This window comes from Vibrio sp. 2130-1 (genome assembly GCF_033339515.1).
On the sequence record NZ_JAWOUT010000010.1, the window covers coordinates 1 to 115343 of the forward strand.

Genomic DNA, 115343 nt, shown 5'->3' on the forward strand with positions numbered 1-115343 from the left:
ACTCAGAAGTGAAACGAAATAGCGCCGATGGTAGTGTGGGGCTTCCCCATGTGAGAGTAGGACATCGCCAGGCTTTAGTTTTATTTTCACTTTTTCGAAAAGTGAAGACAAAAGCGGACACTTGCTTATTAAAGCGAGTGATACCACTGCGGAGTGGTAGTTCAGTTGGTTAGAATACCGGCCTGTCACGCCGGGGGTCGCGGGTTCGAGTCCCGTCCACTCCGCCACTTATTTGAGCGTCGTCTCAATAAACACGAATTACAGGGGTGTAGCTCCAATTGGCAGAGCAGCGGATTCCAAATCCGCGTGTTGGGAGTTCGAATCTCTCCACCCCTGCCATACTCTAAAGCCTCAGCAGTAATGCTGGGGCTTTTTTGCATCTGAAGAAAAGAGAAGCTGACTAGTTGGAAGAGTTGTCGATTCCTCTGATACCAAAGTATCGGGGGGATTGAAAGCTCATATCTCCGGGATATTGGTCCACTTCACCTATCCCCCATATTCATAAGCTCTGGCTTAGGTCAGGGGCTCTTTTATTCCTAACGTATAGTTTCGACGTCAGGTGTATGTTTATCCAACGAATATGGCATACCTTTGCTTCAGATAGTTTTATTTTCTAGTAATGTAATTACTAAATGTTGATGTATCGCGTTGCTCTTTCTGTTTTACCTTCGAATTTCATAACACTTTTTCTTCGTTATCGAGCACATATGATTCACAATCTATTGAAAGGTCAGTGGTTACATTGGCTTGGATGATTACTGACTTGGTTCCTGTTATCATCATGCCTTAATGCTAATAATTAGGAAGTAAGTTTATGCCACATTTTCGATTCCGTGCTGTAGAGCCACAAGCTGTTCAGGCATTATCAAAACCCCTTACGGATGAACTTCAGCCTCTAATGGACTGTCCGCGTGAGGATTTTACTTTTGAGTATATCTACACTACGTTTTTCAATGAGGGTGAGGTGAGTGCTGCATATCCTTTTGTCGAAGTGCTTTGGTTCGACCGTGGTCAGGAAGTGCAAGATGAAGTTGCCAAGCTTATTACGCAACAAGTGCGCGGTATCGCTGGTGCCGATATTGATGTTGCAGTTATCTTTTCCGCCTTATCTCCTAAAGCTTATTACGATAATGGCGAACACTACTAAAGGTTAAAGGCTATGAGGCTGAGTTTCATTGTAACTTTGGGTTTATGTTTCTCAGCTTCAGTATGTTCTACTCCTTGGGAGTCTGCGGTTAATCCTACCCGAAACTCTTCCTCCTCTATTGGTAGTTATGCTAACGGTTGTTTAGATGGTGCATTACCCTTGCCTCTCGATGGCGTTGGTTATCAAGTCTTACGTAGTAAAACGAAGCGCTACTATGGGCACCCTAAAACGATAGAGTTTATTGAAAATCTGGCGCTTAAAGCTCACCAAAATCTCAACACCACTCTGCTGATTGGTGATTTGTCTTTACCTAGAGGTGGAAGGTTCTCCTCTGGTCATTCTAGTCATCAAACCGGGTTAGATATCGATATTTGGTTAAGACTTGCTGACCAACCGCTTTCTTATAACGAATTACAACTTCCTAAGCCCATGAGTGTGGTGGATTTAAAAGGTTATTCCATACTTAATCATCGCTGGGAAGAACGGCACTTTAAGCTAATTCGGTACGCTTCAAAAAGTAAGGATGTTGCACGAATTTTTGTACATCCTGTTATTAAGGAGCAACTTTGCTTGCAAGAAAACGGCAAAGATCGTTCTTGGTTACGTAAAGTACGTCCATGGTGGGGGCATCATTACCACTTTCACGTCAGGTTATCTTGTCCTGATTCGAGCGACTATTGTGTTGATCAAGCACCACCTCCAGTAGGTGATGGTTGCGGTGCTGAGCTTGCAAGTTGGGCCCCGAAAGCAAAACCTACTGATACCCCTCAACGGGTAAAAACAACCTCTAAGCCCAAACGAAAAAAAGTCGTTCCACCTCAATGCTTGCCGCTTATCAATCCTAATTAGTGTTACTCTTCAGGTTTATCTGTACTTGGTGATCTCTTTTATGAAACTGGAGAAACATCATACTTTTGTCTACATTGAATAGTACCAATACAAAAACTAACCCAATCAGTTTTGGGGACATATTATAGAAATCTAAATTAAACAAAGAGTTGTAGTATGGGTAAGTTGTAACTTCTCTGTTTAGAAAAAGATCTTTCGTCACGATACTCTGGTTTCTTAGCAATATGTCTGTCAGTTGGCTAAAAAGCGATAACAACGCAGACAAGTGTGTAAGGCAGGGATATACCCTTTTCCTGTTAGAAGAGTAAATCAAGGACAAAACCATGACTATGATTTGTGCAAAAGAATTTGCAGAGTGGTTAAGACACAGATTTAGCAGTGATACTAAAGGAGTCTCTTTGACTCGAGAGGATGTGAATCACCTGACTGGGCGTCAACGCCTTGATCCGGGTTTTGTTAATGATGTGCATTATGAGCTGATGCAATATGGAATGGCTTTCGTTACTGATACGAGCCGAGAAAACTTTTATTTAATACCTGTTTCTCAAGCGGAAAATTGGCGTGAGAGACTAGAGTATCATTTTGAAAAAGAGCTGTTCTGCAATATTATCCCTATTGAAAAATCAGGTTGAGAAAAGGTTCAACTTTGATGCCAAAGTTGAACCTAATTGCTCTTATGCTAACCCTTGAATAATCACGAATTTTTCAAGCAACTGCTCTTCAGTTTCGACATGGTTCGGATCAGTGATTATGCATTTTGTAATTGGACACACTGACTGACAGGTCGGCTTTTCGTAATGCCCCTTACACTCTGTACATAGCGCTGGATCAATTTCGAAAATGCTCTCTCCCATACTGATTGCCCCATTGGGGCATTCGGGATCACACATGTCGCAGTTAATGCATTTATCAGTAATGAGCAAGGCCATGGTTACTTACCAGTCGGGTTACGGGTGTCCTGCCCTGAGTTTAGATTACGCATTAATAGGCCATATTCTAAATCTAGCTCTGCTGGTACTGGAATGAATACAAAGTGACCGTTTCCTTTCGCGTCTTCAATAGACTCTGACTTGCGGTTTTCCATTGCCTCTAGCGTGAAAACAATATTGCCTTTTGGCGTCATTAGTTCAAGGCTATCACCGACAAGAAACTTATTTTTTACTTCTACTTCAGCCATGTCACCACGACGTTTGCCAGTGAATTCACCAACAAACTGTTGAGCATCAGAGACTGAGTAACCGTAATCGTAGTTTTGGTAAGTATCGTGTGTATGACGGCGTAGGAAGCCTTCAGTGTAGCCACGGTGAGCTAGGCTTTCTAGTGTACCCATTAGGCTTTCATCGAATGGTCGACCTGCTACAGCATCATCAATTGCTTTACGATAAACTTGAGCGGTACGTGCGCAGTAGTAGAACGATTTAGTACGACCTTCAATTTTCAATGAGTGAACACCCATCTTAGTTAAGCGTTCAACGTGCTGAACCGCTCGTAGGTCTTTAGAGTTCATGATGTAAGTACCATGCTCGTCTTCGTAAGCTGCCATTTTTTCTTCTGGACGGTGTGCTTCAGAAAGTAGAACGACTTCATCTGTTGGTTTGCCGCGACCAATTGTGGTTTCAGGACGCTCGTCTTGTACTTCGACAGGCTGTGCTTCCGTCGGGTCGAATTTCTCTACGATGTCACCAGCGTCGTTTTCTTTACCCTCTTCAACTTTGTATTCCCAGCGGCATGCGTTAGTGCAAGTGCCTTGGTTAGGGTCACGTTTATTGATATAGCCAGAAAGTAGGCAACGACCAGAGTAAGCCATGCATAATGCACCGTGAACGAATACTTCAAGCTCAGTTTCAGGGCAATGCTCACGAATTTCTTCGATTTCTTCTAGAGATAGCTCGCGAGAAACGATCACACGTTCCACGCCATTCGCTGCCCAGAACTTAACGGTCGCCCAGTTTACAGCGTTTGCTTGTACAGAAAGGTGAATTGGCATTTCTGGGAAAGCTTCACGAACCATCATAATTAGGCCTGGATCTGACATGATCAATGCGTCAGGACCCATCTCTACGATTGGCTTAAGATCACGGATGAACGTTTTTAGCTTCGAGTTGTGTGGTTGAATGTTACATACCACATAAAGCTTTTTGCCTAGGGCGTGGGCTTCATCGATACCGATTTTTAGGTTCTCGTGGTTAAACTCGTTGTTACGTACGCGAAGGCTGTAGCGAGGTTGGCCAGCGTAAACTGCATCTGCCCCGTAGGCGAATGCGTAACGCATGTTTTTCAGGCTGCCCGCTGGAGATAGTAGCTCAGGCACGAATGCTTTCTCAGTTGTCATTGCTCAATTCTCTTTTATCTGATCACAAGTCAGGCCAATTCCACCTAATGGAAATGGGGCGCAAATTTTACGTCAAAATGTGAACTGTGACTAGGGTAATTGTGCTTCAGATAGAAAAACGCCCTCAAAAAAAGTGAGGGCGTTATGGTTAACCTTTATACAATATTATGCGTTAGGATTCGGTAAGCCGCCTAGCGCATCGTATAAGTTGGGAAGGAAAGCACTGAACTCTCCACACATTAGAGAGAAGTCTGCATCAAATCGAGCTGCTTGATCTTCACGTGGAATATCATCGTTTTGATCTTTCAATTCATCAGAGAATTTTAGACGTTTGATGCCCGCATCTTCCGTCATAATGAACTCAATACGATCTTGCCAATTAAGCGCAAGTTTCGTCACGACTTTATCCGCAGCGATGTGGTTGCGGATTTCATCAGTGGTTAGCTCTTGCTTCTTACAGCGAATCACACCACCTTCTTCAAGTACGGATTTTAGCTCAGCTTCGTCCATCATGCTGATACCTTGAGGTGTGTCACCGCTTTTCACCCACTCGGTTAGCGTAGTTTCAATCGCCACTTCTGGAATAGCAGGAACAACAGGTAGACTACCCATGGTTTTACGAAGCAATGCTAATACATCTTCTGCTTTTTTATAGCTGCTTGCATCAACAAGGATAAAACCTTCTTTTGGCATGATGAGCACGTGAGTGTGGCTGCTGCGGCTGAATGCGCGCGGCAGTAAATCCATTACGATGTCATCTTTCAGGTTGTCTTTCTCTTTCTTCTTCAGAGGACGACCTTCTTGCGCTTCCATTGCTTCTACTTTTGCATTCAATGATTCTTTGATCACAGAGGCAGGTAGCATTTTCTCTTCTTTCTTGGCGCAAATCAGAATGCGGTTTTCTGACACGTGAGTCATCATATCGCCATGTCTACCCATTGCACTGACCCAGCCAAATTTCTGTTTGTCTTGACTGCCACACGGGGTGAATCGGAATTCAGACAGCTGAGTTTCTAGTTGTTCGGCGTTAAAAGTAACCTCGCGGTTAACGCGGTATACCAGACAGTTTTTAAACCACATAAATCTTCTCTAGGCTTGATGACAAGGGACTAATCATAGGGAATTTTTGTGCTGATGTCTTAATAGAAATGAAAAATATCCGAATGAACCTCAAAAGAAAGTTATATGAAAATTTGTTTTCAAAGGTCACAAAAGTGTCATAATTGGTAGTGATAATGCTTATGCATAGAGAGGCGCTTTGTCTCTTAAATTCATTAGCTCAACGAACATAAGGTTACTCAATTATGTCTAGAAGGATTCTGGTTGTTGAAGACGAAGCTCCTATTCGCGAAATGCTGTGCTTCGTACTTGAGCAGAAAGGTTACCAAGCGGTAGAAGCGGAAGATTATGATACTGCAGTAACCAAACTGGCTGAACCCTTCCCTGATTTAGTTTTACTGGATTGGATGTTACCAGGCGGTAGTGGCATTAACTTCATCAAACATATGAAGCGAGAGGAATTAACGCGCAACATTCCAGTTGTGATGCTTACCGCTCGTGGTGAAGAAGAAGATAAAGTGCGCGGTTTAGAAGTCGGTGCGGATGACTACATTACTAAGCCATTCTCTCCTAAAGAGTTGGTTGCACGCTTAAAAGCGGTGATTCGTCGCGTTACCCCGACTGCACTAGAAGATGTAATTGATGTACAGGGATTGAAGCTTGACCCTGTATCGCACCGTGTTACGGCTAATGATGCGCCATTAGACATGGGCCCAACAGAATTTAAGATGCTTCATTTTTTCATGACGCATCAAGAACGCGTATACAGCCGTGAGCAGCTATTAAACAATGTTTGGGGCACTAACGTGTATGTCGAAGACCGTACGGTCGATGTTCACATTCGCCGCCTGCGTAAAGCATTGGAAGCTGCAGGGCATGATAAGCTGATCCAAACTGTTCGTGGTGCTGGATATCGCTTCTCGACGAAGGCATAAATTAACACGCAGCTTATCGGTACCATTTCTGGAGTTATGAGTGGTTGAAAGATTAACGTGGAAAAAGCTGGCCTGGGAGCTGGCTTTTTTTTACACCCCATGGGTGATAGTAGGTTGGATATTCGGTTATATGCCGTGGTTGCTTTTGGCAGCTACGGCATTGCAGCTTGTGTGGCATTTGCATAACCAAGTACGTTTATCTTCTTGGTTATGGGATGAAAAACGCCTCACGCCACCGTCTGGTAGCGGTAACTGGGAATCTTTGTTCAATGGGTTGTATCGCTTACAACAGCGCCAACGCCGCAAACGAAAAGAGCTTACTAATCTTATTCGTCGATTCCGAAATGGTGCAGAATCGCTACCCGATGCGGTAGTGGTATTCCGTGCTGAAGGCAATATTGTTTGGTGCAACAAGCTGGCTCAGCACTTACTGGGCTTCCATTGGCCAGAAGATTCAGGTCAACCTATCTCCAATCTCATTCGTACACCTGATTTTATCAAGTACCTCAACAAGAAAGACTTTTCAGAGCCATTAGAAATGCGTTCACCACTCAATGTCGAACGCATGCTAGAACTACGTATCGTACCGTATACCGAAGGTGAACATTTGATGGTGGTGCGTGATGTTAGCCAGTTAAAACAACTTGAGGGAATGCGTCGCAACTTCTTTGCCAACGTATCTCATGAACTGCGTACACCAATGACGGTGCTACAAGGTTATCTTGAGATGACAGAAGATCCTGATATGGTCGTGGGTCCAATGTGGAGCAAAGCTCATGGTGTCATGACGGAGCAGCTCAACCGCATGAACAGTTTGGTGAACCAACTACTGACACTATCTAAAATTGAAGCGGCACCTATGCATGAACTTGAGGAAGTCGTGAATGTGCCTGCGATGCTTGAAGTGTTAGAAAAAGAGGCAGTTAGCCTTAGTGGGGACAATCAACATAAATTGAAATTTGATGTTGATGCTAGCCTACGCGTGTTGGGCGATGATGACCAGTTACGTAGTGCTATCTCTAACCTCGTTTATAATGCCGTCAAATACACGCCGCCTGGTGCAAACATTAATGTTCGCTGGTTCCAGACCTCTCAAGGCGCATGCTTAGAGGTGGAAGATAGTGGTGATGGTATTGAACCTCAGCACCTACACCGACTTACCGAGCGTTTTTATCGAGTGGATAAAGCAAGATCACGTGATACTGGTGGAAGTGGTTTAGGGCTAGCCATTGTAAAACACGCGCTGAGTCACCATGACTCTCATTTAGAAATTCACAGTGAAGTAGGTGTGGGCAGTAAGTTTTCTTTCGTATTGCCTGAGCGTTTGGTGGTGAAATAATGGCTTTACGATTGGCAAAAACATTCAGTTTATTCGCGCTTGTTTGTTCTTTTATGGCTGCCGCTCAAGATAAACCATTGCCGACTTATCATAAAACGACGGGGATTGTCGGGAACTTGCTCTCTGTTGGCTCCGATACACTTGCGGGTATGACAACGCTTTGGGTTGAAGAGTTTAAATCCATTTACCCGAATATTAATGCGCAAGTCCAAGCATCTGGCTCTTCTACTGCCCCTCCAGCATTGACCGAACAAACAGCGCAGTTTGGTCCCATGAGTCGCCCTATGCGTTTAAGAGAGGTTGAAGCATTTGAACGTGAACATGGCTATAAGCCAACGGCGCTTAGGGTAGCCATCGATGCAATCGGTATTTTTGTTCATCAAGATAACCCAATTCAAGGTCTTAACTTTAGTCAATTAGATGCTTTGTTTTCTGCCACGCTACGCTGTGGCGAAAGTCAATTTGTAACAAACTGGCAGCAACTCGGTCTTGAATCACAGTGGGCAAAGCGAAACGTCCAGTTGTTTGGTCGTAACTCCGTTTCTGGAACTTATGGTTACTTCAAAAGTAATGCCTTGTGTGGCGGCGATTTCAAGACCCGAGTTAACGAGCAGCCAGGCTCCGCGTCAGTTGTGCAAGCTGTAGCGTCAACCATCAGTGGAATTGGTTATTCCGGTGTCGGTTATCGAGTGGCAGGTGTGCGCTTAGTCCCTGTGGCTAAAATGGGAAATGACTACGTGACTCCAACGCGAGAACATATTGTTAGTGGTAAGTACCCACTATCACGTTACTTATATGTTTACGTGAATAAGCACCCTGATTACCCATTAACACCAATTGAAGCTGAATTTATTCGCTTTATCTTTTCTGCTCAGGGACAAGCGTTGGTTGAGAAAGATGGTTATGTGCCCATTACGGCAGATTTTGCAGAAGAAGAGTTAAAAAAAGTCGGCCTGTAAGCCGACTTTTTATTTAGGTATGGACTGTACGAGATCAGAAAGTGAGTGTCCACTTCGCGCTGTCCCAACGTTCTTGTTCTTCCTGTAAATCCGCGTGAAGTAATTTATTGTTTTCTAGCCATGCTTCATCTGTGCATGTGAGAATCCATTCGTCATTTTTGATAGATAAGGTGATATCAGGCAATGGATCTTCATTACGCTGCCCATTTAATACGATAGAAAGTCGTAATATTTTGATGAGGCTTATAACGTCACTCTGTTTATAGAGGTTGAAATCTGGTAGTTCTTGCAATTTGAGCGCTTTACGCTGGAAGCGAGCCAATGTTGCAAGCACTAATTGCTGCTCACGGTTGAAGCCTTGTAGGGTGGAGTGCAACAGAATATAAAAAGAGTGGCGATGGAAACTACGCAAGTTGATACTTAATCCGACTTCATGAAGCAACGCTGCCCACTCTAGTAAGTCAAATAATTCACTCTTTTTCTTAATGCCTAGTTCAGAGCGTACCTGACATAACATCTCACGTGCATGCCCCTTAACACGAGCGGCATGTTCTAAGTCGACTCGGTGCTTGTTGGCTAAATTTTCTGTGGTGCGCATGCGAATATCGGAGCGTGCAAAACGCTCTTCCATTTCGTACAACAGGCCTTCGCGTAGAGCACCATCGGAGAAAAACATTTGCTCAATGCGAAGCGCTTTGAAAATCGCGGACAAAATCGCTACGCCTGCTGCGAATACGGGTTTACGTTCTTCTGTTAGACCCGCCAGCTCAATATCTTCAATGGAATCAAATTTACACAGAGTTCCGATAAGTGTATCCAGTCGACTCGCTGTGATCAGGCCATCTTCAAAACCTAATCCTACTAGCACTTCTTGAATCGCTTTGATGGTTCCTGATGAGCCGAGAGCAATATCCCAGCCCTTTTTACGATATGTTGAAGCGATGGACTCGAGTTTTTGTTCGGCAGCTAACATCGCCTTGCTGAAGTTTTTTCCTGACAGTTTGCCGTTTTTAAAGTATTGCTCTGTAAAACTGACGCATCCCATCTGTTTACTGTTGAGAAGCTCAGGCTCAAATTCTTGTCCAATAATCATCTCGGTACTGCCGCCTCCGATATCGATGACTAGTTTGGAGTTGGATTCTACTTGAGTGTGCGCGACGCCTAAGTAAATCAGGCGGGCTTCTTCTTCTCCAGGGATAATTTCTATTGGGAAAGGCATCACTTCTTTCGCACGCTCGATGAAAAGGTGGGCATTTTTAGCGCGTCTTAGTGTGTGTGTGGCGGCGATACGTACATTTGACTCATCAAGCCCTTGCAACCTTTCAGCGAACATGGCTAAGCATTCTAGCGCACGCTCCATTGCGGCGTGACTTAAGTTCAATTCACTGTCGAGTCCTGATGCTAAGCGAACACGTTGTTTATGACGACTAACCAGTTGTAGGTCACTGCCGACAACTTTGGCCACCACCATATGGAAACTGTTTGAGCCGAGGTCTATCGCGGCAATGTAGCGAGTATCTTGTTCAAGTATTTGAGGCATCTGAATTTTGTTTTCTAGTTTGCTTTTCTATATTTTTAAGATAGTCATAGATAGCGATTTGAGAGCGAACTTTTTTGCGATTACCTCGTGGTACGTAAGCGTTACTCATTTCTTTATCTATTAAACGAGCCTTTACTGTATCGGTAAAATGGATATTCGTTATATCAATAATTCTCTGTTTCAAACGTGGATCACGGACTGGTACTGCTACCTCGATACGGTGATCAATATTTCTTGTCATCCAGTCTGCGGAGGAGATATAAACTTGCGGATCGCCATCATTGTGGGTGATCACCACGCGAGGGTGCTCAAGAAAGCGGTCAACAATACTGATGATGCGAATATTGTCGCTGATCCCCTCAATGCCCGGTACTAATGAGCACATGCCTCGAATGATCATGTTTATTTTTACACCGGAAGTACTTGCTCCATAAAGCTTATTGACGATGCCTTTATCGACTAGGTTATTGACCTTGATCGTAAGAGCGGCTTTTTTCCCTAGCTTGGCATTCGCAATTTCATTATCGATTAAGCGGTAGATTTGGGTTCGAGAATTACGAGGAGATACCATAAGGTGATTGAACTTCACTGGTCGGTATGGATTCTCAATGTAACCGAAGACATTACGGACTTCATTAGTGATTTCTTGATCTGCCGTAAGCAGGGAGAAGTCGGTATAAATTCGTGCCGTCTTCTCATGGAAGTTGCCTGTGCCGATGTGTGCGTAGCGAATAATTTCTTCACCTTCGCGGCGGCTAATCATCAGTAGCTTTGAGTGAATCTTAAGACCAGGCGCACCAAAGATGACGTGCACACCCGCTTCGGTTAATACTTTTGACCATTCGATATTGGCTTCTTCATCAAAGCGAGCTTGCAGTTCGACGACCACAGTGACATTTTTGCCGTTGTGCACTGCATCAATTAAAGAGTTCATCAAGCGAGAATCTTTCGCGACGCGATAAATGTTAATCTTGATACTAAGTACTTTGGGATCGAAGGAGGCTTGGCGCACTAACTCACTAATGTGGTCAAAAGTGTGGTAGGGATAATAGAGCAGAATATCTTTCGCTTTAATCGCGTCAAAGCTGTTGGCATAACCTTCGAAATCGGCACATTTCATTGGCGGGAGAGGTTTATTTTCAAGATACTCTCGTCCAACATTTGGAAAGCCGATGAAGTCTTTAAAGTTGTGATAGCGTCCGCCGGGGATAAGGTTATCGTAGTTAGAGATATTAAGTTTGTTACACAGAAACTCTAACATTTGAGGCGGCATATCGCGTTCGTAGACGAAGCGAACGGGCTTTGCTGTCAGTCGCTGATTGACACCCTCTGACATTTGTTCAAGCAAGCTGTACTCGATTTCATTGCGTAAATCGTATTCAGCGTCACGCGTCATTTTCATCGCATAGCCGCTAAGCTCATCATAATCAAAAAAGCCTTTGAACAGCTCGTCCAAACAGTGGCGGATAATATTATCAAGTAAGATGATGGTTTTTCGACGCTTTCCTTTCTGTTCTGGTACCATCACAAAGCGGGGAAGGTGATCGGTCGGAATTTCGATCAGAGCGTACTGGTAATGTTCTTCTTTACGCAGTTCCACGGCGATGTAAGCGTACTCGTCTTTGAGAAATTGCAGAACATCGATCTCGTCTTTCATTAGGAGGGGAGTGATATGCGGCATTACCTCTCTACGGAAGTATTTCGCGATCCACTTTTGTTGCGATTCATCCAGTTGTTGTTCGTTGACCAAGAAAATGCGACGTCGCGCCATTTCTCGAATCAACTCGCTGTAAAGCTCATCAAATTGTTCGTTAAGCTTTAGTGCTTTCGACTGCATTTTGGTTAACAGTCGTTTAGGGCTATCACTGCCACCGCGCTCTTGGCTGATTAGGATTCTGCGCTTCACGTCCGCAAAGCGTACTTTGTAAAATTCATCTAAATTGTTGGAAAAGATCCCAAGAAAGCGAATACGTTCGATCAAAGGGACGGTTTTATCGGCAGCTTCTTGTAATACTCGTTCGTTGAAAGACAACCAACTCAGTTCTTTTTCTATATATAGTTTTTCTGCGCTCATAACCTTACCTAGCCAAAAGTGAAGTATTACGTACTCATCTTGGAAAAATGGATGAGTGAGAACATTATGAGATTTTCATTACAGATTTATTTCATACCACGCATTGCATAAGAGTTGTATTCTTTTCAGGTGTTTAATGTGATCTGTAATATAATTGTCATCTTAACGACATATTCTAGTACTAAGTCAAAAAAGGTAGAGATTTAAATGGCACAAGCCGAGTTTTCATTGCAGGAAAAAGATAAGAAACGACTGATAAAAGATCGTTTAGTTCGACTTGCAGTGACATCCGGTGGTGTCGGCGTACTCGCGGCGCTTATTTTGATCTTTGTCTACCTCGCCATGGTGATCATTCCGCTTTTTTCTGATGCGGAGATCAAAACCAACCAAGCCATTCGAGCCACTCATATTGAAACACCACTTGCGATTTCAGTGGATGATTACGCTCAGCTCGCGTTCGTTCTAACCCAAAGTGGTGAGATTCAATATTTGTCGATGGACGATCCTACGAAACCTGCGGTGTATACACAGCAAATCGCCCAGAAACCCGTCGCTTTCTCTCAATCTGCTCCTGGGCTAGGTTGGTATGGATTTGTTGATGGGCAGGGTAAAGCGAACCTTTTCAAGCCAGAATTTAATGCCACGTTGAGAGAAAATACACGTCCTCCGGAAGTGATTGAGCTAGACACCAGCATGGATCTGACACTAAGTACGCCTCAAGATCCTGTGACTCAGTTTGTATTTGCAGCTTCGACGCCCTTACCAACGGTTGTTTGGCAGACGCAAAGTGGTGAAGTGAAAGCTCGCTGGCAAGTGGCTTCGTCTTTGGGTACGTCTCCTGCAACGATCGATTTTACGTTCTCTTCAGGCTTTAATACGCCTCAGCAAATGTTGTTGACACCTGACGGTGAAACGCTTTATTTGCGCGATGGCTCTGAGTTGATAGTGTTAAAGAAAACCGCACGTAAATTTGCTGTGCGAGAGGTGGTCGATCTCACTCAAGGTGATAAGAAGCATTCCGTTCGTACGATAGACTTATTGGCTGGTGCTTACTCGCTTTTGGTGACGCACAACGATGGTCGGGTGTCGCAATGGTTTGATACGCTGCAAGAAGAAAAACGCACGTTAACGCATATTCGTGATTTTAAATTGGCATCAGAGCTTAAGTATTTGTTGCCGGATTCTCATCGAAAAGGATTTTATAGCTTTTACACCAACGGCACGCTGCAAAGCCATTATACAACCAGTGAAAAACTGGTGTTGTTTAAGCGTGCGTACAATCAAGCGCCCGCAATCGCAGCAATGTCTAACAATGAACGCTACTTAATCACTTGGCAAAATAATGCGTTAAATGTTGCGGAAGTGGACAATGCCTATCCGGAAATTTCATTGTCTTCATTATGGCAAGAAGTGTGGTACGAAGGGTATCCTGAGCCTGAATTTGTGTGGCAATCGACTTCGGCGAGCGATAACTTTGAGGCTAAGTTCAGCCTAGTACCTATTGCGTTTGGAACGATAAAAGCGGCGATGTTTGCGATGCTGTTTTCAGTACCACTCGCAGTGCTAGGTGCTATTTATACGGCTTACTTTATGTCGCCACGCATGCGTCGTGTAGTAAAACCGTCGATTGAGCTAATGGAAGCACTGCCGACGGTGATCATAGGTTTCCTCGCGGGATTGTGGTTCGCGCCTATTGTCGAAGATCATTTGATTACGATCGTCGTTATGCTGTTTGTTTTGCCCTTGAGCACCATGATTATGGGCGGGCTATGGGCATTAATACCGCAACCTTTGCGGAATCGTCTGCCTAATGGTTGGCATGCTTTAGTGCTCATGCCTGTCATATTGGTACTGATTGGGCTTGGAGTGTGGATTTCGCCTACGATTGAGCAGACGTTCTTTGGTGGCGATATGCGCTTATTCTTAACCGAGCATGGTATTGGTTACGATCAACGCAATGCATTGGTGGTGGGGTTAGCGATGGGGTTTGCTGTTATCCCGACGATTTTTACCATTGCCGAAGATGCCATTTTCTCTGTACCGAAGCATTTATCGGATGGCTCTTTGGCATTAGGGGCCACGCCTTGGCAAACTTTAATCTATGTTGTCTTGCTTACTGCAAGTCCAGGTATTTTTTCTGCCATTATGATGGGCCTGGGACGCGCTGTTGGCGAAACCATGATTGTGTTAATGGCAACGGGCAATACGCCATTAATGGATTGGAATATTTTGGAAGGATTGCGCAGCTTATCGGCAACCATCGCCGTTGAGTTGCCAGAGTCGGAAGTTGGAAGTTCGCATTATCGCCTGCTGTTCCTAGCTGCATTGATTTTGTTTGTGTTTACGTTTGCAGTAAACGCGCTTGCGGAGTGGGTTCGTCAGAGACTGAGAGATAAGTACCGTGCGTTGTAATAATGGTTTGAATAAAGAGCGAGTAATAACGTGTTAAATTGGATTCGTTCTGGCGCACCGTGGATATGGCTAACAGGCGGTGCAGTCAGCATCAGTTTGTTGTCGGTATTAGGGTTGTTACTCCTTATCGGCTGGAAAGGCCTGACTTACTTTTGGCCAGCGCCCTTGTATCAGTGGAATGTTGCAGCGCTGACTCCTGTACAAGGCGAGGTGCTACATGAAAATACTATTCTTATTGGTCAAGTGTATGAGCGCAGCTTTGTACCGAAGAGTTATTTGCCTGAAAGCGCAGCACAACAGTTAGAAGACGATGAAGATTTTGCCACGCGACTCAACATCAAAATCGCTAACCGAGAGTTGTATCCCGCCGATTTTATCTCCGTATTGCAAATGCAGTTGGATGAGCCCACGACGCCAAAAGAGTGGGCGGTGATAGAGCGCAGTAGTGGTGGTTATTTCTTTGGTAAGCTGGTGGCGTTTCAAGATGGCGATAATATATACACCAGTGATATTCAATCGGTACTAAATAAAAAGCTTGATGATGCAGAAACTCTGCGCCATGAGATTGATTCTTTGGTGGTCGATCAGCTTAAAGAGCTTGGTTGGAAGCTAGAGCAGTTGCGATTAGAAAAGCGCAAGCATGAATTGAATGACACGCTGACAGAAAGCTTCTTAAAGGAAAATCAGACGAAAAAAGAGCAGATAGAAAAAGCGCTTGCGACGTTAGATTTGCAACTTGATGGTTTACGACTTCAGCTCTCTGACTATGCCTTGATTGCCGAGGATATGACGGGGTCACAAGTATCGATTCCGCTCGAAGATATTTTGGACTACTGGTATCCAAACCAAATGTCACTGCCTGATAAAGTCATGCATTGGGGAAAACAGGTTTGGAAGTTTTTATCTGAAGATCCAAGAGAGTCTAACTCCGAAGGAGGCGTGTTCCCTGCGATATTTGGTACGGTTTTCTTAGTACTCATCATGTCGATCATTGTGATGCCACTCGGGGTGATCGCCGCTATCTATCTACATGAATATGCTAAGAATAACGCTCTAACCAGAGTTATTCGTATTGCGGTTATAAACCTAGCGGGTGTTCCATCGATTGTTTATGGCGTGTTTGGTTTAGGTTTCTTCGTTTATACGATTGGTGCCTCTATCGACAACGTATTCTATGCGGAGAAGCTACCGGCACCAACCTTTGGTACGCCGGGTTTGTTATGGTCTGCACTAACTCTTGCCGTGCTGACGCTTCCAGTTGTGATTGTGACGACTGAAGAAGGTTTAACTCGTATTCCGAGCTCAGTACGACATGGTTCTCTGGCGCTTGGTGCAACTCAGTTCGAAACACTATGGCGTGTGGTTTTACCTATGGCGACGCCAGCTATTATCACAGGTTTGATCCTTGCGATTGCACGTGCAGCTGGCGAAGTAGCGCCACTGATGCTGGTGGGGGTCGTGAAATTGGCATCCAGTTTACCGGTTGACGGACAATTCCCTTATGTGCATTTGGATAGAAAGTTCATGCATTTAGGTTTTCACATTTACGATGTTGGCTTTCAAACCTCCAACATCGAAGCGGCGCGACCATTAGTTTATGCTACCTCTTTCTTACTCGTGACAGTGATTGTCGGGCTAAACTTAACAGCAATCAGTATTCGCAATAATTTACGAGAAAAATACAGAACGTTAGGACAAGATTAAGTATGTTTAATTTTGATAGTACATTAGGTTATGAGCCACCATTGGATGTTCATAATTTAACGGATGAACAAACAGCCATCTCAATCGAGAACCTTAATCTGTTCTATGGTCAAACTCAGGCGCTGCATGATATTTCGATGCGAATTCCCAAAGGGCGAGTCACCGCTTTTATCGGTCCTTCAGGGTGTGGAAAGTCGACGTTATTACGTTGCATCAATCGCATGAACGACTTAGTGGAAGGATGTCGAGTCACAGGCAAAGTGCGTCTCCATGGCAAGAATGTTTATCATCCTAATGTCGATGTTGCGACACTTCGACGCCGAGTGGGGATGGTGTTTCAAAGACCCAATCCATTTCCTAAGTCTATTTATGAAAATGTAGTTTATGGCTTACGCTTACAAGGTGTAAAAAACAGCCGCAGTTTAGATGACGCAGTGGAGCGATCCTTGCGCTCGGCGGCGTTGTGGGATGAGGTAAAAGACCGCTTGCATGAGAACGCATTTGGCTTATCTGGGGGGCAGCAACAGCGCTTGGTCATTGCGCGCGCGGTGGCGATTGAGCCGGAAGTCCTGTTATTGGACGAGCCAACATCAGCGTTGGATCCAATCTCAACTTTAACTATTGAAGAGCTTATCAATGAGCTGAAGACTCAATATACTGTCGTTATCGTTACCCATAACATGCAACAAGCGGCGAGAGTGAGCGATCATACTGCATTCATTCATATGGGTAAGTTAATTGAATACTCTGACGCGGACTCGATCTTCACTTCGCCAATGAAGAAACAGACCGAAGATTACATTACGGGTCGCTACGGTTAAGTCGCGACTCTATACGGAATAAGGAACATCATGCACTTTGGACGTCATATTTCAGGACAATTTAACGTAGAGCTAGAATCGATTCGTACTCATGTATTAACCATGGGGGGCTTGGTAGAACAGCAGCTTTCGTATGCTATTCAAGCCTTGCATAAAGAAGACATCGAACTGGCGCGTAAGGTTGTGCGTGACGATCATAAAGTGAATGCGATGGAAGTCTCGATCGATGACGCTTGTACACGCATTATTGCTAAGCGTCAGCCAACGGCAAAAGACTTGCGCTTAATTATGGCTATCATCAAAACGATCACTGATTTAGAACGTATCGGTGACGTGGCGACACGTATTGCTTACGTTGCCATTGAAAGCCCATCATCAAAAGAACGACAATTCCAAGTGTCGTTAGAGCCTCTCTGCCGTCAGGCAATTAATATGCTGCATCAGGTTTTAGATGCGTTTGCCCGCATGGATGTAGAAGCGGCAGCAGAGGTGCATAAACAAGATGACAAACTAGACGCCGAGTATGAAGCGGTGATTCGTCAGTTGATGACTTACATGATGGAAGATCCAAAAAATATCCCTAATATTCTGCAAGTGATGTGGTCGGCACGCGCGATTGAACGCGTGGGGGACCGCTGCCAGAACATCTGTGAATACATTATTTACTTCGTGAAAGGGAAAGATGTACGCCATCTAGGTGATCAAAGTATTGATGACGTACTGAAGTAACTGACTTCAATAAATAGACCAGCTTTTAGGCTGGTCTATTTATTAGAGAGAAGGAAAGCACGTCAATATTTATCAGGAACGAAGGTCTGATCATCAATGGGCGCTCTGACGTAACCTTCTTTATTGAGTTCAGGTAATTCGATGGGTGAGTACTCAAGTGCTTTGTAATCAATCTGGCTTAGTAAATGACTGATACAGTTCAAGCGCGCTTTCTTTTTGTCATCTGAAGGGACGACCCACCAAGGGCAGTTTTTTGTGTCTGTATAGGCAAACATCTTATCTTTTGCTTCCGAATACTCCGCCCAGCGATGACGTGACTCCAAATCCATTGGGCTGAATTTCCAACGTTTGATCGGCGTATTAATTCGACCTAGAAAACGTTTTTCCTGCTCTTCGTCTGAAACCGAAAACCAATACTTAATCAGAATAATCCCAGAGCGTTGCAACATTCTTTCGAATTCAGGACAAGAGCGTAAAAACTCTTCGTATTCATCAGGCGTACAGAACCCCATGACTTTTTCGACACCCGCTCGGTTATACCAACTTCGGTCAAATAAAACGATTTCACCAGCAGATGGTAAATGAGCGACGTAACGTTGGAAGTACCATTGCGTTTTTTCTTTTTCTGTCGGTGCAGGCAGAGCCACTACGCGACAAACACGCGGGTTTAGCTTTTCTGTAATTCGCTTTATCACTCCGCCTTTGCCCGCAGCATCACGGCCTTCAAACAGAACCACCACTTTTAACCCTTTGTGTTTGACCCACTCTTGAAGTTTTACGAGCTCAACTTGAAGGTTTTTGAGCTCCTTTTCGTATTCCTTTTTCTTCAATTTAGACATACACCTTTCCTCACTCCTTGATAAACAATATGTTAGCACTCAAAAGCTATGCGCGTGAGGTTACGGTGGTCTATTTGAGAGATGCTACGACATCGGTTATGGCTTGTGTACTTGTGATGGGGATTAAAAAATCATCGACATCGGATGCGCCCATTTTGCTTTGTTCAGCAACAAAGGTCATTTGGCTAGGGCGTGTGGTTTTGCCTGACAGATGGATTTCAGGAACTTGAGTGTCTTCTACTAACGCACGTACGTTACTCGCATTAACGCCAGCCCCCGCCATGATTGCTATGCGTCCTTGGGCTTGCTTAACCAAAGCTCTAAGCACATCGATCCCTTGTGGTGCTGAAGGCGCAAGACCGGAGGTTAAAATACGTTCACAACCTAAGCTGATCACTTCTTCCAAAGTTTTTTCAGCGTCACGACACTGGTCAAAGGCACGATGGAAGGTCACGCCTAAGCCAAGCGCTTGAGCAAATTCACACAGCGCAGCCGCGTAAGGCATATGAATATCACCGTCTTGAGTGAGCACGCCGAACACGACACCGCTCAAGCCTGATTGGTGAGCCGCTTCAATATCCCAACGCATCATTTCGATCTCTTCTTCATTGTAGAAGAAGTCACCTTGGCGTGGGCGGATCATGGCATAAACTGGAACACTCGAAAGCTTAGCCGCTTGCTGCATAAAACCATAACTGGGTGTTAGTCCGCCTAAAGCCAAAGAGGAGCAAAGTTCAATCCGAGTGGCGCCGCCAGCAATGGCGTAGTGCAGAGATTCAATATTATCAATACAGACTTCTAGGTGAGTAACCACGTTCATTCATCCTGCTAACGTTACAAATAAGTGTTGTGGCTAAGATATTAACAGGGCCAGTAAGCAGAATCTGTATGGAGGGGATGATAAATAGAGGTAAAGTTTACGCTAAAGCGTTACCTCATTTTGGCGGTTTATCTGAAGGAAAAAGAAAGCCCAGAGCAGAGGCTCTGGGCTTTGATAGGACTTTACTTAGACTGATTGGCGTTTGCGGTTTTCCGCATTAGCTTATTGCTTTATATACATCCAACCATCACACCCGTTGAGCTAGGGTGAAGGTCTATTATTTTTTGCCTAGGTCAGCTGCGTGCTCAGATAGGAACGCTGCAACACCTTTTGGAGATGCGTCCATACCTGCTTTACCTTCTTCCCATTGTGCAGGACATACTTCGCCGTGCTTCTGGTGGAAGTTAAGAGCGTCAACCATGCGTAGCATTTCGTCGATGTTACGGCCTAGTGGTAGGTCGTTAACTACTTGGTGACGTACAACGCCTTCTTCGTCGATTAGGAAAGAACCACGGAAAGCAACGCCTGCTTCTGGGTGCTCAACGTCGTAAGCTTTACAGATTTCGTGCTTAACGTCAGCAACTAGTGGGTACTTAACTTGACCGATACCGCCATCTTCGATAGCAGTGTTACGCCATGCGTTGTGAGAGAACTGAGAATCGATAGAAACACCGATTACTTCAACACCTTTAGCTTGGAAGTCAGCTAGACGGTTGTCGAATGCGATTAGCTCAGATGGGCAAACGAAAGTGAAATCTAGTGGGTAGAAGAATACTACTGCTTTCTTACCTTTAGTGAACTCTGCAAAGTTGAAGTTTTCAACGATTTCACCGTTACCTAGAACAGCTGCTGCAGTAAAATCAGGGGCTTGACGACCTACTAGTACCATTTTTTTGCTCCTAAAAAGTATGGTTAGCTCCAAACCGAATTCAGTTGTGTCGGTTTGGTTCGTGTTTGTACGAGACAAACTATAGTACAGATTGTAGTATTGAAAAAAGCGAAATAAATAGATTGAGTTAATCGAAAAAAACGATAATAACAAAACTCTTAACTCGATCACTGGAACGGCGGTAGATACAAATACAATTATGAATAAATGGCCCAGTTTGAAGCAGTTACACTATTTAGTCACACTGCATGAAACAAGACATTTTAGTGACGCTGCAGAGCGTTGTTTTGTCAGTCAGTCGACTTTAAGTAAGGGTATTCAAAACTTAGAGGAATTGATAGGTTGTCCCTTATATGAAAAGAAAGATAAGAAAAGTCCACTGGTTTTTACTCAAACAGGAGAAATGGTAGTAAAGCAGGGGCGAGAGCTGTTAGCAAAAGGGCAAGATTTGGTCGAACTTGGACGTATGTGCCAAGGCGACGATATGCAAGGCCAGCTAAAAGTAGGATGTATACCAACAATTGCTCCGTTTTTACTGTGTGATTTGGTACAAGAGGTGAACTACCGTTTTCCACAACTGAATCTTTTATTAAGAGAAGACACGACGACAAACTTACTTCAAGCGCTCAGACATGGTGAGCTGGATGTGCTTATTTTAGCGTTACCAGTCGAAATTGATGGCATGGAAAGCCGAGTAGTGGGTAAGGATCCGTTTCGAATGGTTATAAGCGCTAATCAAGCCCAATCGGTCCCTGTGCCGATTCGTTACGCGGATTTACCTGACGAATCCGTCTTTCTACTAGAGAAAGAACATTGCTTAACGGAACATGCGGTATCAGCGTGTAAATTAACAGACAAAGAAAAAATCAATCCGTTTACGGCAACCAGCCTCCATACACTGGTGCAAATGGTTGCGAATGGTTTGGGAACAACGTTCATTCCTCAAATGGCTATCGACCATGGCTTGCTGCATAACCAGAATTTAGTCGTGATCGATCCTCCTGGTAAACAAGCTTATCGCGAAATCGGCTTAGTTTGGCGTCCGAGCTCGTCAAGAACGAAAACATTTAATCAACTTGCAGAAGTCGTTTCAGAGCTGCTTTAGCTATTAGTATTAGCCCTTACTTCTCCATTATTTATCTAAAAGCGCACTGGAAACAGTGCGCTTTCTAGTATTTTATTCTGTTGGTAAACTTTGACTTGTAAAATTTTACAGCTCTTCTTTGATGAAGCTTTCATAAAATAGTGAAATTTCACAATGTTAATTTTACACAAAGCCCTGCATACCTTGTTTGACCCCTGTTTAAATACATCTCTTCAGCCCTTGTGAGTACAAGGTGTTTGTTTACCTGTCAATATTCATACGCTTGTTTGAAATTATAAAGCGACTTTAAAATTAATGTAATTTTATTACGTAATAACTTACAAAATGAGGCGCTTGATAGATGGTTTTTACCTTGCGGAATAAAACTTTGAATTTTCTGTTTTGTTTATATTAGGGGTTTCACTAAACCCTTTGTTGATATAGCTTATTTAAAGGCCGATACGACTTATGTCTAGATTGAAAATACACGTAGCATTACGCAATCTATCGGCATGGCTAGACGAGTTGAACACAAAGTTAAAGGATGTAATTTGTTGTTCATAACTTACAAATGTAGCTTTACGCTGACTGCCCAAGATTGATAAAGCACGTTAAGGATGAATGATTATGCTTGCTCAGACAGAACAAAAAACACAACAACTAAAGCAAACCCAAGGCATGCTTGAGGTGAATGGAGTCGTTGCTCCAGAACATCAAGCAATTTTCCCTGTTGAAGCCCAAACCTTTTTATCTCTACTGTGTGAAAAATTTGCCGGACGTGTTGAACAGTTGCTGGAAGCAAGAGAAGAGAAGCAAGCACGTATTGATGCTGGTGAACTACCAGATTTTCTACCAGAGACACAAGACATCCGTGAAGGAAGTTGGAAGATCCTAGGAATCCCACAAGATCTGCAAGATCGCCGTGTGGAGATTACCGGACCAACTGACCGCAAGATGGTGATTAACGCACTGAATGCGAATGTAAAAGTGTTCATGGCAGACTTCGAAGATTCAATGTCTCCTGCATGGAGTAAAGTGCTGGATGGTCAAATTAACTTGCGCGATGCTGTTAATGGCACCATCAGTTACACCAATCCTGGCAATGGCAAACATTATCAGCTGGAAGATGACCCAGCGGTGTTGATCTGCCGTGTTCGCGGCCTTCATTTAAAAGAAAAACACGTTACGTGGCACGGTCAGATCATTCCAGGTGCGCTATTCGATTTCGCTCTGTATTTCTATAACAACTACAAAGCGTTACTTCAAAAAGGCAGTGGCCCTTATTTCTACCTTCCAAAACTGCAATCGCATCACGAAGCGAAGTGGTGGAGCGAAGTGTTCCATTTCACGGAAGACTATTTCGGTTTGGATACAGGCACCATCAAAGCGACTGTGCTGATTGAAACCTTACCAGCGGTATTCGAAATGGACGAGATTCTGTTCTCGCTTAAAGAACACATCGTTGGTTTGAACTGTGGTCGCTGGGATTACATCTTTAGCTATATCAAAACATTGAAAAAACACTCAGACCGAGTACTGCCAGATCGCCAAGTGGTAACGATGGACAAGCCATTCTTAAACGCTTACTCGCGATTATTGGTACGTACTTGCCATAAACGAGGTGCTTTCGCGATGGGAGGAATGGCCGCATTTATCCCAGCTAAAGACCCGAAAGAGAATCAAAAAGTATTAGACAAGATCCAGACTGACAAATCGTTAGAAGCTAACAACGGCCACGACGGTACTTGGGTGGCTCATCCAGGTTTGGCTGACACTGCTATGGAAGTCTTTAGTGCTGTGCTGGGTGAACGCACCAACCAGTTGGATGTGAGCCGTGCAGAGGATGCGCCTATTACAGCCGCTGAACTGCTTGAGCCTTGTGAAGGCGAGCGCACTGAAGGCGGAATGCGCCACAATATTCGCGTTGCGCTGCAATACATCGAAGCTTGGATTTCTGGCAATGGTTGTGTGCCGATTTACGGACTGATGGAAGACGCAGCAACGGCAGAAATCTCACGCGCCTCTATCTGGCAATGGATTCAACACGGCAAGTCGCTAGACAACGGATTAAAGGTCACTAAAGAGTTGTTCGAGCTCTATCTCAAAGAGGAGATTGAAGTCGTGAAGCAAGAAATTGGCGAGCAGCGCTACCATGCGGGTCGATTTGAAGAAGCAGCAGACTTAATGGCAAGGCTCACGACGAGCGATGAACTGACCAACTTTTTGACAGTTCCTGGTTATGACTACCTGGATTAATAAAGAATAACTGTAACACCAATAACGTGAAGGATTTTCAAGGCAGATAGGGAAGTACTGCCTGAGAACGGAAACTCAACGCACACGCATAAAGTGCAAATTATAAAGAGGGATAGACCAATGACTAACTTAACTCGCCGCCAACAAATTGAAGCTCTGGAAAAAGACTGGGCAACTAACCCACGCTGGAAAAATGTGAAGCGTACTTACACTGCCGAGGAAGTGGTGGAACTGCGTGGCTCTATGGTGCCTGCAAACACAATTGCACAACGTGGTGCAGACAAACTTTGGTCACTGGTCAACGGTAGTGCGAAAAAAGGTTACGTAAACTGTCTTGGTGCGCTAACGGGTGGTCAAGCCGTTCAACAAGCTAAGGCAGGTATTGAAGCGATCTATCTGTCAGGCTGGCAGGTAGCGGCGGATAACAACACCGCTTCGACGATGTATCCAGACCAATCTCTTTACCCAGTAGATTCTGTACCGTCAGTAGTAAAGCGTATCAACAACTCATTCCGTCGTGCAGACCAAATTCAGTGGGCTGCTGGTAAGACGCCTGAAGATGAAGGTGGTATTGATTACTTCCTACCTATCGTAGCGGATGCTGAAGCGGGCTTTGGTGGTGTGCTTAACGCTTACGAACTAATGAAATCGATGATCGAAGCCGGTGCCGCGGGCGTTCACTTTGAAGACCAGTTAGCATCGGTGAAAAAGTGTGGTCATATGGGGGGTAAGGTATTAGTTCCTACGCAAGAAGCGGTACAAAAGCTCGTTGCAGCTCGTTTGGCTGCTGACGTAGCGGGAACAACAACATTAGTTATTGCTCGTACTGATGCGAATGCGGCGGATCTCATTACTTCAGATTGCGACCCATATGATAAAGACTTTATTGAAGGTGAGCGTACTCAAGAAGGTTTCTACCGCGTTCGCGCGGGTATCGACCAAGCGATTTCTCGCGGTCTGGCTTACGCACCATATGCAGACTTGATTTGGTGTGAAACGGCTACGCCATGTTTGGAAGAAGCACGTAAGTTTGCAGAAGCAATTCACGCTGAATACCCAGATCAATTGTTGGCGTACAACTGCTCGCCTTCATTCAACTGGGAGAAAAACCTAGATGCAGAAACCATTGCTAAGTTCCAACAAGAGCTTGCAGACATGGGCTACAAGTACCAATTCATCACGCTAGCAGGCATTCACAACATGTGGTTCAACATGTTTGAACTGGCACACGCTTACGCTCAAGGTGAAGGTATGCGTCATTATGTTGAGAAAGTTCAGCGTCCTGAATTCCAAGCAGCTGAAAAAGGCTATACGTTTGTTGCGCACCAACAAGAAGTAGGTACAGGTTACTTCGATAGAATGACCAATACTATCCAAGGTGGTAACTCTTCAGTGACAGCATTGACAGGTTCGACCGAAGAAGACCAATTCTAATTGGCAGAGAAACACTTCCTTAATCAGCGTCAGTAATGGCATTTTGAGCGGCAACCCTGCCGCTCTTTTTTCGTTTAACCGGTGTAAAAACGAAACTTACAACAAAGAGAATACGCTTGCGTACTACTCTTCCTGCTCGATTTCTTCAGGTTCCACTTCTTCTTGTAGTTCCAATAAGTTAATCGCAATCGTCACGAAGTCACTATCAGTAATAATGCCGACCAATCGACCTTTGGTGACAACAGGTAGACAGCCAACTTTATGCTTTTGCATATAGATAGCGCTCTCTTTGAGCCCCGCGATAGGCTCTGCCGTCATGATATTGGTGTGCATCATTTCGTAGAGCGGTGTGTCTAAAGTAAAAGATTGTTCAGCCTCATCTGGGTGCAAGCTCGATTCTTGAGCAGCAAGAATGTCGCGTTGAGTCACCAAGCCTTGTAAGTGGTTATTGGCATCAACAACCGGAATGTGTCGAATATCAAGCGCATCCATCATGCTTTTTGCATCACGCAAGGTGTGCGTGCGCAGTAAGGTATGAGGATTACGAGTCATCATGTCTTCAACCTTGATCATAGAGACCTCCAGCGGCATTGTCCTTCTCTTAAATATAGAGAATATTTTTCTGTATATCTGGGAGCTAACTCGTTTTTCATCAATTCAATAGCACAATGCTGATGGGCTGCGTAATCTGTGTTTTATTGGTGTTTTTATTAATTTGAATAAGTCGGTTTGTGTGCGAGTCAGTTGGCATTTTTAGTTGATATTGAATGTGTTCCCAAGGTAATCCAATGAATTGAATCGCACATTTTTATTCGCTGGATTTTCCAAGATTCTTCTCTCGAAGAAGATACGTCCAGGCTTACCAAATTGAAGACAGCAACCTAGATGAAACGAACAACGTGTAACAAACTTATTGCGCTGGCAGTGGCGGCATTCAGTGTGCCATCAACACAGGCGATTGTGTTAGGAGATGAACAAACCGATCCTGTTGACCGCGTTACTTTGCGAGCAAGTAACATGGCAGAGTTTCCGCTGTGTGGTGGAACGATGCTGACAGAGCAATGGGTACTGACTGCGGCGCACTGTGTGGTGATGGGACAAGGAACCAATGAAGCAACCTACTATGTGACCCCGCCGGGTGAGCTGTCGGTGAATGCGAATGCGTATGAACTTAATTCTGCAGGGCTTGATAACTTTTATCCGGTGTCTCACGTTGTGGTTCATCCGGATTACACCCGGATTTCAAAAGCTGAGACCGACAGTAATGGCAACGTGAAACCTATCCAAACCGGTTTAGATTCAGACATCGCGTTGCTGTATCTCACGCGCCCAGTGGCAAACGCGCACTTTGCTGACCTAGCGAGTAAAGTTGACATGGAGAGTATCGAAGCACGTTTGGTGGCGGATTGGAACGATAATTACCTGACCAATCAACGTGTCGAAAATGTGCAAGTGTTTGGATGGGGGGCTACTCAGCCGGATGCTTCTGAACCTTCTAATACGCTCAAAACCACCATTAGCACATTTTTACCCATCGACAAATGTTATGAGCGTTTAGAAATTGGCAGCAGTTTTCCGGGGATCATTGATTCAAGAGACAACCAAACCAAAATTTGTACGCTACCAACACAAAACCATGTATTGGAGCCAGATAGCCATACTCAATATGGCAACTCTGCATGTAAAGGTGACAGTGGTGGCCCGTTGGTCGATGTGGCGACCGGCAAACAAATTGGTATTGTTAGTGGCGGCCCCCTTATTCTACCAACGTGTGGCTCTTTGACGATCCCAAGTTTCTACACCAAGGTGAGCCACTATTACGACTGGGTACAGTCTTACATCACTGCCGATGCGCCACCAAGTCGTTACATCATTGCGCCGAATTTTATCAAAAGTGCTAACAATGAAAGTGGTGACAATAAAGAGTGTCACGATGGCATTGCGACCAATAACTGTGATTTCAAAGGCTCAGATGATGAAGGTGGCAGTCTAGGGTTTTGGTTATTGGGTTTATTCGTGCCGTTATTCTTGTGGCGAAAGCGTGAGGTTTGATAGGGCGATTGGAATGCCAAACTAATAAGCAGCGGTATACGTTGCTTTGCTTTTTTCATGTTCTCTCTTTGGGGCTCAAATTAAAAATAGTGCCAAGTAATCGAGGCTTTTCACGTTTTATTACACTCTTCACCATGGCTTTTACTGCTATATTCTGGTGATTTGCTTGCTATTGCAGCATGTAAACATATACTAGTCTGCTGCGAAAAACTCGTCGCAATTTTATCGTCGCCTAGACGTGATTTGACCAATAGATAAGACAAGTAACATGCAAGTATCAGATTTCCATTTCGACCTTCCAGATGAACTCATCGCTCGCTACCCTCAACCAGAGCGTACCGCTAGCCGACTGCTGCAAATGGACGGCAATACCGGAGAGCTCATTGATGGCACATTTACTGATGTATTGGGCCAAGTTCAACCCGGTGACTTAGTGGTGTTTAATAATACTCGTGTTATTCCTGCTCGTCTTTTTGGCCGCAAGGAATCGGGCGGTAAATTAGAAGTGCTGGTGGAGCGCATGTTGGATGAGAAAAGCATCCTCGCGCACGTTCGTTGCTCTAAATCACCAAAACCAGGTACAACCATTATTGTTGGCGAGAATGATGAATATTCAGCAGAAATGGTTGCACGCCATGATGCTTTATTTGAACTGAAATTTAGTTCTGATAAGACGGTACTAGAAATTCTGGAAGAAATCGGCCATATGCCGCTTCCTCCTTACATCGACCGTCCAGACGAAGATGCAGATAAAGAGCGTTACCAAACGGTATATAATCAAAAGCCAGGTGCGGTTGCGGCACCTACAGCGGGCCTTCACTTTGATGATGTTCTCTTGGAGAAAATCAAAGCGAAAGGTGCAGAGTTTGCTTACGTTACTTTGCACGTTGGGGCGGGTACATTCCAGCCGGTAAAAGTGGAAAATATCAACGATCACCACATGCATGCCGAGTACGTAGAAGTACCACAAGAAGTCGTCGAAGCAATTAAAGCGACGAAAGCGCGCGGCGGACGAATTATTGCTGTTGGTACCACATCTGTGCGTTCACTTGAAAGTGCAGCGCAAGACGCATTGCAAAAAGGGACTGAGCTGGCCCCATTCTTTGGCGATACTGAAATCTTTATTTTCCCTGGTTACGAATATCAGCTGGTGGATTGCTTGATCACAAACTTCCACTTGCCTGAATCAACACTGATCATGTTGGTGAGTGCATTTGCTGGATACGAGAACACCATGAATGCTTACAAGCACGCGGTGGAAAACAAATATCGTTTCTTCTCGTATGGCGATTCAATGTTCATCAAGAAGAAAACGGCGTAGTTAAAAGTAGATTTACGAGTGCTAGCAGTAAGCTAGGAAATAAAGTATCCATTGCTTTGTCTCTCGCAAGGAAAAGCGACCGCTCCTTAAAGTAGGGTAGAGCCCTAAACACTCAGTCAGACTGTTTCTCTGACACCCGGAGGCATCGTGAAATTAAAATTCGATCTTAAGAAGAAAAACGGCAATGCACGTCGTGGTCAACTGACTTTCGAACGCGGCACTGTTCAAACTCCTGCGTTCATGCCAGTAGGTACTTACGGTACCGTTAAAGGTATGACACCAGAAGAAGTAAAAGGTACTGGTGCAGAAATTCTGCTAGGTAATACGTTCCACCTGTGGCTACGTCCTGGTCAAGAAGTGATGAAAATGCACGGTGACCTGCACGATTTTATGAACTGGCACGGTCCTATTCTTACTGATTCAGGCGGCTTCCAAGTATTCAGCCTTGGTAAGATGCGTACGATCACTGAAGAGGGTGTTCACTTTCGTAACCCAGTAAACGGTGACAAGATTTTCATGGACGCAGAAAAGTCGATGGAAATTCAAAAAGACCTGGGCTCTGACATCGTTATGATTTTTGACGAGTGTACGCCTTACCCAGCGACACACGATGAAGCGAAGAAATCGATGGAAATGTCATTACGCTGGGCACAGCGTTCACGTGACCATTTCGAGAAGCTAGAAAACCCGAACAACCTATTTGGTATTGTTCAAGGTGGTGTTTACGAAGATTTACGTGATGTGTCGGTAAAAGGTCTAACGGAAATCGGTTTTGACGGTTATGCGGTTGGTGGTTTGGCAGTAGGTGAGCCTAAAGAAGACATGCACCGTATTCTTGAGCATACTTGTCCTCAACTTCCTGAAGACAAACCTCGCTACTTGATGGGCGTTGGTAAGCCAGAAGATTTGGTTGAAGGTGTTCGTCGTGGTATCGACATGTTTGACTGTGTAATGCCAACGCGTAACGCACGTAATGGTCACTTATTTGTGACTGGTGGTGTGATCAAGATCCGTAATGCGAAACATAAAACGGATACAACACCATTGGATCCGCATTGTGACTGTTACACTTGTCAAAACTACAGCAAGTCGTACCTTCACCATTTAGAGCGTTGTAATGAAATCTTAGGCGCTCGCTTGAATACAATCCATAACCTGCGTTACTACCAGCGTCTGATGGAAAGCATTCGTAAAGCAATTGATGAAGATCGCTTCGATGAATTTGTTACTGAGTTCTATGAGCGTCGTGGCCGTGAAGTGCCACCACTAGCAAAAGAGCAGTAATTGAAAAACTAAAAGAATTAAAGCCTTTGGCATGTCGCCAGAGGCTTTTGCTAATAAAGTAGGCTAACGCACGTTATTTTTGAGAGAGCGATCTCTATTAGTTACTCTCAGACTTGAATCTAAAATGCGAAAGCCCAATTTGTTTGATTATCAATAAAATATAATGAGGATGTTTTAATGTTTATTTCTCAGGCTCACGCAGCAGCAGAAGGCGCGCCAGCAGGCGGTGGTTTTGAAATGCTAATCATGCTTGGCATGTTCGCAGTGATCTTTTACTTCATGATTTACCGCCCACAAGCGAAACGCGTAAAAGAACACAAAAACCTAATGGCTTCTATGGGCAAAGGCGACGAAGTTTTAACTAGCGGTGGCCTAGTGGGTAAAATCACTAAGATTGCTGAAGACAATGACTACATTTCAATTGAGCTTAACGCGAACAATGAAGTAGTAATCAAGAAAGACTTCATCACTGCAGTGCTACCAAAAGGTACGCTTAAGTCTCTATAAAACAGCTAAAGGATCCTCGCTGTGCTAAACCGTTATCCATTATGGAAGTACTTGATGGTGCTTTTTGCCATCATCACCGCTGCGTTATACGCACTTCCAAATATCTACGGTGAAGATCCGGCTATTCAAGTTACAGGGGCGCGTGGCGCCTCTGTAGATATGTCAACGCTGGATGCTGTCACTACTGCTCTTAACAAAGAGCAACTTTCTCATAAATCCATTGCTCTCGAAGATGGATCAATTCTTGTTCGTTTTAACGACACTGACACACAAATCAGTGCTCGTGATGTCATCAGCGAAGCGCTAGGCAAAGACACAATTGTTGCACTTAACCTTGCACCTTCTACACCCGATTGGCTAGAAGCGATTGGCGCGTCACCATTGAAGCTAGGTCTTGACCTTCGCGGTGGTGTTCACTTCTTAATGGAAGTGGATATGGATGCAGCGATGGAAAAGCTTGTTGGTCAACAAGAAGAAGCTTTCCGTAGCGAACTTCGTGACGCCAAGATTCGTTACCGTGCAATCCGCCCTTCTGGAAAAGAAGCGGTAGAAGTGTTGTTGCGTAACGAAGAGCAATTAGCAGAAGCGAAAGCAACGCTAGAAAAGAATCACCCGGACATGATTTTTGTCGATTCTGATTCAAATGGCCGTTACGCTCTTACTGCAACCTTTACTGAGCAACGTTTACAAGAGATCCGTAACTATGCTGTTGAGCAAAACATTACGATTTTACGTAATCGTGTCAACGAACTAGGTGTTGCGGAACCATTGGTTCAACGTCAAGGTGCTAGTCGCATTGTAGTTGAACTGCCTGGTGTTCAAGATACTGCTCGTGCAAAAGAAATTCTCGGAGCTACGGCAACGCTTGAATTCCGTGAAGTTGATGATAAAGCTGACCTATCGGCAGCGGCAAATGGTCGCGCACCAGCAGGTAGTGAAATCAAGATGGACCGTGATGGTCGCCCAGTTGTGCTTAAGAAGCGCGTTATTCTTGGCGGTCAAAGCATCACAGATGCAAGCTCAAGTGTTGATGAATATGGTCGTCCACAAGTTAACATCTCGCTAGACAGCGAAGGTGGTAATAAGATGTCTGCGTTCTCTAAGAAGAACATTGGTAAGCTAATGGCTACCGTGTTTGCAGAATACAAAGACAGTGGCCGTCGTACGCCTGAAGGCAAAGTTATTCTGGATAAGCATGAAGAAGTCATCAACCAAGCAACGATTCAATCGGCTCTTGGTCGTAACTTCCGTATCACAGGTATCGACTCTGCTGCAGAAGCACACAACCTAGCACTTTTACTACGTGCTGGTGCACTGATTGCACCTATCTCTATCGTTGAAGAACGTACCATTGGTCCATCAATGGGCCAGCAAAACATCGATATGGGTATCCAAGCATGTATCTGGGGTATGGTTGCCGTAATGCTATTTACGCTGCTTTACTACCGCGGCTTTGGTTTGATTGCAAACATCGCTCTAATGGCAAACTTGGTGCTTATCATTGGTGTTATGTCGATGATTCCAGGCGCTACCATGACGCTTCCGGGGATAGCCGGTATCGTGTTAACCGTCGGTATGGCGGTTGATGCGAACGTACTGATCTTCGAGCGTATCCGTGAAGAAATTCGTGATGGACGCAGTCCACAACAAGCGATTCACCAAGGTTACGCGAATGCATTCAGCACGATTGCTGATGCGAACATCACAACACTAATTACTGCAATCATTCTATTTGCGGTCGGTACAGGTGCGGTGAAAGGTTTCGCAGTTACTCTATCTATCGGTATCTTAACTTCAATGTTCACCGCCATTATTGGTACACGTTGTATCGTGAACCTGATCTACGGTGGCAAACGCGTTGATAAATTGTCGATCTAAGGCTGGGAATTAATATGTTTCAAATTCTAAAAGCAGAGAAGACGATCGGCTTTATGCGTTGGTCGAAAGTAGCATTCGTTTTTTCAATTATAATGATTGCTGCTTCTATCTTCACTTTGTCAACCAAGTGGCTTAATTGGGGTCTAGATTTCACTGGCGGTACGCTTATCGAGGTAGGTTTTGAACAGCCAGCAAACCTTGAAGAGATTCGTGCAGCACTAGATTCAAAAGGCTTTGGCGATGCGACAGTACAAAACTTCGGTAGTGCTCGTGAAGTCATGGTCCGTCTTCGTCCACGTGATGACGTTTCTGGTGAAACGCTAGGTAACCAAATCATTGGTGCTATCAAAGATGGTACTGGCGAAAGCGTAGAAATGCGTCGTATTGAGTTCGTAGGTCCCAACGTTGGTGATGAGCTAACAGAAGCTGGTGGTCTAGCGATCTTGGTATCGCTGATCTGTATCCTGCTTTATGTATCGATGCGATTTGAATGGCGTCTAGCGGCTGGTGCGGTAATGGCATTGGCTCACGATATAATTATCACGCTAGGTGTCTTCTCGTTTCTACAAATTGAAGTTGACCTGACCATCGTAGCTGCGCTACTGACGGTTGTGGGCTACTCACTCAACGATACCATCGTTGTATTTGACCGGATTCGTGAAAACTTCCGTAAGATGCGTAAGGGTGAACCTTCAGACATTATGGACGCCTCAATCACTCAGACGTTGAGCCGTACATTGATTACATCTGGTACGACTTTGTTCGTGGTAATTGCACTGTTCATGCAGGGCGGTGCTATGATTCACGGCTTTGCAACCGCACTTTTACTCGGTATCACTGTAGGTACTTACTCTTCTATCTACGTAGCATCAGCACTGGCTCTGAAACTGGGTATCCAGAAAGAGCACTTGATGCCACCTCAAGTAGAAAAAGAAGGTGCAGAGTTCGACGAGATGCCATAAGGCAGATTGAGAACCGAAAACAAAAACCGCTGAGCAATCAGCGGTTTTTTTATGCCTGATAGATTTGAAAGTTTCATTTTTTTTTGAGGTACTTCCAGCTTGAATTGTAGTTTTTTGATTGAGTTGAATATCGGAAGTATGTTCAACAATTTCGGGAGGAAATAATGTCAAGGCAAGCTGAAATAAAAGTACAGTTACTGAAGTTTGTAGAGATTTCTTACAAGCACAATAAAGGTGTTACCACCAAGCTAGTTACTGGAGGGAAAAGGTTCAAGTTAGCAGTTGATGAGTCAGGTAAAGTAACTTTATCTGGTGAGCTTGGATTTACTAAGTTTGAAGTTTCAAAAGAAATGGTTGAAGAGCTGGGCATAAAATTAAAAGCCGTTTCTGTTACTTTTAAAACTACTCGTGATGGTGTTTTGACATACAGTGGGAGTGTTTCTCTTTTTGGTGTTGTTTCCTTTGGAGTTACTGGGCAGGTAAATGTCCGTGAGCTTTTAGAGCAGTGCGAGTGGGGGCTTTGTAAGTACAGATTTAAGCCGAGTAAAATTGATCAAGCGCTCCGTGAAGCTGGGGTTTAGTTGGTTATGCTAAATAGAATTCTACCTATTCCGGTTTTACTAAGTGTTTCAACGCCCTGCATCGCAAGTCCACTCCACGATACTTACCTTGATATACGTAATAATTTATACAAGATGCAGTATATAGAGGTGGTAGAAGCTATGGCAGGACCAAATCTATCGATTGAAGAGCTGAACAGTATTAAGTCTCACCCAATAAAATTTGGTCATCAATTTCCATTTTTATCATCTATCCCATCAAGTTTGGTTACAGAGCTGTCTTACTTTGAAGAGTACAGTGAGGATGGAGGAGTTGGATGTCTTTCTGTAAACGGCTTTGGTGATGTATACCAGCCAGTCACGGTTTCGCTGCAGTTTTTAATGAAGGAACAAATATGGAAGGTTAAGCACGTAAAAATAGACCACTTATCTGACTACGACCGTTTCTACAAACAGGCTGATTGTTCGAAATAAAAAAGCCCCGCTCAATGAGCGGGGCTTTCTAAAGTCATCAGCGTGACGGGCTATATATGACTTTCAAATCTTACTTAAGGATCGCGCTGTTACCGTTTTCGCGGATGTGCTTAAGGATAGATTTTACGCCACGAGCGCTTGAAGCAACGATGTTACCAGACTTCATGTAGTCAGTGCCGCCAGCAAAGTCTGTTAGGATTGCCCCAGCTTCACGAGCAATAAGCTCACCTGCTGCCATATCCCAAGGTTTTAGGCCTAGCTCGAAGTAACCATCAACACGGCCAGCAGCCACGTAACAAAGGTCAAGAGCAGCAGAGCCGCTACGACGGAAATCAGCACATTCAGTGAATAGCGCACCAACGATCTTGATGTAAGACTCAGCGTGTTGTTTCTGCTTGAATGGGAAGCCTGTTGCTAGAACAGTACCTTGAAGGTCTTTTAGTTGAGCAACACGAATACGTGCACTGTTTAGTTGAGCGCCGGCACCGCGTTGTGCAGTGAATAGCTCGTTTTGCATTGGATCGTAAACACAAGCAACTTCAGTTTTGCCCTTAATACGAACAGCGATAGAAACCGCGAAAGTTGGGTAACCTTTTACAAAGTTAGTGGTGCCATCCAGTGGGTCGATGATCCATTGTACGTCTTTATCTTTACCTTCGATAAGACCTTGTTCTTCAGCAACGATACAGTGCTCAGGGTAAGACTGCTTGATAGTATCGATGATGATGTATTCTGCTTCTTTGTCTACGTTAGTGACAAAGTCATTAGTGCCTTTAAGAGTAGATTCTACTTTATCAGTGTTTTCTAATGATTTAGCAATATGATTGCCTGCCTTTCGCGCAGCGCGAATAGCAATGTTTAGCATTGGATGCATACGAATTTCCCAACGGATGTTAAAGAACAAATGAAAGCGGCGGCGAGTATACCAGAGATAATTAAAAAGGGAAGTGGTTATTTTTTACTCTAATTGCGGCCGACTGAGTGTACAGATCATACTGCGGACGAGAACAATAACCAAGAATGAGAAGAGAGGTCTGCTTGCCTCTAGGGTGTCTTAAAAAACTATGATAACATTCTTCGGTTTTAATTTAGGTAGCAAACACAGATGTTGGATCAAGTAAAAATTGTACTCGTAGGTACCTCTCATTCAGGCAATATTGGCTCAGCAGCTCGAGCAATGAAAGTGATGGGTTTAAACCAACTAGTATTAGTCGATCCACAATGTGAAGTGGATGAACAAACTCTTGCTTTAGCTGCGGGTGCTGGTGATATTGCTCAAAATGCAAAGATTGTCGGCACATTAGAAGAAGCGGTTGAAGATTGTGGCCTTGTTGTGGGTTCTAGCGCCCGCTCTCGTACATTAGAATGGCCAATGCTCGAGCCACGTGAATGCGGTGAGAAATTTGCAGTTGAAGGCCGAAAGCATCCGGTTGCGCTCGTGTTTGGCCGAGAAAGAACTGGTTTGACAAACGAAGAGCTACAAAAGTGCCACTACCATGTTTGTATTCCCGCTAATCCTGAGTACAGCTCGCTTAACCTAGCGATGGCTGTACAAACTCTCAGTTACGAAGTGCGAGTTGCACACTTGAACTTAGAGCAAAGCCAGTTTTCCCCAAATGAATCGGAAGAATACCCGCGTCATCGAGAACTCGAAATGTTCTTCGAGCATCTTGAAAAGGTGATGGTTGAGACCCAGTTTATTAACAAAGAGCAACCTGGACAGGTGATGAATAAGTTGCGCCGTTTGTTCTCTCGTGCTCGACCAGAAACCCAAGAACTTAATATTCTACGAGGCGTTTTGACTTCGATAGAAAAGAAGTTCTGAGTGAATAATAACCACTTTAGGTGTAAGGATGAATACCTGAGTAAAATGGTCAAATAAATACTTGACCAAATTACTCAGGTATGGAAAAATCTTAACCATTACAAACCATGTGGATACGGTGTGGTATGAAACTTACATCTAAAGGAAGATATGCGGTGACAGCCATGCTGGATGTGGCACTGCATTCGCAACAAAACCCTGTACCTCTGGCTGATATTTCAGAGCGTCAAGGGATCTCGCTCTCTTACTTAGAGCAGCTATTTTCAAAATTGCGTAAAGCAGGTCTCGTTGCCAGCGTTCGTGGTCCTGGTGGTGGTTACCGACTTGGTGCCGACGCTCACAGTATCGCTATTGGTACCGTGATTGCTGCCGTTGATGAGTCAGTAGATGCAACCAAATGCCAAGGTAAAGGAGATTGCCAAGGTGGAACACGTTGCCTTACTCACACGCTGTGGCGTGACCTAAGCTCTCGCATTAGTGACTTTTTGAATAACATCACTCTTGGTGAGTTGATGACAGACAATGAAGTACTCGAAATTTCTGATCGTCAGGACATTGATCTGGCGGTAACCCATGGGCTATCAAACAAAAATACAACCGCCGCGCCCATCGGTGTAAACGTCCGCTCTTAGCGGTCAGCTTTTTACATTGGAGTAGAGAATGAAACTGCCGATTTATCTTGATTATTCCGCTACATGTCCAGTTGATCCACGTGTTGCTGAAAAAATGGTTCAGTACATGACAATGGATGGCACATTTGGCAACCCAGCGTCACGTTCGCACCGTTACGGCTGGCAGGCAGAAGAAGCGGTCGATACTGCTCGTGAGCAAATTGCTGACCTTCTAAATGCAGATCCTCGCGAAATCGTATTTACATCTGGTGCGACAGAATCAGACAACCTTGCGATTAAAGGTGCTGCGCACTTTTACTCGAAGAAAGGCAAGCACGTAATCACTTGTAAAACAGAGCACAAAGCCGTTCTTGACCCATGTCGTCAACTTGAGCGTGAAGGCTTTGAAGTGACTTACCTTGAGCCAGAATCAAATGGCTTGATCGATCTAGAGAAGCTTAGAGCAGCCATGCGTGATGACACCGTGCTTGTGTCTATTATGCATGTAAACAACGAGATTGGTGTGGTTCAAGACATTACAGCGATCGGCGAACTGTGCCGTGAGCGTAAAATTGTTTTCCACGTGGACGCTGCGCAATCTGCAGGTAAATTACCAATCGACGTTCAAGAGATGAAAGTTGATCTAATTTCACTTTCTGCTCACAAAGTATACGGCCCTAAAGGTATCGGTGCACTTTACGTACGTCGTAAGCCTCGTATTCGTCTTGAAGCGCAAATGCACGGTGGCGGTCATGAGCGTGGTTTCCGCTCTGGTACACTACCTACTCACCAAATCGTAGGTATGGGTGAAGCATTCCGCATTGCAAAAGAAGACATGCAAAAAGATTACGATCATGCTTTAGCGCTTCGTAACCGTCTTTTTGATGGCGTGAAAGACTTAGAAGCAGTGACGGTAAACGGTGACTTTGAGCAGCGTGTACCACACAACCTAAACATCAGTTTCGCATTCGTAGAAGGTGAATCACTACTAATGTCGCTTAAAGATCTAGCGGTATCTTCTGGTAGTGCTTGTACGTCTGCAAGCCTTGAGCCTTCTTACGTTCTTCGTGCCCTAGGCATGGATGACGAATTGGCTCACAGCTCGGTTCGTTTCTCGTTTGGTCGTTTCACGACTGAAGAAGAAATTGATTACGCAATTGAACAAATCCGCGTTGCAGTGACTAAGCTACGCGACATGTCTCCTCTATGGGATATGTACAAAGAAGGGATTGATTTGAGCACTGTTGAATGGGCTCACCATTAATCTCAGGGATTGAAATAGAGGATTCGAGGTAATTTATCATGGCATACAGCGAAAAAGTAATTGATCACTACGAGAACCCACGTAACGTTGGTTCATTCGATAAAGAAGATCCATCAGTAGGTAGCGGCATGGTTGGCGCTCCTGCGTGTGGTGACGTAATGAAGCTTCAAATCAAAGTGACACCTGAAGGTATCATCGAAGATGCGAAGTTCAAAACATACGGTTGTGGTAGTGCAATCGCATCAAGCTCACTAGTAACTGAGTGGGTAAAAGGTAAGTCAGTTGATGAAGCGGCAGCAATTAAAAACTCTGAGATTGCTGAAGAGCTAGAGCTTCCACCAGTGAAAGTTCACTGTTCTATTCTTGCTGAAGATGCAATCAAAGCAGCGGTTGCTGACTACAAGAAAAAACACCAAGAATAATTATTCCGTAATATAATGGGAGCTTTGACGCTCCCATTCCAATCGAAATTTAGACAGACTAAGGTGCAGTATGGCCATCACAATGACAGAATCAGCGGCAAGTCGCGTAAGAGCATTCCTAGATAACCGAGGCAAAGGTATCGGTTTACGTCTTGGAGTGAAGACGACTGGTTGTTCCGGCATGGCATACGTACTTGAGTTTGTTGATGAACTCAATGAAGAAGACGAAGTATTTGAACTCTCTGGAGTGAAAATTATCATCGATCAAAAGAGCTTAGTGTACCTAGATGGTACTGAATTGGATTACGTGAAAGAAGGGTTGAATGAAGGTTTTGAATTCAACAACCCTAACGCGAAAAGTGAATGTGGTTGTGGTGAAAGCTTCAACGTCTAATTGATTGTCCTTCTGGGCAAACGAGTCCGGAAGGCTTTACTAGGACCCGAACTTAATGAATCACTTTGAATTATTTGGGCTACCAAGTCAGTTTAAGCTGGATGGTAGCCTTCTTTCTTCTCAGTTCCGAGAACTACAAAAACGCTTCCACCCGGATAACTTTGCAACGGGCTCAGAACGTGACCGTTTGATGGCGGTGCAAAAGGCGGCGCAAATCAACGATGCCTATCAAGTTCTGAAAAATCCTATTTCTCGCGCCGAGTATATCCTCGCAGAGCAAGGTGTTGAGATCCGAGGTGAACAGCAAACAATGCAAGATCCGATGTTCTTAATGGAGCAAATGGAACTGCGCGAAGAACTGGAAGAGATTGCTGACAAGTCCGATCCTGAATCGGCGCTTTTTGACTTCGACTCTAAGGTCAGCAAAATGTACAAACAGCATCTGGCAAGCGTCGAGCAAGAGCTTGATGATGGTCTATGGGCTGAAGCCGCAGACCGAGTTCGTAAGCTAAAATTCATTGCCAAACTAAAGAACGAAATTGAGCTAGTCGAAGACAAACTCCTCGGCTAGTAAGCGTGACAAGGACCTATCATGGCACTACTTCAAATCGCAGAACCGGGCCAAAGCTCGGCACCTCATGAGCATAAGTTAGCAGCGGGTATCGACTTAGGTACTACCAACTCTTTGGTTGCTTCTGTACGTAGCGGCGATGCAACTCCACTTGCGGACGAGCAGGGCCGTACTATTTTACCTTCAGTCGTTAATTACGCTGAGGAAACGTTAACGGTCGGCCACGAAGCCAAAGCCAAAGCAGAGTTTGAACCAGAGAACACGATTATCTCTGTAAAACGTTTGATCGGTCGTTCATTAAAGGACATTCAGTCCCGTTACTCTTCACTTCCTTATCGTTTTAAAGAGAGTGAAAACGGCCTGCCAATTCTGCAAACACCTCAAGGTGACAAAAACCCGATTGAAGTATCTGCGGACATCCTAAAAGTATTGGGTAAGCGAGCTGAAGATACGTTAGGTGGTGAGTTAGCTGGTGTCGTTATTACCGTTCCTGCTTACTTTGATGACGCGCAACGTGCAGGTACAAAAGATGCGGCGAAATTAGCTGGTCTTCATGTTCTCCGTCTACTTAATGAACCAACCGCTGCGGCAATTGCTTATGGCCTAGACTCTGGTCAAGAAGGTGTGATTGCGGTTTACGATCTAGGTGGCGGTACTTTTGATATCTCTATCCTACGTTTATCGAAAGGCGTATTTGAAGTATTAGCAACAGGTGGCGATTCTGCATTAGGCGGTGACGACTTCGACCATCTATTTGCCGATTATTTAATGGAGCAAGCGGGTCTAGAAGCTCCGCTTTCTGCAGAAAAGAACCGTACACTGTTGAACATTGCTACTGAAGCTAAGATTGCTTTCTCTGAGCAAGACAGTGTTGACGTTGACGTTTTTGGTTGGAAAGGCACCGTGACTCGCGAGCAGTTCGAAGATCTGATTCGTCCGCTAGTGAAGAAAACCCTGATGTCTTGCCGCCGTGCGCTGAAAGATGCGGATGTAGATGCGGAAGATGTACTTGAAGTAGTCATGGTCGGTGGCTCAACACGCACATTGCTTGTACGAGAAATGGTTGGCGAATTCTTTGGCCGTACACCACTGACAAGCATTAACCCAGATGAAGTCGTCGCAATCGGTGCGGGTATTCAAGCTGATATCCTAGCGGGTAACAAATCTGACTCTGAAATGTTGCTTCTTGATGTGATTCCACTGTCGCTCGGTATTGAAACCATGGGTGGTTTGGTCGAGAAGATCATCCCCCGCAACACTACGATTCCCGTTGCGCGTGCGCAAGAATTTACCACATTCAAAGATGGCCAAACGGCGATGAGTGTTCATGTGGTACAAGGTGAACGTGAAATGGTTGATGACTGTCGTTCACTTGCTCGCTTCTCGTTAAAAGGTATTCCTCCGATGGCAGCGGGTGCGGCACATATTCGCGTGACTTACCAAGTTGACGCAGATGGCCTTCTTTCTGTTACGGCAATGGAGAAGAGCACTGGTGTTCAATCAGAGATTCAAGTAAAACCTTCTTACGGCTTAAGTGACAATGAAGTGGCGGATATGTTGCGTGATTCAATGACGCACGCAAAAGAAGACATGCAAGCTCGTGCCTTAGCTGAGCAGCGTGTTGAAGCCGACCGAGTGATAGAAGGTTTGATTGCAGCGATGCAAGCTGATGGTGATGACTTACTATCAGAACAAGAGAAACAAAACTTGATTAAAGCCATCGAAGCCTTGATTGAGCTGCGTAATGGTGATGATGCAGATGCGATAGAGCAAGGCATTAAAGATACCGATAAAGCGAGCCAAGATTTCGCATCACGCCGTATGGATAAATCGATTCGAGCTGCGTTGTCAGGTCAATCAGTAGACGATATATAAGAGATAAGTAGTTATGCCTAAGATTATTGTATTACCACACGACGATTTGTGCCCAGAAGGTGCAGTGTTGGAAGCAAACTCTGGTGACACCGTTCTAGACGTAGCGCTAAAAAACGGTATCGGTATTGAACATGCGTGTGAGAAGTCATGTGCGTGTACTACCTGCCACGTAATCATCCGTGAAGGTTTTGATTCACTAGAAGAAAGTGAAGAACTAGAAGACGACATGCTAGATAAAGCGTGGGGTCTAGAGCCTGAGTCACGCCTAGGGTGTCAGGCGAGAATTGCTGATGAAGACTTGGTGGTAGAAATTCCTAAATACACACTAAACCACGCTTCAGAAGATCACTAAAACTATCTTCCCAATATAGGGAAGAAGCAAAAGGAAGATGAGCAATGAAATGGACAGATTCTCGCGATATCGCGATTGAACTTTGTGACAAGTTTCCAGATGTCGATCCAAAAACAGTGCGTTTTACCGATCTTCATCAATGGATCATGGAGTTAGATGAGTTTGACGATGAGCCAAACCGTTCTAATGAAAAGATTCTAGAAGCCGTTATCATGTGCTGGATGGACGAAGCAGACTAAGTCTGTAAAACACAGCCTAGTTAACAATTCTTACTAAAAAAAGCGGACCTTTAGGTCCGTTTTTTTATCCAATTGACATTTTTGCCCTACATAATGCTAACATCCGTGAGTTATTAAAAAGAAGCAGCGTAGGCAACGCTGCTATAAGACAAGGAGAAACCATGTCTACACAGATGTCTGTATTTTTAAGTCAAGAGTCGGCAGCACCACATTGGGGTGAAAAAGCACTGCTTTCATTCGCTGAAAACGGCGCAACTATTCACTTAGGTCAAGGTCATGATCTCGGCGCAATTCAACGTGCAGCTCGTCAGCTAGATGGCCAAGGAATTCGTTCTATTTTTCTTTCTGGTGATAACTGGGATCTAGAGAGCGTATGGGCTTTCCACCAAGGGTTCCGTAACCCTAAAAAACATGGCTCAGTTGAGTGGGCAGCATTGTCTGATGAAGATCAAGCAGAGCTTCAAGCTCGTATTACTTCGACTGATTTTACCCGCGATATTATCAACAAAACGGCAGAAGAAGTTGCTCCTCGTCAGCTAGCGACAATGGCTGCTGAATTCATCAAATCTGTTGCGCCGAAAGGCACGGTGACAGCACGTATCGTCAAAGACAAAGACTTGTTGGCAGAAGGTTGGGAAGGTATTTACGCAGTAGGCCGTGGTTCTGAGCGTACTTCTGCGATGCTTCAGTTAGACTACAACCCAACTGGTGACGAAAACGCACCTGTATTCGCATGTCTTGTGGGTAAAGGCATCACCTTTGATTCCGGTGGTTACAGCTTGAAGCCTTCTAACTTCATGAGTGCAATGAAAGCAGATATGGGTGGCTCGGGTACTATCACTGGTGGCCTAGGGTTAGCTATCTTACGCGGTTTGAACAAGCGCGTAAAACTGATCTTGTGTTGTGCTGAGAACATGGTTTCTGGCCGTGCCCTTAAGCTTGGCGACATCATCACTTACAAAAACGGCAAAACCGTTGAGATTATGAATACCGACGCGGAAGGTCGCTTGGTGCTTGCAGACGGTCTTATCTACGCTAGTGAGCAAAAGCCTGAGTTAATTATTGACTGCGCGACGCTAACAGGCGCAGCGAAGAATGCGTTAGGTAACGATTACCATGCGCTAATGAGCTTTGATGATGAGCTATCGCATCAAGCGCTTACGGCGGCAAACCAGGAAAAAGAAGGCTTGTGGCCGCTACCACTTGCTGATTTCCATCGAGAAATGCTGCCATCTAATTTTGCCGATTTATCGAATATCAGCTCTGGTGATTATTCTCCGGGTGCAAGTACTGCAGCTGCATTCTTGTCTTACTTCGTTGAGGACTACAAAAAAGGCTGGTTACATTTCGACTGTGCGGGTACGTATCGTAAAGCCGCTTCTGATAAATGGGCTGCGGGAGCAACGGGTATGGGTGTTCGTACACTTGCTCGTTTCCTCAATGAGCAAGCTGGAAAATAAGATTGATTGCAGCACTCTCTTGTTTGAGTGCTGCTCTTACCCAGTAAGTCACTTTAAAAGCACAACTATTATTACAAGTACAGAAAGGAAATTTTATGGCTCTAGAAAGAACATTTTCAATCATTAAGCCTGATGCTGTAGAGCGAAACCTAATTGGTGAAATCTACAATCGTATTGAAAAGGCTGGCCTACGTATCATCGCTGCCAAAATGGTTCACCTGACAGAAGATCAGGCAAGCGGCTTTTATGCAGAGCATGAAGGTAAAGAGTTTTTCCCTCCTCTAAAAGAGTTCATGACATCTGGTCCTATTATGGTTCAGGTATTGGAAGGCGAAAATGCGATTGCACGTTACCGCGAGCTAATGGGTAAAACCAACCCAGAGGACGCGGCATGTGGCACTTTGCGTGCTGATTACGCACTCAGCATGCGTCACAATTCAGTTCATGGTTCAGATAGCCCTGAGTCTGCCGCTCGTGAAATTGAGTTTTTCTTCCCTGAATCAGAAGTTTTCTCTCGCTAACTCGTTCATGCATCACTTTTGCGTGATGATCTAGTTCGTAATAACCTCGGAATTGTCCGAGGTTTTTTATTCCGCATTCTCCATTTCACCGGCGAGTTCATTCGTAATTATTCGCGAAGATATTGGCTAATCTGAGCATTTTACAGAGGTGAAAGCTTAGTTACGTGTGTTTGTTCTCACTGTTTTCTCTGTACCACTTCTACGCTTTTGTTGTCGGTTGTCTAATCATTATTCTCACCGTAAAGTCTGATTAAAATTTAATCGTTTTTATTTTAATGCCTTAGCAAACTCAGGGTCTTACACCCCTTGTTGTAGCTGCATAAAGGCTGTACAATTCGCGCCCTTATTCTTGTTTCAGTCATTGAGAGGCAACATGACCACTGAAAAAATCAATCTACTCGACTTTGATCGCAAAGGCATGCGTCAGTTTTTCGCGGAAGAACTTGGCGAGAAAGCGTTTCGTGCTGATCAGGTTATGAAGTGGATCTACCATTTCGGTGTAGATGACTTCGAAAAAATGACAAACATCAACAAGAAGCTGCGCGAAAAGCTTTTACACAAGTGTGAAATTAAAGCTCCAACTGTAGCAGAAGCCCAGCATTCTTCAGACGGCACGATCAAGTGGGCAATGAAGGTTGGTGATCAGGATGTAGAAACGGTTTACATTCCAGAAGATGATCGCGCAACGCTTTGTGTATCTTCTCAAGTAGGTTGTGCATTGGAATGTAAGTTCTGCTCAACAGCACAGCAGGGCTTTAACCGTAACTTGAAAGTTTCAGAGATCATCGGTCAGGTGTGGCGTGCTGCACGTGAAATTGGTCTTGAGAAAGAAACAGGCCGTCGCCCAATTACGAACGTGGTGATGATGGGCATGGGTGAGCCGCTTCTTAATATGAAGAACTTGATTCCAGCACTGGAGTTAATGTTGGATGACCTTGGCTTTGGTTTGTCGAAGCGTCGCGTAACCGTATCAACATCAGGTGTGGTTTCTGGTCTTGATCAGATGACGGGCAAAATCGACGTTGCGTTGGCGATCTCTCTTCATGCGCCAAACGATAAGCTGCGTAGTGAAATCATGCCAATTAACGATCGTTGGGATATTCAAGATTTCCTAGCATCCGTTCGTCGTTACATTGCTTCATCGAATGCAAACCGTGGCAAGGTAACAGTCGAGTACGTGTTGCTTGATCATGTGAACGATGACATAGACCATGCACGCGAGCTGGCTGAATTGATGAAAGACACACCATGTAAGATTAACTTGATTCCGTTTAACCCGTACCCAGGTTCACCTTACAAGAAACCAAGTAACTCACGTATTGATCGCTTCCAAAAAACATTGATGCAATACGAGCACACAGTTACGGTTCGTAAAACGCGTGGTGATGACATTGATGCCGCATGTGGTCAGTTGGTCGGTGATGTAATTGACCGAACTAAACGTACGGCAATGCTGAAAGCGTCACGCGGTGCCGATACCATTGAAGTGAAAGCTGTATAAACGACCGGAATTCAAAAATAGCCAGAGCCATTCGCTCTGGCTATTTTGTTTATTGTTTAGGACATTTTCGCCAAGATTTGGGACTATCACTCTTCAACTTAAGGTTATTTGGGTATAATTTCGAATTCCTTTGTCAAAGTTTGGACAAAAGCTTGAGCTATCTGTTAGTTTGAGTGTAAAGAGTTTTTGTCTTCGTTGCGCATTCGCTTATCATGATATGTAACACTAACGATGACACCGATAATTCTCAGCACTTTCTCACATACGTTTTGCTGATTTTTGCAAAACGGGTATTCGCACTCAGATCGCTGAGAGTTTCTTAAAACTATTATTTTTGGTTAACGCGTTTAGGCTAGCTATCTTTAAAGAGGCTTAAGAACAATAACGAAAATACATGACCACGTTAGCCACTAAAACAGATTAAATACCGCCATTATGACAGAACACGAAAATACGAATGAAGTGCCACTCTCTATTGAAGCTGGCACATTACTGAAAAACAAACGTGAATCCTTGGGAATGAGCCAAAAGCAAGTTGCCGATCGCCTGAGGCTTCGCATTTCTGTGATTGAAGATATTGAAAATAACCGATTTGAATCTCAACAAGTCGCGACATTTACGCGTGGTTACTTACGCTCTTACGCTAAATTCGTAGGTCTTGATGAGAAGGTGGTTTTGACGGCGTTAGAGCAGACTGCCGATGCTCAGCCTCAAGAGCAAGAAATTGAAATGCAAAGCTTCTCTCGTAAAACAAAAGACGAGAAGCACAATAGCCGTATTATGCTCCTTACTTGGGTTATCGGGCTGGTCATTATTGGCATTTCAGCGGCATGGTGGTGGCAAAACCAACAAGAGAATAGCCTAACTAAGGAAGTAACGGATTCAAGTGTTGAAGCGCCGCAGCCCACTGCTCAAGAATTAGCTGATATCGATTTGATGACGGCTGAAGAGTTAATCGCAAGCACTCCTGAAGAAGTTGCTTCAACTAATGAAGGCGTTGCTGAATCGACTGAAGCATCCGTTGAGCAAGGGGCGGATCCTTTGCTGACTGAAACTGAAAATACAACAAGCGTAGATTCTGAAGAACCTGTTGCCGTGATTGAAGCGGCGGAAGAGGAACAGCCTGCGCCAGTAGTACCTGAAGGCATGACACTTCTTACTATGAAGTTTAAAGCGGACTGTTGGATTCAAGTAAAAGACACCAATGGTAAAACGCTGGTAAGTGGTACTCATAAGCCAGGACAAGATGTAGAACTTACCGGAAAAGCGCCATTTAAAGTGATATTGGGCGCACCGGAAGGGGTTACAATGACATTTGCAAGTGAACCTGTCGACCTTTCTGGGTATACTTCAGGCAAAGTAGCTAGATTCACTCTACCGTTATAAAAAATTATGCAACACGAATCTCCAATTATTCGTCGTAAATCGACGCGTATTTATGTGGGTGATGTGCCAATTGGTGATGGTGCGCCAATTGCAGTACAGTCAATGACTAACACTCGCACGACTGACGTAGAAGCGACAGTCGCTCAAATCCGAGCACTAGAAAAAGTCGGCGCAGATATCGTTCGAGTTTCTGTACCTACGATGGACGCAGCAGAAGCTTTCAAACTGATTAAACAGCAAGTTTCTGTACCATTAGTGGCTGATATTCATTTCGACTATCGTATCGCGCTGAAAGTTGCGGAGTACGGAGTTGACTGTTTACGTATCAACCCAGGTAACATCGGCAATGAAGAGCGCATTCGCGCCGTTGTTGATTGCGCTCGCGATAAAAATATCCCGATCCGTATTGGTGTCAATGGTGGATCTTTGGAAAAAGACCTACAGATGAAATACGGTGAGCCTACGCCAGAAGCCTTGGTTGAATCGGCGATGCGTCACGTAGACCATCTCGATCGTCTTAACTTTGACCAATTTAAAGTTAGCGTGAAAGCTTCAGACGTTTTTCTTGCGGTGGATTCATATCGTCTGCTGGCGAAGAAAATCGATCAGCCTCTTCATTTAGGTATCACAGAGGCGGGTGGTGCTCGAGCTGGCGCTGTTAAGTCATCTGTTGGCTTAGGTATGCTGTTATCTGAAGGGATAGGTGATACGCTGCGTATCTCTTTGGCTGCCGATCCAGTTGAAGAAATCAAAGTCGGTTTCGACATCCTTAAATCTCTGCGCATTCGCTCTCGAGGCATCAACTTTATTGCGTGCCCAAGCTGCTCACGCCAAGAATTCGATGTGATTGGTACGGTGAATGCACTGGAGCAACGTTTAGAAGACATCATCACGCCAATGGATGTGTCTATCATCGGTTGTGTGGTAAACGGCCCTGGTGAAGCAGAAGTTTCTCACTTAGGTCTAGCAGGTAGTAACAAGAAGAGCGCATTCTACGAAGATGGTAAACGCCAGAAAGAGCGCTTTGATAACGATGACCTTGTGAATAAGCTAGAAGCTAAGATCCGTGCGAAAGCAGCTATGATGAATGGCGAAAACCGCATCGAAGTTAAAGTACAAGATTAATCTCAACGAGAATTACGGTAAGTATTGTGGCAAAAACAATTCAAGCAATTCGAGGCATGAACGATTGCCTCCCAACTCAGTCGCCACTGTGGCAAAAATTAGAAAACACAGTGAAAAATGTAATTAGCGCATACGGTTATAACGAAGTGCGCATGCCAATCGTTGAAGAAACAAACCTATTCAGCCGCGCTGTTGGTGAAGAGACAGACGTCGTTTCAAAAGAAATGTACACCTTTGATGACCGTAACGGCGACAGCCTAACACTTCGCCCTGAAGGTACGGCGGGTTGTGTACGTTCATGTATCCAAAACAGCCTGATCAACCGTGATGAACAGCGTCTGTGGTACATGGGACCTATGTTCCGCCATGAACGTCCGCAGAAAGGTCGTTACCGTCAATTCCACCAGTGTGGTGTTGAGGTGTTTGGTCTAAATGGTCCAGATGTTGATGCAGAGCTTATCATGATGACGGCTCGTCTATGGCGTGAGCTAGGTATCAATGAACATGTCCGTCTTGAGCTGAACTCTATCGGTTCTCAAGAAGACCGCGCAGACTACCGTACTGCACTGGTTGCATTCCTTGAGCAACATATTGATGTGCTAGACGAAGATTGTAAGCGTCGCATGCACACGAACCCACTGCGTGTTTTGGATACGAAGAACCCAGACGTTCAAGCTATTTTAGGTGATGCGCCTCGCCTTTCAGATTACTTGGGTGAAGAATCTAAAGCACACTTCGCAGGTCTATGTGAACTTTTAGACGCCGCAGGTATCAAATACACAGTTAACGAACGTCTAGTTCGTGGTCTGGATTACTACAATCGCACGGTATTTGAGTGGATCACTGAGAGCCTAGGTGCTCAAGGCACTGTATGTGGCGGTGGTCGTTACGATGGCCTTGTAGAGCAATTAGGTGGTAAACCAACACCAGCGGTTGGCTTTGCAATGGGCCTAGAGCGTCTAGTACTGATGCTAGAAACGTTGGAACTGACAGACGTTCGTCGCAGTGTTGACGTGTACGTAGTCACAGCGGGTGAAGGCACCATGATGGCAGGAATGAAGCTAGCAGAACAGCTTCGCGAGTCTGTTCCAGGCGTTCGTGTGATGAATCACTTCGGTGGCGGTAACTTCAAGAAACAGTTTAAACGCGCAGACAAAGTTGGTGCTGTTGTAGCATTGGTTCTGGGCGAAAACGAAGTTGCGGATAATACCGTAGTACTGAAAGACTTAGCTGGTGGTGAGCAAGAGACTTACAACCAAGCAGAAGTTGCAGAAAAGATCGCAGCACTGATTTAAGTCTTTTAGTAATCTAACAAAATTACATCCTAGTTCGTAAGCTAAGGCTCCCAAATGTGGAGCCTTTAAACGAAATAGGAACAATGGCAGCTAAGCTGCCATTTACATGTTTTAAGAGGACAGGAAGTGGAACTTTACGATACTGAAGAACAACAAGTTGAAGCCATTAAAGACTGGTGGAAGGAAAACGGCAAAGCCGTCATCATCGGTGCGGTTGTTGGTTTAGGTGGTCTATTCGGCTGGCGTTACTACCAGGATTCTGTGATTCAGGCGAGTGAAGCAGCTTCTCAAAGCTACACGACAGCAATGAATGCTTTGCAAGACAAAGGCACTGATGCTCAAGCTGACGTGAAAGCTTTCATTGAGTCAAATGAAGTAAAAGAATATTCAGTATTGGCTGCGCTACAACTTGCTAAAGCACAAGTTGAAGCTCAAGACCTTTCTGCTGCATTGGAGCAACTGAAGTGGGCGCAAAGCCACACTCAAGATGCTGCGTTGTTACCATTGATTAGTTACCGCATTGCGCGTATTGAGACGGAAATGGGTAACTTCGACGCTGCAACGGCAGAGCTAAGTAACGTCACTGATACAGCATGGACAGGTCGTATTGCTGAACTTCGTGGCGATATTGCGATTCGCCAAGGTGACAAAGATGCTGCGTACGCTGCGTATACTGAAGCTCAGCAAGCGGCAGATGCAAGCCCGACACTACAAATGAAATTGGACGATCTGGCGAAATAAGGACCGCATTGGATGAAAAGAGTCTTTAAGAAAGCCTTGCTAGGGGCGTTAACAATGGGAGTACTTGCCGGTTGTGCAGGTGAGAAAGACACCATTGTAATGGCGCCACTACCTCAGGTAGACAGTCAGTTTACAACCAGTAGTGAGTGGAGCACATCGGTTGGCGATGGTGTTGGTCATTACTTTTCAAAACTATCCCCTGTATTTGCGAATGATACATTGTTCGTGGCAAGTCGTGATGGCTTAGTAAAAGCGCTGGAGCCTGAAAACGGTAAACAACGTTGGCAAACGGACCTAGAAGAAGATGTCATTGCTCGTCTCTCTGGTGGTATCACAGCGGCATACGGAAACCTTTACATTGGCTCTGAGAATGGTGAAGTCATCTCTCTTGACCAAGAAACAGGTGAAATTGTTTGGCGTGTAAAAGTTGGTGGTGAGGTACTGGCGAAGCCAGTTGCAGATTCAGGCCTTATTATCATCAATACTAGCCGAGGCATGTTGATTGCCCTTAATGAGAGTACAGGTGAGCAACGCTGGGCATTGAGTACAGAAGTGCCGAACTTAACTTTACGTGGCGACAGTACTCCGACTGCAATTGGCGGCGGTGTATTTTGGGGAACGGCAAATGGCCGACTCGCAGCTGCTATCGTTGAGCGTGGTCAGTTGATTTGGCAACAGCCTGTTGGTACGCCAAAAGGCGCGACAGAAATTGATCGTTTGGTTGACGTTGATTCATCGCCAATTGTGCTAGGCGGTACTCTTTTCACCATTGGATACAATGGTCAACTTATCGCCATTGACTTGCGTTCAGCGAACCCGATTTGGAAGCGTAATTACTCATCTGCGACAGACATTTCTACAGATGGTAGTCGCATCTTTGTGATAACGGAAAAAGATCATGTTGTTGCCGTTGATTCACGAAGCGGAACTGAGTTGTGGGAAAACAGCTTGCTTGAGCACCGACAACTTACAGCGCCAGTTATTGTTGGCAATTATCTCGTTGTCGGTGACACGCTTGGTTACCTTCACTGGATGGATCGTTCAACGGGCGAATTTGTTGCGCAGCAGTTTGTCGATGATAGTGGCTTGGCAGTTGGCCCGACGTTATTGTCGGATGGTTATGTGATTACAACTCGCAACGGCGATGTAAAGAAACTAACCATTAACGAATAATATCGTGATATAATTCACATTCGGCTCCTGGCTGGTGACAGCTAGGAGCCGTTTTGTTGTTTGAATTTATTAACCCTGACGTGGTTATAGGTAAAAAGCTGGTTTGATTTGGCATCGAGCAAGTCGTTACCTATAACTACAGAAGAAAGATTATTGTAGAGGTTGTTATGGTACCTGTTGTAGCTCTAGTAGGGCGTCCGAACGTAGGTAAATCTACACTATTTAACCGATTGACTCGCACTCGTGACGCGTTGGTTGCGGACTTTCCAGGCCTAACGCGAGACCGTAAATATGGCCAGGCGAGACTTGGTGAAGAGCACGAATTCATTGTGATTGATACTGGTGGTATCGATGGCACAGAAGAAGGCGTGGAAACAAAGATGGCAGAACAGTCATTAGCCGCGATTGATGAGGCTGATGTTGTATTGTTCCTTGTTGACGGTCGTGCTGGTCTGACACCTTCAGATGAAGCAATTGCTGCGCATCTGCGTAAAATTGAAAAGCCAGCGATGCTGGTAGTAAACAAAATCGATGGTATTGATGCCGATGCGGCGTGTGCTGACTTTTGGCAGCTCGGCGTGGATGATATGTACCAGATTGCGGCCGCTCATGGCCGTGGTGTGACCGCTTTGCTTGAGCGTGCTTTATCTCCATTCTTTGATGATCTACTAACAAGTGAATCTGAAGAAGGTGAGATTGAAGACCTGACTGGATTCGAAGACGAAGAGCCTCTTGTTGAAGATTACACTGAAGAAGACGCAGAAGCTGAATTCAAACGCCTTCAAGAGCAGCCGATTAAGTTGGCGATCATCGGTCGTCCTAACGTAGGCAAATCGACACTGACTAACCGTATTCTGGGTGAAGAACGTGTGGTTGTATACGATATGCCTGGTACAACGCGCGATTCTATCTACATCCCGATGGAGCGTGATGGACGCGAATACGTACTAATTGACACCGCAGGTGTTCGTCGTCGTGGTCGTATCAATGAAACGGTTGAAAAGTTCTCTGTTGTTAAGACGCTGAAAGCGGTAGAAGATGCAAACGTCGTTCTACTAGTGATTGATGCTCGTGAAAATATTTCAGACCAAGACCTAAGCTTGCTTGGTTTTGCACTGAATGCTGGCCGCTCAATTGTCATCGCCGTTAACAAGTGGGATGGTCTAGACAGTGACGTGAAAGAAAGCGTGAAGAAAGAACTGGACCGCCGTCTAGGATTCGTCGACTTCGCGCGTATCCACTTTATCTCTGCGCTGCACGGTACTGGCGTTGGTCACTTGTTTGAATCTATCCAAGAAGCATATAACTCGGCGACAACGCGTGTGGGTACGTCAGTACTGACGCGTATCATGAAGATGGCTGTGGATGATCACCAACCGCCAATGGTTCGTGGTCGTCGTATCAAACTCAAATACGCACACGCAGGTGGTTACAACCCACCGATCGTTGTTATCCACGGTAACATGGTTCGTGAATTGCCAGATTCGTATAAACGTTATCTGATGAACTACTTCCGTAAGTCTCTGGAAATTATGGGAACACCGATTCGCATTAACTTCCACAACAGTGATAACCCATACGAGAACCGTACGAATAAGCTTACGCTATCACAAGAGCGTAAACGTAAGCGTATGATGTCGATGGTGAAAAACCGCAATAAATAATGAAATTCGAATACCCAAGTTTCTACTTGGGTATTTTTTTATCAAAAGTAATCGTAAAAATGACTATCACAGCAACAAAGACTCGTTTTTGTCATCAAACATGGCAATTAGAAGCACAAATACAGCTCGTTCAATATACGGAAGAAGTGACTTACGTTATTACAGATGTCACGCCGTTCCATCCCGTTAGTCACATATGGCCGGATCACCCTGCAGACAAAGGAACGTTGAAGGTGAATGGGGCTGAGCATGACGTAGTAGATTGCCAAGTTGGGGCAGTGGAACAGGAAAGTGGTGCTCTGTATGTGGGTAGTGACATCCCTGTAAAGCGTGATGCTGAAGGTTGGGTGTTTGTCGTCGTGCATGTTTTATCACGCACGGAATCATGTGCAATTAATGACTTGGTAACATTAGCGGTAGATAAAGACTATCAAAATGCTTTGAGTCGAGGCCACACTGCAGGACACTTAGCGTATTTGGCGTTGAATAAAGTACTATCGGAAGACTATTGGCGAAAAGACGCAGACCGCAAAGACCCACATGGTTATTATGACTTTAATAGCTATGCGCAAGTCACGAGTTATGTCACTCCAGACAAGTGCCTCGATACGTACCGTTTAGGCAAAACACTCCGTAAAAGAGGATTAAACAGTGCAGATATGCTGAATGACCTCCAGGCGATTGCAGAAAAAGTGAATGGCCAACTGGTTGAATGGCTTCAAAGAGATGCGATGATCACCATGGAATGCCACGGCGAAAGATTAACGGATTCTCGCTATTGGAAGTGCGATTTAGGGGAAGGTCAATTAGCGGTAATCCCTTGTGGTGGAACGCATGCGAGCCATTTAAATGAGTTTGCTTTTATCCAAGTTAAACTCGTTGAGCTCGACGCTCAAACTATCGAAATGCACACCAATGTAAACACTGCTTTTTGAATAAGATCTTTTTATTAAATTCTGATTTTTCGTTTAATTAAATCCACATAAGGTTTTTTATTCTATCTTAAATTGGAATGCAGAATATGTAACTTATGCTTTCGGTGTGTGGTTATATAAATATTCTTTTAAGGGGTGATCGCTGATCAAGGAGTAAATATCAGACGATCAGTATAAGATCCTACGTATCAAGTATGGTTAACGCCTCGTGAAACTTGTTGGGGCGGTGATGAAGATCAACATACTTGTTCGTTATTTTGAGTAGCATGCGTTACTCGAAATTGCTTAGTTTAGAGAGAGGAACGGGATATGCAGCAGAACATTTGCCCGACTTGCAATGTCGAACTGGAATGGACAGGACAATACCATTGTGCACAGTGTGAATCGGATTTTAAAAAAGTAGGTTTTTGCCCTGATTGTGAGGCGGAGCTGGAGAAGCTGCAAGCATGCGGTGCTGCGAGTTACTTTTGCAATGTGTGTAATGAACTCAAGTCAAAATCACGTGTCCGATTTGAGTTCCAGAAAATCAGTTAACCAGAGTTTGTATTCAGTTAACGGTAGAGCGAACGTCGCCTTCGGCTAATCGAGTAATCAATACATCTCCCGATTTTACATCTGAAGATTGCGTAATTACTTTTCCTTGCTCAGTTTGAGTAATTGAGTAACCTCGTTTCAATGTCGCTAGTGGGCTGACGGTGTCTAACTTCTCTGCAGCAATCGCGAGTTGATGGCGCATAGTCAGTAACTTGCGATCCATTGCATCCATGAGCTTTTGCTCAACACGTTCTAGCTTCGACTTCTGCTCGGCAAGGCGTGTTACAGGAGAATTTAATTGCAGCCGATAATGTTGACGCTCGATTCGCTGTTGACGCAAGGCAATAAAACGACTCATCGCTCGCTGTAAGCGCATGTCCAACTCATCTAACTGTTGCGTCTGACGTTGCAAGCGATAGCTTGGGTGCTGTCTCTCTAGACGGTGCACTAATTGAGCAGATTGCTGCTTTTGTTGTGCTAGGTAGTAACGCATCGCGCTCGCTAACTTATGCTGGCGGGTAACTAAAGCTTGATCTTTGTGGCTGTTATCACGGCTTACTAGCTCAGCGGCTGCTGATGGAGTAGGCGCGCGTACGTCGGCGACAAAATCAGCTATTGTCACGTCAACTTCATGTCCAACGGCGCTAATAATAGGAATTTGGCTTGCTGCAATCGTGCGAGCTAATATCTCGTTGTTAAAGCACCATAAGTCTTCTAATGAACCACCACCTCGGCCCACAATTAGCACATCACATTCATCACGGCTGTTAGCGCGACCAATGGCTTGTGCAATTTGAATGGCTGCGTCCTCACCTTGTACCACTGTCGGATAAATCACAACAGGTAGGGAAGGATCACGACGTTTCAATACGTCTAAGATATCGTAAAGCGCGGCACCAGTTTTCGATGTGATGACGCCAACACGTTTAGGGTGCTCAGGCAAAGATTGCTTATTGATTTGCGCGAACAACCCTTCTGCTGCAAGCTTCATTTTCAGCTCTTCAAACTCTTGTTGAAGACGGCCATCACCTTCCGGTTGCATGCTTTCGATGATCAATTGGTAGTCACCGCGAGGCTCATAAAGAGAAAGACGAGCTTTTACTAGGACTTGATTACCGTTAGCGGGCTTGAAAGTAACGCGGCGATTGTTACCACGAAACATGGCACATTTAACTTGAGCGCGAGAGTCTTTAAGAGTGAGGTACCAGTGACCAGAGACAGGAGCTGAAAAGTTGGATATCTCTCCGACGAGCCAAACGATCCCCATTTCGTTTTCAAGGAGTAAGCGAACTTCTGCGTTGAGACGAGAAACAGTAAAGATGTTTTGATTGGTCTTGGAGAGCACAGCTAATCTCTTAGACGTGAGTATGGAAATTAGCGGCAATATAATACATAGCAAGGGGGTAATTGCAAGAAAAAAATTAAAAAATTTGTGGTCAAGCGATTGCGTTAACCGTATAATCCCTCCGCAATATCTAATCCAAATGTAGCCAACAACCTAAAACTGGTTACCCTCATTATGCGAAACGATGAGATTGGATTGTCTTTTTACTCCTCTAATTGTGAGATATTGCAAATGCTAAGAATTGCCAAAGAAGCGCTGACATTCGATGACGTACTACTTGTGCCAGCACACTCCACCGTTCTCCCAAACACAGCTGATCTTCGCACTCAGCTAACTAAGAACATCACCCTAAACATCCCAATGATTTCAGCGTCTATGGACACTGTTACTGAAGCTCGTCTAGCAATTGCGCTAGCGCAAGAGGGTGGCATTGGCTTTATCCACAAGAACATGTCTATTGAGCAGCAGGCAGCCGAAGTTCGTAAAGTTAAGAAGTTCGAAGCTGGTATGGTAACTGACGCGGTTACTGTAAACCCTGACGCGACCATCGCTGATGTTGTTGCACTCACTGAAAAGCATGGTTTTGCAGGTTTCCCTGTTGTCACTGAGAGCAATGAGCTTGTTGGTATTATCACTGGTCGTGACGTTCGTTTTGTGACGGACCTTTCTAAGAAAGTATCTTCAGTAATGACGCCAAAAGAGAAGTTGGCAGCAGTTAAAGAAGGTGCAACACGAGAAGAAGTGCAAGAGAAAATGCACGAAGCTCGTGTAGAGAAAGTATTGGTTGTGAATGATGAGTTCCAACTAACCGGTATGATTACTGCGAAAGACTTCCACAAAGCAGAACGTAAACCAAACGCATGTAAAGATGAGCGTGGTCGCCTACGTGTTGGCGCAGCAGTTGGTGCTGGCGCTGGTAACGAAGAGCGTGTTGCTGCTCTAGTTGAAGCAGGCGTTGACATTCTACTTATCGACTCTTCACACGGACATTCTGAAGGTGTACTAAACCGCATCCGCGAAACTCGCGCTGCTTACCCAGATCTAGACATCGTCGGTGGTAACGTAGCAACAGGTGCTGGTGCTAAAGCACTAATCGAAGCTGGCGTAAGCGCAGTGAAAGTTGGTATCGGCCCTGGTTCTATCTGTACAACTCGTATTGTAACGGGTGTGGGAGTTCCACAAATCACTGCAATCGCAGATGCGGCAGAAGTGGCTAATGATTATGGTATTCCGGTTATTGCTGACGGTGGTATCCGTTTCTCAGGTGATATCTGTAAAGCAATCGTAGCTGGCGCATCATGTGTGATGGTTGGTTCTATGTTTGCTGGTACTGAAGAAGCGCCGGGTGAAGTGATTCTATACAATGGCCGTTCTTACAAGTCTTACCGCGGCATGGGTTCTCTTGGTGCTATGTCTCAAGGTTCTTCTGACCGTTACTTCCAGTCTGACAACGCAGCGGACAAGCTAGTACCAGAAGGTATCGAAGGTCGTATCGCATACAAAGGCCGTCTAAAAGAGATCGTACACCAACAAATGGGTGGTCTACGTTCAAGCATGGGTCTAACTGGTTCTGCAACTATCGAAGATATGCGTACGAAAGCTGAATTTGTACGTATCTCTGGTGCTGGTATGCAAGAGTCTCATGTACACGATGTTCAAATTACTAAGGAAGCACCGAACTACCGTCTAGGGAACTAATTACCCAACGGAAACGTTTGCTTTTTCCTTGAAGCATTAAGAAGAGGCGAGTACACTCGCCTCGGTTTTAATCACTTAGCCTTAAAAAGACTGCTCAAAATGACTAAAAATATCCATGACCAACGTATTCTGATCTTGGACTTCGGTTCTCAGTACACTCAATTAGTAGCACGCCGCGTACGTGAAATCGGCGTTTACTGTGAACTATGGAGCTGGGATGTAGAAGAAGCGGATATTCGCGAATTCAACCCAGATGGCATTATCCTATCTGGCGGTCCAGAAAGCGTAACGGAAGAGAACTCTCCACGCGCGCCTCAATATGTGTTTGATTCTGGTGTTCCTTTGCTTGGCGTATGTTACGGCATGCAAACCATGGCGGAACAGCTAGGAGGCAAAGTAGCGGGCTCTAACGAACGTGAGTTTGGCTACGCTCAGGTTAAAGTTTCTGGTGAATGTGCTCTATTTAAAGACCTTGAAGCAACTCAAGACGTTTGGATGAGCCATGGCGACAAAGTAGTAGAGATCCCAGCCGATTTCGTAAAAGTTGGTGAGACAGACACTTGTCCTTACGCTGCGATGGCGAACGAAGAGAAGAAATACTACGGTGTTCAGTTCCACCCTGAAGTGACACACACAAAAGGTGGCCTACAAATGCTTGAGAACTTTGTTCTTGGCGTATGTGGCTGTGAGCGTCTATGGACTTCGGAATCTATCATCGAAGACGCGGTTGCTCGCATTAAAGAGCAAGTGGGTGACGACGAAGTTATCCTAGGTCTATCTGGTGGTGTTGATTCATCGGTAGTCGCGATGCTGGTTCACCGTGCAATCGGCGACAAGCTAACGTGTGTATTTGTTGATAACGGTTTACTTCGTCTAAACGAAGGTCAACAAGTAATGGATATGTTCGGCGACCAATTTGGTTTGAACATCATCAAAGTTGACGCTGAAGAACGCTTCCTAAAAGCACTTGAAGGCAAGTCTGACCCAGAAGAGAAGCGTAAGACTATCGGTCACGTATTCGTAGATGTATTCGATGAAGAGTCTAAGAAGCTGAAAAACGCGAAATGGCTAGCTCAAGGTACGATTTACCCTGATGTAATCGAGTCAGCTGCATCTAAGACTGGTAAAGCGCACGTGATCAAATCGCACCACAACGTAGGCGGTCTTCCAGATGACATGGAAATGGGTCTTGTTGAGCCACTACGTGAGCTGTTCAAAGATGAAGTACGTAAGATTGGTCTAGAGCTAGGCCTGCCTTATAACATGCTTTACCGCCACCCATTCCCAGGTCCAGGTCTAGGTGTTCGTGTTCTTGGTGAAATCAAGAAAGAATACTGTGACTTGCTACGCCGTGCTGATGCTATCTTTATTGAAGAACTGCACGCAGCTGATCTATACAACAAAGTATCTCAAGCGTTCACGGTATTCCTACCAGTACGTTCTGTTGGTGTAATGGGCGATGGCCGTAAGTACGATTGGGTTGTGTCTCTACGTGCGGTAGAAACTATCGACTTCATGACTGCTCATTGGGCACACCTACCATACGACTTCCTAGGTAAGGTATCTAACCGTATTATCAACGAAGTTGATGGCATTTCTCGTGTTGTTTACGACATTTCAGGTAAGCCACCAGCGACTATCGAGTGGGAATAATTTTCCTCTAGACTGTTGAGTTTATAAGAACCAGCCTTCGGGCTGGTTTTTTTGTACTTCAAGTTTGTGAAGAGGTGGCTCAACTTTTTTGTGAGAGATATATACATGCGGTTAAATTAAATATATATTCATTTTAATTGTTTGATTATCATAAATGGTATTGCTATGGAACAGGCTGACGTTACCTCTCTCATTCCCATCCTTATTACTCTTTTCCTCGCGCTGACCACAAGAAATGTCGTTGTTGGTTTATTCGCGGGTGTGGTGAGTGGTGTCGCTATGCTCGAAGGGACATTTGTCGAAAAAGGGCCACTAGACTCGTTTAGTGCATTGATGAAAAGCTATCTACTGCCGCAATTAACTGACAGCTACAATGCGGGCGTCATTTTGCTCTTGGTCTTTATTGGTGGCTTTGTTGCCTTGATGGAGAAATCTGGCGGTGGTGTGGCGTTTGCTAAAAAGGTTACTCAATGGGTTGCGAGTAAATGCCAAGCTCAACTGTCCGCATGGTTCGGTGGTGTGGTTATTTTCTTCTCAGACCTTGGTACACCACTGATTGTTGGCCCTGTTTTTCGCCCTTTATTTGATAAGTTAAAAGTATCACGCCAAAAATTAGCTTTTATTATCGACTCTACTTCCTCTCCCGTCGCAATCTTGATCCCTTTTATCGGATGGGGCGTTTACATCATGGGATTGATTCAAAAAGAGTTTACTGCCCTGAATGTCAGTATGAGTGATTGGGATGCTTTCATTGGTGCGATCCCGTATCAGTTTTACGCCTTTCTTGCGATCGCGATTGTGCCGATTGTCTCTTTCTTCAAATTAGATTTCGGACCGATGGCGAAGGCTGAACAACTAGCAGAGCAGGGCTCCGACTTTGGGAAAGTGCAGGAGTCCATGAATGTGTTTACGCATAAAAATGCAAAATCTAGTTTTGTATGGGCACCTTTGCTCGTTATGCTGGTGGTTCTATGTACCATCCTCGTGCCACACGGTTTTCCATTTCAAAAAGTGGCAGGATCAACGTTTAGGGCTGCACTTTCTTCTGCATATTTCTTCGCGGCCTTCACTTTAATTGCGCTGATGGCGTTTTATGGAGTAAGAAAGCTTTCGGATGGTATTCAGGTTTATCTGAAAGGGATGTCAAACATGATGTCAGTGGCGGTGATTCTGGTATTGGCTTGGGCGCTTAGCTCGGTTGGGAAAGAATTAGGTGCAGCTGCATACATTGCTGAACAAGCTCAAGCCGGTTTCCCTTACTGGTTATTGCCAGCGGTTGCGTTTTTACTGGCCGGTATTATCTCGTTCGCTACGGGATCATCTTGGGGGACGTTTGCCATCATGATGCCATTAGTGATCCCAACTGCCGTCGCGATTGATGCACCACTGTTGGTTTGTATTGGTGCGGTATTATCTGGTGGCTTGTTTGGCGATCACTGTTCTCCCATCTCTGAAACTACGATTTTGTCGTCGACAGGAGCGGGGTGTGAACAGTATGAGCACTTCCGTACACAATTGCCTTACGCATTACTCAATGGAATGATCGCATTGGGGTGTTTTCTTTTAGCTGGAATCAACGCCTCACCAGTGATTGTGCTTGCCGCAATTATTTCTCAGTGTGTGGTTTATTTTGTGCTGTCTAAACAAAAGTCAACCGCGAAGCTAGAGGTGGTTTCGGCAGAACAATAAAGAGAGAAGCATCACAAAGCGGAGGCTCACAGGGTCTCCGCTTTTCTTTTGAGTCAAGGTAACATTTTTCTTGTGACAAAATGTGTGTGAGGACCTATTTATTCATTTTGTCTCGCAGAATCAACGTACTTGGCTCGGTGTTTCGTATATATGATCCACTATATGTCTAGTTATTCCTCGTATATTGTATTGTTGAAATCCGGAGACTAGACATGTTTGCACTCAAACATCTTCCTCTTGCATTGAGTTGTGTCTTAGCAGCACAAGTGAATGCGAGTATGAATATTCAGCCCGATCCGCAAAATCCGAATGGTTATGTTATTGCTCGTGGTGACGTTCAAGCCGTAGAGCAAAGCAAAACTTCTGATCCTATGTATGCCATTTGGTCACAAGCATTAGAGACACGCCCGAACTCAGTGGTTGAAGCGATTGTTCCAGGGGCGACAACCAACCCAGAAAACGTGAAGCGTGTAGAGCGTGTATTCCCCGAAAGTGAGTGGGACTTCCTGACTCAAATGGCGGCACCTGAATACACTTACACGCGTTTCCTACGTGCAATTGGCAAGTTCCCAGCATTCTGTGGTGAGTACACAGACGGTCGTGATTCGGATGCGATTTGTAAAAAATCGATCGTGACAGCGTTTGCTCACTTTGCACAGGAAACCGGTGGCCATATTTCGATCGATAACGTATCGGATAATCCGCTAGGGTTGGAAGAGTGGCAGCAAGCTTTGGTTCATGTGCGAGAAATGGGATGGTCTGAAGGGCAAGAAGGTTACACAACAGGTTGTGGTCAAAATGACTGGCAAAACAAACGCTGGCCATGTGAACCTGGACAAGGTTACTTTGGACGTGGTGCAAAACAGCTTTCTTACCATTTTAACTATGGCGCGTTCTCTGAAGTGATGTTTGATGGCGATGCATCTGTATTGTTGAAAAATCCAGGCTTGGTTGCGGATTCGTGGCTGAACTTAGCATCGGCTATCTGGTTCTTCCTAACCCCACAAGCACCGAAACCAGCAATGCTACATGTGATTGACCGTACTTGGGTGCCTTCACAGCGTGAGCTTGATGCTGGCATTGGTTACGGCTTTGGTACGACCATCAACGTGATCAATGGTGGTATTGAGTGTGGGGAGCAAAACAAAGATAAAGGTCAACCTGTTAACCGTATTCGCTATTGGGAAGGACTTGCCGCTCATTATCAAATTCCAATTGAAGCCGATGAGACCAATACCTGTTGGCAGCAGACGCCTTACGGCAGCTTAAATCTGAATGGTGCGACAGACGTGTTGTACACCAACTGGGATGGGAACTGGAAATACTACTCAGATCGTCCTGGAGGTCACTCATTTGAATGTGAGCTTGTTGGTTTCCAAACGGCTTATTCTGCGCTAGTTGCGGGTGATTATGAGAAATGTGTAACTAACTTCTACCAATCTCATGCGGGTTGGCCAGAAGTTCGTGTAGTTGACAAGTTAGACCCAGTGGATCCGGTCGATCCGCCTGTAGGTGGTGTGGCAGCTTGGGATTCTGGCAAAGTATATAACACGGGGGAACAAGTCTCTTACCAAGGTGCTGTTTACGAAGCGAAATGGTGGTCACAAGGTAATGAGCCAACGAAAGGAGACCCGTGGAAGCTGGTTTCAGGCACTCCTACGGAGCCGCCTACAACGGAACCTGAACCACCGGTGACTGAGCCAGAGCCGCCCGTCACAGAACCTGAGCCGCCAGTAACCGAGCCAGAACCACCAGTGACAGGCAATTTTATTCAGTGGGAGCCGGGTGTAACGCAAGTCGCTAACGGCGATAAAGTGACGTACCAAAACAAATGTTTTGTTGCGAAAAATGGCCCAGGAGTGTGGGAAAGCCCAACGCAAAGCAACTGGTTCTGGGACGAGATTTCTTGTCAGTGATCGAGTAAAAAACAACCTAACCATCTATAAAGACTCTGCTTTTTTGCAGGGTCTTTTTTTATATATGTAGTGGTTTATTTATGGAATCTAAGTTTTCAATAACAGCTTTTCTCTTTTGTTCTGGAGCCCATTAAAATTCGCGCGCATTTTTTATCAACATTTTTGAAAAAAGGTATTTGTACATGTCGACAAAACTGGCTAACCCAGCACCGCTAGGTCTAATGGGTTTCGGTATGACCACTATTCTGCTCAATATTCATAATGCAGGATTTTTCCCAATTGACTCTATGATTCTAGCGATGGGCATCTTTTACGGTGGCCTTAGCCAAGTAATCGTTGGCATCATGTGTTTTAAACGCGGTGATACGTTCGGCACAACTGCGTTTACTTCTTACGGTCTATTTTGGCTAACATTGGTTGGTCTAATCGTAATGCCTCACATGGGTCTTCCTGCAAGCCCTGCAAGCTTTATGGGTTGGTACCTAGCGCTTTGGGGCATCTTCACTGGTTTCATGTTCATTGGTTCTCTATGTTACCCAACAGCGAAGCAAGTGGTATTTGGCTCTCTAACTATCCTGTTCTTCTTGCTTGCTGCTCGTGATTTCACTGGTAGCGAAGTGATCGGTGCTATCGCTGGCTTCGAGGGTATCTTCTGTGGCGCAAGTGCAATTTACTTCGCAATGGCACAAGTACTGAACAACGAATTTGGTCGTGAAGTGTTACCTGTAGGTAAAGCAAAAATCGCTCGTAAAGTTGAAGCGGTTATCGCCTAAGCTGCTACTCATAATGAAGAAAGGGGGATTAACCATTGGTTAATCCCCCCTTTTTTATGTCCTAAATCGGACCACTGCTTTTTCTTATTTATGTGATAACGCTATGTTGATGGTTGCTCAACAGTTTCTGCGCTATTGCTGTCTGCCGTTGGTGCTTTACCCGTTTTACGTCGGTACTTATCTTCCCAGTAATCTGCGCCTTTAATGCCCAGTGCAACAGGGTTAAATGTAAAATCGGTCACACCACGTTTTTGTTGCTCTTCGTAGTCGTTCAGTGCTTTGAGTGCAGGCTTCGACATAAAGAAGATGATCAAAATACCGATGATGTTTAGCCACGCCATCAGTCCTACGCCTACATCACCCATCGCCCATGCTAAGTTGGCGGTTTTCACGGTTCCGTAGAACACGGATGAAATAATGATGACTTTCAGAATAAACATCAGTCCATTTACTTTGAACGTACGACGAATGTAAGCAATGTTCGTTTCTGCAATGTAGTAGTAAGCCAGAATGGTCGTAAACGCGAAGAAGAATAGAGCGATTGCGATGAATGGTTTACCCACGCCAGGTAGTGCGCTTTCGATCGCCATCTGTGTAAACACAGGACCATTTGCACCAATATCCGCTGGTAGGTTTTGAACCAGGAATGTACCTTCAATCGCACCATTTACGTTGTACGCGCCAGTGATAAGAATCATGAACGCGGTTGCTGAACACACAAGTAGTGTATCGATGTAAATAGAGAAAGATTGAACAAGACCTTGCTGAGCTGGGTGATCAACACTCGCTGCTGCTGCTGCGTGAGGACCAGTACCTTGACCTGCTTCGTTGGAGTAGACACCACGTTTTACACCCCAGCCGATTGCTGCACCAACGCCTGCCATTGGTGTGAACGCGTCACCAATGATCATGCCGAAAATGCGTGGAACCTCACCAATGTTTAGAAGGATGATGACAAACGCAGTAATGATGTAAGCTAACGCCATAAATGGCACAACGACTTGGGTAAAGTTCGCGATACGCTTTACGCCACCAAAAATGATGAAAGCCAAAATGACACAAACAACCGTACCAGTGAAAATTTTAGCAAAACTGAAGGTACCAATAGCGGTTTCAATCATGTCACCTGAGCCAAATGCGGCTTCTACTGCGTTACCGATACTGTTCGATTGAACGCCAGGAAGTAGAACACCACAAGCAAAGATGGTCGCGATAGCAAAGATCCAAGCGTACCATTTTTGTCCCATTGCTTTCTCAATATAGTAAGCAGGGCCACCACGGAACTCGCCTTCGTCTTCTTCTTTATAAATTTGTGCAAGTGTTGATTCTGCGTATGCGGTTGCAGCGCCAAAGAAGGCTACGACCCACATCCAGAATACGGCGCCTGGGCCACCGAAACCGATAGCAGCAGCAACACCAGCAATGTTACCTGTACCTACACGGCCAGACAGTGAAACGGCAAGTGCCTGAAATGATGATATCCCTTTTGTTGAACTCTTCCCTGAAAGTAATAAGCGCCACATCTCAAAGAAGTGACGAATTTGTACAAAACGCGTCATGATTGAATAGAACAAACCTGCGCCAAGGCACAAATAGATCAGTACCGGGCTCCAAATAATTCCATTCAGAAAATCAACTAATGACTGCATGAGTATTTTCCCTGTTAGTTGTGTTTGTGGTTGTTTTTCACACAATACATTACCCTTTATGTAATGCAATTGTTAACTTTTTTAGCTACAAATCCTTTGTAGCGTGATGATGAACACAGAATGGAGAGTAGTTGTTAAAATTTGGTTCTTGTTGCTTATTTGCTCCTTTTAGGTAGAAGATTTGCCTGATGATTAATTATGCAGCACATTGTCATTTAAATGTGCTGCGATTTTGATGAGTTAAAAATGCCAGTGGTTATGCATTTTGTGGAGTAAGTGTCTGCCTGTTTTTTGTTCAGTCATGTCCTCAGGCGTAACGACAAAGGTTAAGCTCCGCATTATCCATCACTTTTGTTTTTTCACCTTTCATTACGCTTGCTAGCAATTGACCTGAACCACAAGCCATCGTCCAACCCAGAGTTCCGTGTCCGGTGTTAGTAAAAAGGTTATCGTATTTAGTCGCGCCGATAATTGGTGTGCCATCAGGCGTCATTGGCCTAAAGCCGCTCCAAAACTCAGCTTGGCTGAAGTCACCACAACGAGGAAAAAGATCACGGATGACCATTTCGATGGTGTTTTTGCGCTTTTGTGGAAGGGAAGCATCAAACCCTGCTAATTCTGCGGTGCCAGCTACGCGAATTCGGTCATCAAATCGAGTCATAGCGACTTTATAGGTTTCATCCATCACAGTAGATCGAGGAGAGAAGTGTTCATCTTCCATCGGGATGGTGAGTGAATAGCCTTTGACAGGGTAGACCGGAATATCAATATCGAGTTGCTTGAGTAGCGCTGTAGAGTAGCTGCCAGAGGCCACCACATATTGGTCTGCTTTAAATTGTCCTCGGTTCGTTTGGACACCTATGATCTTTTTACCTACTGTAACCCAATTGCTTACTTCAGTATCGAACTCAAATCGGACACCGTGTGCCTTAGCAAGCTCCGTTAGTTGTTGGCAAAATTGATGGCAATCGCCCGTTTCGTCATCAGGTAGATGCAAGCCACCAACCAGTTTGTCTTTCACAAGTGCAAGCCCTGGCTCTTGTTCAATACATTGTTCGACGTCCATTAGCTTAAATCGGGTTCCGCTTTGTTCAAGGAGCTGCATGTCCTTTTCAATAGCTTGCAGCTGTTGATGTGTTCGGAATACTTGCAAGGTCCCAAACTGACGTCCTTGATACTCAATGGCGTGTTCTTGGCGTAACTGTTCTAAGCAAATACGGCTGTGGTTAGCGATCGAAAGCATGCGAGCCTTGTTAACTTGATAGCGAGGTAGGGTGCAGTTCGCGACCATTTTACTCGCCCAGCGGATCATGTCGGCATTCAGAGTGGGTTTGATTTTAAGTGGAGCATGCTCCTCCATTAACCACTTAATGGCTTTAACAGGAACACCAGGCGCAGCCCAAGGCGAAGAATAGCCATATGAGATCTGCCCGGCATTGGCGAAGCTCGTTTCCATGGCACTGCTTGGTTGGCGGTCAATGACGGTAACTTGATAGCCTGCTTGAGATAAATACCAAGCAGAGGTTAAGCCGATAACGCCGCTGCCTAATACGATGACTTCCATTGATGCACTCCACACATTTATCAGAGTGCTCAGTTTCTTTTCTTTACCTTTTGTTAACAATCGATATAAATTACACACAGCGTTTAGAAAAACTATAGGCTCAAGGATGAAAAGTAATCTGATAAGTGGCTTGTGTCTATTTAGCCAAGTCGCGGAGTACAACAGCTTTACTGGTGCTGCAAGACATTTACACCTCACCACTGGTGCCATAAGCCAACAAATTATTCATTTGGAAGCGTTATTAGGTTTTACTTTATTTGAACGCCACTCTCGCGGTACTCGTTTAACCGTAAAAGGCACTCAGTTACACCAAGCGACGCAGTTTCACTTTTCGGAACTGAGCAAATTGCTTGATGAGCTCAAAGTAGAAAAGCAAACCAATGAAATTCGTTTGAAGTTGACGCCTTCTTTTGCTTTCAAATGGTTAGTCCCAAAGCTCGAAAGCTTCCATCATGATAATCCGGATATCCAAGTACAAATCTTTGCGGAAGGTGCGCTGGTAAATAGTGAGATAAAAGACTATGACGTCGCAATTGACTATGGTCTTCATCCTTATAGAAATGCTAACGCGGAGCTGATTTTGGATGAGCATCTGCTACCGGTGATGAGTCCAAAATACCTTGAGGATCATGGCTGGCTAAAAACGTTGTTTGGTGAGCAAAAAAACTCAATGCCAGTGAAGCAATGGCAAGAGGCGACGCTACTACACGATGCGATGCCATGGGAAAAAGCGACGCGTGACTATGAGTGGCTATATTGGGCGTCAGCGATGGGGTTGGATTTTAAAACCGATATCGGACACTTTTTTAATCGAACGGATATGGCGATGTCTGCAGCCGAAGCAGGCGTTGGGATTGCGATGGCACGAATGGCACTGATTGAGGATGAATTGACGACAGAGCGTTTGGTTTCTCCATTCAAACCGATTCCTGCCAATGCAGGGTATTACTTGATCATGAACACACGTACGAATGCGACAGAAACGTTTCGTCACTGGTTACTTGGACAGTTGAATTAGCGTTTTATCTCTGTGATTCATCCCTACGTTATTTGTTGAAAAATTGGGCAATATAAGTTTTAAGCAAGGTAAGTGCTTTGCTTGCCGCTATTTGAGTGATGAAAGACAGGGAAGAACATGAAAGACGAAACGCTATCCATCCATTTTGGTTACGAAACTGACCCTACCACTAAATCTGTCGCGACGCCGATTTATCAAACAGTCGCGTACGAGTTTGACAACGCGCAGCACGGCGCTGATCTGTTTAACTTGGAAGTGCCGGGGAATATCTACACTCGCATCATGAATCCGACTAACGATGTTCTGGAAAAACGCATGGCGGCGTTAGAAGGCGGCATTGCTGGATTGGTCGTGAGTGCGGGGAGTGCAGCGATTAACTATGCAATTCTGACCTTAGCGCAAGCGGGCGATAACATCGTTTCTACGCCGCAACTTTATGGCGGTACTTATACCTTGTTTGCGCACATGCTCCCAAATCAAGGTATTCAGGTGAAGTTTGCTAAAGATGACAAGCCAGAAAGTTTGGCCGAATTAATTGATGAAAATACCAAAGCGGTGTACTGCGAGAGCATTGGTAACCCTGCGGGTAATATCATCGATTTAGAACGTGTGGCGGAGCTTGCTCATGCACAAGGCGTACCTGTGATTGTGGATAACACCGTTGCGACGCCAGTGCTTTGCAAACCCATCGAATTTGGTGCGGATATCGTAGTTCACTCTCTCACTAAATACGTTGGTGGGCATGGCACCACATTGGGTGGCGTGATTGTGGATTCAGGTAAATTCCCTTGGGCGCAGCACAAAGACCGCTTTCCTGTTTTCAACCAACCAGAACCTTCTTACCACGGCGTGGTGTATACCGAAGCGTTTGGTGAGGCGGCATTTATCGGGCGTGCGCGTACCGTACCACTGCGTAATACCGGAGCAGCATTATCACCGATGAATGCATTTATGCTTATGCAAGGGTTAGAAACGTTACCGCTGCGTATGGAGCGCCATACCGAGAACACACTCAAAGTGGCTGAATTCTTGGAACAGAATGACAAAGTCAGTTGGGTAAGTTATGCCGGATTGCCAAGTTCTGAACACTTCCATCTCGCCGAAAAATACATGAAAGGTAAGCCTTCTGCGATTTTGTCGTTTGGTTTAAAAGATGGTTATGACGCTGGTGTGCGTTTTTATGATGCTTTGAAAATCTTTAAGCGTTTGGTGAACATTGGCGATGCAAAATCATTGGCTTGCCATCCTGCATCGACGACTCATCGTCAATTGAGCGAAGCAGAACAAAAACAAGCTGGTGTGTCTCCAGAGATGATTCGTTTATCGGTGGGTATTGAACATATTGACGATATTCTAGCCGATTTAGAACAGGCACTAAACGCGTAAAACGATTCTGTTTTTAGCTTTGGGTTACCCATAGGCCAGCCTTTAAAAAAGCTGGCCTATTTTTATTTTATTGTTTAAATATCAAGGGTTTTGGTGTTTTTGGTTTGTGGTATTCCAAAAGCTCATAGAGGGTGAGATTTATTCTCTTGTCACGTTTGGGTTTGTTCCTGATGATGTGTGCAAATCTTATACATTGGAAGGGACTCAAATGTCTTACGTATTTCACCGTCATTGCCATGCTACGCTACCAATCATCGATAGAGGTGAAGGTGTTTATCTATTCGATAAGCATGGAAAGCAGTATCTCGATGCTTGTGGTGGTGCTGCGGTATCAAACCTTGGCCACAGTCATCACGCCGTTAAAAAAGCCATGTTGGAACAGCTCGAGCGAGTGCCATTTGCTCATACTGGATTTTTTACTAGTGACAACAGTGAGCGCCTAGCAGAATTGATTTGTCAGCACATGCCTGAACAGTTCAACCATGTGTACTTAGTCAGTGGAGGATCAGAAGCGGTGGAGTCGGCACTAAAAATGGCGCGGCAGTATTTCGTGGAATCAGGTAAGCCAGAGAAAAAGCAATTCATCGCGCGTCAGCAAAGTTATCACGGCAATACCTTGGGGGCTTTGGCTGTCGGAGGTAATGAATGGCGACGTGAACCGTTCAAGCCTATCTTGCATCCGAGCCATCACATTGCCCCTTGCTATGCTTATCGGTATCAGCAGACTCATGAGTCGGAATTGGATTACTCATTGCGAACGGCGAATGAACTTGAGGCAAAAATTCTTGAGTTGGGGGCTGAGAATGTAATGGCTTTTGTCGCCGAGCCTATTGTGGGAGCCACCGCTGGAGCTGTGCCTGCGACTCAAGGTTACTTCAAACGTATTCGCGAAATATGCGACCAATACGATGTGTTATTGATCTTGGATGAAGTCATGTGTGGCGTTGGGCGAAGTGGCAGTTTTTTTGCATTTGAGCAAGAAGAGGCAGAGCCCGATCTGGTTTGTATGGCTAAAGGGCTTGGTGCGGGTTATCAACCTATTGGCGCGGTGGTTGCGAATGATCGAGTCTATCAAGCTATTGCTGATGGAAGCGGTTTTTTCCAACACGGTCATACCTTTATGGCGCACCCTGTGGCGTGCGCTGCCGCCGTGGCAACAATTGAAACCATCTTCCAAGATGACTTATTAACGGCGGTGAATCGGCAAAGTGTTTTGCTGCGTAATGAGCTTACTTCTGCATTGGCCCATTTACCGTACATTGGCGACATTCGTGGTAAAGGCTTGTTTTTTGGCATTGAGCTGGTGGCGGATAAAGAAAGCAAGTCGCCTCTGAGTAAAGCCACATTGGCAGACAAACGCATCAAACAGCGAGCAATGGAAAATGGCTTAATGTGCTACCCAATGGGCGGAACGATTGATGGCGTTAATGGGTACCATATTTTGCTCGCACCGCCATTCATTATTCAGTCTCATCATATTGATGAACTAGTCGGCAAACTCTCACTGACGTTAAAAGAGGTGGCGGAGACATGGAAGTAGCAAACCAATATTTGCGAGAACCTATCGCCATTATCGTGGCTCCAAACGGCGCAAGAAAAACCAAGCATGATCACGCCAACTTACCCATGACAACGGACGAACTGGTTGCAGAGGCTATCGCTTGTCAAACAGCAGGGGCTGCCATGATCCATTTGCATGCTAGAGACGCCAACGGACGTCATTCATTAGACATCGACGACAACATGGAAATTTACCATGCCGTGAAAGAAGCGGTGGGAGAAACCATGATGGTTCAGCTCACCACAGAAGCGGTGGGTTTATATTCTCCGCCACAACAGCGGGCGTTAGTCAAAGCTGTGAAACCTGAAGCGGCTTCTTTCGCATTGAGGGAGTTAATCCCCGATCGCGCAAGTGAGAAAGAAGGGCATGCCTTTTTCCATTGGTTGGCAGAGAACAGCATCGTGAGCCAAATTATTCTCTACGATACAACCGACATTGAACGTTATTTCCAACTACGCGATGCGGGCGTGTTACCTAAAACGCATCAGCATGCATTAGTGGTGTTAGGGCGTTATCACCAAGCTCAACGGTCTTCGCCATGGGATTTACGAGGTTTGAATTTGGCGCGTTTTGTCGAGGAAGGAATTCGATGTGCCATTTGTGCTTTTGGCGCGCGAGAGCAAGACTGTTTAGCGAGTGCGATGTTACTTGGATTCGATGTGAGAGTGGGGTTTGAGAATAACCACTTCGATGTGGCAGGCGAATTAGCAATCAGCAACGCGGCTCAGGTGGAAGCTCTACGCGATGTGGCGCATTGCTTCGCGATTCCTTTACACAGTGCGCAAAGTTTGCGTTCAGTTTTAAAGTGAATCTGTTTGAAGCAAGGAAAATAAAGAAGAACGGAAAGCAAAAAGGCTCCATCGGAGCCTTTTTGGTATTTGTCGTTAGTTTTCGGTTTGCACTGCAGGTTGGCGAGCTGGGTGTTTGATAAACACCGCCACAATGGCTGCAATTGCCAGCGCGAAACAGTAGTAAGAGTTGGCAACCACTTCTAATGGAGAAAGGTTAAATACTGAGCCTAGCAACAATACTTGCGCGCCGTAAGGCAAAATGCCTTGTACCACGCACGAGAAAATATCCAACAAGCTTGCTGAGCGACGAGGAGAGACATTGTTCTCTTCCGCCAACTGACGCGCCACGCTACCCGATACGATGATGGCGACCGTATTATTTGCCGTGCAACCATTCACCATAGAAACCAAGCCCGCGATACCTAGCTCACTTGCGCGGCTGTTCGCGTGTTTTGAATGGCTAGAGCCAAACGCGTGGATCATGCTGCTCACTAAGTTGGTTAGGAAAGCAAGACCGCCTTGACGGCGCATCAACTCACTCAGACCACCAATCAGCATCGATAGTAGGAAGATTTCCTGCATGTTGCCAAAACCGCTGTACACGTCTTGCGCTAGGTTCGTTAGACCGTAGTCGTCAATCGAAACCAAACTTACGCCACCTGCCAGTAAAATACCGATAGTCAGCACAACAAATACGTTAAGCCCTGAAACCGCCAAAATCAAAATGGTGACGTACGGTAGCACTTTTAACCATTCAATTGGACCAGTCTCTGGCACTTGAGTCGCAGTGCTATTGAACGCAAAAATACCCATAGCAACCAGTGCAGCAGGCAGTGCAATGCGGATGTTCTCTTTGAACTTGTCCTTCATTTCACAGCCCTGAGAGCGTGTTGCCGCGATGGTGGTGTCAGAGATGATAGAAAGGTTATCACCAAACATCGCGCCGCTGAGCACAACACCAGCGGTTAATGGCAAGCTCATACCTGCAGATTGAGCAATGCCCAAAGCCACAGGTGCAACGGCAGCGATGGTGCCCATCGAAGTGCCCATCGCTGTCGCAATGAAGGCTGAGATCATGAAAATACCAGGCAAAATCATGCTGGTCGGAATGGCAGATAGACCTAAGTTTACGGTAGCATCGACACCGCCAGAAGCCTTTGCAACGGCAGCAAACGCACCTGCAAGCAAGTAGATCATGCACATTGCGATGATGTCTTGATGACCAACACCACGCATAAAATGTTCAATAGAGCGGTTAAGTTTCTCTTTGCTGAGAAGAAACGCAATGATGATGGCTGGTAATACCGCAATTGGTGCTGGCAGCTGGTAGAAGGCAAATTCAACGCCTTGCAAAGATAAGTACGTGCCTACGCCAATAAATAGCGTAAGGAATACGATCAATGGGATCAGAGCGACCGCAGACGGTGCAACTGTTTTAGTAGTTTGTTGGGAACCGGACATGTAAACGACAAAGATAATAATAAGAGAAGTGAGCAGACTAATCTCACCGACTTTTATTGTCAACGTCTAGACGTCTAAATGGCTGCGTAATTTTTGTATTTGGAGGAAAGAAAAAAGCTCATGGCATCTATCTTACTGATACCATGAGCCTTTATTGAAAGTGCATTTATAGCGACGATTTTGCTTTTTTTCGCTTGAGTAAGCCTAGGAGCATCAATGCGAACACAACCGCGGCGCTCGCCCAGATTGCGTATTTGTAGTGGCTATATAAATGGCTGAGTGCGCTGAGGTGCTCAAATGCAAAATGCGTAAGTAAACTGAACACCAAAACCCAAATGGTGGCAGCGAGTGCGTTGCCGAGTAAAAACTCTCTGCGTGGCATTTTTGCTATCCCACACGCCAGAGGCATAAATTGCTTCATCCCTTCAATAAATCGGCTGACCACCAAACAAGCAGGGCCATATTTTTGAATGGTGATTTGGAGCTTCTGCATTTTAGGGCCAGAGATGTAACCTTTTTTATCTAGCCATCCTTCAAAGTAGTAACCAAGTAAGTAGCCACAAGTATTGCCCAAAAAGCAGCTGAGCCAAGATATAACCATAACCATACTCAGATTCATGACTTGTTCTGAGGCCAGAATTGATGCTGCGATCATCAAAGATTGCCCAGGCATGGGAATGCCAATACCTTCAAAAAAGATGCTGACAATAAGCGCAAGGTAGCCGTACTGCTCCAGCAGAGGCTTCATGGAGATGAGTAAAGCGTTAATGTGTTCCAAATGCTTTCCTCTAATAAAATCGGAACGAAGTTGGAGTGATACTCCGAATGTCCTATTGGGTCAATTCTTGTTTCTCACCGTTGAGAAAAACTGACATGCCTCTGATAATTGCGCAGAATCAACCTGCAGCTGGCTTTACTCGCCGCCACGCTCTTTGGTAGCGGCGAACTAGGGAGATCCTTATGACTCTTTGGCTTTGGTGAATGCGCCATACAAATCAAGGCGGCGATGACGTAAGTTGGTGACAGAGCCTTCGGTATTAAGCTGTTTCAACTTAGTCAAATCAACATCAGCGAAGATTATCATTTCGGTGTTGGCGCTTGCTTCTGTCAAGGTCGCATCGTGTGGGAAATAGATATCCGACGGTGAGAATACGGCAGATTGTGCGTACTGGATATCGACATTATCAACACGAGGTAAGTTGCCGACACTGCCCCCAATTGCAACGTAGCATTCGTTTTCGATGGCTCGTGATTGGGAACAGATTCGTACTCGTTGGTAGCCATTTTTTGTGTCTGTCCAGAAAGGAACGAACACAATTTGTGCGCCTTGCTCGGCGAGCATTCTTCCCAACTCTGGGAACTCGCTGTCATAACAAATCAGTATGCCGACTTTGCCTGCATCGGTTTCGAACACCTGAACATTGTCACCACCGTCGATCACCCAATCTTTTTGCTCATGGGGCGTGATGTGAATCTTATATTGAGCGTTTATTTCACCATCTCGTTGCAGTAAGTAGGCCACATTATACAACTTGCCATCTTCGATGACGGGCATACTGCCAGCAATAATGTTGATGTTGTAGGTGACGGCCATCTGCGAGAAGCGGTTTTTGATCTCTTCTGTAAAGCTAGCCAAAAAGCGAATTGCTTCGACGGAATTTTGGTCGTTTTGCAAGCCCATCAGCGGCGCGTTAAAGAATTCAGGGAATAGGGCGAAATCGGCTTTGTAGTTCGCAAGAGAAGAAATGAAGAACTCAGCCTGATCGAGCAAGTCCTCTAAGTCATTCATGGCGCGCATTTGCCACTGCACAACACCAATACGAATCAGCGTTTTTTCTACATCATGTACGGATTGAATATCCTCTTCGTAGAAGAAGTTATCCCACTCCAGCAGAGTTGCGTAGCCTTTAGAAGCACTATCCTCTGGCAAGTAACCGCGCATAATACGTTTTACATCGAAGTCGTTTGCAAGCTGAAAAGACAAAATAGGATCGTGAAGCTCACGGCGTTTTATTTTGTCGATGTATTCAGCCACGCTCAATTCGTCAGCATTTTTGTGGTAATTCGGGATGCGACCACCGGCTAAAATTGCTTTGAAGTTTTTACTCCGGCAAAGTTCTTTACGCGCATCATACAGACGGCGACCTAAACGCAGTCCACGGTAGTCCGGGTGAACAAATACATCGAGACCATACATGGCGTCACCGGTCACTTGGTTTTGGATGACGTTGTTCTCGGTGATGATGTCGGTGTATAGGTGAGGAAGTGAAAATCGGTTGTAGTCCACTTTGATTGTTAGCGCTGCGCCGACAATTTTTCCGTTATCCTCAATACAGATTTGTCCATCAGGAAACTGATGAATGAGATCCATGATGGTCAGGCGTGGCCATGAGCCACCAACATCAGGAAAAACAAGGTCCATTAATTCCGCGAGCTCTGGGTAATCGGTCGGCTCAATGGTGCGTAAAGAGAGTCTTGGCGTGTTGCTGTCCATATCCTACTATCCATTTATCCTTTTTAAATAGTATGGATGAGAATGCCATAAATTTGAGCAGACAGATACCGAAGTCTTTGAGTTGTTTTGGTTTACCTAAACGAGCTTAAAGAAACAACATTAACTTAGTTTGCTCTTCAGCCATTCGTGAAACACCGCTACTTTTTTAGCCGAAAGTCGATAATTTGGAATCATCACGTAATAACCATAACCGCTCTGTAAAGAAAGGTTGAGAACATGCTGAATGTCCCCTCTTAAAATCGAATACTGCGCCATAAAATCGGGAAGCAAGGCGAGCCCTTTTCCCATTCTGACAGCTTCGCAAGCTAGGTAAAAATGTTCGACGCCTACAGGTTGATAGGTAACGGGAGATTCTACAGTGTAGACAGCTTTAAATTGCTCCCATAGCTGAGGGCGAGTGATTTGAGGTATAAAAGGATAATTGCTAACAGCGTGCACGCTCTCAATTGCAGGAGCATTTGTGCAACCGACTAATAACAATGTTTCTTCGCACAGTAAGTGGCTGTATTCATAATGTGTGGATAATGGAAGGCAGCGAATATGTAAATCACTTTCGTTGCTCGAATCTTTGAAGTTCCCATCCCCGGTACAGACTCTTACTCGGATGTTAGGATGTTGCTGGTGGAAGTCATCAATATTAGGTATCAACCAAAGACTGGCAAAAGAAGGGGTTACGTCCACGGTGAGTAATTCTTGCTTTGAATCTGACTGGATTAAGTTGGCAGTTGCATGCTGAATAAGCTCCAAAGCATCTGTGACTTGCGGCAGATAACGCTTGCCTTCTTCGGTTAACTCAATACCACTCGCCCCTCTTTGTATTAAAGGTAAACCCACCAATTGCTCCAGCGATGCGATTTGTTTGCTTACTGCGCTTTGCGTAATACATAGTGCATCCGCTGCTTTAGAGAAACTGAGGTAATTAGAGACCGCGACAAACGTCCTTAATGCTCGAATAGAAGGGTATTCACTGCCTTTTAACATACTTCAGTTCCATTAAACTCTGCTTAGGCAAAGAGTAGAATATTCATGGCTTGAAGCAAAGTAAGATGCAACGTATGTGTGATTAGCTTCCTTTCTTATAAAAACTAGCTAAGCATTTTTTTGACTGATTAATCTATAAGAGTATTTTAGATGTTTATTTAATTTCTTTGAAAAATCTACAAATTAACAAGAATCTTTTTCACATCAGCGATTAACCTCAATTTAGTATTGTTTATATAAAGTAAACAGACAGCTCTTTTTTTCTATTTTTGTTCGGTGATCTTTAGAGGATTGTCAGTATTCTATAAAATTAAATATATTTTTCATTAATTTAAAGTTGGCATTGCATTTGCTCTTTACTATTCGAACCTTCAATGGAACTTATATTAGGAGAACGAAATGAAAAGCAATGTTGTTACTTTGATTAGCCTTTTTTCTTTAGCTACGTTTAGTACTTTATCACATGCTGCGGACTCCAACGATCATGGTGTATATGTTGGCGCCAACTACGGTTACTTAAAAGTTGATGGACAAGATGACTTTGATGATGACAGCGATGTTATTCAAGGTTTAGTTGGTTACCGTTTTAATCCTTACTTAGCGTTGGAAGGTGGTTACATTGATTTCGGTAGCTATGGTAATAACCTAGCAAATGCCGAAACGGACGGCTATACAGCGGCTCTAAAAGTTACCGCTCCCATTGCTGATCGTGTCGACCTTTACGCAAAAGGCGGTCAAATGTGGTACTCGACGGATTACAACGTTGCGGGCTTCCAAGGCAACAAAGATGATGAAGGTGTATTCGCTGGTGCTGGTGTCGGTTTTAAAGTTACTGATAACTTCTTAGTTAACGCAGAATATATGTGGTACGACGTAGAACTCAATGCGGAGAATGTCGCGAACGGTGCAAACACGGAAACAGACTTTAACCAAGCATCACTAGGTGTAGAGTATCGCTTCTAATATAGTTAGCCGTGCTGGACTCAATAAAAGTGCGAAGCAAAATAGCTTCGCACTTTTATTATTTATCATTCAAATAATTTAAGACCGATGAAGCGTATATATAAAACGATGGCTAATTTATTTTATTGTTACTCCAGGGTATTTAATACGTTACTAGCATTACTGTTTAGCCTTTTTACTAACCTTGAAAAACAAAGCTTTATTGCTCTACAAGTAATATTAGATAGGTTAATTTCCGCATGGCCTGACATTACATTTATGTGGCCTATAATACCGCGCACGTGTTCGTTACATTCATTTTTTAGCTCTGAAATTAGCTAATTGAACCCAAGTAGCAAGGCCTACGGTCGCATCTGTTGTATTATATGATCCAGACCTGAAATTCTTAGTAAAGTCAAAGTTGAAGAGACTATTTTACTTACCCAACCATCAGTCATCCGAGCGTTATATCTATTGTTGAAGTCAAGAAATACGTTGCGTTCTAGATAAGTTTAAGGCTTAGATTGTAGTGCCGATCACTCATTACTTGTAGCGTTATTGACATAACCCGGAACAGATTTTTTCCCAGTCCATGAGCGTGGAAGTCGATACCAGAACCTCCTTCTAACCGATACTCAATATCCCCCGTAAATAAATGGACAAAGAGGAGACATAGGAACTGGAGTTGTATCATGAGTGCATTGTTTAATTTCCATATAAGTCAGAGTCTATATAACCAAATAAATTACATTGGCTGTTTACGTAGTAGTCATCGTTTTCTTCATCATCAATTGAAAAAGCAAAGTAATTAAGAGGGTTCTCAGTGTCACAAGCAAGGTTAGCCATGTTATTTTTTACGTAATCCTCTATTTTATAACCATCAAAGCTTCCTTCCCAAATAATAGTACTTTCATCATTGCTGAGTTCTGCGACTAAAACAATAGTTACATAGTGTTCAATAAGAGGAGTGCTTATGATGTTTTTATTTTCATAGACTGGAGAAAACTCAAAGCGACCAGTACTGTCTGTGAATGTAGATAAGTCTATTGATTTCCCTGACATGCTTAAACCAATACTAAGGCTAACCTTCAGGCTGCTAAGTGGTTTTCCTTTCTTTGTTAACACACCATTGATTTGCGGTGTGTATTGATTAACGTGTTCGTCATTCAATTTACTTTCTTCAAAATTCATAACAATGCTCACTAATATGACGGTAATAATTCCAGCAACTTAATTTTTCACAACAATACTTTCATTTTGAAATTTAGAAATCTATATATGTTGTGTTTCTGTTCAATATCTAAGGTTAACTTTGTGATTAGAGTTACATTATTTTTTGGTAACGACTATTTGTAGTCATTACATCTATAGAGTTGTAATGAAACAAGCGAGTAGGGACTAACAATGAATGCATCAATCAATTCATCGAGGGAGATGAGTATAGACTTTAGACTTAGATCTAGTTATCTCTTAGAAAGGATAGGTAAGCAGAAGACTTTTAAGTTGCAGGGCTTTTAGTACCATGCTCTCTGCCTTTTTGATTAGTACTTATGAACTTCTTGTTTACTGATTAATACTCAACGAGTTTGTAAACCTACATGGGCCAAAGGTATGCGGTAATCTATGTAGTAAGATTTCAGAAAGCATGAATGTTTGAAAAAAGAGACTATTTTAGTTGATACAAAAAAGGCCACCCGAAGGTGGCCTTTTCCAAACGTTTGGTGGAGCTGGCGGGACTCACCTTCAACTGCCTTAAAAAACAGTCACTTCAATAGGTTAGGGTGTTTGTGATTTTTGAGAATAACCCTTTAGTACCTTATCTTAGTACCATATGAGGCCAGTATCAATATGGAAGCTTATTATCCTAAGTTAAGGACGCCAGTTCAGCTCCCTGAATGGGAGTTGAACTGGCGTCTGAAGTTTTATAGAGAGTCACAACCTTGATATTTGCATCTGCGGCGTTATAGGAAGGTGTTCTAAAACGAAATGAAGCGAAGTGTATTTTCGCACTTCGCTAGGAATGGCATCGGCAATAGTATTTGCAATTTAATCTATTGTGCTTTAGAAACCTTTCACCGATTGTACGGTATATGTTCCAATACGTGAGTTAATTAATCTATTCATCAAAAAATCTATCAATACATTTAGCACAGCGGCAATTGCTTCATTAATAATGTAATTCATAGTTTACCTTTTTGTTTTATAATATTTTTTATTGTTTCTGTTTGGTGGGAAGTCAATGGCATCTTTTCTAATGCGAGTTGCGTTTGAATTAGGCGATTGCTTTGTCTGCGTACTTGGCACCAATCACTATCAATTTTTGCCTTAAGCCACTTATCAAACTGACTTTGCATCTTCTTAATCAGTTTTTCGATTTCTAAAGCTTGATTGGCTTTTTCATATTGATACTGCCAAGTACTCAACCGTCGTCCTTTCTCTTTTTCAATTGGTTCATAGCTCCGGTAATCTATTCCGACATGTTGCAAAACCGCATGGTTGAAAGTTTGCTTCAAGAGTTTTGTCGCGCCTTTTTTCTGCAACTCCTTCAAAACGCGCCCACGAACCACTTTGCCAATGATTAGGTGGACATGATCACCAGTGCCTTTTTGCCCTTCTTGGTTTTGCTGGTGTAATACAGCGCGGATCTGCTGTCGATACTGTGCGAACTCAGCTTTTGTCAGCTTGCAGTATTTAGCCAGCTTGATGCAGCAATCTTTGACAATGGATTGCCACTGCTCATAGCTAGGTCTGTAGCCCCTTGGCAACGTAAGGCAATATTCCATCGCGTAGCTCGATAGTGGGCGACCACCACGGCGGTTATTTAGCTGTTGCTTAAGCCTGAAATGTTCGCCTGTAAGAGCAATGCGCTTGGAGGTATCGGCACAGCCGAAGAGTGATACGAGGTCTTCGGTGTATTTGTGGTTAGCGTGTTTGGTGTTTAGAAGGTAACGTTCGCGCATCATTATGCCGTCAGATGCGAGGCGAACGGGTTGTGTTGTTACAGTCCAGTTTTTAAGCATGAATCTCTATTTTTTATAAACATAGAAATTTATTTTTGTATTTGCAAATAACCTTTGAGTTATTTTTGTTATTTATGGCAGGTTCCAGATAGGACAACCGCTTCGCGTTGTCACTGGCAAGAATGGAGACCCTTCTTAACTACCCCCTTTTCAAAAAATGCCATCGTTTGAATAAAGAAAAAATAGTTATTACTCTTTAAATAAACGATATGGAAAAAGAAACTTCCGCTTTGGATTTAATTCAACTTCTGCATGATTTAGAAGACCTTGAAACCACAGATCTTGAGAGCTTAGTGCTTGAAGGAGCGATGAACGCTGGTTTTGTTACCAAGGGTGATTCAGTGAAAAACCTATACAGACGAGCATGGGTTAAAAAAGTGACAGAACATGCTAATGATGCTTATAGATTAGAGGATGTTGCCACAGGCGAGAACTTGGCAGCTACGATCGATAACGTAAAGGCACTATTGAAAGCGAGAGAGACCAAAGTCACTGATATACTGGAATTGCTCGCTAAGCAAATATTAGATGCAACACCTCCGTATAAAAGCTGATTGGATCAGTAGCAATTTATATTTGGTTATTTGATTTAAGCGTCCGAAAGGGCGCTTTTTTGTTAGATGTCGCTGTCACCATATGAGCCGTAGGGTATAATCAGCGCAATTTTCTCAATTGTGCTGTTTACAATGACTAACAACAACTTCTCCCAAACCGCTGCCTTTATCTGGTCAGTGGCTGACCTGCTTCGCGGTGACTTTAAACAATCCCAGTACGGCCGTGTGATCCTGCCGTTTACCCTACTTCGTCGCCTTGAGTGTGTACTAGAGCCAAGCAAAGATGTGGTACTCGCTGAAATTTCAAAAGTAGATAAATTAAGCGAAACTATGGTTGCAGCAGGTAAAGATCCACTGGATGAAAACCAGCGCGAAAAGATGTTGCTACGAGCAACCCAATCACCTATGCAGCCGGATGGATTGGCTTTCTTCAACACCTCGCCAATGAACCTTGGCAAGATGGGACAAAGCAACATCAAGGCGAACCTTGAGAAGTACGTGCAGTCATTCTCCAAGGATGCACGTGAAATCTTCGAGCATTTCAAGTTCGACGAGTTTGTCGGGCTGCTGGAAGATGCCAATCTGCTTTACAAAGTGGTGAAGAAGTTTGCCACCACCGACCTTAGCCCAAACAGCATTTCCAACCACGATATGGGCTTGGTGTTTGAAGAGTTGATCCGCCGCTTTGCGGAAGGCTCAAACGAGACCGCTGGTGAATATTTTACCCCGCGTGACATCGTGCGCCTGACCACCTCTTTGGTGTTTATGGAAGATGACGAAGCCCTAACCAAAGATGGCATCATCCGCACCATCTATGACCCAACAGCGGGTACAGGCGGCTTCCTTTCTTCTGGTATGGAATACGTACACGAACTCAACCCGAAAGCGGTAATGCGTGCGTTTGGTCAGGAGCTAAACCCAGAGTCATACGCGATTTGTAAGGCAGATATGCTGATCAAAGGGCAAGACGTTAGCCGTATTAAACTGGGTAACACCTTGTCTAATGACCAACTGCCAGCAGATCAGTTTGACTACATGCTGTCTAACCCGCCGTTTGGTGTGGATTGGAAAAAGATTGAAGGTGAAATCAAAGACGAGCATCAACAAAAAGGCTTTGATGGGCGCTTTGGCGCAGGCTTGCCGCGAGTCTCTGATGGTTCGTTGCTGTTCTTGATGCACCTTATCAGCAAGATGCGTGATAAGAAGAATGTCGACAACAAAGTGATCGATGGCGGTCGTATCGGCATCATCCTTAATGGTTCACCACTATTTACTGGTGGTGCGGGTAGCGGTGAGAGTGAAATTCGTCGCTACATCCTTGAATCTGATCTACTTGAAGCGATTGTTGCGCTGCCTACCGATATGTTCTACAACACAGGTATTGCGACCTACGTTTGGGTACTGAGCAATAAAAAAGACCCTGTACGTAAAGGCAAAGTGCAATTGATTAATGGCGCTAACTTAAGTACTAAAATGCGTAAGTCATTAGGCTCTAAGCGTCACTATTTAACTGATGACGAAATTCGCACTATCACGAAAAACTTTGGTGACTTTGAAGAAATCGACACCTTGACCAAAGATGGTGTGACGGACAACCAAAAACACTTTGCCAGCAAGATATTTGATACTTATCAGTTTGGCTACCGCCGACTAACCATAGAGCGTCCATTGCGTCTGTCAGCACAAATCACCGATGAAGCGGTGGAATCATTGCGCTTTGCTCCTAAGCCATTTAACGCCGTAATGCAGGCGGTCTTTGAGCAGTTTGGCGCTGAGTGGACAGAAGACACATACGGCACATTGATTGACGTGGAAGCCGAAGTACGTGCGCTGATCAAAGCCGACTTCCCAGAGCTGAAAGAAAAGCAAATCAAAGATGTGCTGGATAGCAAGCTATGGTTACGTCAGAAAGCCCTGATGGATGATGCCAAAGTCCTGCAAGTTACTGTTGATGAAAATGCTGGTGGACAGGCTATTGGTGGTAAGTATCAGCAATCTGACGATTTTAACCAGTTTGAGCTGACTCTGAAAGGCGCGTTCAAGGCTACTGGAATAAAATTCGATGCCAAGCAGAAAAAGCAGTTTATTGATGCGATAACGTGGAAGAACCAAGATGCCGAACCAGTGATCAAAAAAGTGCTGAAAGAAGAGGCACAGCCGCTATACGGTGCGTTCGACTATAAGGGTAAGGTTGTTGAGTTCCAACAAGATGGTGACCTACGTGATAACGAGAACGTACCACTTGACCCAAGCGTGACTACATCAACCCTGATTGAAAGTTACTTCAAACGCGAAGTGCAGCCTCACGTTGCCGATGCGTGGATCAACGCGGATAAGCGTGATGACAAAGACAATGAAATTGGTGTGGTGGGCTATGAAATCCCTTTTAACCGCCATTTCTATGTTTACCACCCCCCACGTAAGCTCAAGGACATCGATGCCGATCTGGATGTTGTAAGTGCTGACATTCTGAAGCTACTGCAAGAGGTGCATTCGTAATGGAATTGTCAGCGTATGAGCACTACTCAGAATCGGATATCTTGTGGGTTGGTCAATATCCAAGCCATTGGAATCTAACGCGCGTTAAATATGAAGCATACGTAAAAGCTAGAGTAGGATGGCATGGACTAAAGTCCGATGACTTTACGGATAAAGGGCCGTATTTAGTCACGGGGAGTGACTTTAAAGGGCCTCGAATTCGCTGGAGTGACTGCTATCACTGCGACCTTAAGCGATATGAACAAGATCCTTATATTCAGCTTGCTAATGGAGACCTGTTAATCACCAAAGACGGAACAATCGGTAAAGTCGCTTTGGTTGACGGGCTAGAGCATGATGAAAAAGCGACGCTAAATAGTGGTGTTTTTGTTGTTAGACCTTTGAGAGATAATTTCTTAACGAAGTTCTATTTTTGGCTACTTCAGTCGCGTGTATTCACAGATTTTGTTAATTACAACAAAACAGGTAGTACGATAGTTCATTTATACCAAGATACGTTCGTGAACTTTGCCTATGCGTCTCCTGATATCTGCGAACAAACTCAAATCGCCAACTTCCTCGATCACGAAACCGCCAAGATTGACACTTTGATTGAAAAACAACAGCAACTGATTAAGCTGCTGAAAGAGAAGCGACAAGCGGTGATCAGCCATGCGGTGACTAAAGGATTGAACCCTCAAGCACCAATGAAAAATTCCGGTGTGGAGTGGTTAGGGGAAGTGCCAGAGCATTGGGTGGTAAAAAGGCTAAAACATATTTCGCCTAAGGTAGGGGTTGGCCTTGTTATAAATCCATCGACTTATACGAAGGATGAAGGTACGTATTTTATTTTTGGTGGTGACGTAAAAGAGTACGGTTTTGATTTGACGAAAACACGGAAAATCTCTCAAAAAGATAGCGACCAACTGAAGGCTTCGCAACTTCACCATCGTGATTTAGTGTCAATTCGTGTTGGATATCCGGGAATTACAGCGGTTGTTCCAGAGCATTTAGAAGGCTCGAATTGCGCTTCAATTATTATTATAAGGAGAGGTGAGTTTGATTCTGATTGGCTTTGTGCGGCTATGAATATTTGGGTTGGCAGACAACAGGTTGACTTAGCTTCTTACGGTGCAGCACAAAAGCAATTTAATGTATCTGATGCAATTGAGTTTATTTTTCCAGTTCCTCCTGAAGAAGAGCAAAAGAAGATAGCTTCATTTGTCCAGTCAACACTTGATAAATTTACGTTGTTAGCAGACCAAGCGCAGAAGCAGATAGAACTACTAAAGGAGCGCCGAACTGCTCTTATCTCTGCCGCTATTACTGGCAAGATTGATGTTCGCAACTGGCATGTTCCAGATCCAGAAGTTCAACAGCAGGAGGATGGGTTATGAGTATCAACTCAGCTTTAAAGAACAATTTTCAAGGTGAGATCTATATCCAAATAATTCGGTGGGAACTATATGGCTAATTCATGGATGCATGAAACTGACAAAGAAGAGGTGCTATATAAGTACCGCTCTTTCGATAGCTTTGAAAACCTAGTTGATATATTGGTCAACTCCAGAGTCTACGCTGCAACTTTTGACGCAATGAATGATCCTATGGAAGGTTGTTATAACTTTCCTGACTCGTACTCTGTTGGTGATATTGAAGAGTTAGAATCAGTGATATCTAAACAGAAGTTCTGTTCTTTGAGTACATCAAGAGATATTGACCTGATGTGGGCACACTACTCGAATGGTAATCGAGGTATTTGCATTGGGGTTACACTGAAAAGCACTAAAAAATCTGGATGTGCTTTACGGGTCAAATATGAAGGACAGCCTAATCTTATACACCGCTCTGATTCTAAAGAGGGAGACGATAGAGCACGGCGTATACTTAGATATAAATCACCTTGTTGGCAATATGAAGAAGAGGTACGTTTATTCAGCAATGAAGGCCATCTAATCGATGTTGAAATAAAAGAGGTGATCTTTGGGAAAAGAGCAGATAAGAAAATTAAGCCATTGGTTGAAGCGCTAATTACTAAGTTTCAGCCAGATGCCAAAGTGCTGATGCAAGGTGATCTTTAAATAAGGGATTGTTAGTGGATAAGAAGGATGTATTAGAGATTTATAGAGAGCAATTTGCTTTTGAAGTTGAAAGGAAAAAGGAGATTACAGCTCAGGCTCAAATCCGTTTTGCTTTAGTTGCAACAGGAGCGACTATGCTTGTCTATATGGCTCGTAACTTTGACTTGAATGCTCCCATTTCTCTACTCGCTATTTTTTGTATTAGCTCGTTGATGAGTGCCATTGTCTTTTCTGTGATTGTTTATAAGTTAATAGAGGTTTTTTGGGGTAATACCTACAGCTATTTACCTGCTATGGATACTTCCGAGGAATATCGCAAAAATATTGAAAACTCTCCATCAACAACTGAAAGTTTTGAAGAATACTTAATCGATGAATACAGTGCATGTGCTGGAGATAATCGTAAAACAAATAGCCAACGGCAAGGTAAGCTTAATTCAATTGTAAAGTGGCTCAAAGCATCAATTATTCCTTTTTTAATATCAGGAGGGACTTTTTTGATATTTGACTTAGACGCATCGTCGTCGAGAAGGCCTGTTGAAGTTCAGCTTAAAGGTATTCAAAACTCTAGCTGTGACCTGATAAAACAACAATTAAAGGTAATACATGACGGACAATAAGAATGAACAAAAGCCTGCGCAAATGGCGTCGCCTATCAAGCGTCCCCAACGAGAGCGGGTGATAGAAATGAAGAAAACGTGTATTGCTGAACCTTACGAACCTAGCCTTGAGTCTAAAGAGTTAATGTTGTTTGAAAGGCTTCCAACTCCTTCAAATAATCGAGCAGAACATCGACCTACTCTAGAATCTGTTTTTCAGGCAGACATCATCAGCCAGATGGTTGCCAATGGCTGGGTACAAGGCTCTGGTGAGGGCTACAACCGCGAATCTGCATTGTATGAAGCGGATGTGCTGACATTTATCAAACAGACGCAGCCGAAAGAGTGGGAGAAGTTCTGCAAAGTCTTCCCGACGGACTCTGAACGCCACTTCCTTGATGCCTTGGTGACTCAGCTAAAAAAAGCCGATGAGAACGCTACCGACCGCGCATCACGCACCTTTGGTACTTTGGGTGTATTGCGTCATGGTTTGAAAATCCGCAATGCCCGCTTTGAATTGTGTCAGTTTAAGCCAGAGCATAACCTCAACCCAGAAACTTTGGCGCGTTACCAGCACAACATCTGCCGTATTGTGCCAGAGCTGGTTTACAGCCCGTATGCAACGCAAGCGGAATTCGAAGCGACAGGCAAGCAAGCTAAGAAATGGCGGATTGACTTGGTGTTGTTCGTTAATGGCTTGCCAGTCTCTACCCTTGAGCTGAAATCTGAGTTCAAACAAGCGGTAGAAAACGCCATCGCGCAGTACAAACTAACCCGCTTACCGAAAGACCCTGCCACCAAAAAGCCAGAGCCGCTTTTGAGCTTTAAACGCGGTGCTTTAGTGCATTTTGCGGTAAGCCAGTATGAAGTCTACATGGCAACCAAGCTTGCGGGTGAAGAGACATTCTTCCTGCCTTTCAACAAAGGCACGCATGATGGCGGTAAAGGCAACGACATTCCTGAAGATGAAAACCGTTACGCCACCTACTACCTGTGGAATGAAGTATTAACCCCAGATAACCTGCTCAACATCATCGGGCGCTTTATCCATCTTCAAATTGACGAAAAGGAAGATTGGGAGGGGCGAAAAATCAAGAAAGAAACCCTGATCTTCCCGCGTTACCACCAGTGGGATGTAGTGACGAAATTGGTTGATGCTGCGATTGTTGAGGGCACTGGTAATAAATATCTTATCCAGCACAGTGCGGGGTCAGGTAAGTCCAATTCGATAGCATGGACGGCACACCAACTATCGACCTTACATGATGAAAAGGGTAACAAGCAGTTTGATTCGGTGATTGTGGTGACTGACCGCACAGTACTGGATGACCAGCTACAAGACACTATCTATCAGTTCGAACATGCTGATGGCGTGGTAGGGCGTATCAATCGCAAAGAGGGTGATGGCTCGAAATCAGAGAAGCTAGCAACAGCATTGGAAACCTCTCAGCCTATCATCATCGTGACCATTCAAACGTTCCCGCATGTATTAAAGGCGATCGAGAATTCAACGTCACTGAAAGAGCGTCGCTACGCCATCATTGCCGATGAAGCGCACTCTTCACAAACAGGCGCAACGGCTCGCCAGCTCAAAGAAGTGTTGATGACGGATGAAGCTGATGATGACACCGAACTTTCCTCAGAAGATATTCTTGATGCCACCGTTGCCGCTCGTCGGGGCAGTGCTAACCTGAGTTATTACGCCTTTACCGCCACACCAAAGCCAAAGACTCTGGAGTTGTTTGGTCGCAGACCTGATCCAGAACAGCCAGCATCTAAACGCAATTTGCCAGTGGCTTACCACATCTATTCAATGCGTCAGGCGATTGAGGAAGGCTTTATTCTTGATGTTTTGAAAAATTACACCAACTACAAAGTTATCTATCAGCTCAAACAGAAGCTGGAAGCAGAAGATAAAGAAGTAGATGCAGGCAAAGCCAAGGTGAAGCTGAACAACTGGGTACGCCTGCATGACCATAACATCTCGCAGAAAGTGAAAGTGATTGTTGAGCACTTCAAAAAGAACGTGATGGGCTTATTGGGTGGTCAAGCTAAGGCTATGGTGGTCACTAGCTCTCGTAAAGAGGCTGTGCGCTACAAACTGGCTTTTGATAAATACGTGGCAGAAAATAGTTATGCGGGGATTCGTGCGATGGTCGCGTTCTCTGGAGAAGTAGAATTTAATGCCGCCGACCCAGACAGCACGGCGTTTATGGATCAGAAATTTACTGAGCACAACATGAACCCTGATCTTCAAGGTCGTGAGATGCGCAAAGCCTTCAACACCGATGACTATCAAGTGATGTTGGTTGCCAACAAGTTCCAGACAGGCTTTGACCAACCAAAACTCTGTGCAATGTATGTAGATAAGAAGCTGGCTGGCGTTGAGTGTGTACAGACACTTTCACGGCTTAACCGAACTTATCCGGGCAAAGCCGAATGTGGTACATTTGTACTCGACTTCTACAACGATCCGCAAGATATTCTTGATGCTTTCCAGCCTTATTATCAAGTGGCAGAGCTTGAGGATGTCACTGACCCTGACAAGATTTTTGACCTATCAGAGAAGCTGCGTGCTAGCGGTATATTCTTATGGTCGGAGGTAGATCAATTCGTTGATGCCTTCTTTACCAAGAACAAATCTAATGCGGCTATCAGTAATATCTGCAAGCCAGCGATAGACCGTTGGCGCAAGCGTTATACTTCTGCGGTAGAAGCATACATTCACGCTAAAAACGTGTTTGAACGCACCAAGAAAACAGGCGATGCGGTGTTAATTGCCAACGCTGAGAACACCTTTAAAGAATGCAAGCAAGAGAAAGATCGCCTTGAGATCTTTAAGAAAGATTTAGGTAGCTTTGTTCGCTTCTATGAGTTTATGTCGCAGATTGTTGATTACGACGACAAAGAGCTAGAGAAACTGAGCCTCTATGCACGCCACCTTCGCCCAATGCTGCGCGAGAAGGTTATTGAAGAGGATGAACTTGACCTTGGTAATGTGGTGATGAGCCACTATCGTCTGTCGAAGATCCGTCAGCAGGACATTCAGCTTCAAGAGAATACGCCTGAGTACAAGTTGCACCCAAGCAACGATGTAGGTACAGCCAAACCAAAGGACAAGAAAGAAGAGTTTTTGTCTCACATCATTGAGCGATTGAACGAGGTGTTTGTTACCGACAACCTGACCGACAAAGACATGATCAATTATGCCTTTACGGTGCGTGACAAGCTCACAGAGAACGAAACTGTAATGAGCCAAATCGTCAATAACACTCGCGAGCAAGCCATGCTAGGTGACTTCCCGCGTGCGATTGATGATGCGATTTTGAATAGTAACGAAGCACATCAGGAGCAGATGATGCAGTTGTTGTCTGATCCGAACAAAACCAAGCAATTTGCGCGGGTTATCTTCGATATGTTGAGTGGGTATAAAGGGTAAGGAAGTGGTTTTTGTGATGAAGGGGCTGGTTGAATCAGCTTAAAGTTTTTTGAGTGAATTGGATGAGCCAGTTTATGGCTGGCTCATGCTTTAGGATATTCCGTTCTTTCAGTTAATTAAATAAACGTAAAAAACGGAATCAACTGATGCCAGTTAAGCGTTGTTGATAAGGTAATATATTTTCTTTCGCCCTGTTTTTCCGCTAACCTCAAAGTTGATGAGCTTACCAGATACACGGTCAATTATTTCAGCGCACTTGTCACGGCCATATTTTGTGTTTTTTAAAAGAAAATCTCTTAATTCCGTTTTATCCATCTTATTGCCATCTAAAACAGACTTTATTAATGAAACGGCATCAGGGTACTTATCAAGATAATCATTATATTTAAACACTTCATCTTGTAAAGATTTTGCCTTTGTATGCGTATTTTCATCGATATTTCGAACAGAATTTATCATATCAACATACTTCAAACTTTCTGCTTTTTGGTATGCGAATGTCAGCTCAAGGGCATTATTACCACGGAGTTTTTGGTTTATCAGTTGAATGTGTTTTGTTTGGGTTCCATTTTCGTCAGTATTGTCATATTTAATGTCCATCATGTAGATACAATCTACGTCTTCGACAAGATCTGATGTCCCAGAATAGACAAGTTTGTTGTCGCCATCTCGATTTTTGTTGGTATGACCTAAACCGATAAAGGTTCCCCCCCTCATAACAAAATCTCTGACAGTGATACCAAATCTACGCATATGTTTTTTGTCCATTGTGTCAGCGAACTTCTTAAGAGTATCCACAATGATCACAACATCCTTTGCTGCATCATCATCAGATAATCCGTCTAAGATGGCTAACAGAGAATGTGATTCGAAGCCGTTATATCCGGGAACAAGCACGTGAACCCCAATACTTTCCAAAATTTCAGTTTTTTCAATAACTCCATTTTGAGTGTCATCAGCATTTATATAAAAGACCGATAGATCGTTAGTAAGACCTGCTGCATGAGCTTGTTTCAGTTGGTTGATGATTAATAAGGTTTTGCCAGCATTCGGTGGTGCAAAAAGAGTACTTGACTGTCCTTTGAGAACTAAACGGTCAAAGATAAAAACGCTCTCAGCAGCGTTCTGTTTAATATTATCTAAGTCCTCATTGATAGCGAGTTCAATGAGTGTTGCCAATGTATTTTTTTTCATTAAATAAACTTTCAGTAAATTTAGGGTGAGCGAAGCCGTTCACCCAAAATATATGGGTTAATAAAATATTTTTTAGTTGTGGTGGTGCTGTTTAAATAGGTATCACGCTAAATTATATGGGCGAATATATGCGGTATGGCTCGTATCTATCATATTAACAACAGGAGCAAGAATTCTAGGATGGTATTGCTCACTGTACGTATCAAACGACTCAGAATTATGTTTATGGCCAACAATGCACTCTATAATCTCTTTGGAAATTCCTAACTGTTTCAACTCATTGATGAACGTGTGTCGGAAAGAGTGTGCATCTAACCCTTTACCTAAACCCAATGAATCCCTACGGCGACTAAACCACTTCGAAGCGTTAGTCGAGTAGTAGCCATCAACAAGAGGCAGTTCTGGGAAGAGACGACCATCGTTTTTTGAATCTACGAATGATAAGAAACCTTTTGCAATCAATTCATTATGAATAGGGATCAGCCTGATAGATGAACTATTTTTGACACTCTGCCCTTGGAAGTTCTCCCTAATCTTAAGACAGTAAACACCATCAACTTGAGTTACATCATCAAAGATTAGTTGGCAGATTTCATTTAGCCTTGCCCCTGTGTAACGTAACAATAGTGGTACCCAGTAGTAATAAGAATGAAGGTAGCGATGAGATTTGTAGTCTGTCATGTTGAAAATGGCAGCAAGGTGGTGGTCGGAAAAGCATAGGCGTTTCCGACCACCTTTTTCACTCTTTTTTGGAAGTCGATAGAATACATTGTCCTTAACGTATCCATGAGCTTTGCTCCAGTTAAGAAAAGTAGAGAATTTTTCGATTATCCCTTTGACGGTTGTAAGGGATAGACATGGTTTAGGCTTTGGCAAGGCCGCATTTTTGAAGATTACGTCGTACCCTGTTAGTCCCGCAAACTCAGAGTGTTTCTTTGCGTTTGTGGGATAGTGGCTCAAGGCGTCTCGAACGTTTTCAGCGCCTGAACGATCAAGCTCGTTTAAGTCATCAAAACCGATAAGGTGCAATACTCTCGCAAGAAGTTCATGATCTTGCTGGATGTTTTTTAGCTTAGATTTGCCGAGTTTGATACGTGAATCTGTATAAGCATCTAGTAGTTCGACACCTGTTAGTGGTTCTAGTGTCTTATGGCTTCGTTGCACTGGTATTTTAAGACTGAGGATAGCTTCGAGATTTACAGTATCTCTGAAATTTGAGCGTAAGCTTTGTGCTACAGAAGAGGATAAATTCATAATAGTTCCTAATTATTCGATTGCTTTCCAATCAATCTAAGAAGGTCTTTCACGCCCGTAAAGAAAAAAAACTAGCAACCTATCAATCACATACATGTATGCATACTTAACTGCAACTTGTTTTTTAAGTTGTTGTTTTTAAGTTGTTTATTTGGTTGCTTTGAGCTGAATTTTGAAATAAAGAGCTAATGAGTTTATTTTTTTTGGGCGTGAAATCACGCCCAAAATTAAAGCCACATAACTGTTTAAGAGGTCGCTAGGGTCACTCAGTTGAATAGTTTGGCACCTTATCTAAGGGGAGGGGTTCAATCAGGTTTACGACAGTCATCACTTGCTCAATGTTCAGATCCTTCCCGTAGCGGTCGTAGGTAATGTTATTCAAGGTGTGACCTAGTATCGCACCAGCCACAATATGGGAAACTTGCTTTTGTTTAAGTTGTGTCGCTACCGTATGACGGAAAGAATGAAAGTCATGCCCTTTGCCAAAACCAAGTTTGGTTTTAAAGCGTCCATACCACTTAGAGGCGGTGCTACCAAAACCATCTCGTGAATTTTTCAGTTCAGGAAACACACGCTCATGTTTGATTGAGTGTAGGTATTTAATGAATCCAAGTTCTATTAATTGTCGGTGAATTGGGATAACGCGACGACTCGTTACATTTTTTAGTTTCTGTCCCTCATATCGATCATCAATTCGGATCACCCAAATACCACTCTGTTGATAAATGTCCGCTTTGTAGAGTTGGCACAGTTCATTCTGCCGAGCACCTGTAAAATAAGCTAAGAGAGGGAGCCAGTAGTAGTAGGGATGTCTGAAGTCTCCCTTCGCATGAATTTCTGTACTAAAAATTTTCTGTAAGTCTGTTTTTGCATATGCGTTTTTGGCTTCACTATCTTTACGTTGCTTGCGGAAGCGAATTGCTTTGAATGGGTTGATATCAGTAAATTCGTTCAAGTGGCACCACTCAAAGAATCCTGACGCTTTCTGACAATAATCTTTTACCGACTCTTCACTGAGTGTAGGCATATTAAGGCTATTATTGAGTTTAACTGCCTCCTTGGCTGTTAGGCCTTTGAACTGGGGGTGTTTCTTCATGTTTACGGGGTAATGTCGCAATAGCTGCACTGCGTCTTCTGCATCGCGTCTGCGAATTAAAGGGAGATGGGATTTTCCAACTAAATCAAGAACGGTTTTGCACTTAGCTTTCAGCATTCCAACGGCCTTAGGAGAAATATGCTGAGCCTTATAAAGACAAAAGCGCTCTAGCATCTTTTCTGGGCATAACACCTTAAGCTTTTTCTGTTTTGCTGGTGGGTGCTTTTTTTCGTTCTGAATGGGTCTGACTTGCTTTGGTGCTGTGGTTGCAGTCGGGGATATAATGGTGCGACGAACCTGTATCTCTAGTTCTAATGCTAAAAGCGTAGCTTTATCTTTGCATGATGTTTTTAGCGATCGTTTAACTTCACGAATCCCATCAAATAAGTGTCGATGCTCTGAGGGGATTTGAAAGCGAAACTGCCAAATGCCAGATTTTGATATAGATAAATAGCGCATGTTTTAGTACCAAAATGTAGTACAAACAGCCTAATATTGAAGTGGCGAATACAAAAAGGGCGATAACTCAGAGAGTTACCGCCCTTTCCAAACGTTTGGTGGAGCTGGCGGGAGTTGAACCCGCGTCCGAAAACCGTTCATCATTGGTACTACATGCTTAGTCGATCTTTAATTTCGCCACCCACCTGCGAACCGACACGCTAATGAATGACTAGCCTGAATTAAAATTCGCCGTTCATCTCTCAGGCGGGAGAATCCGGGCTAGCGCGTTTGGGTTTGATCCCTCGTTGTTCCCCGTCTTACGTGCGGAAGCTAGGGCGAGAGAGCTCTTAGCAGGTTATTAAGCTGCTAGTGCGTAGTTTTCGTCGTTTGCGACTATTTTTTTGCGGTTTGTTAACGAGGCCTACCGCACCTCGGCATGCACCTCAGACTTCTGAATTCCCGTCGAATCCTAAATCAGCCCCAGGTAATATTCGCATAGTAACAGAAAAGCATTGGCTGTCCAGTACTATGCGTTTAAGTGGTCAAGATTAACGCAGCGCGCTCTTCATTACGCGTGCTTTTTCTCTTGCCCAGTCTTTTTCTTTTAGATCCGTACGTTTATCGTGCAGCTTTTTACCTTTTGCTACGCCAATTTTTAGTTTCACCCAAGAGCGAGACCAGTACAGTGAGAGGGCCGTTAATGTCATACCTTCACGGTTTACACGTCCGAATAGGTTATCCAGCTCACGACGACTCATTAGTAGTTTACGCACACGTGTAGGGTTCGCCACAACGTGTGTCGATGCCTGATTTAAAGGAGTGATTGTCATGCCACTCACAAAGGCTTCACCGTCACGCATAAATACGTAACTTTCAGAAATATTGGCTTTACCTTGGCGAAGGGCTTTCACTTCCCAACCTTGGAGCTCCAAGCCAGCTTCGATTTCATCATCGATGAAATACTCGTGGCGAGCTTTTTTATTCAGCGCGATAGTATTGCTACCCGCTTTTTGTTTCGTTTTTTTCTTTGCCATAATAGCGTCATTATACGGGTTGGATATCGGATAGGAAATCCTTTTATTTGCGCAATCGTGGAATAAAAGTAAAATTGGCGAGTAGCTTTAAATCTGTACATGTATCGATAGGAGTATGTATGAAGCAAGTCAGCCGTTCTGCGCTTGTGTCTTTTAGCGCCGAACAGATGTTCAATCTGGTTAATGATGTTGCTAAATACCCTGAATTTCTGCCTGGTTGCTCGGGCTCTAGAATCATTGAGTCTTCGGGGAATGGTATGGTGGCTTCTGTCGATGTGGCGAAGGCTGGAATCAGCAAAACGTTTACGACTTCAAATGAGTTGATCCCCGGTCAGGCAATTATGATGAACTTGGTGGATGGCCCGTTTAAGACGTTGCGTGGTGGTTGGATTTTTACCGCGTTAGATGAGCAAGCTTGCAAGGTTGAACTAAAGCTTGAGTTTGAATTCTCGAGTAAAATGATTGAGATGGCCTTCGGTAAGATTTTTAACGAGCTTACTAGTAATATGGTAAATGCATTTACTAAACGCGCAAAACAGGTCTACGAGTGTTATGAGTATTGAGTCAGATATGATTCACGTTGAGGTTGTCTATGCTCTTCCTCATGAACAGCGTGTATTTAACTTAGTGGTAAATAATCACGCAACGGTAGAAGAGATCATTCGACAATCCGGTGTATTGGAGTTGTACCCTGAAATTGATTTGTCCAAGAACAAAGTGGGTGTGTTTAGTCGTAACGTGAAGTTAGATGTGACCGTTCGAGATCGAGATCGAATAGAGATTTATCGTCCGTTACTCGCCGATCCGAAAGAGATTCGCCGTAAACGGGCGGAGCAGGCTAAAGCCGTGGGGAGTGCAGACCCAGTCACCGGTGGCAAGCCTAGTTCTGTACGTAAAAATAAGCAGGATTAATATAAACCCAATAGCTCATGTGAGTTACTCAAAGTTTGACTAACGTGATTTCTATATAATAAAAAACCTCCCAAACGGGAGGTTTTTTTGCAAAAGTCAGTTTACTGAATTTGCTCGTAAAATGCGTCACTTTTTGGAAAGTCACCACTGATGTCTGCGAGCGTGCCCTGGTCATTAAAGTTTACAATCAGATCTTTCTGTACTGGTTCGCCATGGCCAGGAGTATGATGATAGATGTAATACCAAGTGTTTGGATAGCCGTTTTCAATAAGCATTGGCGACCCTAATACGAAGCGAACCTGTGCTTTAGTCATCCCAAACTTTAATTTATCAACCGCACTTTGTTCTACATAGTTGCCTTGGTTGATATCAATACGATAAACCAGTCTTTCCAATACCGAACATCCTGTCAGCAATGTCATTGCTAATGGTACGGCAACTAACCACTTCTTTAATTGCATAATAATTTCTTAGTAACCTTTAAAATACTGCGCTGATAATAAACAAGCTCGACGCAGATGTAAAAAGCTATGCGTCGTATGGTAGACAATCTGACAACGAATTTTGAGTTGAGTTGCATTTATTCACCGATATTAGACGGTAAATGTCACCACATGACGTATTAGTTAGGTGACGAAGAGCAAATTTCAATCGGAAATAGGGTGATGGACGCTTTCAGCGGTGAGCCAAGCCTAGTGACTCGTTAGTCGGTTTTGGCGAATTTGCGTAATGCATCACCTGAAAAACGATAATACTCTTTTTCATTAATTAGTGTTGCACCAATTGAGCGGTAAAACTGACCTGCGGTAGGGTTACTACTTTCAGCTGTCCAGTCCAACCTTTGGCATCCACACTTGATCGCCAAAGATGCCAGATACTTCATTAACTTGAGACCAACCCCTTTTCCTCGAACCTTCGAAGATACGAACAGATCTTTTAAGTACATCTGCCCTGAGAGTTTTGGGGCAGGGAACATGACGGTATAAGATGCAAAGCCTACGACGTCATCATTATCGTAAACCGCAATGATATGAACGCCAGAATGTTCAGAGAAGACTTGGCTCTTTAGATAATGGATCAGATCGTGTTTTGATGAAGCTTTTTCTTTGAAGTAGTAATGTTCTAACTCAATAAAAATAGGGATGAGATCTAAGCAGTTGGTTTTGTGTATTGCTCTGATATCCATTTCTCATCCCTTGTCGATTTATTAAGCGGCGATAAGCAGTTCTTTTGCGTTTGCCAATGTTGAGTCGGTTATTTGACTACCACCAAGTAAGCGAGCTAATTCTGCCACACGTTGTTGTTCATCTAATGCGTGCATTTGGGTTTCGGTTTGGCCTGCTTTGGTTTGCTTAGCTACAAACATTTGTTGATGGCCGCATCCTGCAACTTGAGGGAGGTGAGTGACACACAATACTTGAGTAGATTCGCCAAGCTTGCGTAGCATTTTGCCCACTACGGCAGCTGTTGGGCCACTAATACCTACATCCACTTCATCGAAGATTAAACTTGGTGTATCTACTTTCTGAGCGGTGATCACTTGGATCGCTAGAGAGATGCGTGATAGCTCACCGCCTGACGCAACTTTTGCTATAGGTTGTAATGGTTGTCCCGGGTTGGTCGATACTAAGAAGCACACGCTGTCCATGCCAAGCGGCGATGGGTGCGTGTTGTCATTGCTAACTTCGATACTGAATACTGCTTTCTCCATGCTCAATTCGTGCATGCTTTGTGTGATCAGTTTGTTCAGTTCTTTTGCGTAACGGCTGCGTGATTTGTGCAGTTTTTCTGCTTGTGTTAGAAAGCTTTGGTACTTGTGTTCTACTTCTTGAGCAAGCTCATCTAAACGTTCATCGGAGCAATCTAACGCTTCTACTTGGGCCAGAAGATCTTGATGATGCTGGTAGAGTTCTTCTGGCATTACGTAGTGTTTACGAGCTACAGACATCACTTTAGAAAAACGTTCTTCTACATAAGCCATACGAGCTGGATCAACATCGATGCCGTCTAAGTAGCTGCGTAATTCATTCTTCGTTTCTTCAAGTTGAATCATCGCTTCTGACAGCATGTTAGGTAGCTCAGATAGCTTTTCATCTAATTCGGCTAATTGAATTAGGGAGTGATTGGCCGATTGCAAAATACCAAGCGCATTGACTTCTTCACCTTCGTAAATAAGTTCGATGGCTTGCTGACAGGTAGTGGCGAGTTCACCACTGTTGGATAGTCGTTTGTGCTCTTGCTCGAGCTCTGCAAATTCTTCTTCACCTAGCGATAACTCATTTAGTTCTTTGATTTGGTATTCAAGCAATTGTTTTTGCGCCTGGTTTTGCTGGCTATTTTCTTTTAGTTGCTTGAGGTTATTGTCTGCCTGACGCCAATGCTGGTAAGCACTTCGTGTGCTTTTTAGTAGGTTTAAATGCCCAGCATATTGGTCGAGCATGGCCATTTGGTGCTCACTTTTCATCAATTGATGATGAGCGTGCTGCCCATGGATATTGATAAGTAGCTGCCCTAGAGATTTGAGTTGTGATAGTGGAACAGGGCTGCCATTAATGAAGGCTCTTGAGCGGCCTTCTTTTGTGATAATACGACGCAAAATACACTCACTGCCATCTAGCAGATCGTTATCTTCTAACCAACGTGTTGCATGTAAGTTGTTGTCCAATAAAAAAGCGGCGCTAACTTCGGTTTTCTCTTCACCTTGTCGCACCATGCCGGCATCGGCTCGTCCGCCTAAGCAGAGCCCTAAAGCATCGATAGCAATGGATTTACCCGCGCCTGTTTCACCTGTAATGGTGGTCATGCCCTTAGAAAGCTCGAGTTGTAAAGACTTAACAATCGCAAAATTATTAACACTTAGATGAGCCAGCATTTTATTTACCTGTATAACCGAACAATACTGTATAAGAGAACAGTATATACTGTTCTCTTATACAGTAAAGTCAGGTGAGGAAAATTTTCTTTGTAGGCTGTTTTTTTGTGATGAAGTGGGAAAAATGAGCCGATGTGATTACAACGACTCATTAAAATTGAACAGGTTACGGACGAGTTGGGTTAATCGTTAGTGGTTCTAGTGTGACGACTGCATTCACACCTGCACCTGGGTGATCTACGTATGAAGTATCTTGCATTAGAGTGTAGTAAACGTCGACGAAGTCATCATCATTCGTGAGTACACCATCGGGGATAGTGTCGATGATCTTGTTCGTGATTTGCGGAATAATCGCGTAAGCCTGAACTTCTGGATCTGGAATCGCTTTCAATACTTCTTCGGCAACTTGAACAAGGAGTTTTGCCAATTGTTTATAGTCTGTGCCGTCATCTTGCTCCATGAGCACAATGTCTGCCGCACCCCAGCGGTAACGAGACCAGTGAATAATGATCTGATTTGGATAGTAATCTTGGTTATCGTAGTCTAAGTATGGAAGCTCCACCAAATCGAGAGTAGGTTCATCACGACTTGGATTGACGCCCGTTACGATAGCGTAGATTTCTGCCTTGCCAGAGATCCAAGGTTCTTTGTCATCGGCTAGACGGATCTTTTTCAACTGCGTGGTTTGAATTGGAGCCGCTTCGCCCACTGCGCTACTTGACAATAACGGTGTATTTTGGCGTTGTTCATCAGCAATATATGGTTGAACTAAAGCTGGTTGACCGAGTTTTTTCATCTCAGCTTGCATAGCTTGCAAGCCTGCTTTTAGCTCTGCAGAGCTATTGTTATCAACGACAAGTACAGGTACCTCAGGGAGCTGGTAAACATCGAGTTGATGGATGTTGCCATAAACATCAAATGCTTCGATGTATTGCCAATTCTCATCATCACCACTTGGTTCAAACGCAAATAATGGCTCGACCTCGCCACTTTGCCATGCTGTTATCATGGCTTCATTTGCCAAGCGAACTTCTAACAACTGATCTGAGTATTCAGAAATACCTTTCCAGCTACGAATTTGAGTGTCAGCTTGTACAAGCTGGCGGCTGAACTCTGAGTTAGGGTTTTGCTTAACAAATGCTGATACAGACACGTTAGTCTGTTGCGGAGTAATATCTCTTCTCAACATGGGTTCAATGGCAGCATAGTTCTCACTCAATTGTTGAGCTAGGGCACGCTTCGTCTTAGTGATATCTTCCGCTTTTGCGTTGGATACACTGTTGACTTGCGTTTCCTCTGATTGGCAGCCAATAAGTGCTAATGTACTGAGAACAGACAGAATGATGGTTTTCTTCATAATATGTCCTTTATTGATTGTATGAAATAGAGTTAATACTCTATTCATGGTGAGAATATCACCGGACATAGATCATTGAATTTGCTTTTCTATCTTTTGTGTAAAGTTTGCCCACAGGATCAAAATTTATAAGCTTCTCTTTAATGATGACAAATATCGTGTCGCCTCACTACTTTGTGTCTATTTCTTGTCTAAGAAAGCCAAAAGCCAGTAGCAATTGAGCTGCTGGCTTTTTTATTGAAGTTATTACCCTGAGTAACAAGTGTTAGAACAATTTACTAGACCAGCCAAGCTTATTCCGTAAGACGTGATAGTAGCTGTAGTCTTTTGGATGGATGAGCTTTAGTACATTTGGACTTTGATAGATGTGAATTTCGTCGCCAGGGGTAACTGGAAGTGAGACTTGTCCATCACAGCTAACTTCTTGTGTTCCACGGTTTTCTGGTGATACCACCAATTTAATTCGACGTTTTCCATCAACCACCAAAGGTCGACTCGACAATGTATGAGGGAACATTGGCACGAGTGAAATGGCATTCAAGCTAGGAGAAAGAATTGGGCCGCCGCCAGAAAGTGAATATGCCGTCGAGCCAGTCGGAGTGGAGACAATCAAACCATCGGCCCGTAAAGAGAAGGCGAAGCTTTCATCAATATACACTTCAAATTCAATCATATGAGCAATTTGCCCTGGGTGAAGTACGGCTTCGTTTAGCGCAGCGTTATGGCTCTTTATTTGTCCGTGGCGGTGTACTTCCGCCTCTAAAAGAAAACGCTCCTCTTCAATGTACTCACCGTCGAGTACCGCTTGCAGAGACGCTTGGAAGTCGTCTGGGTTCAAGTCAGTTAAGAAGCCCAAATTTCCGCGGTTCACGCCTATAACTGGTACATCAAATCGGGATAAAATTCTTGCTGCACCTAGCATGTTGCCATCGCCACCAACCACAATGGCTAGATCGGCATTTTTTCCTAGTTCAACTAAGCTAGCAAACTGACTCTGTGGGATATCATCCAGTATTGCGGCAAGGCGATCGTCAATGAATACTTTATAGCCCTCAGAGGTCAACCATTGGTACAACTCTTTATGAGTTTGAATTGCTTGTTGATCTCTTGGTTTTCCGATAATCGCGATCACGTTACATGGATTTTTCATAGCATTTCCGCATTAAAGAGGCTTGAATCAGGAATCTTCATCCCCATAATAATGGCAAGTCACCTAAATATGCGAATTTTTATGTGGTTAAAGCCCGCAAAAACGCGCATGGCTTTAAGGGCATTATGTTGAATTCTGGAGATATCATGAGCAACGAAGAAAACAAAGTTACAGAAGAAGAGCTTGATCAAATCATCGAAGAGGCTGAAAAAGTAGAAGCTGAAGCACAAGAAGTTGAAGCTGAGCTTGAAGAGCTTGGTGATGAGACAGACGCTAAGATTGCTCAACTAGAAGCGGCACTATTGTCTAGCGAGGCAAAAGTAAAAGAGCAACAAGATGCGGTGTTGCGTTCTAAAGCTGAAGTAGAAAACATGCGTCGTCGCACTGAGCAAGAGATCGATAAAGCACGTAAGTTTGCGTTGAACAAGTTTGCAGAAGAGCTGCTTCCTGTTATTGATAACCTAGAGCGTGCAATTCAAGCGGCAGATACAGAGAATGAAACTGTGAAGCCGTTCCTAGAAGGCGTTGAACTAACACATAAAACGTTTGTAGACGTTGTCGCGAAATTTGGCTTGAAAGCAATCAACCCTGAAGGTGAAGCATTCAATCCAGAGTTCCATCAAGCGATGTCGATTCAGGAGAGCCCTGATCATGAATCAAACACTGTTATGTTTGTTATGCAAAAAGGTTACGAACTAAACGGCCGTGTGATTCGTCCTGCAATGGTAATGGTTGCTAAGTAACTTTAACTCCCTGTTTTTTTTAAATATAAAAGCGCCCATCATTTTTGATGGGCGCTTTTTTGTTTTAAACATAAATGACTGCATCGAACTTCGTTGTGTGTCGATAAATGAAAATTTGATCCCCTTCATATTTTTTCCTATTGGTTAATTATTTTCCTATAGGAGATTTTCTCTCATCTCGCTGCGTGTTTATTAACGGAAAGGGCTATAAGTGATTGTAATCATTCGCTGTGTGAATGTTTGTTCTGCATAGGAATGTAAATATAGTCATTTTTTCTAAAACAATTTCGTTAACAAAAATGTAAATTATCACTTTATTTTGTAACTTCGGTGTGTATGATTTGCGACTAATGCTTTAAAAGTAAGCATATATAACTACAAAAATGTAAATAGTAAACACAACATATCGGAGATTTATAATGGATAAATCGCTTTCTAGTAAGATTTTTATAGGCTTGTTTGCCGGCCTTGTGCTGGGGACAGCAATTCAGTACTTATTTAGCGGTATTGCGATTTTTGATACATACCTACTTGGAGCAGCAGAAGGTGTTGGCGGCATGTTCGTCTCACTGATCAAATTGCTTGTTGTTCCTTTAGTTTACGTTTCAATCGTATGCGGCATTGTTGACTTGAAAGACATCAGTGCATTTGGTCGTCTTGGTGGAAAAACCTTTACCCTTTACATTCTTAACACCATCATTGCGATTACGGCGGCTTTGACTGTCGGCTTGATCTTCCAGCCAGGAGCGGGCGCTAATCTAGCAGGAACGGTATCTGAGGCTGTACAACTGACAACGACAGAGACGCCGGACATTTTCTCTTTAGTTGTTAACATTGTTCCTAGCAACCCTGTACAAGCGTTTGCTAGCGGCGACATGCTGCAAATCATCTTTATGGCAATTTTGACGGGGCTTGCAATTCAAGCTTTGGATTCTCGTGGTGGCCCGGCTATTCGCACATTCAAAATGGCAAATGAAATCATGATGAAATTGGTTGGATTAGTGATGAGTCTTGCACCATATGGTGTGTTCGCACTAATGATTCAACTAGGTGCAACGCTAAACGCCAATACATTAATGTCCGTTGCCGGTTACGTGGCTTTGGTGGTTGCGATGTTGGTGTTCTGGATCTTCTTCTTCTACCCAATGGCAGTGAGTATTGCGACAGGAACCTCTCCAAAGACTTTCCTACGTGCAACTCGTGAGCAGATTCTTTTCTCTCTATCTACCGCGAGCTCAAATGCGACTATCCCGGTAACGATGCGCACACTGACAGAAAAGCTTCAGGTCTCTAAATCGGTTGCTGGCTTCGGTGTACCACTGGGCGCAACGATGAATATGTCTGGTGTGTCTATCTATATTGCTCTCGCAACGATGTTTGTTGCGAACGCTTTTGGCCAGCCAATTAACACCGCAGACATCTTTACACTTGGCTTAACTATTCTTCTGTTATCTATTGGTGCTGGCGGCGTTCCTGGGGGCGGCGTGGTAATGGTAGGTGTTTTGCTTCACCAGCTAGGCTTACCACCTGAAGGTTTGGCAATCATTGCAGCGGTCGACCGTATTAATGATATGTTCTGTACATCATCGAACGTTGTCGGCGACACGGCAGTGAACACCATTGTTGCAAAAACAGAAGGTGAGATAGGTAAAGAAGAAGGTGTTGATGCTGAGCCTGCTCAAGCGAACGCCTAATACCTTGAATCATTTATTTTAACCCTAATATTGAAGCGAGCTCTTATGAGCTCGTTTTTTATTTAGGAAGAGTCGGGCATAAATAAATTTATCTGGGAAATGACGTTTTGTTGCGCTACAGCAGTGTGACGAGTTCCAAACTAATCAGAAAGAAACACATAAATTTCGAAAAAAGACGCTTTTTTTTAATTCTGCCCTTGAAAAGCATTTTGCCGCCCTTATCTATGTGGCATAGAGAAGCAAACATTGATTATTTTTGTTTGTGAGCAAGGGTTGAAACCCGATTCTCCTCCCCCCACATTGGGGTTATAACCAAACGAAAATAGAATTTATTCGGAGATAGCCAGATGGGTAAAATCATTGGTATTGACTTAGGTACTACTAACTCATGTGTTGCTGTATTAGACGGCGACAAACCACGTGTAATTGAAAACGCAGAGGGCGAACGTACTACTGCATCGGTTATTGCTTACACTGACGGTGAGACGCTAGTAGGTCAACCAGCGAAACGTCAAGCAGTAACTAACCCAGAAAACACGCTATTTGCAATTAAGCGTCTAATCGGTCGTCGTTTTGAAGACGAAGAAGTTCAGCGTGACATCGAAATCATGCCTTACAAAATCGTTAAGGCTGACAACGGTGATGCTTGGGTAGAAGCGAAAGGCCAAAAAATGGCAGCTCCTCAGGTTTCTGCTGAAGTTCTTAAGAAAATGAAGAAAACTGCTGAAGACTTCCTTGGTGAGGAAGTAACTGGCGCAGTTATCACAGTACCTGCTTACTTTAACGATGCTCAGCGTCAAGCGACAAAAGATGCTGGCCGTATCGCAGGTCTCGAAGTTAAACGTATCATCAACGAACCAACAGCAGCTGCACTAGCTTACGGTCTAGATAAGAAAGGCGGCGATCGCACTATCGCGGTATACGACCTTGGTGGTGGTACATTCGATATTTCAATCATCGAAATTGATGAAGTTGAAGGCGAGAAAACATTCGAAGTTCTAGCAACTAACGGTGATACTCACCTAGGTGGTGAAGACTTTGATAACCGTCTAATCAACTACTTGGTTGATGAGTTCAACAAAGAGCAAGGCATCAACCTTAAGAACGACCCACTAGCAATGCAGCGTGTTAAAGAAGCAGCAGAGAAAGCGAAAATCGAGCTTTCTTCTACTTCTCAAACAGACGTAAACCTACCTTACGTTACTGCAGATGCAACTGGTCCTAAGCACATGAACATTAAAGTGACTCGTGCAAAACTAGAATCTCTAGTTGAAGACCTAGTACAACGCTCTCTTGAGCCATTAAAAGTAGCTCTAGCTGACGCTGACCTATCAGTAAACGACATCACTGACGTAATCCTAGTTGGTGGTCAGACTCGTATGCCAATGGTTCAAGCGAAAGTTGCTGAGTTCTTTGGTAAAGAAGCGCGCCGTGACGTAAACCCTGACGAAGCAGTAGCAATGGGTGCTGCAGTTCAAGGTGGTGTACTTGCTGGTGACGTTAAAGACGTACTACTACTAGACGTAACTCCACTGTCTCTAGGTATCGAGACAATGGGTGGCGTGATGACTAAGTTAGTTGAGAAGAACACAACTATCCCAACTAAAGCGAACCAAGTTTTCTCTACAGCGGAAGACAACCAGAGCGCGGTAACTATCCACGTTCTACAAGGTGAGCGTAAGCAAGCGATGTACAACAAGTCTCTAGGCCAATTTAACCTAGAAGGCATCCAGCCTGCACCACGTGGTATGCCACAAATCGAGGTTACGTTTGACCTTGATGCGGACGGTATCCTACACGTATCTGCGAAAGACAAGCAGACTGGTAAAGAGCAGAAGATCACTATCCAAGCTTCTGGCGGTCTAAGCGATGAAGACATCGAGAAAATGGTTCAAGAAGCAGAAGCTAACAAAGAAGCGGACAAGAAGTTCGAAGAGCTAGCAACTGCACGTAACCAAGCTGACCAAATGATTCACGGTACTCGTAAGCAAGTAGAAGAAGCTGGTGAAGCGCTACCTGCAGAAGAGAAAGAGAAGATTGAAGCAGCAATTTCTGAGCTAGAAACAGCACGTAAAGGCGAAGACAAAGAAGCTATCGATGCTAAAGTTCAAGCACTAATGACTGCTTCTCAAAAGCTGATGGAAATCGCTCAACAACAAGCTCAAGCGCAGCAAGCACAAGGTGCTGACGCAGGTGCACAGTCTAAAGAAGACGACGTTGTAGATGCTGAGTTCGAAGAAGTTAAAGACGACAAGAAATAATATTTCTTAACCAGATGGCTACTTAGCCATCTGGGGTCGATAAGACTTCGTGTGCGGGCGTTTGGGGCAACTCTTACGCCCGTCTGTTTGTAAACGCTGTCTTTCTAGTTAAGTATGTTGCAGACAAGTGCACTTACCTAGAACGATACAAACACCAAGCGGTGAATCGATGCCGTTTGTAGTAATTAACTGGTGACGAAGAACATGTCAAAACGTGATTTTTACGAAGTATTAGGCGTAAGCCGTGATGCCTCAGAGCGCGATATCAAAAAGGCGTATAAGCGTCTAGCGATGAAATTCCACCCAGACCGAAACCAGGGTGATGATTCTGCGGCGGACAAGTTTAAAGAAGTAAAAGAAGCGTACGAAGTTCTGACCGACCCTCAAAAGAAAGCGGCGTACGACCAATACGGTCATGCTGCTTTTGAACAAGGCGGCGGTGGTTTCGGTGGCGGCGGCTTTGGCGGCGGCGGTGCTGATTTCGGCGACATCTTTGGCGATGTATTCGGTGACATCTTTGGTGGTGGTCGTCGTGGCGGTGGTGGCCACCGTGCCCAGCGAGGTGCTGACCTACGTTACAACATGGAATTAACGCTAGAAGAAGCAGTTCGTGGTGTAACGAAAGAGATCGAAGTACCGACACTAGTACACTGTGATACCTGTGATGGTAGTGGCGCGAAGAAAGGTTCATCTGCTGAAACATGTGGTACCTGTCATGGTCATGGTCAAGTACAGATGCGACAAGGCTTCTTCGCAGTGCAACAAACCTGTCCTACCTGTCACGGTAAAGGTAAAATCATTAAAGACCCTTGTAATGAGTGTCATGGTCAAGGTCGTAAGCAGAAAACAAAAACACTTAACGTTAAGATCCCTGCAGGTGTTGATACTGGCGACCGTATTCGTCTATCTGGCGAAGGTGAAGCGGGAGAAATGGGGGCGCCTGCTGGCGACTTGTATGTACAAGTGCACGTGAAAGAGCACCATATCTTCGAGCGTGATGGCAACAACCTATACTGTGAAGTGCCAGTAAGCTTTGCGATGGCGGCTCTAGGTGGTGAAGTTGAAGTACCAACTCTAGATGGTCGCGTAAGCCTAAAAGTACCTTCAGAAACGCAAACAGGTCGTATGTTCCGCATGCGTGGTAAAGGTGTGAAAGGCGTTCGCGGTGGCGGTATCGGTGACTTGATTGTTAAGTTGGTTGTCGAAACACCAGTAAATCTAAGCTCACGCCAAAAAGAACTGCTCAAAGAGTTTGAAGAATCTTGTGGTGGTGAAGCGGCGACAAAGCACAAGCCTAAATCAGAAGGCTTTTTCAACGGTGTGAAAAAGTTCTTTGATGATTTAACCAGCTAAGACGTTAGTGAAAAGCACAAATACAAAGGCCTGCTAAAATGCAGGCCTTTTTGCATCTCGGTGTTCTTGCTAGTTCCAGCAATCACTTGGTTCTTCGACATTTGTTGACGTTAAAGTAATCGTTTTAGAACCAGTCAAGCACTCGTCGTCGTCTTGTCCAAGAGGTGATTTTGCTGTTGCTGTAATGGTATAGGCCGTACTTGCAGAGCTAGCAATATCGAAAGAAAATCTATTTTTGTCTGAGTCACATAGAGTGCATGTTCCTCCAGAGAGAATATGACTCCAGTCGTACCCACCATCATAAGATGTCTCTAGCTCTAGCTGAATTCGACTAAGATCGCTCAAGGCAACCGTCCTATGAGACTTGATTACATGATTAGTGTAAGAAGGGTAGGCGATCGCAGCAATGATCCCGACAATCACGACAGCTATCAGTAATTCGATCAATGTCATCCCTCTCAATCCTTTTTTGTAGCCGTTACAACGAGAAATTCGAATCATCACGAGTAGTTTCCTTTTCACTTTTCCGCCTATTTTTGGCAGGTGATAGCATCTGTGCAAGATGAATTACGGCCCTTTTGCCGTTTACATAGGAATTTGGGAAATGCCTCGCGGGTTTACGTTGTTGGAGCTTCTTATTACTGTTGCTGTCTTGTCAGTGCTACTACTTTTTGTCGCCCCAAGTTTTTCAAAAGTTAGCCAACACATGAAAATAGTGAATTTAGCCAACGAATTACAGGGTTTTTTGATCCAAGCGAAATCGGAATCGGTGATGAGAAATCAAGATTTTTGGGTTCATATTCAAGGCTTGCCTTCATCCACCGGAAGCTGGAAGCTCACACTCTCGAGTGTATCGAATGTCACTGACATTACTTCAATGAATACTGTTGCTGAGCTGCAAGGTCATCTATATCGGGGTCTGGTGGTGTCGAGTAATATAACTAGCGTCAAGTTTGATCGTGTTATGGGGAATCCCAAAAATGCGGGAAGTATTCACCTGAAGAAATCTCAAGCGGATACCAGTCCGATAAAAGTAACTGTTCATAACGGAGCAGGGCGAGTAAAAGTGTGCGCTATGAATAAGGCAAAATATGGCTTTGAACAATGCTAAACAGCAGGGTAGTACACTTGTTGAGTTTATGATTGCTGCGTTGTTAGGACTTGTCGCTTTGGGCATTGTTGGCGCAGTGTTTCTTTCTAACCAAAAAACAGCTGTGCAGCGAAGCAAGGAAATAATGCTACTTCAGCAGATGAGTAGTGTAATTCAACAAGTGAAAGAGGATATTCAACGAGCAGGGTTTGATGGTATTACGACAAAATCAATGATGCTTTCCGGTTCTCCTAGCGTTCTATATCAACAATCCGAAAAAATCGGTTATGTTTATCGAAACACAGCAAGCTCTGTGAGTAATACGATATATCGGTTAAAGGATAATATGTTGGAATATTGCCAGGATGATTCACCATCACCTTTAAGTGTCGTGTCTGCTGCTAGTGGATGTTTTGATCTTTTTGATCCTAAGCAAATTAAAGTAACTCAATTTGGTGTTAGTCGAACATTACTATCAGGTTCGTCAATAGAGAGTGCGTTTATTTCTATTTCAATGGCCGCTGAATTAAAAAATGATCCGGCAATTTCTCACGCCATTTTATTACAAGTTCAGCAAAGGAATTGGCAATGATACGTAAGCATCAACAAGGAGTGGCCACGTTACTTATTACTTCCATACTGCTCTCTGTCGCTTTGGTTGTGACGTTAGGGTCATATAAGAATCTATTTTATCAAATTAAGCGTGCGCAGAATGAAGTTAGTTCTCGGCAACAGCACTGGGAAGCGGAAGGGGGGCTTGAGTGTCTATTTGCTTATGTCACAGATGATGTATCCATAGTGAACGAGCTCATCCCAATTAATCACAATAATTTAAATACCTTATGTAAGAGGGAATTAAACCTTAGCCAGCTGAACGTTACTGATATAGGGGCAGGAGTCTATCGTATTAATTCTATATCTCACAATGGTTGGGCCCAGCTCAATAAAACTTTCAGTACACTAAGTAATCGTGGAAAAGGAGCGATACAAACCACATCCAAGTTAACTACTTATGGTGATTTAAAGGTTCATCCAGATGCGAAAGGTGATCTTAATTCTGACAATCTGTATGAATGCATATCACTGACTTATCGGTATAGTTATACCATGGAAGGCGGAAGCACAGGATCAAAATATAACACTGCATCAATAAGAGCGAATAGCTTATATGATGGTTCTCCTTCTGGAGGGTGTACCGCTGCAACGACAACCAATGTTACAGTAAAAGCTGGGAATGCAATTACGAAAACTAATAAACCTGAAACTTCTGATCCGCAGCTAAAAGGCGATTTTGTTTATGACTCTGAAGTCGATCCATTCCAAACCTTTTTTGATTACAAAAAAACACCGGAAAATATTGATAAAGTCAAAGCTTCATTTCCGAAAGCTGGGAAAATCAATTTGTCAAATGCGACACAGTGTAAATCAGCTATCGAAAATGCTTTTAAGGAAGTAGATAAGGTTTGGATTACTGGTGACTGCGCCATTCACGGGAATTTAGCACTTCAAGGCAACCATGAGAAATATACGTTAGTTATTCAAGATGGTATTTTTATCAATACTGGTTCAACAACATTTCAGGGTTCGCTTTTTCATTTAGTCGATAAAACTAAACCACAGTTTGCTCCTAATGAGTTAAAAAGCTATTGGGAAAGTTTGTTCTCGAATGCTGATGGCTCACCGACTAATTTTACCATTGGTAAACAATATACTGATCTTACACAAACTGTTTATGTTGATGCAGGGGCATTTCACGCAACGGGTGGTTATGGTTTTGATACTGATGGGTTAAAAACCTCAATTGCGGGCTCAATGGAGTTACTATTTGATTCCAGCAAAAGACCTACAACAAGGAGAAATGATGTTCGTTGGCAAGAGGGAAGTTGGAATGCCAAGTAAACAACATGGTTTTAGTTTAATTGAAATAATGATTTCTTTTATTTTAATTGGTGTCGGTGCTCTTGGATTGGTTAAGTTGCAAGCTTACATTGAGCTGCGGGCAGATTACGCGATGCATAGCATTGAAGCGCTAAATCTTGCTGAGCAGAAATTAGAGTGGTTTCGTACGCGTGGGGCTATTTCTGCAGTCCCCTCGATGCCCGCCGCTAATTTTGATACAAATATTGTCTCTGGGGAAGATACTACGCACCCCTTGTATACTTTATCTTGGTCTGTGCCAACGGCAACTCTGTCGGGCGCACTTAAAACGATACATATGGAAGCTCTATGGCAAGATCGCCACGGTAAAATACAATCGGTAGAGCTGAAAACCATGATCTCTAAACATAGCGAATTTGATTAAATAGTCTAGGTTCCTGTTTTATGCCGATTCAATCAAAACCGATTGGAGTTCTGGATAAGGTGTTCACTGTCCGCGTTGCCCTTTTTATATTGAAGAGAATTATTTCTTGCTTCTCATCACGTATAGTTTCTTTTCTTAAAACTATCTATTCATCGCTCTATGCAACCTCTGTTTTTGCCAGCTCGTTTACTAAATGTATATGTTGATTTTTCCATAATGTTTCAGGCTTGTATCTTTGGTTTTGTTTTTTTGCAAAATATGTCTCCAATTATGAAAAAAAATCTAGAACCTTGTGCTTTCTCCATTAGTGTTTACTAGAATACTCGTTGGATAGTAGGTCGCTATAATTATTCAAATAGGCCTTGGCACCAACATCATTCACTATGGAGTTACCATGAGTAACCAAGCTGTAAATAAGGCACCATCATCGAAGCCGAGCGGGATGGAGCGCTTTTTAAACTTTATCGAGAGGACAGGTAACAAAATTCCTGATCCTGCGATTTTGTTCTTCTGGGCATTGATCATTACTTGGGCGGCGTCAGCACTTTTGTCGAATGTATCATTCGATCTTCCAAACCCTCGAACGGGCGAAGCTCTTACTATCACCAACTTACTTACGGGCGAAGCGCTAGCAAGTTTCCTTGCTAACATGGTGACGACGTTTACTGGCTTTGCGCCACTGGGTATCGTACTTGTCGCAATGTTAGGTGTGGGTGTTGCAGATTCTTCGGGCTTTATTACGACGGGTCTTAAGAAGATGCTGAACTTCACGCCAGCTAAGCTTCTTACTCCAATGCTTATTTTGGTTGCCATTGTATCGCATACTGCGGCAGATGCAGGCTATGTTCTGGTTATTCCTCTTGGCGGTATTATCTTCCATGCGGCAGGTCGTCACCCTCTAGCAGGCATTGCGGCAGCATTTGCAGGTGTATCTGGTGGCTTCTCTGCAAACTTTATCCCTTCAGGTATCGATCCACTACTAGCAGGCTTTACGCAAACTGCGGCGCAGGTTCTTGATCCTGAATATGTGGTTAACCCATTAGCGAACATCTTCTTCACTGGCCTATCCTCTATCATTATTGTGGGGATTGGTTGGTACGTGACAGAGAAAATCATCGAGCCTCGTTTATCAAAAATGCCAATTGATGATGATGCGGAAACCGCGCCAAACCTAGGTTCATTTACTGAACTGGAATCAAAAGCATTCCGTTATGCAGGTTGGGCAATGATGGCGGGTATTGCTTTACTTGTTGCAGCGTTAATTCCAGAAACATCAGCACTTCGCTCGCCTGAAGGTGAAATTACTGCCTTCTCAGCACCGATCATGAAGTCTATCGTGCCGTTGATCTTTATTCTGTTTATCATTCCTGGTTACGTTTACGGTAAAGTGTCTGGAACGTTCAAGACCAGCAACGACATTATCAAAGCGATGGCTGATACTATGTCAACCATGGGCGCATACATTGTTATGTCGTTCTTCTGTGCTCAGTTCCTATCTGCATTTGCTCAGTCAAACATCGGTACGATGCTAGCGTTGTATGGCGCAGAAGGCTTAAAAGCGATGAACCTACCAGGTGAAGTGACCATCATCGGTATGATACTTCTAACCGCGTCTGTAAACCTACTTATTGGTTCGGCATCGGCAAAATGGGCTTTAATTGGTCCAATCTTAGTGCCAATGCTAATGGCGGTTGGTATCTCGCCTGAGCTGTCTCAAGCGGCTTACCGTGTGGGTGACTCTGTATCGAACATCATTTCGCCTCTAATGGTATTTTTCCCTCTTGTAGTGGTTTACTGTCAGCGTTATGTGAAGTCGGCTGGTATCGGTACGCTTGCGTCACTAATGATGCCATTCTCGATCGCAATGCTGATCGGTTGGTCTATCTTCCTAGTTGCTTATTGGATGGTAGGTATCCCGCTAGGCATTCAAGCTCCTTACACTTACACAATGTAAAAACGTGTAGGGTGTGAAAGCCGCTAATTGGCAGCCGAAAAGCGCAGGTCTTCGATCTGCGCTTTTTTGTTCTCGCACAACGAACATCGATAGGTCTTGTAACTAGGTTTTTTGGGGTTGCAGACTTTGTCCCGTGATGTGTTGCTGTAGTGAAACCGAAGTTGGTGATAAAATTCCCGACTTCAATCGTTTTTTGTTTCTTTGGAGCCTCCTTTGTCTAACCATCCGTTTACCCCTCAAGATGAATTGTTTATGCGCAGAGCGATGGTGCTTGCCGAGCAAGCAGAAGCTGAGGGGGAAGTACCTGTCGGCGCAGTGCTTGTCAAAGATGGTGAAATTATCGCTGAGGGGTGGAATCGCTCTATTGGTACTAATGACGCTACCGCACATGCTGAGATCCAAACACTGCGTAAAGCAGGCCAAAAGCTAGAAAATTACCGCCTTCTGGATACGACGTTATATGTAACACTTGAGCCATGCCCAATGTGTGCCGGAGCCTTATTGCATAGCCGCGTTAAGCGGGTTGTTTTTGGAGCGCCAGATTTAAAAGCTGGAGCAGCAGGAACAGTGCTTAATTTGTTTGAAAGCCAAGCCGCTTACCATTACGCCTTAGTTGAAAAGGGGCTGCTAGAAGATGAGTGCCGCACTCAGCTACAAGCGTTTTTTAAGCGCCGCCGAAAGGAAATTAAAGCGAAGAAGCAAGCACAAAAAGCATTAGAAAATGGAGAGAGCGAACAAGGTAGTGGGAGTAGTGAGGGCTAGCAAACACCTACAACGTGGTAGATGTTTGCTTGGACGCACTAGTGATTGACTAAATGTACAAAAACACGATTACGTGAACTTACTTTCTTTTTCATACATGTCAGTTTACGTTTACGTCGGATAGCAGCTACTGTGTTATTTAAACGCTTTGACTGCACTCTACGTCTTCTCATATTCAAACCTCCTGCAGACAAGACTTATACCAGTAAAGCGCGGCTCATCGATGCTTGGCAATAGGCTCGATAATCGCACTAAACATTGTATGGTTTAAACGTTCTTCATTTGACTTCTGCATTGCACAGAGCCAGCAAACAATTTCAATACGATGCTTAATAATAGGAGTGACGTTATTTCGGCAGAGTGTAGCCGAAAGTGCCGCTTCATCAAGTGAGCTAAACCATGTGGTTGTAAAGTAATCTGTTACAAAGCAATCAGTTTTACTAACGATGAAGAAAAGGCGACCAACCAAAGGAATGGTTGAGTGTGGTTGGTGTCACTCAGAATATTGGATTCTAGATAAGTTTTCGTTAGGACTCAATAAAAATGACGAGCTTCATAGGCTCGTCATTTTTTAGTTTACCGCGGGTTTATTCTTCAATGCTTTCTTGTTCGGTATCTTCTTCAACCGTGACGTCAGAAGCGCCAGAGACTTGTTCTACGACGGTCTCTACTGCGCCCGATATCAAAATGGCGGGGTTGAGCGGCGGAATCACTTGCAAGTCATCGCTATTCTCATCAATCGCTGGCTGTTGGCTGACATGACCAATGATGGATTGGTAGTAACGTCGAATATTTTCTACGTAATTACGCGCTTCATCGCCTCTGGCATACCCATAGCGAGTTTGACTGTAATAGCGCTTCTGACGTAGTAAAGGCAGCCTGTCTTTTACATCCGCCCAAGCGTTCGGATCGCCACCTTGTGCTTTGGTGAGTCGTCGTGCGTCCATCATGTGGCCGTAACCAATATTGTATGAAGCTAACGCAAACCATATTTTTTCATGCTCGTTGATGCTATCAGGCACGCGACTTACAATACGACGTAAGTACTCGACACCACCACGAACAGATTGCTCAGGGTCTAAACGGTTTGTTACCCCGACGCTTTTCGCTGTTGGCAGAGTCAGCATCATCATCCCTCTTACACCTGTTGGCGATTTTGCCGCTGGCTTCCAGTGTGATTCTTGATACGCCAATGCTGCAATTAAGCGCCAGTCGAACTCTTCGCTGTACTTTTGGAATAAAGGTGCCCACTTAGGCAATTTGTCATCCAGAGCTCGAATGAATGCGCGAGTATCAACGTAGTCAAATGCTTCAATATGACCAATGTACTTCTCTTCGAGAGTGGACAGTTCTCCTGATTGTTTAATGTTACCGAAAAACTCTATCAGCATCGCATACAAACTTTCGTCCTCAGAGCGTCGAGTAAACCACGATACTGGTTGATCTTCTGTAAGTTCAAACGCGAGCGCAAGGTCGGGATAAAGGCGCTGAGCTAGGGAAAGTTCCACCGAATCAGTCACAGTAAAACGTAACTCACCCGTCGATACGTATTTGAGTAAGTCTCTCGTGTCAGCATCACCAACAATTTCAAACTGAAGTTCTGGATACTGCTTCTTTAACGCTGTTAGGGTCGGAACATATTGCGATTGTTCAACGATCTTTAATGTTTGAGCGCCTGCATTTGTATCTTCGTCGGACTCGTCGTCTTTCGAGGCTTGGTATTCAATGAGTTGTTCGATATCTCGTGGTCGAAGTTGCCCTTTTTTATATACCACTTGTTGGCTTACATAATAATAGGCCGGGCCTGGTCTAAATCGTTTGACTGCTTGTGACGTTTGATTTAAACCCGTAGCGATGATATCGATATCTCCTTTCTTAAGAGCAGGAAAAAGCTCAGCCTGGCGAAAGGCTGGTTTAATCTCGAGTTTGACGCCGAGCTGCTCCGCAAACTGACGCGCCAATTCGTAATCCAACCCTGCGGGACCATCGGGACCTATGTAGTAGGAAAGCTGATTGTTTAGCGTGCCAACACGAAGCACACCACGTTCTTGAATTTTTTCAAATTCACTTTTGGGCTCCGACTCAATCTGGCAAGCTGAGAGCAAAAGAACAGAAACTAAAATTAGAGCACTGCGCTTGAGCCGGTTGAAGTGACTTATTTGCATTAATAGGTACATCTTGGAAAATTTCTATTTGCCTTTATATCAAAGCGAGCTCATGGGGCAAAGTGAATCACACACTTATAACGTGACATTGTGTGTTTTATCGACATTTTAGTTGTAATTCAAATTTGACAAAAAAAATGACGCAAACGGTTGCTTTTGGTGTTACATCACAAAAACAATTACTATATAATGCGCTCGCAATGACGAGGTGGAATCGGCATAGGTTCGACAGGGCTTATTTTAAGTGTCTGAATTTATTCCAATATCACCTTAATCAATTGCATAAGAGACCTAAGCACATGAGAATTTTGCGTGGCTCCCCAGCTCTTTCTGAGTTTCGTGTTAATAAACTACTGGAACTTTGTCGTGAACAAGATCTGCCTGTAACTGGCATTTATGCCGAGTTTATGCACTTTGCCGATCTAAAGTCAGACCTTGATGACCAAGA

At 44.2% G+C, this 115343-nt stretch carries 100 protein-coding genes, 2 tRNA genes and 1 other RNA gene (1 of these 103 running past the window's edge); 72 read left to right on the plus strand and 31 right to left on the minus strand.

What is annotated here, in order from left to right; all coding sequences use genetic code 11:
- Positions 1-150: 150 nt before the first annotated feature.
- The 5 genes from R7Q09_RS15630 to R7Q09_RS15650 all read left to right on the plus strand — a co-directional run bounded on the left by R7Q09_RS15630 (position 151) and on the right by R7Q09_RS15650 (position 2628).
- A tRNA-Asp gene (locus R7Q09_RS15630) sits at positions 151-227 on the plus strand.
- 35 nt (positions 228-262) lie between these two features.
- Positions 263-339: transfer RNA gene (locus R7Q09_RS15635), tRNA-Trp, on the plus strand.
- Between the two features lie 475 nt (positions 340-814).
- The gene (locus R7Q09_RS15640) at positions 815-1147 is read left to right on the plus strand and encodes a DUF1904 domain-containing protein (RefSeq protein WP_005381768.1); all 333 of its coding nucleotides are present in this window, start codon (positions 815-817) and stop codon (positions 1145-1147) included.
- A 12-nt stretch (positions 1148-1159) separates the two neighbouring features.
- A complete protein-coding gene (mepA, locus tag R7Q09_RS15645; RefSeq protein WP_005381766.1) occupies positions 1160-1996 on the plus strand; it encodes a penicillin-insensitive murein endopeptidase in 837 nt (278 codons plus the stop codon).
- Between the two features lie 323 nt (positions 1997-2319).
- The gene (locus tag R7Q09_RS15650) at positions 2320-2628 is read left to right on the plus strand and encodes a hypothetical protein (protein WP_005381765.1); all 309 of its coding nucleotides are present in this window, start codon (positions 2320-2322) and stop codon (positions 2626-2628) included.
- Positions 2629-2670: 42 nt separating this feature from the next.
- Here the strand turns inward: R7Q09_RS15650 and R7Q09_RS15655 are convergent, their stop codons facing one another.
- From R7Q09_RS15655 to rdgC, 3 genes are all read right to left on the minus strand, one after another.
- Positions 2671-2925, minus strand: coding sequence for a YfhL family 4Fe-4S dicluster ferredoxin (locus R7Q09_RS15655; RefSeq protein WP_005381763.1), 255 nt, complete (start codon positions 2923-2925; stop codon positions 2671-2673).
- Between the two features lie 2 nt (positions 2926-2927).
- Positions 2928-4328 carry a tRNA 5-hydroxyuridine modification protein YegQ gene (gene yegQ / locus R7Q09_RS15660; protein ID WP_005381754.1) on the minus strand — a complete coding sequence of 467 codons (1401 nt, stop codon included), beginning with the start codon at positions 4326-4328 and terminating at the stop codon, positions 2928-2930.
- 165 nt (positions 4329-4493) lie between these two features.
- Complete coding sequence (gene rdgC / locus R7Q09_RS15665) at positions 4494-5408, minus strand: recombination-associated protein RdgC (protein WP_005381753.1); 915 nt, start codon at positions 5406-5408, stop codon at positions 4494-4496.
- Between the two features lie 224 nt (positions 5409-5632).
- Between rdgC and phoB the strand changes: the two genes are divergently transcribed.
- The 3 genes from phoB to R7Q09_RS15680 are packed head-to-tail and all read left to right on the plus strand — an operon-like array spanning position 5633 to position 8620.
- On the plus strand, positions 5633-6322 hold the full coding sequence (gene phoB, locus R7Q09_RS15670; protein ID WP_005381752.1) for a phosphate regulon transcriptional regulator PhoB: 690 nt from the start codon (positions 5633-5635) through the stop codon (positions 6320-6322).
- A 40-nt stretch (positions 6323-6362) separates the two neighbouring features.
- Positions 6363-7661, plus strand: coding sequence for a phosphate regulon sensor histidine kinase PhoR (gene phoR, locus R7Q09_RS15675; protein WP_005383667.1), 1299 nt, complete (start codon positions 6363-6365; stop codon positions 7659-7661).
- Entirely contained in the window at positions 7661-8620 is a 960-nt protein-coding gene (locus R7Q09_RS15680) for a PstS family phosphate ABC transporter substrate-binding protein (RefSeq protein WP_042521153.1), read from the plus strand. Before phoR ends, R7Q09_RS15680 begins: the two co-directional genes overlap by 1 nt.
- A gap of 34 nt (positions 8621-8654) precedes the next feature.
- On the opposite strand, the gene ppx is transcribed toward R7Q09_RS15680, so the two are convergent.
- Complete coding sequence (gene ppx, locus R7Q09_RS15685; protein WP_054576950.1) at positions 8655-10160, minus strand: exopolyphosphatase; 1506 nt, start codon at positions 10158-10160, stop codon at positions 8655-8657.
- Positions 10144-12234, minus strand: coding sequence for a polyphosphate kinase 1 (ppk1, locus tag R7Q09_RS15690; protein ID WP_005381748.1), 2091 nt, complete (start codon positions 12232-12234; stop codon positions 10144-10146). Before ppk1 ends, ppx begins: the two co-directional genes overlap by 17 nt.
- Before the next feature lie 207 nt (positions 12235-12441).
- Here ppk1 and R7Q09_RS15695 point away from each other — a divergent pair, with 207 nt between their 5' ends.
- Genes R7Q09_RS15695 through phoU form a run of 4 tightly spaced genes read left to right on the plus strand, consistent with a single transcriptional unit; the run spans position 12442 to position 17900 of the window.
- Positions 12442-14646: an ABC transporter permease subunit gene (locus R7Q09_RS15695; protein ID WP_318070977.1), complete on the plus strand. Its 2205-nt coding sequence runs from the start codon at positions 12442-12444 to the stop codon at positions 14644-14646.
- Positions 14647-14676: 30 nt separating this feature from the next.
- A complete protein-coding gene (gene pstA, locus R7Q09_RS15700; RefSeq protein WP_151514535.1) occupies positions 14677-16350 on the plus strand; it encodes a phosphate ABC transporter permease PstA in 1674 nt (557 codons plus the stop codon).
- Between the two features lie 2 nt (positions 16351-16352).
- Positions 16353-17171 carry a phosphate ABC transporter ATP-binding protein PstB gene (pstB, locus tag R7Q09_RS15705; RefSeq protein ID WP_005381745.1) on the plus strand — a complete coding sequence of 273 codons (819 nt, stop codon included), beginning with the start codon at positions 16353-16355 and terminating at the stop codon, positions 17169-17171.
- 30 nt (positions 17172-17201) lie between these two features.
- Complete coding sequence (gene phoU / locus R7Q09_RS15710; RefSeq protein ID WP_005381744.1) at positions 17202-17900, plus strand: phosphate signaling complex protein PhoU; 699 nt, start codon at positions 17202-17204, stop codon at positions 17898-17900.
- 62 nt (positions 17901-17962) lie between these two features.
- On the opposite strand, the gene ppk2 is transcribed toward phoU, so the two are convergent.
- From ppk2 to R7Q09_RS15725, 3 genes are all read right to left on the minus strand, one after another.
- Positions 17963-18739: a polyphosphate kinase 2 gene (gene ppk2 / locus R7Q09_RS15715; protein ID WP_005381743.1), complete on the minus strand. Its 777-nt coding sequence runs from the start codon at positions 18737-18739 to the stop codon at positions 17963-17965.
- 70 nt (positions 18740-18809) lie between these two features.
- Positions 18810-19553 carry a copper homeostasis protein CutC gene (locus R7Q09_RS15720; RefSeq protein WP_213901733.1) on the minus strand — a complete coding sequence of 248 codons (744 nt, stop codon included), beginning with the start codon at positions 19551-19553 and terminating at the stop codon, positions 18810-18812.
- Between the two features lie 283 nt (positions 19554-19836).
- Positions 19837-20448, minus strand: a complete 612-nt coding sequence (locus R7Q09_RS15725; protein ID WP_005381738.1) for a peroxiredoxin C — start codon at positions 20446-20448, stop codon at positions 19837-19839.
- Positions 20449-20647: 199 nt separating this feature from the next.
- On the opposite strand from R7Q09_RS15725, the gene R7Q09_RS15730 reads away from it, so the two are divergent.
- The 3 genes from R7Q09_RS15730 to aceA all read left to right on the plus strand — a co-directional run bounded on the left by R7Q09_RS15730 (position 20648) and on the right by aceA (position 25222).
- Positions 20648-21553, plus strand: coding sequence for a hydrogen peroxide-inducible genes activator (locus R7Q09_RS15730; protein WP_005383681.1), 906 nt, complete (start codon positions 20648-20650; stop codon positions 21551-21553).
- Between the two features lie 606 nt (positions 21554-22159).
- A complete protein-coding gene (gene aceB, locus R7Q09_RS15735) occupies positions 22160-23788 on the plus strand; it encodes a malate synthase A (protein ID WP_017820561.1) in 1629 nt (542 codons plus the stop codon).
- 120 nt (positions 23789-23908) lie between these two features.
- On the plus strand, positions 23909-25222 hold the full coding sequence (aceA, locus tag R7Q09_RS15740) for an isocitrate lyase (protein ID WP_005381733.1): 1314 nt from the start codon (positions 23909-23911) through the stop codon (positions 25220-25222).
- Between the two features lie 123 nt (positions 25223-25345).
- Here the strand turns inward: aceA and R7Q09_RS15745 are convergent, their stop codons facing one another.
- On the minus strand, positions 25346-25795 hold the full coding sequence (locus R7Q09_RS15745; RefSeq protein WP_017820562.1) for a CBS domain-containing protein: 450 nt from the start codon (positions 25793-25795) through the stop codon (positions 25346-25348).
- A gap of 312 nt (positions 25796-26107) precedes the next feature.
- Here R7Q09_RS15745 and R7Q09_RS15750 point away from each other — a divergent pair, with 312 nt between their 5' ends.
- The 8 genes from R7Q09_RS15750 to R7Q09_RS15785 all read left to right on the plus strand — a co-directional run bounded on the left by R7Q09_RS15750 (position 26108) and on the right by R7Q09_RS15785 (position 34260).
- Complete coding sequence (locus R7Q09_RS15750) at positions 26108-27274, plus strand: trypsin-like serine protease (RefSeq protein ID WP_262638884.1); 1167 nt, start codon at positions 26108-26110, stop codon at positions 27272-27274.
- A gap of 268 nt (positions 27275-27542) precedes the next feature.
- On the plus strand, positions 27543-28595 hold the full coding sequence (gene queA, locus R7Q09_RS15755) for a tRNA preQ1(34) S-adenosylmethionine ribosyltransferase-isomerase QueA (RefSeq protein WP_005381728.1): 1053 nt from the start codon (positions 27543-27545) through the stop codon (positions 28593-28595).
- A 147-nt stretch (positions 28596-28742) separates the two neighbouring features.
- The gene (tgt, locus tag R7Q09_RS15760) at positions 28743-29879 is read left to right on the plus strand and encodes a tRNA guanosine(34) transglycosylase Tgt (protein ID WP_005381727.1); all 1137 of its coding nucleotides are present in this window, start codon (positions 28743-28745) and stop codon (positions 29877-29879) included.
- A gap of 177 nt (positions 29880-30056) precedes the next feature.
- Positions 30057-30386 (plus strand): preprotein translocase subunit YajC, encoded by a 330-nt coding sequence (yajC, locus tag R7Q09_RS15765; RefSeq protein WP_005381725.1) that lies wholly within the window; start codon positions 30057-30059, stop codon positions 30384-30386.
- Between the two features lie 21 nt (positions 30387-30407).
- Positions 30408-32264 (plus strand): protein translocase subunit SecD, encoded by a 1857-nt coding sequence (gene secD / locus R7Q09_RS15770; RefSeq protein ID WP_005381724.1) that lies wholly within the window; start codon positions 30408-30410, stop codon positions 32262-32264.
- A gap of 14 nt (positions 32265-32278) precedes the next feature.
- Entirely contained in the window at positions 32279-33226 is a 948-nt protein-coding gene (gene secF, locus R7Q09_RS15775) for a protein translocase subunit SecF (RefSeq protein WP_005383689.1), read from the plus strand.
- Between the two features lie 164 nt (positions 33227-33390).
- On the plus strand, positions 33391-33807 hold the full coding sequence (locus R7Q09_RS15780; RefSeq protein WP_017633921.1) for a hypothetical protein: 417 nt from the start codon (positions 33391-33393) through the stop codon (positions 33805-33807).
- Between the two features lie 141 nt (positions 33808-33948).
- Complete coding sequence (locus R7Q09_RS15785; RefSeq protein ID WP_017633920.1) at positions 33949-34260, plus strand: hypothetical protein; 312 nt, start codon at positions 33949-33951, stop codon at positions 34258-34260.
- Between the two features lie 70 nt (positions 34261-34330).
- Here the strand turns inward: R7Q09_RS15785 and suhB are convergent, their stop codons facing one another.
- Positions 34331-35134 carry an inositol-1-monophosphatase gene (gene suhB / locus R7Q09_RS15790; RefSeq protein WP_005381722.1) on the minus strand — a complete coding sequence of 268 codons (804 nt, stop codon included), beginning with the start codon at positions 35132-35134 and terminating at the stop codon, positions 34331-34333.
- A gap of 231 nt (positions 35135-35365) precedes the next feature.
- Between suhB and trmJ the strand changes: the two genes are divergently transcribed.
- The 20 genes from trmJ to R7Q09_RS15890 all read left to right on the plus strand — a co-directional run bounded on the left by trmJ (position 35366) and on the right by R7Q09_RS15890 (position 54148).
- On the plus strand, positions 35366-36085 hold the full coding sequence (gene trmJ, locus R7Q09_RS15795) for a tRNA (cytosine(32)/uridine(32)-2'-O)-methyltransferase TrmJ (protein WP_005383693.1): 720 nt from the start codon (positions 35366-35368) through the stop codon (positions 36083-36085).
- A gap of 125 nt (positions 36086-36210) precedes the next feature.
- Positions 36211-36717 carry a Fe-S cluster assembly transcriptional regulator IscR gene (iscR, locus tag R7Q09_RS15800; RefSeq protein ID WP_005381720.1) on the plus strand — a complete coding sequence of 169 codons (507 nt, stop codon included), beginning with the start codon at positions 36211-36213 and terminating at the stop codon, positions 36715-36717.
- 28 nt (positions 36718-36745) lie between these two features.
- The gene (locus R7Q09_RS15805; protein ID WP_005381719.1) at positions 36746-37960 is read left to right on the plus strand and encodes an IscS subfamily cysteine desulfurase; all 1215 of its coding nucleotides are present in this window, start codon (positions 36746-36748) and stop codon (positions 37958-37960) included.
- A 38-nt stretch (positions 37961-37998) separates the two neighbouring features.
- Positions 37999-38382 carry a Fe-S cluster assembly scaffold IscU gene (gene iscU, locus R7Q09_RS15810; RefSeq protein WP_005381718.1) on the plus strand — a complete coding sequence of 128 codons (384 nt, stop codon included), beginning with the start codon at positions 37999-38001 and terminating at the stop codon, positions 38380-38382.
- A gap of 70 nt (positions 38383-38452) precedes the next feature.
- Positions 38453-38776 (plus strand): iron-sulfur cluster assembly protein IscA, encoded by a 324-nt coding sequence (gene iscA / locus R7Q09_RS15815; RefSeq protein ID WP_005381717.1) that lies wholly within the window; start codon positions 38453-38455, stop codon positions 38774-38776.
- A 55-nt stretch (positions 38777-38831) separates the two neighbouring features.
- Complete coding sequence (hscB, locus tag R7Q09_RS15820; protein ID WP_033905803.1) at positions 38832-39347, plus strand: co-chaperone HscB; 516 nt, start codon at positions 38832-38834, stop codon at positions 39345-39347.
- Between the two features lie 21 nt (positions 39348-39368).
- A complete protein-coding gene (gene hscA, locus R7Q09_RS15825) occupies positions 39369-41222 on the plus strand; it encodes a Fe-S protein assembly chaperone HscA (RefSeq protein WP_318070978.1) in 1854 nt (617 codons plus the stop codon).
- Positions 41223-41235: 13 nt separating this feature from the next.
- Entirely contained in the window at positions 41236-41574 is a 339-nt protein-coding gene (gene fdx, locus R7Q09_RS15830; protein WP_005381713.1) for an ISC system 2Fe-2S type ferredoxin, read from the plus strand.
- A gap of 44 nt (positions 41575-41618) precedes the next feature.
- Positions 41619-41813, plus strand: a complete 195-nt coding sequence (gene iscX / locus R7Q09_RS15835; RefSeq protein ID WP_005381711.1) for a Fe-S cluster assembly protein IscX — start codon at positions 41619-41621, stop codon at positions 41811-41813.
- A 161-nt stretch (positions 41814-41974) separates the two neighbouring features.
- Positions 41975-43273: an aminopeptidase PepB gene (gene pepB / locus R7Q09_RS15840; RefSeq protein ID WP_054575091.1), complete on the plus strand. Its 1299-nt coding sequence runs from the start codon at positions 41975-41977 to the stop codon at positions 43271-43273.
- Between the two features lie 95 nt (positions 43274-43368).
- Positions 43369-43794, plus strand: coding sequence for a nucleoside-diphosphate kinase (gene ndk, locus R7Q09_RS15845; RefSeq protein WP_005381702.1), 426 nt, complete (start codon positions 43369-43371; stop codon positions 43792-43794).
- A gap of 373 nt (positions 43795-44167) precedes the next feature.
- Positions 44168-45295, plus strand: a complete 1128-nt coding sequence (locus R7Q09_RS15850) for a bifunctional tRNA (adenosine(37)-C2)-methyltransferase TrmG/ribosomal RNA large subunit methyltransferase RlmN (RefSeq protein WP_318070979.1) — start codon at positions 44168-44170, stop codon at positions 45293-45295.
- A gap of 435 nt (positions 45296-45730) precedes the next feature.
- Positions 45731-46681: a cytoskeleton protein RodZ gene (gene rodZ / locus R7Q09_RS15855; RefSeq protein WP_005381700.1), complete on the plus strand. Its 951-nt coding sequence runs from the start codon at positions 45731-45733 to the stop codon at positions 46679-46681.
- 6 nt (positions 46682-46687) lie between these two features.
- On the plus strand, positions 46688-47806 hold the full coding sequence (ispG, locus tag R7Q09_RS15860) for a flavodoxin-dependent (E)-4-hydroxy-3-methylbut-2-enyl-diphosphate synthase (RefSeq protein ID WP_005381699.1): 1119 nt from the start codon (positions 46688-46690) through the stop codon (positions 47804-47806).
- Between the two features lie 26 nt (positions 47807-47832).
- The gene (gene hisS / locus R7Q09_RS15865; protein WP_005381698.1) at positions 47833-49101 is read left to right on the plus strand and encodes a histidine--tRNA ligase; all 1269 of its coding nucleotides are present in this window, start codon (positions 47833-47835) and stop codon (positions 49099-49101) included.
- A 126-nt stretch (positions 49102-49227) separates the two neighbouring features.
- Positions 49228-49842: a YfgM family protein gene (locus tag R7Q09_RS15870; protein ID WP_222712435.1), complete on the plus strand. Its 615-nt coding sequence runs from the start codon at positions 49228-49230 to the stop codon at positions 49840-49842.
- 12 nt (positions 49843-49854) lie between these two features.
- A complete protein-coding gene (gene bamB / locus R7Q09_RS15875) occupies positions 49855-51015 on the plus strand; it encodes an outer membrane protein assembly factor BamB (protein WP_318070980.1) in 1161 nt (386 codons plus the stop codon).
- A gap of 167 nt (positions 51016-51182) precedes the next feature.
- Positions 51183-52679 (plus strand): ribosome biogenesis GTPase Der, encoded by a 1497-nt coding sequence (gene der, locus R7Q09_RS15880; protein ID WP_017820569.1) that lies wholly within the window; start codon positions 51183-51185, stop codon positions 52677-52679.
- A gap of 59 nt (positions 52680-52738) precedes the next feature.
- Entirely contained in the window at positions 52739-53614 is an 876-nt protein-coding gene (locus R7Q09_RS15885) for an alanyl-tRNA editing protein (RefSeq protein WP_258480243.1), read from the plus strand.
- A 309-nt stretch (positions 53615-53923) separates the two neighbouring features.
- The gene (locus R7Q09_RS15890) at positions 53924-54148 is read left to right on the plus strand and encodes a zinc ribbon domain-containing protein (RefSeq protein WP_012842112.1); all 225 of its coding nucleotides are present in this window, start codon (positions 53924-53926) and stop codon (positions 54146-54148) included.
- 13 nt (positions 54149-54161) lie between these two features.
- Here the strand turns inward: R7Q09_RS15890 and xseA are convergent, their stop codons facing one another.
- Positions 54162-55493: an exodeoxyribonuclease VII large subunit gene (gene xseA / locus R7Q09_RS15895; protein WP_017633909.1), complete on the minus strand. Its 1332-nt coding sequence runs from the start codon at positions 55491-55493 to the stop codon at positions 54162-54164.
- 231 nt (positions 55494-55724) lie between these two features.
- Between xseA and guaB the strand changes: the two genes are divergently transcribed.
- The 5 genes from guaB (at position 55725) to R7Q09_RS15920 (ending at position 63222) form a co-directional block, all read left to right on the plus strand.
- Entirely contained in the window at positions 55725-57191 is a 1467-nt protein-coding gene (gene guaB, locus R7Q09_RS15900; protein ID WP_318070981.1) for an IMP dehydrogenase, read from the plus strand.
- Positions 57192-57290: 99 nt separating this feature from the next.
- Positions 57291-58844 (plus strand): glutamine-hydrolyzing GMP synthase, encoded by a 1554-nt coding sequence (guaA, locus tag R7Q09_RS15905; protein WP_005381685.1) that lies wholly within the window; start codon positions 57291-57293, stop codon positions 58842-58844.
- A gap of 165 nt (positions 58845-59009) precedes the next feature.
- Positions 59010-60533, plus strand: a complete 1524-nt coding sequence (locus R7Q09_RS15910) for a Na+/H+ antiporter NhaC family protein (RefSeq protein ID WP_005381684.1) — start codon at positions 59010-59012, stop codon at positions 60531-60533.
- Positions 60534-60745: 212 nt separating this feature from the next.
- Entirely contained in the window at positions 60746-62449 is a 1704-nt protein-coding gene (locus R7Q09_RS15915) for a chitinase (RefSeq protein ID WP_206949575.1), read from the plus strand.
- Positions 62450-62631: 182 nt separating this feature from the next.
- Positions 62632-63222, plus strand: a complete 591-nt coding sequence (locus tag R7Q09_RS15920) for an acetate uptake transporter (protein ID WP_005381682.1) — start codon at positions 62632-62634, stop codon at positions 63220-63222.
- Between the two features lie 101 nt (positions 63223-63323).
- On the opposite strand, the gene R7Q09_RS15925 is transcribed toward R7Q09_RS15920, so the two are convergent.
- The gene (locus R7Q09_RS15925; protein ID WP_005381681.1) at positions 63324-64871 is read right to left on the minus strand and encodes an alanine/glycine:cation symporter family protein; all 1548 of its coding nucleotides are present in this window, start codon (positions 64869-64871) and stop codon (positions 63324-63326) included.
- 307 nt (positions 64872-65178) lie between these two features.
- Positions 65179-66435: a D-amino acid dehydrogenase gene (locus R7Q09_RS15930; protein ID WP_017820572.1), complete on the minus strand. Its 1257-nt coding sequence runs from the start codon at positions 66433-66435 to the stop codon at positions 65179-65181.
- Between the two features lie 106 nt (positions 66436-66541).
- On the opposite strand from R7Q09_RS15930, the gene R7Q09_RS15935 reads away from it, so the two are divergent.
- The 4 genes from R7Q09_RS15935 to R7Q09_RS15950 all read left to right on the plus strand — a co-directional run bounded on the left by R7Q09_RS15935 (position 66542) and on the right by R7Q09_RS15950 (position 71209).
- Positions 66542-67453, plus strand: coding sequence for a LysR substrate-binding domain-containing protein (locus R7Q09_RS15935; protein ID WP_151514546.1), 912 nt, complete (start codon positions 66542-66544; stop codon positions 67451-67453).
- A 117-nt stretch (positions 67454-67570) separates the two neighbouring features.
- Entirely contained in the window at positions 67571-68839 is a 1269-nt protein-coding gene (locus tag R7Q09_RS15940) for an O-acetylhomoserine aminocarboxypropyltransferase/cysteine synthase family protein (protein ID WP_005381677.1), read from the plus strand.
- A 208-nt stretch (positions 68840-69047) separates the two neighbouring features.
- A complete protein-coding gene (locus R7Q09_RS15945) occupies positions 69048-70379 on the plus strand; it encodes an aspartate aminotransferase family protein (protein WP_318070982.1) in 1332 nt (443 codons plus the stop codon).
- Complete coding sequence (locus tag R7Q09_RS15950; protein ID WP_318070983.1) at positions 70370-71209, plus strand: 3-keto-5-aminohexanoate cleavage protein; 840 nt, start codon at positions 70370-70372, stop codon at positions 71207-71209. The genes R7Q09_RS15945 and R7Q09_RS15950 overlap by 10 nt, the downstream gene beginning before the upstream one ends.
- A 75-nt stretch (positions 71210-71284) precedes the next feature.
- Here R7Q09_RS15950 and R7Q09_RS15955 read toward each other — a convergent pair whose 3' ends face one another.
- The 4 genes from R7Q09_RS15955 to R7Q09_RS15970 all read right to left on the minus strand — a co-directional run bounded on the left by R7Q09_RS15955 (position 71285) and on the right by R7Q09_RS15970 (position 76148).
- Positions 71285-72652 carry a Na+/H+ antiporter NhaC family protein gene (locus tag R7Q09_RS15955; RefSeq protein ID WP_180759570.1) on the minus strand — a complete coding sequence of 456 codons (1368 nt, stop codon included), beginning with the start codon at positions 72650-72652 and terminating at the stop codon, positions 71285-71287.
- Positions 72653-72818: 166 nt separating this feature from the next.
- Positions 72819-73406 carry a DedA family protein gene (locus R7Q09_RS15960; protein WP_031791282.1) on the minus strand — a complete coding sequence of 196 codons (588 nt, stop codon included), beginning with the start codon at positions 73404-73406 and terminating at the stop codon, positions 72819-72821.
- Between the two features lie 204 nt (positions 73407-73610).
- On the minus strand, positions 73611-75146 hold the full coding sequence (locus R7Q09_RS15965; RefSeq protein WP_318070984.1) for a bifunctional GNAT family N-acetyltransferase/carbon-nitrogen hydrolase family protein: 1536 nt from the start codon (positions 75144-75146) through the stop codon (positions 73611-73613).
- A 120-nt stretch (positions 75147-75266) separates the two neighbouring features.
- A complete protein-coding gene (locus R7Q09_RS15970; protein WP_318070985.1) occupies positions 75267-76148 on the minus strand; it encodes a LysR family transcriptional regulator in 882 nt (293 codons plus the stop codon).
- Between the two features lie 399 nt (positions 76149-76547).
- Between R7Q09_RS15970 and R7Q09_RS15975 the strand changes: the two genes are divergently transcribed.
- The gene (locus R7Q09_RS15975; protein ID WP_005381668.1) at positions 76548-77111 is read left to right on the plus strand and encodes a porin family protein; all 564 of its coding nucleotides are present in this window, start codon (positions 76548-76550) and stop codon (positions 77109-77111) included.
- A 684-nt stretch (positions 77112-77795) separates the two neighbouring features.
- Here the strand turns inward: R7Q09_RS15975 and R7Q09_RS15980 are convergent.
- Together R7Q09_RS15980 and R7Q09_RS15985 are read right to left on the minus strand one after the other, a co-directional pair.
- Complete coding sequence (locus R7Q09_RS15980) at positions 77796-78281, minus strand: DUF6795 domain-containing protein (protein ID WP_213968975.1); 486 nt, start codon at positions 78279-78281, stop codon at positions 77796-77798.
- 989 nt (positions 78282-79270) lie between these two features.
- On the minus strand, positions 79271-80110 hold the full coding sequence (locus tag R7Q09_RS15985) for a hypothetical protein (RefSeq protein ID WP_140272029.1): 840 nt from the start codon (positions 80108-80110) through the stop codon (positions 79271-79273).
- 209 nt (positions 80111-80319) lie between these two features.
- Between R7Q09_RS15985 and R7Q09_RS15990 the strand changes: the two genes are divergently transcribed.
- The 6 genes from R7Q09_RS15990 to R7Q09_RS16015 all read left to right on the plus strand — a co-directional run bounded on the left by R7Q09_RS15990 (position 80320) and on the right by R7Q09_RS16015 (position 89261).
- Positions 80320-80664 (plus strand): hypothetical protein, encoded by a 345-nt coding sequence (locus R7Q09_RS15990; protein ID WP_140272030.1) that lies wholly within the window; start codon positions 80320-80322, stop codon positions 80662-80664.
- Between the two features lie 132 nt (positions 80665-80796).
- Positions 80797-83163 carry a class I SAM-dependent DNA methyltransferase gene (locus tag R7Q09_RS15995; RefSeq protein ID WP_140272031.1) on the plus strand — a complete coding sequence of 789 codons (2367 nt, stop codon included), beginning with the start codon at positions 80797-80799 and terminating at the stop codon, positions 83161-83163.
- On the plus strand, positions 83163-84539 hold the full coding sequence (locus R7Q09_RS16000) for a restriction endonuclease subunit S (RefSeq protein WP_140272032.1): 1377 nt from the start codon (positions 83163-83165) through the stop codon (positions 84537-84539). The genes R7Q09_RS15995 and R7Q09_RS16000 overlap by 1 nt, the downstream gene beginning before the upstream one ends.
- A gap of 69 nt (positions 84540-84608) precedes the next feature.
- Complete coding sequence (locus tag R7Q09_RS16005; RefSeq protein WP_140272033.1) at positions 84609-85223, plus strand: DUF2971 domain-containing protein; 615 nt, start codon at positions 84609-84611, stop codon at positions 85221-85223.
- Positions 85224-85237: 14 nt separating this feature from the next.
- On the plus strand, positions 85238-85843 hold the full coding sequence (locus R7Q09_RS16010; protein ID WP_140272034.1) for a hypothetical protein: 606 nt from the start codon (positions 85238-85240) through the stop codon (positions 85841-85843).
- Positions 85844-85967: 124 nt separating this feature from the next.
- Positions 85968-89261, plus strand: a complete 3294-nt coding sequence (locus R7Q09_RS16015; protein WP_373366411.1) for a type I restriction endonuclease subunit R — start codon at positions 85968-85970, stop codon at positions 89259-89261.
- Between the two features lie 153 nt (positions 89262-89414).
- On the opposite strand, the gene R7Q09_RS16020 is transcribed toward R7Q09_RS16015, so the two are convergent.
- From R7Q09_RS16020 to smpB, 5 genes are all read right to left on the minus strand, one after another.
- A complete protein-coding gene (locus tag R7Q09_RS16020; protein ID WP_154119501.1) occupies positions 89415-90455 on the minus strand; it encodes a hypothetical protein in 1041 nt (346 codons plus the stop codon).
- Positions 90456-90557: 102 nt separating this feature from the next.
- Positions 90558-91709 (minus strand): site-specific integrase, encoded by a 1152-nt coding sequence (locus tag R7Q09_RS16025; RefSeq protein WP_140272036.1) that lies wholly within the window; start codon positions 91707-91709, stop codon positions 90558-90560.
- Between the two features lie 262 nt (positions 91710-91971).
- Entirely contained in the window at positions 91972-93264 is a 1293-nt protein-coding gene (locus tag R7Q09_RS16030) for a site-specific integrase (protein ID WP_140272037.1), read from the minus strand.
- Positions 93265-93360: 96 nt separating this feature from the next.
- Positions 93361-93728, minus strand: a transfer-messenger RNA (tmRNA) gene (gene ssrA / locus R7Q09_RS16035).
- A 66-nt stretch (positions 93729-93794) separates the two neighbouring features.
- Positions 93795-94280 carry an SsrA-binding protein SmpB gene (gene smpB, locus R7Q09_RS16040; RefSeq protein WP_005381642.1) on the minus strand — a complete coding sequence of 162 codons (486 nt, stop codon included), beginning with the start codon at positions 94278-94280 and terminating at the stop codon, positions 93795-93797.
- Positions 94281-94399: 119 nt separating this feature from the next.
- Between smpB and R7Q09_RS16045 the strand changes: the two genes are divergently transcribed.
- Entirely contained in the window at positions 94400-94843 is a 444-nt protein-coding gene (locus R7Q09_RS16045) for an SRPBCC family protein (RefSeq protein ID WP_005381641.1), read from the plus strand.
- On the plus strand, positions 94833-95192 hold the full coding sequence (locus R7Q09_RS16050; RefSeq protein ID WP_213868821.1) for an RnfH family protein: 360 nt from the start codon (positions 94833-94835) through the stop codon (positions 95190-95192). The genes R7Q09_RS16045 and R7Q09_RS16050 overlap by 11 nt, the downstream gene beginning before the upstream one ends.
- A gap of 101 nt (positions 95193-95293) precedes the next feature.
- Here the strand turns inward: R7Q09_RS16050 and bamE are convergent, their stop codons facing one another.
- From bamE to nadK, 5 genes are all read right to left on the minus strand, one after another.
- Positions 95294-95653: an outer membrane protein assembly factor BamE gene (gene bamE, locus R7Q09_RS16055; RefSeq protein WP_017820585.1), complete on the minus strand. Its 360-nt coding sequence runs from the start codon at positions 95651-95653 to the stop codon at positions 95294-95296.
- A 242-nt stretch (positions 95654-95895) separates the two neighbouring features.
- The gene (locus R7Q09_RS16060; protein ID WP_262597620.1) at positions 95896-96378 is read right to left on the minus strand and encodes a GNAT family N-acetyltransferase; all 483 of its coding nucleotides are present in this window, start codon (positions 96376-96378) and stop codon (positions 95896-95898) included.
- A gap of 21 nt (positions 96379-96399) precedes the next feature.
- Positions 96400-98064: a DNA repair protein RecN gene (gene recN, locus R7Q09_RS16065; protein ID WP_318070986.1), complete on the minus strand. Its 1665-nt coding sequence runs from the start codon at positions 98062-98064 to the stop codon at positions 96400-96402.
- A 166-nt stretch (positions 98065-98230) separates the two neighbouring features.
- Entirely contained in the window at positions 98231-99421 is a 1191-nt protein-coding gene (locus R7Q09_RS16070; protein WP_005383752.1) for a DUF3103 domain-containing protein, read from the minus strand.
- Between the two features lie 265 nt (positions 99422-99686).
- A complete protein-coding gene (nadK, locus tag R7Q09_RS16075; protein ID WP_005381631.1) occupies positions 99687-100571 on the minus strand; it encodes an NAD(+) kinase in 885 nt (294 codons plus the stop codon).
- 146 nt (positions 100572-100717) lie between these two features.
- On the opposite strand from nadK, the gene grpE reads away from it, so the two are divergent.
- The 4 genes from grpE to dnaJ all read left to right on the plus strand — a co-directional run bounded on the left by grpE (position 100718) and on the right by dnaJ (position 106622).
- Entirely contained in the window at positions 100718-101314 is a 597-nt protein-coding gene (gene grpE / locus R7Q09_RS16080) for a nucleotide exchange factor GrpE (protein ID WP_021034134.1), read from the plus strand.
- 419 nt (positions 101315-101733) lie between these two features.
- Complete coding sequence (locus tag R7Q09_RS16085) at positions 101734-103008, plus strand: dicarboxylate/amino acid:cation symporter (protein WP_005381625.1); 1275 nt, start codon at positions 101734-101736, stop codon at positions 103006-103008.
- Positions 103009-103355: 347 nt separating this feature from the next.
- Positions 103356-105269: a molecular chaperone DnaK gene (gene dnaK, locus R7Q09_RS16090; protein WP_005381623.1), complete on the plus strand. Its 1914-nt coding sequence runs from the start codon at positions 103356-103358 to the stop codon at positions 105267-105269.
- Positions 105270-105473: 204 nt separating this feature from the next.
- The gene (gene dnaJ / locus R7Q09_RS16095; RefSeq protein WP_017635700.1) at positions 105474-106622 is read left to right on the plus strand and encodes a molecular chaperone DnaJ; all 1149 of its coding nucleotides are present in this window, start codon (positions 105474-105476) and stop codon (positions 106620-106622) included.
- A 69-nt stretch (positions 106623-106691) separates the two neighbouring features.
- On the opposite strand, the gene R7Q09_RS16100 is transcribed toward dnaJ, so the two are convergent.
- Complete coding sequence (locus R7Q09_RS16100) at positions 106692-107123, minus strand: type IV pilin protein (RefSeq protein WP_053302986.1); 432 nt, start codon at positions 107121-107123, stop codon at positions 106692-106694.
- Between the two features lie 103 nt (positions 107124-107226).
- Between R7Q09_RS16100 and R7Q09_RS16105 the strand changes: the two genes are divergently transcribed.
- From R7Q09_RS16105 to tadA, 6 genes are all read left to right on the plus strand, one after another.
- Positions 107227-107733, plus strand: coding sequence for a GspH/FimT family pseudopilin (locus tag R7Q09_RS16105; protein WP_017635698.1), 507 nt, complete (start codon positions 107227-107229; stop codon positions 107731-107733).
- On the plus strand, positions 107714-108304 hold the full coding sequence (locus R7Q09_RS16110; RefSeq protein ID WP_017635697.1) for a PilW family protein: 591 nt from the start codon (positions 107714-107716) through the stop codon (positions 108302-108304). Before R7Q09_RS16105 ends, R7Q09_RS16110 begins: the two co-directional genes overlap by 20 nt.
- Positions 108301-109611, plus strand: coding sequence for a hypothetical protein (locus R7Q09_RS16115; protein ID WP_053302988.1), 1311 nt, complete (start codon positions 108301-108303; stop codon positions 109609-109611). The genes R7Q09_RS16110 and R7Q09_RS16115 overlap by 4 nt, the downstream gene beginning before the upstream one ends.
- A complete protein-coding gene (locus R7Q09_RS16120; protein WP_017635696.1) occupies positions 109601-110014 on the plus strand; it encodes a prepilin-type N-terminal cleavage/methylation domain-containing protein in 414 nt (137 codons plus the stop codon). Before R7Q09_RS16115 ends, R7Q09_RS16120 begins: the two co-directional genes overlap by 11 nt.
- Positions 110015-110408: 394 nt before the next feature.
- Positions 110409-111968 carry an AbgT family transporter gene (locus R7Q09_RS16125; protein WP_017635695.1) on the plus strand — a complete coding sequence of 520 codons (1560 nt, stop codon included), beginning with the start codon at positions 110409-110411 and terminating at the stop codon, positions 111966-111968.
- A gap of 252 nt (positions 111969-112220) precedes the next feature.
- Positions 112221-112730 carry a tRNA adenosine(34) deaminase TadA gene (gene tadA / locus R7Q09_RS16130; RefSeq protein WP_064376798.1) on the plus strand — a complete coding sequence of 170 codons (510 nt, stop codon included), beginning with the start codon at positions 112221-112223 and terminating at the stop codon, positions 112728-112730.
- Between the two features lie 587 nt (positions 112731-113317).
- Here the strand turns inward: tadA and mltF are convergent.
- Positions 113318-114895 (minus strand): membrane-bound lytic murein transglycosylase MltF, encoded by a 1578-nt coding sequence (gene mltF / locus R7Q09_RS16135; RefSeq protein WP_248487403.1) that lies wholly within the window; start codon positions 114893-114895, stop codon positions 113318-113320.
- A 299-nt stretch (positions 114896-115194) separates the two neighbouring features.
- On the opposite strand from mltF, the gene purL reads away from it, so the two are divergent.
- A protein-coding gene (gene purL, locus R7Q09_RS16140) for a phosphoribosylformylglycinamidine synthase (protein WP_318070987.1) crosses the window boundary here: on the plus strand, positions 115195-115343 show its beginning. The gene runs 3745 nt beyond the window's last position; the window shows 149 of its 3894 coding nt (coding positions 1-149); its start codon is at positions 115195-115197; the stop codon falls past the right edge of the window.

What these genes read in the sequence shown, in the direction of transcription:
- R7Q09_RS15640 (WP_005381768.1), top strand. Translation starts at nt 815, where the DNA reads ATGCCACATTTTCGATTCCGTGCTGTAGAGCCACAAGCTGTTCAGGCA.
- mepA (WP_005381766.1), top strand. Translation starts at nt 1,160, where the DNA reads ATGAGGCTGAGTTTCATTGTAACTTTGGGTTTATGTTTCTCAGCTTCA.
- R7Q09_RS15650 (WP_005381765.1), top strand. Translation starts at nt 2,320, where the DNA reads ATGACTATGATTTGTGCAAAAGAATTTGCAGAGTGGTTAAGACACAGA.
- R7Q09_RS15655 (WP_005381763.1), bottom strand. Translation starts at nt 2,925, where the DNA reads ATGGCCTTGCTCATTACTGATAAATGCATTAACTGCGACATGTGTGAT.
- yegQ (WP_005381754.1), bottom strand. Translation starts at nt 4,328, where the DNA reads ATGACAACTGAGAAAGCATTCGTGCCTGAGCTACTATCTCCAGCGGGC.
- rdgC (WP_005381753.1), bottom strand. Translation starts at nt 5,408, where the DNA reads ATGTGGTTTAAAAACTGTCTGGTATACCGCGTTAACCGCGAGGTTACT.
- phoB (WP_005381752.1), top strand. Translation starts at nt 5,633, where the DNA reads ATGTCTAGAAGGATTCTGGTTGTTGAAGACGAAGCTCCTATTCGCGAA.
- R7Q09_RS15680 (WP_042521153.1), top strand. Translation starts at nt 7,661, where the DNA reads ATGGCTTTACGATTGGCAAAAACATTCAGTTTATTCGCGCTTGTTTGT.
- ppx (WP_054576950.1), bottom strand. Translation starts at nt 10,160, where the DNA reads ATGCCTCAAATACTTGAACAAGATACTCGCTACATTGCCGCGATAGAC.
- ppk1 (WP_005381748.1), bottom strand. Translation starts at nt 12,234, where the DNA reads ATGAGCGCAGAAAAACTATATATAGAAAAAGAACTGAGTTGGTTGTCT.
- R7Q09_RS15695 (WP_318070977.1), top strand. Translation starts at nt 12,442, where the DNA reads ATGGCACAAGCCGAGTTTTCATTGCAGGAAAAAGATAAGAAACGACTG.
- pstB (WP_005381745.1), top strand. Translation starts at nt 16,353, where the DNA reads ATGTTTAATTTTGATAGTACATTAGGTTATGAGCCACCATTGGATGTT.
- phoU (WP_005381744.1), top strand. Translation starts at nt 17,202, where the DNA reads ATGCACTTTGGACGTCATATTTCAGGACAATTTAACGTAGAGCTAGAA.
- ppk2 (WP_005381743.1), bottom strand. Translation starts at nt 18,739, where the DNA reads ATGTCTAAATTGAAGAAAAAGGAATACGAAAAGGAGCTCAAAAACCTT.
- R7Q09_RS15725 (WP_005381738.1), bottom strand. Translation starts at nt 20,448, where the DNA reads ATGGTACTAGTAGGTCGTCAAGCCCCTGATTTTACTGCAGCAGCTGTT.
- R7Q09_RS15730 (WP_005383681.1), top strand. Translation starts at nt 20,648, where the DNA reads ATGAATAAATGGCCCAGTTTGAAGCAGTTACACTATTTAGTCACACTG.
- aceB (WP_017820561.1), top strand. Translation starts at nt 22,160, where the DNA reads ATGCTTGCTCAGACAGAACAAAAAACACAACAACTAAAGCAAACCCAA.
- aceA (WP_005381733.1), top strand. Translation starts at nt 23,909, where the DNA reads ATGACTAACTTAACTCGCCGCCAACAAATTGAAGCTCTGGAAAAAGAC.
- R7Q09_RS15745 (WP_017820562.1), bottom strand. Translation starts at nt 25,795, where the DNA reads ATGATCAAGGTTGAAGACATGATGACTCGTAATCCTCATACCTTACTG.
- R7Q09_RS15750 (WP_262638884.1), top strand. Translation starts at nt 26,108, where the DNA reads ATGAAACGAACAACGTGTAACAAACTTATTGCGCTGGCAGTGGCGGCA.
- queA (WP_005381728.1), top strand. Translation starts at nt 27,543, where the DNA reads ATGCAAGTATCAGATTTCCATTTCGACCTTCCAGATGAACTCATCGCT.
- yajC (WP_005381725.1), top strand. Translation starts at nt 30,057, where the DNA reads ATGTTTATTTCTCAGGCTCACGCAGCAGCAGAAGGCGCGCCAGCAGGC.
- secF (WP_005383689.1), top strand. Translation starts at nt 32,279, where the DNA reads ATGTTTCAAATTCTAAAAGCAGAGAAGACGATCGGCTTTATGCGTTGG.
- R7Q09_RS15780 (WP_017633921.1), top strand. Translation starts at nt 33,391, where the DNA reads ATGTCAAGGCAAGCTGAAATAAAAGTACAGTTACTGAAGTTTGTAGAG.
- R7Q09_RS15785 (WP_017633920.1), top strand. Translation starts at nt 33,949, where the DNA reads ATGGCAGGACCAAATCTATCGATTGAAGAGCTGAACAGTATTAAGTCT.
- suhB (WP_005381722.1), bottom strand. Translation starts at nt 35,134, where the DNA reads ATGCATCCAATGCTAAACATTGCTATTCGCGCTGCGCGAAAGGCAGGC.
- trmJ (WP_005383693.1), top strand. Translation starts at nt 35,366, where the DNA reads ATGTTGGATCAAGTAAAAATTGTACTCGTAGGTACCTCTCATTCAGGC.
- iscR (WP_005381720.1), top strand. Translation starts at nt 36,211, where the DNA reads ATGAAACTTACATCTAAAGGAAGATATGCGGTGACAGCCATGCTGGAT.
- R7Q09_RS15805 (WP_005381719.1), top strand. Translation starts at nt 36,746, where the DNA reads ATGAAACTGCCGATTTATCTTGATTATTCCGCTACATGTCCAGTTGAT.
- iscU (WP_005381718.1), top strand. Translation starts at nt 37,999, where the DNA reads ATGGCATACAGCGAAAAAGTAATTGATCACTACGAGAACCCACGTAAC.
- iscA (WP_005381717.1), top strand. Translation starts at nt 38,453, where the DNA reads ATGGCCATCACAATGACAGAATCAGCGGCAAGTCGCGTAAGAGCATTC.
- hscB (WP_033905803.1), top strand. Translation starts at nt 38,832, where the DNA reads ATGAATCACTTTGAATTATTTGGGCTACCAAGTCAGTTTAAGCTGGAT.
- hscA (WP_318070978.1), top strand. Translation starts at nt 39,369, where the DNA reads ATGGCACTACTTCAAATCGCAGAACCGGGCCAAAGCTCGGCACCTCAT.
- fdx (WP_005381713.1), top strand. Translation starts at nt 41,236, where the DNA reads ATGCCTAAGATTATTGTATTACCACACGACGATTTGTGCCCAGAAGGT.
- iscX (WP_005381711.1), top strand. Translation starts at nt 41,619, where the DNA reads ATGAAATGGACAGATTCTCGCGATATCGCGATTGAACTTTGTGACAAG.
- pepB (WP_054575091.1), top strand. Translation starts at nt 41,975, where the DNA reads ATGTCTACACAGATGTCTGTATTTTTAAGTCAAGAGTCGGCAGCACCA.
- ndk (WP_005381702.1), top strand. Translation starts at nt 43,369, where the DNA reads ATGGCTCTAGAAAGAACATTTTCAATCATTAAGCCTGATGCTGTAGAG.
- R7Q09_RS15850 (WP_318070979.1), top strand. Translation starts at nt 44,168, where the DNA reads ATGACCACTGAAAAAATCAATCTACTCGACTTTGATCGCAAAGGCATG.
- rodZ (WP_005381700.1), top strand. Translation starts at nt 45,731, where the DNA reads ATGACAGAACACGAAAATACGAATGAAGTGCCACTCTCTATTGAAGCT.
- ispG (WP_005381699.1), top strand. Translation starts at nt 46,688, where the DNA reads ATGCAACACGAATCTCCAATTATTCGTCGTAAATCGACGCGTATTTAT.
- bamB (WP_318070980.1), top strand. Translation starts at nt 49,855, where the DNA reads ATGAAAAGAGTCTTTAAGAAAGCCTTGCTAGGGGCGTTAACAATGGGA.
- der (WP_017820569.1), top strand. Translation starts at nt 51,183, where the DNA reads ATGGTACCTGTTGTAGCTCTAGTAGGGCGTCCGAACGTAGGTAAATCT.
- R7Q09_RS15885 (WP_258480243.1), top strand. Translation starts at nt 52,739, where the DNA reads ATGACTATCACAGCAACAAAGACTCGTTTTTGTCATCAAACATGGCAA.
- R7Q09_RS15890 (WP_012842112.1), top strand. Translation starts at nt 53,924, where the DNA reads ATGCAGCAGAACATTTGCCCGACTTGCAATGTCGAACTGGAATGGACA.
- guaB (WP_318070981.1), top strand. Translation starts at nt 55,725, where the DNA reads ATGCTAAGAATTGCCAAAGAAGCGCTGACATTCGATGACGTACTACTT.
- guaA (WP_005381685.1), top strand. Translation starts at nt 57,291, where the DNA reads ATGACTAAAAATATCCATGACCAACGTATTCTGATCTTGGACTTCGGT.
- R7Q09_RS15910 (WP_005381684.1), top strand. Translation starts at nt 59,010, where the DNA reads ATGGAACAGGCTGACGTTACCTCTCTCATTCCCATCCTTATTACTCTT.
- R7Q09_RS15915 (WP_206949575.1), top strand. Translation starts at nt 60,746, where the DNA reads ATGTTTGCACTCAAACATCTTCCTCTTGCATTGAGTTGTGTCTTAGCA.
- R7Q09_RS15920 (WP_005381682.1), top strand. Translation starts at nt 62,632, where the DNA reads ATGTCGACAAAACTGGCTAACCCAGCACCGCTAGGTCTAATGGGTTTC.
- R7Q09_RS15925 (WP_005381681.1), bottom strand. Translation starts at nt 64,871, where the DNA reads ATGCAGTCATTAGTTGATTTTCTGAATGGAATTATTTGGAGCCCGGTA.
- R7Q09_RS15930 (WP_017820572.1), bottom strand. Translation starts at nt 66,435, where the DNA reads ATGGAAGTCATCGTATTAGGCAGCGGCGTTATCGGCTTAACCTCTGCT.
- R7Q09_RS15935 (WP_151514546.1), top strand. Translation starts at nt 66,542, where the DNA reads ATGAAAAGTAATCTGATAAGTGGCTTGTGTCTATTTAGCCAAGTCGCG.
- R7Q09_RS15940 (WP_005381677.1), top strand. Translation starts at nt 67,571, where the DNA reads ATGAAAGACGAAACGCTATCCATCCATTTTGGTTACGAAACTGACCCT.
- R7Q09_RS15945 (WP_318070982.1), top strand. Translation starts at nt 69,048, where the DNA reads ATGTCTTACGTATTTCACCGTCATTGCCATGCTACGCTACCAATCATC.
- R7Q09_RS15950 (WP_318070983.1), top strand. Translation starts at nt 70,370, where the DNA reads ATGGAAGTAGCAAACCAATATTTGCGAGAACCTATCGCCATTATCGTG.
- R7Q09_RS15955 (WP_180759570.1), bottom strand. Translation starts at nt 72,652, where the DNA reads ATGTCCGGTTCCCAACAAACTACTAAAACAGTTGCACCGTCTGCGGTC.
- R7Q09_RS15965 (WP_318070984.1), bottom strand. Translation starts at nt 75,146, where the DNA reads ATGGACAGCAACACGCCAAGACTCTCTTTACGCACCATTGAGCCGACC.
- R7Q09_RS15970 (WP_318070985.1), bottom strand. Translation starts at nt 76,148, where the DNA reads ATGTTAAAAGGCAGTGAATACCCTTCTATTCGAGCATTAAGGACGTTT.
- R7Q09_RS15975 (WP_005381668.1), top strand. Translation starts at nt 76,548, where the DNA reads ATGAAAAGCAATGTTGTTACTTTGATTAGCCTTTTTTCTTTAGCTACG.
- R7Q09_RS15980 (WP_213968975.1), bottom strand. Translation starts at nt 78,281, where the DNA reads ATGAATTTTGAAGAAAGTAAATTGAATGACGAACACGTTAATCAATAC.
- R7Q09_RS15985 (WP_140272029.1), bottom strand. Translation starts at nt 80,110, where the DNA reads ATGCTTAAAAACTGGACTGTAACAACACAACCCGTTCGCCTCGCATCT.
- R7Q09_RS15990 (WP_140272030.1), top strand. Translation starts at nt 80,320, where the DNA reads ATGGAAAAAGAAACTTCCGCTTTGGATTTAATTCAACTTCTGCATGAT.
- R7Q09_RS15995 (WP_140272031.1), top strand. Translation starts at nt 80,797, where the DNA reads ATGACTAACAACAACTTCTCCCAAACCGCTGCCTTTATCTGGTCAGTG.
- R7Q09_RS16000 (WP_140272032.1), top strand. Translation starts at nt 83,163, where the DNA reads ATGGAATTGTCAGCGTATGAGCACTACTCAGAATCGGATATCTTGTGG.
- R7Q09_RS16005 (WP_140272033.1), top strand. Translation starts at nt 84,609, where the DNA reads ATGGCTAATTCATGGATGCATGAAACTGACAAAGAAGAGGTGCTATAT.
- R7Q09_RS16015 (WP_373366411.1), top strand. Translation starts at nt 85,968, where the DNA reads ATGTTGTTTGAAAGGCTTCCAACTCCTTCAAATAATCGAGCAGAACAT.
- R7Q09_RS16020 (WP_154119501.1), bottom strand. Translation starts at nt 90,455, where the DNA reads ATGAAAAAAAATACATTGGCAACACTCATTGAACTCGCTATCAATGAG.
- R7Q09_RS16025 (WP_140272036.1), bottom strand. Translation starts at nt 91,709, where the DNA reads ATGAATTTATCCTCTTCTGTAGCACAAAGCTTACGCTCAAATTTCAGA.
- R7Q09_RS16030 (WP_140272037.1), bottom strand. Translation starts at nt 93,264, where the DNA reads ATGCGCTATTTATCTATATCAAAATCTGGCATTTGGCAGTTTCGCTTT.
- smpB (WP_005381642.1), bottom strand. Translation starts at nt 94,280, where the DNA reads ATGGCAAAGAAAAAAACGAAACAAAAAGCGGGTAGCAATACTATCGCG.
- R7Q09_RS16045 (WP_005381641.1), top strand. Translation starts at nt 94,400, where the DNA reads ATGAAGCAAGTCAGCCGTTCTGCGCTTGTGTCTTTTAGCGCCGAACAG.
- R7Q09_RS16050 (WP_213868821.1), top strand. Translation starts at nt 94,833, where the DNA reads ATGAGTATTGAGTCAGATATGATTCACGTTGAGGTTGTCTATGCTCTT.
- bamE (WP_017820585.1), bottom strand. Translation starts at nt 95,653, where the DNA reads ATGCAATTAAAGAAGTGGTTAGTTGCCGTACCATTAGCAATGACATTG.
- R7Q09_RS16060 (WP_262597620.1), bottom strand. Translation starts at nt 96,378, where the DNA reads ATGGATATCAGAGCAATACACAAAACCAACTGCTTAGATCTCATCCCT.
- recN (WP_318070986.1), bottom strand. Translation starts at nt 98,064, where the DNA reads ATGCTGGCTCATCTAAGTGTTAATAATTTTGCGATTGTTAAGTCTTTA.
- R7Q09_RS16070 (WP_005383752.1), bottom strand. Translation starts at nt 99,421, where the DNA reads ATGAAGAAAACCATCATTCTGTCTGTTCTCAGTACATTAGCACTTATT.
- nadK (WP_005381631.1), bottom strand. Translation starts at nt 100,571, where the DNA reads ATGAAAAATCCATGTAACGTGATCGCGATTATCGGAAAACCAAGAGAT.
- grpE (WP_021034134.1), top strand. Translation starts at nt 100,718, where the DNA reads ATGAGCAACGAAGAAAACAAAGTTACAGAAGAAGAGCTTGATCAAATC.
- R7Q09_RS16085 (WP_005381625.1), top strand. Translation starts at nt 101,734, where the DNA reads ATGGATAAATCGCTTTCTAGTAAGATTTTTATAGGCTTGTTTGCCGGC.
- dnaK (WP_005381623.1), top strand. Translation starts at nt 103,356, where the DNA reads ATGGGTAAAATCATTGGTATTGACTTAGGTACTACTAACTCATGTGTT.
- dnaJ (WP_017635700.1), top strand. Translation starts at nt 105,474, where the DNA reads ATGTCAAAACGTGATTTTTACGAAGTATTAGGCGTAAGCCGTGATGCC.
- R7Q09_RS16100 (WP_053302986.1), bottom strand. Translation starts at nt 107,123, where the DNA reads ATGATTCGAATTTCTCGTTGTAACGGCTACAAAAAAGGATTGAGAGGG.
- R7Q09_RS16105 (WP_017635698.1), top strand. Translation starts at nt 107,227, where the DNA reads ATGCCTCGCGGGTTTACGTTGTTGGAGCTTCTTATTACTGTTGCTGTC.
- R7Q09_RS16110 (WP_017635697.1), top strand. Translation starts at nt 107,714, where the DNA reads ATGGCTTTGAACAATGCTAAACAGCAGGGTAGTACACTTGTTGAGTTT.
- R7Q09_RS16115 (WP_053302988.1), top strand. Translation starts at nt 108,301, where the DNA reads ATGATACGTAAGCATCAACAAGGAGTGGCCACGTTACTTATTACTTCC.
- R7Q09_RS16120 (WP_017635696.1), top strand. Translation starts at nt 109,601, where the DNA reads ATGCCAAGTAAACAACATGGTTTTAGTTTAATTGAAATAATGATTTCT.
- R7Q09_RS16125 (WP_017635695.1), top strand. Translation starts at nt 110,409, where the DNA reads ATGAGTAACCAAGCTGTAAATAAGGCACCATCATCGAAGCCGAGCGGG.
- tadA (WP_064376798.1), top strand. Translation starts at nt 112,221, where the DNA reads ATGCGCAGAGCGATGGTGCTTGCCGAGCAAGCAGAAGCTGAGGGGGAA.
- mltF (WP_248487403.1), bottom strand. Translation starts at nt 114,895, where the DNA reads ATGCAAATAAGTCACTTCAACCGGCTCAAGCGCAGTGCTCTAATTTTA.